Genomic DNA, 85,916 nt, shown 5'->3' with positions numbered 1-85,916 from the left:
CCCGGCGCCGCGCGGCGCCGCCCCCACCCGCGCTCACCCGGGCCGCCCCCACCCGCGCTCACCCGCACCGCCCCGCCCCGCGCTCACCCGCGCCGCCCCGCCCCGCGCCGCCCCACCCCGCGCCTCTGCGGGGAGAACGTGAGTTCGGGGTGAGAACGTGACTTCGAAGTGACGTTCTCACCCCGAACTCACGTTCTCGGCTGGGTCGGAAGGGGAGAGGGGAGCGCGGGGCGGGAGGTTGGTCAGGCCGCCGTGGCGACGGCCTCCGGCTGGACGATCACGAGGACCTGGCCCGGGCCGACCTGGTCGCCGGGGGTCACGACGATGTCGACGACCGTGCCGCCGACCGTCGCCGTGACGGGCGCCTCCATCTTCATGGCCTCCAGGGCGAGGAGCTGCTGGCCGGGTGCGACGAGGTCGCCGGGGCGGACGTCGATGCGGAACACCGTCGCGACGAACGGGGCCTCGACGCCCTCGCAGCCGTCGGGGACGTCGGTGCCCGCGGCCGCCAGGACGGGCTCGGGGTCGCGGCGGTCGAACTCGCCGGCGGCCTCCCACGCGGACCGCTCGGCGCCGAACGCGGCCGACTGGGTCCGCTGGAAGTCGGCGATCGACGACGCGTTCGCGGCGAGGAACCGCTCGTGCTCGGCGAGCGAGAAGGTGCCGTCGTCGATGCGGACGTCGAGCCGGCCGGCGGCCATGTCGGCGCGCATGTCGAGCAGCTCGTCGGCGCCGACGGGGTGCCAGCGGATCACGTCGAAGAACCGCAGCAGCCACGGGGTGCCCGGCTCGAACGGCCGGTGCCGGGCGTGCGTGTCCCACACCTGGATGGTGCGGCCGACGAACTGGTACCCGCCCGGGCCCTCCATGCCGTAGATGCACAGGTACGCGCCGCCGATGCCGACCGCGTTCTGCGGGGTCCACGTGCGGGCCGGGTTGTACTTCGTGGTGACGAGGCGGTGCCGGGGGTCCAGCGGGGTCGCGACGGGGGCGCCCAGGTAGACGTCGCCCAGGCCCATGACCAGGTAGGACGCGTCGAACACCGTCCGGTACACGTCGTCGACGGAGCCCAGGCCGTTGATGCGGCGGATGAACTCGATGTTCCACGGGCACCACGGGGCGTCGTCGCGCACGCCCGCCATGTACCGCTCGATCGCCTCGCGGGTGGCCGGGTCGTCCCAGGACAGCGGCAGGTGGACCGTGCGGGACGGGACGACGAGGTCCGTGGTCGACGGGAGGGTCTGCTCGATCTCCTGGACGAGGTCCAGCGCGCGGCGCAGGGGCAGCGTGTCGGGGTCGGTGTGGAGCTGGAGCGACCGGATGCCGGGCGTGAGGTCGACGACGCCGCGCAGCCCGTCGTGGTCGACGCGCTGCTGCACCGCCTCGGCGAGGGCGTGCACGCGCATCCGGGAGGCCAGGTCGAGGCGCATCTCGCCGTACTCGACGAGCAGGTTGTCGTCGCCGTTGCGGCGGTACGTGACGAGCGTGTCGCTCTCCCGACGGGCGAGGATGCCGCCGTCGTCGTGGGCCTTGCGGCTCGGCACCGGGACGGCCGTGGGGCGTCGGCGCAGCAGGTCCGCCTGCGGCTCGTCGACGGGCACGAAGCGGACCTCGTCGCCCGGGCGGAGCTGGCCGAGCTTCCACAGCTGCCCGAGCGCGACCGTCGCCGGGCAGGTGAAGCCGCCCAGCGACGGGCCGTCGGGGCCCAGCAGGATCGGCAGGTCGCCGGTGTAGTCGACCGCGCCCACCGCGTACGGGGTGTCGTGGATGTTCGACGGGTGCAGACCGGCCTCCCCGCCGTCGGAGCGGGCCCACGTCGGCTTGGGGCCGACGAGCCGGACGCCGGTGCGGGCCGAGTTGAAGTGCACCGACCAGGTGGCGGCGTAGAACTCGGCGACGTCGTCGGGCGTGAAGAACTCGGGCGCCGCGTGCGGGCCCTCGAGGGCGCCGACGGCCCAGGTGCCCGTGATCGTCGGGCGGTCTGCCGCCGGGACCGGGCCGGGGGCGGGCGACGTGCCGCCCGACGCAGTGCCGCCGAGGCCGATCAGGTCGCCCGTGCGCAGCGGCACACCCGTGGCGCCGCCGATCCTCCCGAGGTCGAACGTCGCCGCCGACCCGAGCACGCGCGGCACGTCGAGACCGCCGCGGACCAGCAGGTACGTGCGCATCCCGGCGGTCGGGGTGCCGATCGCGAGCACGCCCCCCGCGGGGACGTCGACGGGCTCCCACTGCGGCACCGGCTCGCCGTCGAGCGTGACGGGGGTCGGCGCACCGGTCACCATGACGGTCGCCCCCGTGACGAACCTGAGCTCCGGCCCGGCCATCGTGCACTCCAGGCCGGGAGCGCCCTCGGGGTTGCCGAGCGCGCGGTTGCCGAGCCGGAACGACAGGTCGTCCATCGGGCCCGACGGCGGGATGCCGACGTGCCACAGACCGGTCCGGCCGGGCCAGTCCTGGACGGCGGTGAGCATCCCGGGCCGGACGACCTCCAGCCGCGGCGACTCGTCGTGCAGGTGCGCGAGGGTGCCCGTGTGGTGCAGCGCCTCGGCGACCTCGGGGGCGTGCACGATCGTGCGGAGCAGGCCGAGGTTCGTGGCGATGCCGTCGACGCGGGTCTGCGCGAGGGCGTCGTCGAGCGCACGCCACGCCTCGTCCCGGTTCGACCCGGCCGTGACCACCTTCGCCAGCAGCGGGTCGTAGTGGGTCGACACCTCGATTCCCGGCGCGATCCACGTGTCGACGCGGGCGGTCGGGGCCGTCTCGAACGCCGTGATCGTGCCCGCCGACGGGAGGTGGTCGCGGTCCGGGTTCTCCGCGTAGACGCGGGCCTCGACGGCGGCGCCGCTCGGGTGCAGCGGCGTGTCGACCACGGCCGTGTCGCCCTGCGCCAGTCGGATCATCCACGCGACGAGGTCCACCCCGAACACGGCCTCCGTGACCGGGTGCTCCACCTGCAGGCGCGTGTTGACCTCGAGGAACGCGGCCTCCCGGCGCTCCGCGTCGTACACGTACTCGACCGTGCCCGCCGACCGGTAGGACACCGACGCGGCCAGGTCCCGGGCCGCGGACGCGATGCGCTCGCGGACCTCGTCGGGCAGCGCCGGTGCCGGGGCCTCCTCGACGACCTTCTGGTGCCGCCGCTGCAACGAGCAGTCCCGGTCGCCGAGCGTGACGACCCGGCCGAGCCCGTCGCCGAACACCTGCACCTCGACGTGCCGTGCCGCCGTGATCAGCCGTTCCAGGTACACGCCGGCGGACCCGAACGCCGCACCCGCCGTGCGCCGGACGGCCTCCCACGCGGCGGCGAGCTCGTCGGGCGAGTGGCACGCGCGCATGCCGATGCCGCCGCCGCCCGCCGTCGCCTTGAGCATCACCGGGAAGCCGATGCGCGCCGCCTCGGCCTGCGCCTCGTCGAGCGTGTCGAGCAGGCCGGTGCCGGTGAGCATCGGCATCCCGACCGCCCGGGCCGCGTCACGCGCGGTGTGCTTGGAGCCGAACAGCTCGAGCTGCTCGGGCGTCGGGCCGACGAACGCGACACCCGCCGCCTCGGCCGCGCGGGCGAACGCCGCGTTCTCCGACAGGAAGCCGTAGCCGGGGTGGACCGCGCCCGCGCCGGTGGCCAGGGCGGCCTCGACGATCGCGTCGTGGCGCAGGTACGACTGGGCGGCCGGGGCCGGGCCGAGGCGGACGGCGGTGTCCGCGAGGTGCACGTGCGGGGCGCCCGCGTCGGCGTCCGAGTACACCGCGACCGTGCGCAGGCCCAGGTCGCGGGCGGTGCGCAGGATCCGGACGGCGATCTCGCCGCGGTTCGCGACGAGCAGGGTGTCGAACGTCATGAGGTCTCTCCCGTGCGCGTGACGACCATGCGGACCGGCGTCGGGTCGAAGCCGTTGCACGGGTTGTTGACCTGCGGGCAGTTCGAGACCACGACGAGCACGTCGCGCTCGGCCCGGAGGCTGACCGACAGGCCGGGGGCGGAGATGCCGTCGACGATGCCCAGCGCGCCGTCCGGGTCCACGGGCACGTTCATGTACCAGTTGATGTTCGACACGAGGTCCCGCTTGCCCAGGCCGTGCCGCCCGCCCTCCGCGAGGAAGTTCTCCGCACAGGCGTGCTGCGCGGCGGTGTGGTGGCCGTAGCGCAGGGTGTTCGACTCCTTCGAGCACGCGCCGCCGAGGGTGTCGTGCCGGCCGCACGTGTCGGCCGTGACCGTCATGAGCGGGCCGTGCTCGCAGTCGCGCAGCACCGAGCCCGTCGTCAGGAAGATCGAGTCCTGCGCCTGGATGGTGTCGGGGGCGCTGTACCGCAGCGAGGTGTCGTGCGCGTCGTAGACGAGGAAGTCGACGGCCTGGTTGCCGCCGAGGTCGACGATCGTCAGGGTGTCCCCGGCGGCGACCACCGCGGACCACGGGGCGCGGGCGGGCACGACGTCGTCGACGAGCACGACGCCCGGCTCGCCGGACGCCCGCTCGGCGGCGGTCAGGTCGGTGGTCATGCGATCCCCCGGGCGGTCAGGTCGGCGACGGTGTTGGCGAAGGCGCGGCGGCCCTCGGGCGTGGCGGTCCACAGCGGGTCGGACTCGTCGGCCGCGCGGCCCTTCCACGCGAGCACCTCCAGCGGGGTGCTCGTGAACTCCGGGCGAGGGTCGAGCGGGTGCGCCGTGTTCGCGACGAGCAGGATGAGCGGGGCCTCGGCGCGGATCGTCAGCTCCCGGCGCGGGCCGGCCGAACCCTCGAAGTGCGGGCGCCCCTCGGCGTCGATCCGGACGCCCTGGAAGAACGAGATGCTCGGCGGCAGGTCCCGGCGGGACAGCCCGTGCTTCGCGGCAGCCAGCGCGAACAGCTCCCGACCCGCGGGCGAGGCGCCCTGCGGCGAACCGTCGCCGTAGCGCTGCTCGTTGCGGGCCCTCGTCGTCGTCCCGTAGAGCGCGTCCTGCCGGCCGGACGTGTCCCCGACGACCGACGCCAGCACCCGCCCTGCGTCCGACAGCAGCAGGTGCCCGGTCGTCAGGTACACCTGCCACTGCACCTTCACGGTGTCCGCGACGTTGAGCCGCTCCCACGGGCGGTCCGCGCGGTAGGCCAGCACGTGCGCGCACGCGTCCCCGGCGACGTCCGTCAGGCGCACGTGCGTGCCGCGGGCGACGACGAGGTGCGTGTACCCGCCGCCCGCGACGACCTCGGCGTGCACGAGGTCCTTCGGCGCGACGCCCTGCGGGGGGTCGAGCCAGGCGCTCGCGGGCACCGTCGGCATCGTGGTGACCCGGCCCCGGTGGGCGGCCTCCTGGGCGCGGGCGTGGGCCTTGGCGCCGGCGGTGGTCGCCGTGCCGGTGCTCGTGCCGGTGCTGCTGCCGGTCGTCGTCGTCATGTCCGCTCCTGGTCTGCGGTGCATTTCTGTCGTCTGACAGAAACAGCGTCCCGACGGGCCGTTCCGGTCCGGTGACCGGTGTGTAAACCTCTCGTTACGGCGCCCTGAGCAGGCGGTGATACGTTCGGCGGGCCATGGCTCGCAGACCCGGTCGACCCCGTGCGAGCGGCGACCCGCACGGTGAGCGCGACACGCGCCAGGACGTGCTCGACGCCGCCGCCGCGCTGTTCTGCACGGTGGGCTTCACGTCCACCAGCACCCGGTCCGTCGCCGAGCGCGCCGGTGTCCGGCAGGCGTCGATCTACCACCACTTCGCCGGCAAGGACGCGATCCTGCTCGAGCTGCTGCTCGGCACCGTCCAGCCGTCCGTCGAGCTCGCCGACGCGCTCGCCGCCGGGTCCGACCCGGCCGAGGCCCGCCTCTGGGCGTTGGCCCACGCCGACGTCCGGCTGCTCACCGACGGCCCGCTCAACCTCGGGGTGTTGTACGTGCTGCCCGAGGTGGCCGGCGACCAGTTCGCCGAGTTCCACGCCCAGCGGGACCGGCTGCGGGCGCGGTACGACGAGCTCGCCGCAGCGGTCGCCCCCGAGGGGACGGAGCGCGGCCCGCTGGTGCTGGGGCTCGTCGAGTCGGTGATCCTGCGGCGTCGGGACACCGCGTCGCTCGACCCCGTCGCGGTCGCGGACGCGGTCGCCGACGGGGTGCTGCGGCTCCTCGGGTGCGACGAGCAGCGGATCGAGGCCGCCCAGAAGGCGGCCGTCGCGCTCGTCTGACGTCGGAAACCGGCCCGCGTGCCCGGCACCGTCCGTAGCCTGGGCGGATGTTCGACGTCGAGGTCCCGCCGTCCTCCTCCGAGCCGCCCCCGTTCGACCGCGGCTCGCCGGTCGTGATCCGGAGCGTCCGTGACCACGGCGACCCGCACGGGGTGGCCGTGGGCTTCGCCGTGGCCGGCACCGTGGTGGTCGACAGCGACGACGTCGTCGTGGTGTGCACCCGGCCCGGCTCGGCCGTGCGGACGAGGCGGGACGGGGCGACGGCCCGAACGGGCGGACCGTCCTGCCCGCGGCGTGGGACGGGTCGCACGACGAGCGTGCCTGGGAGGGCGAGACGGTCGTGCGGGTCCATCGCCGAGGGGACCCGTGGTCGGTGTGGCGGTGGCACGACGGCACGCGCTGGACCGACGTCTGGTACGGCAACCTCGAGTCGCCGTGGCGGCGGTCGCCGATCGGTTTCGACACCCAGGACTGGGCGCTCGACGTCGTCGGCCTCGGCGACCCGCTCGGCGGTCCGTGGCGGGTCGTGCTCAAGGACGAGGACGAGCTCGCCTGGATGGTGGAGCACGGCGCGGTGACCCCCGCCCAGGCGGCTCACGTCCGTGAGGTCGGCGAGACGCTGACGAGCAGGGCGCAGGAGTCCCGGTGGCCCTTCGACGCCGACTGGGACGTCTGGCTGCCCGAGCCGCGGTGGGCAGCCGTCCCGATGCCGGCGCGGTGGAAGGACGTGGATCCGTCGCGGTCGTCGACGGTCGACTGACCACGGGGTGCTGCGTTCCTGCTGCTGGGAGGCAGGAACGCAGCACCGAACGCGCCTGCGCACGCGCGCCCTCGCGTGTGCGGGCGTGTGCGCGGACTCAGCGGGCGGTGATTTAACACAGGCGTTGCACGGGTGCATCGGGCCTGACACAGGTCGGGTGGTCAATGAACCTGTCGGACGACAGAAACTCCGACAGCGCACCCTGACCTGCCGCAGCGGAGCCCCCACCCGCGCGGCCCAGCACCCCGGAGCGACCATGATCATCGCCGGAGTCGGGCTCTCCGTCCTCGCCGTCGTGCTCGTCGGCATCGTCGTCGCGAGGAAGGTCGACGGCGACAGCGCCAACTATCTCGTCGCCGGGCGAAGGCTCGGCGTGCCGCTCGTCGCGGCGTCGCTCATGGCTGCGGCCGTCGACTCCAACGCGACCGTCGGGAACACCGACCTGAGTGCGTCGTTCGGGTTCTGGGCCGGGGCGTCGCTCGCGATCGGGCTGGCGATCTGCCTGCTGCTCACCGGGCTGTTCCTGGCGAAGCCGATGAACCGGATGGGGCTGTTCACGCTCGGCGACTTCTACCGGGTGCGGTACGGGCGGGGCGTGGAGGTCGCGGCGTCGGTGCTGATGATCTTCGCGTTCGCGATCCTCATGGCCGGCAACCTCGTGGCGTGCGGGTTCCTGCTGGAGCGGTTCCTCGGGATCGACTACTGGGTCGGCGTCGTCATCTCGGTCGTGCTCGTGCTGGCGTACACCGTCGGCGGCGGCATGTTCTCCGACGCGTACACGGCCGCCATCCAGATCACCATCACCGGTGTCGCCACCGTCGGGATGCTGTGGTGGGTCGGCACGACCATCGGGTTCCACATCGCGCCCGGCACCGGGCCGTTCGACTTCGAGCAGCTCACGTCGACGAGCGCGGGCGCACCGATCAACTGGGCGACGCTGATCGCGCTCGGCATCGGCGACATCGTCGCGATCGACTTCATGCAGCGGATCTTCGCCGCCCGGAACCCGCAGATCGCCCGCCGGGCGTGCTTCAGCGCGTCGGCCGGCACCGCGTTCGTCGGCGTCGCGTACGCGCTCATCGCCCTCACCGCCGCGACGACGCTCGGCCTCAGCCCGGAGGACGGTCCCGTGCTCTTCACGCTGCTCGACGACTACGCGCCGACCGGTCTGACGATCCTCGTGCTGTCGGGCATCGTCGCGGCGTCCTTCTCGACGGCGTCGGGCGCGATCCTCGCGACGTCGGCCGTCGCGGTCCGCAACATCTTCGGGGTGCGGCGCATCGTCGACGAGCCCGGCGTGAAGGACCCGCTGCTGCGCTGGACCCGGGTCGCGATGCTGCCGATCGTGGCGCTCGGCGTCTTCATCGCGCTCGAGGTCGCCCAGACCGGCATCCTGCTGACCCTCGCGTTCGACCTCATGCTCGCCGGCCTCGTCGTGCCGTTCCTGCTCGGCCTGTTCTGGAAGCGGGGCGGGACGCGGGCGGCCGTCGCGGCCATGGCCGTGGGGCTCACGGTGCGGCTCGGGCTGTTCGTCCTGACGCCGACGATGTACGGCGTCCCGAACGACGTTCTCTACATCGAGAACTCGTGGATCGACGCGACTTTCGACGGCTGGCCGACGATGTACGCGGCGCTCGCGTCGCTGCTCGCGTACCTGCTCGCGGCTCTGGTCTGGCCGCGGACGGTGGCCGAGGAGGCCTGGGCTCTCACCGACGTCGCGCCGGTCGCGGCCACGGTCGGTGGGGGTGACGAGGACGAGACGGTGCCCGTCCCGGCCTGAATGGCTATTACATTGGGCGCATGACCATCCAGGTTCGGCCCGCCGTACCGGCTGACGTCCGGGCGATCCGGGGCCTCGTGCAGCCGTACGCCGACCAGCGCATCCTGCTCGCCAAGGAGTGGGTCGGGTACTACGAGGCCGTGCAGGAGTTCCTCGTCGCGGTCGCGGAGGACGGCACGGTCGTCGGGTGCGGTGCCCTGCACGTCATGTGGGACGACCTCGCGGAGATCCGCACGCTCGCCGTCGACCCCGCGTACCGGGGCCGGCGGGTCGGGCACCTGCTGCTCGCCGCCCTCCTGGAGCGCGGGCGGGAGCTCGGTCTGCGCCGGGTGTTCTGCCTGACGTTCGAGGTCGCGTTCTTCACGTCGCACGGGTTCGAGGTCATCGAGGGGACACCCGTGACGCCGGACGTCTACGCCGAGCTGCTGCGCTCGCACGACGACGGCGTGGCGGAGTTCCTCGACCTCGCCCGCGTCAAGCCGAACACCCTGGGCAACACCCGGATGCTCGTCTCGCTGGCCTAGCCCCGCGCCTCGTCCGGGAGCTCCCGGAAGTGGGTGCTCAGGTCGAGGGCGCCGGACGTCTCGACCACCGCGGCCGTGAGGTCGGTGAGCGCCCAGGTCTGGTGGGTCTCGCCCGGTTCCCAGACGACGAGGGTGCCTGCCTCGACCCGGCGGCGCGGCTCGTCGTCGACCTGCACCTCACCGGTCCCGACGACGACGGCGAACACCTGCCGGCGCACCGCCGGGTGCCGCCCGAGGGTCCCTCCCGCGGCGACGCGCGCGACGTTCACCGACGTGGTCGCGGCGTCGGTCAGGGGTGGGAGGAAGTCCATCACCACACCCGACGAGCCGAAGGCCTCGATCGTGCGGGACGGGACGGTGAACAGGCGCATCCCCGCATCCTGCCCCGGCGGTCAGTGCGGGAGGCGGTACGTCGGCGGGTCGGCGTCGGTGCGGGTAACGAGGCCGTCCGACACGAGGCCGTCGAGACAGCGCTCACGCTGGCGGGTGTCGGGCCAGACGGCGTCGACCGCCTCGGCCGGCACCGGACCGGGTGCCTCGCGCAGCAGGGCCATGATCCGGCCGCGGACCTGCCGGTCGGTGCCGGCCCAGGCCTGGGTGCGGCGGCGGCCGGCGTGCTCGTCGGACGGCTTGCCGAGGGCCCGCCACCGGCACAGCGGGGCGACCGGGCAGGCGTCGCAGCGCGGGGATCGGGCGGTGCAGACGAGGGCCCCGAGCTCCATGGAGGCGGCGGCCCAGCGGGCGGCCGTGGTGTCGTCGTCGGGCACGTAGGCGTCGGCGAGCAGCGTCTCGGCGGCGGTCTGGGACGGTGCAGGCAGGGCTGCGCCGGAGACCGTGCGGGCCAGGACGCGGCGGACGTTGGTGTCGAGCACGACGGACCGGCGGCCGAACGCGAACGCCTGCACGGCGGCCGCGGTGTAGGCGCCGACGCCCGGCAGGGCCAGCAGCTCGGCGGTGGTCTCCGGGACGGCGCCGCCGTGCCGGTCGACGATCGCGCGGGCGCACTCCTGCAGCCGCAGCGCCCGGCGGGGGTAGCCGAGCCGGTCCCATGCGCGCAGCACGTCGGCCGTCGAGGCGGCGGCCAGGTCGGCGGGCGTCGGCCAGGCGCGCATCCACGACCGCCAGGCGGGCTCCACGCGCACGACCGGCGTCTGCTGCAGCATCACCTCGCTCACCAGGACACCCCACGGCGTGCGGTCAGACGCCCGCCACGGGAGGTCGCGGGCGTGCTCGTCGAACCAGGCCAGGACCGGCGCGCGCAACGCCTCGGGGGCGGGGGCCACGGGGGAGGCGGGAGCGGGTGACGGCACCGCAGCATCCTCCCTCAGCCCTCCCAGGGGTTGAGCACTTCCAGGCCGAGCCCCGCGAAGTCCCGGGTGTTGCGGGTGACGACCACCAGGTCGTGGACCAGTGCCGTCGCGGCGAGGTACGCGTCGTTGGCAGGTCGACGGTCGGGCACGTGCAGCTCGGCCGCGGCCAGCGCGACCGAGGTGTCGACCGGCAGGACCCGGTCGGAGAACTGGCGGACCGTCCGCCGGAGCCATGCCCCGAGCCGGGCGGCCTGCGCGGCGTCACGCCGGCCGAGCAGGTGGATGCCGGTCTGGATCTCGCCGACCGTCACCGCCGACAGGTAGAGGTCTGAGAGGTCCGTCGTGCGCGCCCAGGCGTCGACGGCCGGGTCCGGGCGTGACTTGCGCAGCTCGGAGACGACATTCGTGTCGAGCAGGGCCCTCATTCGGCCAGGTCCGGGACGCGCGGGAGAGACGGATCTCTGACGAACTCGACGTCGTCGAGCTCGGGGTCGTCCATCCGGAGTGCGTGGCGCAGGCTCGTGCTGGTCCGGGAGCTGTGCAGCCGGTTCCACTCCTCGTAGGTGACCAGCACGTGGGTCGGGCGGCCGCCGGCCGTGATCAGCACCTCGCCGTCGGCGTCGGCGATGCGGCGGGCCAGCCCCGGCGTGTGGTTGTACTCGGTACCGGTGATCGACCGCATGGCGCCTCCGTTCGTACGTACGTCAGAGACGTACGTTACCCGCTGGCCGGGTTCCGGTGTGGACGCGGTATTGACGGCGTGGGCGATGTCTGTAGGTTAGGCAACGCTAAGTAAGGCTCACCTAATCAGGGGGAACGTCGTCGTGCACGAGCTGCTGTCATCCCGGTCGTCCGAGCACTACGCCGACGTGCTGCACCGCACCGTCGACGTGCTCGCCGCCCGGTTCCGCGACACCGACAGGGTGTTCTCCGGCGCGAGCCGCGAGCAGCTCCAGGCGCTGGTCGACGACGTCGACCTCGACGGCCGCCCCCTTGGCACCGACGACGCGCTGCGCGAGGTCGACGAGCTGTTCGTCGAGCACGCCGTCTGGTTCCACCACCCCGACTACGCCGCGCACCTGAACTGCCCCGTCGCCGTCCCGGCCGTCGCCGCCGAGGCCGTCCTCGCCGCGGTGAACCCGTCGGTCGACACCTACGACCAGTCGACCGTCGGCACGCTCATGGAGCGGGCGCTCGTCGCCTGGACCGCACGACGGATCGGGTTCCCCCACGGCGACGGGATCTTCACGTCGGGCGGCACGCAGTCCAACCTGCAGGCGCTGCTCCTCGCCCGGGAGGCCGCGCTCGCCGGCACCACCGACCGGGACGGCGCGATGCGCCGGCTCGTCGTGCTCACCACCGCGTCCAGCCACTTCTCCGTGCAGAAGTCCGCGCTGCTGCTCGGGCTCGCAGCCGACGCCGTCGTCCCGGTGCCCACCGACGCGCTCGGCCGGATGCGGGCCGACGCGCTCGCCGGGGCGCTCGGTGCCGTCGCGGCCGTCGGCCGGGTGCCAATGGTCGTCGTCGCGACCGCGGGCACCACCGACCGCGGCTGCCTCGACCCGCTCGCCGCGATCGCCGACGCGTGCGACGCCGCCGGCGTCTGGCTGCACGTCGACGCCGCGTACGGCTGCGGGCTCCTCGTCTCGCCCACGCGGCGGCACCTGCTCGACGGCATCGAGCGCGCCCGCTCGGTGACGGTCGACTTCCACAAGAGCTTCTTCCAGCCGGTCTCGTCGAGCGCGCTCGTCGTGCGGGAGCCGCAGGACCTGCAGCCCGTCGCCTGGCACGCCGACTACCTCAACCCCGAGGACAGCGACGAGCCGAACCAGGTCGACAAGTCGCTGCAGACCACCCGCCGGTTCGACGCGCTCAAGCTGTGGACCACGCTGCGGGCGCTCGGAGCCGACCGCGTCGGCGAGCTGTTCGACGACGTCCTCGACCTGGCCGCCCGTGCCGAGGAGCTCGTCCGGGACGACGACGACCTCGTGCTCGTCGGCGGCACCCAGCTCAGCACCGTCCTGTTCCGCTACCAGCCGGTCGGCCTGAGCGACGAGCACGCCGACCGGGTCGTGCCGCTCGTCCGGCGGGTGCTGCTGGAGTCGGGCCGGGCGGTCGTCGCGAAGACGGTGGTCGACGGGCGGCCGTGCCTCAAGCTCACGCTGCTCAACCCCGGGTCGACCGTCGACGACGTGGCGCGGGTGCTCGGGCTCGTCCGTGACGCGGCCGCCGCGCTCGTCGAGGGCGACGACCTCGCGGACCGCGGCGCCGAGGCGGACGAGGTGGCCGCGGTGGCCGCCGTGGCCGGGGCGGTGGCCCGATGACCACGCACGACCTCGTCGGCATCGGGATCGGCCCGTTCAACCTCGGGCTCGCCGCGCTCGCCGACCCGCTCGACCTCGACGCCGTGTTCCTCGACGCGGCCGACGAGTTCCGCTGGCACCCCGGCATGATGATCGAGGGCTCGACGATCCAGGTCCCGTTCCTCGCCGACCTCGTGACGATGGCCGACCCGACTTCGCGGTACTCGTTCCTGGCGTTCCTCAAGGCCACCGGGCGGCTGTACCCGTTCTACATCCGGGAGTCGTTCTACCCGCTGCGGGCCGAGTACGACGCCTACTGCCGGTGGGTCGCCGACCGGCTCGGGTCGCTGCGATGGGGGCGTCGGGTCGTCTCGCTCGACGAGGACGGGGACGACTACGTCGTGACCGCGGTCCGTGCGGGCGGGGAGGTCGAGACGTACCGGGCGCGGCACGTGGTGCTCGGCGTCGGCACCCGGCCGGTGCTGCCGGCCGCGGTGCGGGACGTGCCCGGGGTGGTGCACAGCAGCGAGTACCTGACGCACCGCGACCGGCTGCGGGCGGCCCGGTCCGTGACGGTCGTGGGCAGCGGGCAGTCCGCCGCCGAGATCTACCGGGACCTGCTCGGCGACCTGGGGGACCGGGACCGGCGCCTCGACTGGGTGACCCGCTCGCCGCGGTTCTTCCCGATGGAGTACACGAAGCTCACGCTCGAGATGACGTCCCCGGAGTACACCGACCACTTCCACGGCCTGCCCGCGGCCGTGCGGCAGCGGCTCGCTCGCGAGCAGCGGTCCCTCTCGAAGGGCATCAGCAGCGCGCTCGTCGACGACATCTTCGACACCCTCTACCGGCTCAGCGTCGACGGCCCGGTCGCCACGACGCTGCTCACCGACACGTCCCTGGTCGCCGCGCGGCCCGACGGCGACGGATTCGAGCTGCGCCTGCGGCACGAGCAGCTCGGCGAGGAGTTCTCCCGCCGGACCGACGCCCTCGTCGTCGCGACCGGGTACGCGGCACAGGTCCCCGACTTCGTGATGGGCGTGCGGCACCGCATCGACTGGGACGACGACGGCCGGTTCGCCGTCGCCCGGGACTACTCGATCGACGGCGGACGGGGGCGGCTGTTCGTGCAGAACGCCGAGGAGCACACGCACGGCGTCACCGCCCCCGACCTGGGGTTCGGTCCGTGGCGCAGCTCGTCGATCCTCGCGTCCGTGACCGGGCGGGAGGTGTACCCGCGGGAGGAGCGCATCGCGTTCCAGGAGTTCGGGGTACCCGCGGCGTCCCGGCTCGTCGGGGTGGGGGAGGCGTGAGCGTGCTGACGCTGCGGCCCGTCGACCCGGCGCGTGACGCCGCGGTGGTGCACGCGTGGTTCCGGCACCCGGCGTCCGCCTTCTGGGCCATGGACGGGCTCGACCTCACGGGCACGCGCGACTACCTGGCCGGGGTCGTCGCCCACCCGCACCAGGACGGCTGGCTCGGACTGGTGGACGGCGGGCCGACGTTCCTCGTCGAGACGTACGACCCCGCGTGCGTGCTGCTCGCGGGCGTGCACGACGCCGCGCCCGGGGACCTCGGCATGCACCTGCTCGTCGCGCCGCCTCTCGGGACGCCCGTGCACGGGCTGACGTCCGCGGTCATGGCCGCGACGATGCGGCACTGCTTCGACACCCTCGGGGCGTCCCGCGTGGTCGTCGAGCCGGACGTGCGCAACACGCGGATCGCCGTGAAGAACGCGCTGGCCGGGTTCCGGGTGCTGCGCGAGGTGGACCTGCCGGGGAAGCGGGCGACGCTCGCGGTGTGCACGCGCGACGACTTCGCCGCGAGCCCGCTGGGCGCCCCCGACGGCGGGTTCGCCGACCTCCAGCCCGGCGGCGCAGCGTCGGCCCGGGCGTCCGACCCCCTGACGACGGCGGTGGCCCGATGACCGAGACGCTGACCCGTCCGACGCTCGCCGGCGCCCCGGCCCGGCCCGTCGACCCCGCCGCGCACCTCACCCCGGCGGCGATGGCCGTCGCGCAGCGGCACCTCGTGACGAAGGCGCTGTCCGAGCTCTCCCACGAGCGGCTGCTCGCACCGGCGCCTGACGACCCCGACGCGGCCGACCACCCCGAGGAGCCGTCGACGTACCGCGTCACGACCGACGACGGGCGCGTCGAGTACCGGTTCCGCGCCCGGCGGCTCGCGCTCGAGCACTGGGCCGTCGAGAAGGCGTCCGTGACCCGCACGGTCGACGGTGAGGACGCGCCGCTCGACGTGCTCGCGCTGGTCCTCGAGCTGCAGCCGCTGCTCCGGATCCCCGACGACCTGCTGCCCGTGTACCTCGAGGAGCTGTCCTCGACGCTCGCGAGCGCCGCGTTCAAGGCCCACCACGGCGGCCCGTCGGCGGCGGAGCTGCTCGACGCGGACCTCGCGACGGTCGAGCGGTCCATGACGGAGGGGCACCCCGGGTTCGTCGCGAACAACGGGCGGATCGGCTTCGGGGTCGGCGAGCACGCCGCGTTCGCGCCCGAGTCCGGGGCACCGGTCCGGCTGCTGTGGCTGGCCGTCCGCCGGGCGTCGAGCCACCTGGCCCTGGGCGACGGGCTCGACGAGGACGGGCTGTACCGGGCCGAGCTCGGGGACCTCCTCGACGACCTCCGCGACCGCGTCCGGGCGCAGGGCCTCGACCCCGACGAGTACCGGTTCCTGCCGGTGCACCCCTGGCAGTGGGAGCACCGGGTCGCCGTCACGTTCGCGCCGGACGTCGCGCGCCGCGACCTCGTCCTGCTCGGCGAGGGGCCCGACGAGTACCGCGCGCAGCAGTCGATCCGGACGCTGCTCAACGTGTCGCGGCCCGACCGCCACTACGTGAAGGTCGCGCTCGCCATCCAGAACATGGGCTTCCTGCGGGGACTGTCACCGGCGTACATGCGGCACACCCCGGCGATCAACGACTGGGTCGCGGACCTCGTCGGGAACGACCCGACGCTCGTCGCGTGCGGGTTCCGGGTGCTGCGGGAACGGGCGTCGATCGGGTACACCGGCGACGCCTACCACCGCACCGACCGGCCGAACGCGCACCGCAAGATGCTCGCCGCGCTGTGGCGTGAGAGCCCGGTGCCGCTCGTCGGGCCCGGTCACGGGCTCGCCACGATGGCGGCCCTGCTGCACCGGGACGCCGCCGGCGTGGCCTACGTGACCGAGGCCGTCCGGGCGTCCGGGCTGGCCCCCGACGAGTGGGTGCGCCGCTACCTGCACGCCTACCTGCGGCCGCTCGTGCACTGCCTGCTGGTGCACGACCTCGCGTTCATGCCGCACGGCGAGAACCTGATCCTCGTGCTGGAGGACCATGTGCCCGTCGGGGTGTTCATGAAGGACATCGGCGAGGAGGTCGCCGTGCTGGCGGAGCGTGACCTGCCCGAGGCCGTGCGGCGCATCGTGCAGCCCGTCGACGACACCGAGAAGGCGCTCGCGATCCAGACCGACGTGCTCGACGGGTTCCTGCGGCACCTCGCCGCGATCCTGCACACCGACGGGGTCCTGCCGCAGGACCGGTTCTGGGCGCTCGTCGCCGCGTGCGTCGACCGGCACGCCGCCGACCACCCGAGCCTGCGCACCGGGGTGGACCTGCGGGGACGCCGGTTCGCGCACTCCTGCCTCAACCGGCTGCAGCTGCGCAACACGCTCCAGATGGTCGACCTCACCGACCAGTCGGGCTCGCTCATCTACGCGGGCACGCTCGCCAACCCGATCGGCCGCCCATGACGGCCGATCTGTTCCGCGACGCCTGGGGCGTCCCGCACGTGCGGGCGGGCGACCACCTGGCGCTCGCCCGCGGCCAGGGTCGGGTCACCGCGCTCGACCGCGGCTGGCAGATCGAGGTCGACCGGTGGCGGGCCGAGGGGCGGCTCGCCGAGCACCTGGGCGCCGCGGGCGTCGAGTGGGACCGGTTCGCCCGCAGGGCGCGGCTCGCCGACACCGCGCAGCGCGCGTTCGACCGTCTCCCCGCCGACGTCCAGGACTGGGTCGCCGCGTACGTCGACGGCGTCCGTGACGGCCTCCTCGCCGGCGGGCGACCGCCCGAGGTCGCCGCGCTCGACGCCCGGTTCGGGGACGTCGTCGAGCCTGAGCCGTGGCCCGTGTGGGCACCGCTCGGCGTGCTGCTCGTCGCGCACGCGCTGTTCTCGACGTTCCCGCGGCTGCTGTGGCACGACCACGTGCTGCGGACGCTCGGGCCCGAGCTCGCGGCGGTCGTCGTGCCCGACGGGACCCCGCCAGGCCGGGACGCGCAGGACGGCACCGCGCACGAGCCCGTCGCGGGCAGCAACGCGTGGGCCCTGCACGGCTCCCGCACGGCGTCCGGCCGCCCGCTCCTCGCGGGCGACCCGCACCGGATCCTCGAGCTGCCCGGCCCGTACCAGCAGGTCAGGCTCGCGTGCCCGGAGTACGACGTCGTCGGGCTCGCGTTCCCCGGCGTGCCGGGCGTCGCCCACTTCGGCCACACCGGGACCGTCGCGTGGGGCATCACGAACGCGATGGCGCACCACGTCGACCTGTTCCGCGAGCGGCTGCACCGCGACGGCGACCGGGTGCGGGCGCTCGGGCCCGACGGGTGGGAGCCGACCACCGTGTCGACCGAGCGGATCGGGGTGCGGGGCGCGGACGACGAGCCGGTCGAGATCCTCGAGACGCGGCGCGGGCCCGTCGTCGTCGACCGGGGCGCCGGCGCCGCCTACAGCGTGCGGATGCCGGCCCGGGTCGACCTCGACCTCGGGGTCGCGTGCCTGCCGGCGCTGCTGCGAGCCCGGACCGCGCACGACGTCGCGGCGGCGTTCGCGGGCTGGGTCGACCCGGTGAACCGCGTGCTCACCGCCGACACCGACGGCACCGTGCTCAGCCTCACCGCCGGGCGCGCACCCGTACGGCCCCCGTCCGACCGCCGGTTCCCGCTCGACGCGTGGTCGCCCGCCGCCCGGCCCGCGCCGTGGCTCGTGCTGCCGGAGCCGGTCGCGGTGACCGGCGTGGCGGTCGACGCCAACGAGCGGCCCGCCGGCCGCGCGCCCGACCTCGGCAGCGGGTACCCGTCGTCGTCGCGCGCGCACCGGATCGCCGACCTGCTGCGGGGGCGTGGCTCGCTCACGGTGGACGACCTGGCGGCCGTCCACGGGGACACGCTCCTGCCCACCGCCGAGCCGCTGCTCGCTCGGGCGGCCACCCTCGACGGGCTCACGCCGGCCGCCGACGCCGCCCGCGCGCGGCTGCTCGCCTGGGACCGCCGGATGGACGCCGCCAGCCCGGACGCGGCCCTGTTCGTGCGGTGGCGGTCGGCCGTGATCGACCGGCTCGTGGCGCACCCCGTCCTCGCGCCGCTGCACGAGCCGCACGGCGACGGGGCCCTGTTCGACCCCTGGTTCGCCGTCGCGGGACGCGTCGCGGACGCGCTGCCGCGGCTGCTCGACGAGCCCGCGCTCGACCCCGCCGCCGTGCTGCGGGACGCGTGGGAGGACGTCGCGACCGTCGAGCCGCAGGCGTGGGGAGACGTGCACCGGGTGCGGCCCGTGCACGTGCTCGACGGGATCCCCGGCGTCGTCGCCCCGACAGTGGCTGCCGTCCCGCTCGCCGGGGACGGCGACTGCGTGCGGTCCACGACCGGCCTGCCCGGGTTCGGAGGCAGCGTCTACCGCGGGTCGGTCGCGCGGTGGGTGTGGGACCTCGACGACCGCCGGAACAGCCGGTGGGGCGTGCCGTTCGGCGCCGCGAGCGACCCGCGGGACCCGCACTTCACCGACCAGCTCGGCGACTGGGCGGCGGCCCGGACGGTGCCGGTCGTGACCGACTGGGAGCTGCTCGACCCCGAGCCGTGGCCGGTCGGGGGCACCTCGTGACCGCAGCGCTGCGGCTCGCCGCCGGGTCCCGCGGCGAGGTCGTGCACGCGCGCGTCGTCGACGGCCTCGGCAACGTGCGGGTCCGCGTGCTCGACCCCGACGCCGACCTCGACACCGTGCACGGCTGGGTCACCGGACCGGGCACCCGGTTCTGGGGGCTCGGCGACCTGCCCCGCGACGAGCTGCGCGACCTGTACGCCTACGTCGACTCGCTCCCGACGCACCACGCGTTCGTCGTGACCTGCGACGACGAGCCGGCCGCGCTGCTGCAGACGTACGAGCCGGCGCACGACCCGGTCGGCGACACGTACGACGTACTGCCGGGCGACGTCGGCGTCCACCTGCTCGTCGGTCGTGCCGGGCGGGCCGGGTTCGCGACCCGGCTCCTCGGCGCGCTCGTCGAGTTCCTGTTCGCGCAGCCGGGGGCCCGGCGGATCGTCGTCGAGCCCGACGTCCGCAACGACCGGGTGCTGGCCCGGATGCGCCGGCTCGGGTTCGTCGTCGGACCCGTCGTCCGCCTGCCGCACAAGGACGCCCAGCTGGCCTTCCTCGACCGACCCACCACCAGCCCGGACACCCAGGAGACCACGTGCCCACCATCACCGTGACCCACGCCCCGACCGGCCTCGTGCACGCGACCGTCGCGCGCACGGAGCAGGTCAGCCCGCACATGGTCCGGGTGACCCTCACGGGCGACGACCTGCGCCGGTTCGAGCACCGCGGGTTCGACCAGTGGTTCCGTCTCGCCGTCCCCGTCGACGACCACGCCCGTTTCGACAACCTGCCGGACCGCTTCGACACCCGCGCCTACCTGCGCTACCTCACGCTGCCGAAGTCGACCCGCCCGGTGATCCGCAGCTACACGGTGCGGGCGTTCCGGCCCGACGTCCCCGAGCTCGACATCGACTTCGTCTGCCACGGGACCACCGGGGTCGCCGGCCCGTGGGCGCAGGCGGTGCAGCCGGGCACGGAGGTGGCGTTCATCGACCAGGGGTGCGGGTGGGCGCCCGTGCCGGCCGACTGGACGCTGCTCGTGGCCGACGAGAGCGGGCTGCCCGCCGTCGCCGGGATCCTGCGGGACCTGCCGCGGGACGCCGTCGGGCACGCGATCGTCGAGCTCCCCGACCTGGCCGACGCGCAGGACGTCGACGCCCCCGCCGGGATGTCCGTGCACTGGCTGCCGCGCGGCGCGGCGGACCGGGTCGGCGACCGGGCCCTCGCCCACCTGCGCGAGCTGCCCTGGCCCGACGGCGTCCCGTACGCGTTCGCCGTCGGCGAGTCGCGGCTCGCGACGGGCGCCCGCCGGCTGCTCGTCGGCGAGCGCGGCGTCCCGAAGTCCCACGTGACGTTCTGCGGCTACTGGAAGCAGGCCACCGCCCGCTGACCCACTGGGCCCGGCCGAGCCCGGCTCGGCCAGCGAGACCGGCGTCCTCCGGCGACGGGTGGCGGCGGCCTGGGTCGGCGTGGCGTGCGTGGCGTCGTGGACGGGTGTCAGGCGAGCCAGACGCCGTCGCGCATGAGCCAGCGGCCGGCGAGCTCGTCCTCCTCGCGCCACGCCTGCACCGTCACCGGGCGCACCCGGTAGTAGGCGTACGCGGACCGGATCGTGCGGGGGTCGAAGCCCGTCTTCACGGCGAAGGCGTCGCCCTCCTGGGCGGAGAGCGTGTCGCGGTCGACCACCTCGACGGTGCCGCCGACGAGGACGACGTCCCGGGTCCGGCCGATGCCGACCTGGACGGTGGCGTTCGTCGCGAGGTTCCGGCCCGCGGGGCTCGCCGACGCCGTGGACAGGAGCAGCGTCGAGCCGTCCCACAGGAACGACAGGACCGTGAGGCGGGGTGTCGCGGCGTCGTCGACGGTCGCGACCCACGCGTCGACGTCGTGGGTCAGCCGGTGCTCGGTGTCGGCGCGGCGCTGCGCGGCGGTGCGGGGTCCGGCGGCGGCCCGGCCTGGGTCGGTCGGGTCAGGGGCGGTCGGGTGCGAGTCGGTCGGGGTGCGGTCGGCCGCGTCGGGCGTGGCGGTCATGCGTCGTCCCCTGTCCTGGTGGCGCGGACGCGGTCGAGCAGGAGCGTGGCGATGTCGGCGACCTCGGGGACGCCGACGGCCGCACGGGCGGCAGGGCCGGTCGCGGGGCCGGTGGGGGAGCCGGCGGAGGGACCCGTCGACGGACCGGCCGAGCCCGACGCGGCCGCGGCGACGCCGTCGGACAGCATCACCGAGCAGAACGGGCAGGCCGTCGCGACGACGTCCGCGCCGGTGCCGATCGCCTCCTCGGCCCGCGCGGTGCTGATGCGGGTGCCGATCGACTCCTCCATCCACATCCGTGCGCCGCCCGCGCCGCAGCAGAACGACTGCTCCCGGTTGCGGGGCATCTCGGCGAGCTGCACGCCCGGCAGGGCGCCGAGCAGCTCGCGGGGCGGCGAGTAGACCTGGTTGTGCCGGCCCAGGTAGCAGGGGTCGTGGTACGTGACGCTGCGGGTGTCGTCGGCCGGCAGCGGGACGAGCCGCCCGTCGGCGACCAGGGTGTTGAGCAGCTCCGTGTGGTGCACGACGTCGAACCGGCCGCCGAGCTGCGGGTACTCCCGCGAGATCGTGTTGAAGCAGTGCGCGCACGTGACGACGATCCGCTGCGCGCCGACCTCGGTCAGGACCTCGACGTTCGCGGACGCGAGCATCTGGTAGAGCAGCTCGTTGCCGGCCCGCCGGGCGGGGTCGCCGGTGCACGACTCCCCGTCGCCGAGCACGGCGAACGTGACGCCCGCGGTGTGCAGCAGCTCCGCGACGGCCCGGGTGGTCTTCTTCGCGCGGTCCTCGTAGGCCCCCGCGCAGCCGACCCAGAACAGGTAGTCGACGTCGGCGGCGGACTCGACGTCGGCGCCGACCACGGGGACGTCGAACGGGAGCCCCTTGGCCCAGTCGAGCCGGGCGCGGGCGGGCAGGCCCCACGGGTTGCCCTGCCGCTCGAGCTTGGTGAACGTGCCGCCGAGCTCCTTGGGGAACGCCGACTCCATGAGCACCTGGTAGCGCCGCATGTCGACGATGGTGTCGACGTGCTCGATGTCCACCGGGCACTGCTGCACGCACGCGCCGCACGTGGTGCAGGCCCACAGGACGTCGGGGTCGATGAGTCCCGACGCGACGAGGTCGATCCCGGCGTGCGACTCCTCGACCGTCGCTCCGCGGCCGGAGCGCGGGGAGGACGATGCCTCCGTCTCCCCGGTCGAACCCGACCCCGCGCGGAGGTACGGCGCCGTCGCCGCCGCGTGGTCCCGCAGCGCGAGCGTGACCAGCTTCGGCGACAGCGGCTTGCCCGTGGCCCACGCCGGGCACTGGTCCTGGCAGCGGCCGCACTCGGTGCAGGTCGCGGTGTCGAGGAGCTGCTTCCAGGACAGGTCCTCGATCGCGCCGGCGCCGAGGCGGGCGTCGTCGGGGAGGTCCTCCAGCGCGGCGAGGTCGATCGGCGCGCCGCTGCGGTCGGTGAGGGGCGCCAGGGGGCCGAGCGCCGGACCGCCCGCGGCCTCGCGGCGGGCGTACACGTTGACGATCGCGACGAACCGGTGCCACGCGACGCCCATCGTGGGCTGCAGCCCGACGACGACGAACCACGACATCGACACGAGGATCTTCACGGTCGCGATGACGACGACGGCGGTGGCGAGGGTGTCGTGCGCGACCGGCACCCACGACGCCCCGAACCAGGCGGTGAGCGGGAAGTGCCACGCGTTCGCGATCCCTGCGGTCGCCGGGTCCTGGGAGGCCAGCGCGTACTCCAGCCCGCGCAGCAGGATCACCGCGAGCACGACGGCGAACACCGTGAACTCGACGAAGAACGCCTGTCCCTGGTTCGACCCGAAGAACCGCGACGCGCGCCGCGTCGACCCGAGCCGCAGCCGCAGCACGAACAGCGCGACGATCCCGACGAGGGCGAGCCACGCGAACAGCTCGATCGCCCACTCGAGCGGCGGGAGGTGGCCGATGACCGGCAGGGACCACTCCGGGTCCACCACCTGCCCGTACCCGGTGACGAGCGTGACGAACAGCAGCGGGAACGACACCATGACGACCCAGTGCGCCGCCCGGACGACGGGCCGGTGCTGGAACCGGGTGTGCCCGAGGACCTCCCGCGCGAGCGTGCCGAGCCGGGTCCCGACGGGCCCGAGCCGCCCGGGCGCGGGCTTCCCGATCGCCGCGGTGCGGCCGATCGACACGGCCCCGCGCGCGAACAGACCGACACCGACGACGGTCGCCACGACGACCAGCCCGAGACACACCCACTGCAGCGGATCCACGGCGCCACGGTAGTGGCCCGCGCCGACCCCGCCGGGAGCCGTCCCGCCGAGTCCGGGGCGTGCAGGCGTTCTGCATGCAGCGACGCTAGAATCGCGGCATGAGCGTCACCATCACCGTCCGGGACGTCCCCGACGACGTGCGCGACGAGCTGGCCGCCCGGGCTGCGCGCTCGGGCCGGTCGCTGCAGGAGTACCTGCGCGCTCAGCTCATCGACCTCAGCGCCTACCCGACGGCGGCGGACGCCGTGGCGGCGATCCGCTCCCGGGCGCGCGCCTACCCGCCGTTCGACCTGTCCCGCGTGCTCGACGACCTCGACGCCGATCGCAGGTGAGCCACCTCGTCGTCGACGCCTCGGCGATCCTCACCCTCCTGCTCGATCCCGACGGCGACGGCGAGGCTGTCGCGCGGCACGTCGGGGCCGCCCGCCTGGCGGCGCCGGACCTGCTGCCGCACGAGGTGACGAACGTGCTGCGTCGGCACCGGGCAGCGCGGGCGTTGTCGGGCACCGAGGCGACGCTCGCCTTCGACGCCTTCGCCACGCTCCCCGTCGACCTGTGGCCGTTCGCCGCGGTCCGGGGCGACGTCTGGCGGCTGACGGGTGCGCTGAGCGGGTACGACGCCGCCTACGTGGCGGTCGCGGAGCGGCTCGGCTGCCCGCTGCTGACCCGGGACCGGCGACTGGCGCGAGCCCCCGGCGTGCAGTGCGATGTGGTCGTGGTGTGAGCAGTCGGTGCGGGAGCACTTGATAGTGTCTTGACCAAATCCTTTCGACCGACCGACCGACCACCCGCCCTCGACCGGACGGAGCCGGACGCGTGCTGTTGCTGCTGCTCGTGCACTTCGCAGCCGCCGTCGTCGCGCCCGCCCTGTTCTCCTGGTTCGGTCGCCGCGCGTTCTGGCTGCTGGCCCTCGCGCCGGCGAGCGCGTTCGTGTGGGCGCTGTCGTGGACGTCGGCGGTGGCGGACGGCCGGGGGCCCGTCGAGCAGGTCGAGTGGATCCCCGCGCTGGGTCTGGAGCTGAGCTTCCGGCTCGACACGCTGGCGTGGCTGATGACGATCGTCGTCGGGGGCGTCGGCGCCCTGGTGCTCGTGTACTGCGCCGGGTACTTCTCCGCGGCGGCCCACGGGCTCGGCCGGTTCGGCGGGGTGTTCGTCGCGTTCGCGGGGGCGATGCTCGGCCTGGTCACGGCCGACGACATGCTGCTGCTGTTCGTCTTCTGGGAGCTCACGACGGTCACGTCGTACCTGCTCATCGGCCACTACGCGGACCGCAAGGCGAGCCGCCGGGCGGCCATGCAGGCCATCGTCATCACGACCGCGGGCGGCCTCGCCATGCTCGTCGGCGTCGTGCTGCTCGGGCAGGCGGCGCGCACGTACCGGCTGTCGGCGGTGATCGCGGACCCGCCGGGCGGCACGGTCGCCACGGTCGCGGTCGTCTGCCTGCTCATCGGCGTGATCACCAAGTCGGCGCTCATCCCGTTCCACTTCTGGCTGCCCGCCGCGATGGCCGCGCCGACGCCCGTGAGCGCCTACCTGCACGCCGCGGCGATGGTGAAGGCCGGTGTCTACCTCGTCGCGCGGTTCGCGCCGGCCTACTCGACGAACGAGGCGTGGCACGGGATCGTCCTGACGCTCGGCTGCGGCACGCTCCTGCTCGGCGGCTACCGGGCGCTGCGGCAGCACGACCTCAAGCTCGTGCTCGCGTTCGGCACGGTCAGCCAGCTCGGGCTGATCGTGCTGCTCGTCGGGCTCGGGACGAAGGCGGCGGCGCTCGCGGGGCTGGCGATGCTCGGCGCGCACGCGATGTTCAAGGCGTCGCTGTTCCTGGTGGTCGGCGGGATCGACGCCGCGACCGGCACCCGTGACCTGCGGCGGCTGTCCGGGGTGGGCCGGCGGCTGCCGCTCACGGCGACCGCCGGGGCTCTCGCGACGGCGTCGATGATCGGCCTGCCGCCGTTCGCCGGGTACGTCGCGAAGGAGGCCGGGCTCGAGTCGCTGCACGACCTGCCGTGGGTGCTCGGCGCCGTCGCCGTCGGCTCCGTGCTGACCGTCGCGTACGGGTGCCGGCTGTGGTGGGGGGCCTTCTCGACGAAGCCCGCCGTGGTGCCCGCCGCCGTGACGGAGTCCGACGAGGGCCACGGCCTGAGCATCGCCGACGCGGGCACGTCGACCGCGGCGCCCGCGAAGATCACCACGCCGTCGCTGCTGCTCGTGTGGCCGGCGCTGATCCTCGCGGTGCTCGGGCTGGCCGTCGCGCTGCTGCCGCAGCTCGGCGAGCACCTGCTCGACCCGTACGCGGACACCTACCCGGAAGGTGCGCCGGGGCACCTCACGCTGTGGGCCGGGTTCACGCCGACCTTCGTCCTCACGCTCGGCATCCTCGCCGCCGGTGCGCTGCTGTTCGCGGTCCGCGACCGGGTCGAGCGGTGGCAGGCCGGGGTGTACCGCGGGCCCGAGGCGGACCGCGTGTACCGGCGGTTCATGCGCCGCCTCGACGACGTCGCCGCCGACGTCACCGCCGTCACCCAGCGCGGTTCGCTGCCCCTGTACCTCGGCATCATCCTGCTGGTGTTCGTCGTCGGCGTGGGCGGCACGACCCTCGTGTCGACGACGCTCCCGGGCGACGTCACGGCGTGGGACCAGCCCGCCCAGGTCGTGTTCGGCGGCATGACGGTCGTGTCCGCGATCCTCGTGGCCCGAGCCCGCCGGCGGCTCAAAGCCGTGATCCTGCTCGGCATCGGCGGGTACGCCGTCGCGGGCCTGTACCTCCTGCACGGCGCCCCCGACCTGGCCCTCACGCAGGTGCTCGTCGAGACGGTCACGCTCGTCGTGTTCGTGCTGGTGCTGCGGCGGCTGCCCCCGTACTTCTCCGACCGGCCGCTCGCCGGGAGTCGGTGGGTGCGGCTCGGCATCGGGCTCGCGGTCGGCCTGACGGTCGCCGGGATCGCCCTCGTCGCGCCGGGCGCCCGCCTGCACGCGCCCGTCTCCGAGCACTTCGCCGACGAGGCCGTGACGTTCGGGGGCGGCAAGAACATCGTCAACGTGACCCTCGTGGACATCCGGGCGTGGGACACGATGGGCGAGATCTCCGTGCTCCTGGTGGCCGCCACCGGCGTCGCGTCGCTCGTGTTCCTCTCCCGCCGTGCCGGGGCGATCTTCCGCGAGCGCGACGCGCCCGCCGACCGTGCCGTGTGGGGCGAGGTCCCCGACACGATGGCGCAGCTGCGCCGCCCTGACGGGCCCCGCAGCGGCGCCGACGAGTCCCGCGGCCAGGGCCCGACGAGCGAGGTGGCCCCCCGGTCCGCCGCGCGGGCCCGGGAGTGGCTGCGCGCGGGCCGCACCCTGGCCCCGCAGCGGCGGTCCGTGATCTTCGAGGTCGTGGTCCGGCTGCTGTTCCACACGATGATCGTCTACTCGGTGTACCTGCTGTTCAGCGGGCACAGCGCCCCCGGCGGCGGCTTCGCCGCGGGTCTCGTGACGGGCATCGCGCTGATCGTCCGGTACCTCGCGGGCGGCCGGTACGAGCTCGGCGAGGCGGCGCCCGTGCAGCCCGGTCTGCTGCTCGGCGGCGGGCTGTTCCTCTCGGCCGGCGTCGGGCTCGTCGCCCAGCTCGTGGGCGGGTCGGTGCTCCAGTCGTGGCAGCTCGACCTGCACGTACCGGTGATCGGGGACGTCCACCTGGTCACCAGCCTGTTCTTCGACATCGGCGTCTACCTGGTCGTCGTCGGGCTGGTGCTCGACGTGCTGCGCAGCCTCGGCGCGGAGATCGACCGGCGGGCGGAGACGGGTGAGGACGCCGAGGTCGGCGAAGCGGTCGGCGGCGACGCCGAGCCCGCGGACGCACCGGGGGTGCGGCCGTGATCGACATGAGCCCCAACCTCGTCCTCGTCGTGACGATCGCCGTGCTCTTCACGGTCGGCGTCTATCTGCTCCTCGAGCGCTCCCTGTCGCGCGTCCTCATCGGCGTGATCCTCATCGGCAACGGCGCGAACCTGCTGTTCCTCGTCGCGGGTGGCGCCGCGGGCGGACCGCCGATCGTCGGGGTCACGCCCGACGGCGAGATGAGCGACCCGCTGCCGCAGGCGATGGTCCTCACCGCGATCGTCATCACGCTCGGCATGACCGCGTTCCTGCTGGCCATGGCCTACCGGTCGTGGCAGCTGCACCGGCACGACGAGGTGCAGGACGACGTCGAGGACCGCCGCATCGCCCGCCTCGCCGCGATCGACGAGCTCGCCGTGCGGGACAGCGACGAGGAGGGCCCGGTGCCGACGCTCGACGAGGAGGCCGCCGAGGCGCACGACGAGACGGACGAGGGCCACCCGGTCGAGGAGGTGGCCCGATGAGCGACCTCTCCTGGGTCGTCCCGATGCCCGTCGTCGTCCCGCTGTTCGCGGCCGGGCTCGCGCTCGCGCTCTACCGGCGGCCCAACCTGCAGCGCATCGTGTCGGTCGGCGCGCTGACCATCGTGCTGGTCGCGTCGGTGGCCCTGCTCGTGGTCGTGGACGACGGCCCGCTCGTGGTCGACGTCGGCGGCTGGGCCGCACCCGTCGGCATCGACCTCGTCGCCGACCGCCTGTCGGCCCTCATGCTCACCATCTCGTCGGCCGTGACTCTCTGCGTCCTGCTCTACTCGCTGGCCCAGGGCAACGAGGACGACGAGGAGTCCGCGCCGATCTCGATCTTCCACCCGACGTACCTGGTGCTGACCGCCGGGGTCGCCGACGCGTTCCTGTCCGGCGACCTGTTCAACATCTACGTCGGGTTCGAGATCCTGCTCGCCGCGTCGTTCGTGCTGCTGACCCTCGGGGGCACCGGCGAGCGGATCCGCGCGGGGACGATCTACGTGGTCGTGGCCCTGCTCTCGTCGGTGCTGTTCCTGGTCGCCCTCGCGATGATCTACGCCGCGTGCGGCACGGTGAACCTCGCGCAGCTCGCCCTGCGGCTGCCTGAGATCGACCCCGGCGTGCGGCTCGTGCTGCAGGTGCTGCTGATCCTCGCGTTCGCCATCAAGGCGGCCGTGTTCCCGCTGTCCGCGTGGCTCCCGGACTCCTACCCGACGGCCCCCGCACCCGTCACCGCGGTGTTCGCCGGCCTGCTCACCAAGGTCGGCGTCTACGCGATCATCCGCACCCAGACCCTGCTGTTCCCCGACGGCCGGCTCGACGACGTGCTGCTGTGGCTCGCGCTCGCGACGATGGTCGTCGGCATCCTCGGCGCGGTCGCGCAGGACGACATCAAACGGCTCCTGTCGTTCACGCTGGTCAGCCACATCGGGTACATGGTGTTCGGCATCGCCCTGTCCACCGACGAGGGCTGGACGGCCGCGATCTACTACGTCGCGCACCACATCACCGTGCAGACGGCCCTGTTCCTCGTCGTCGGGCTCGTGGAGCGTGCGGGCGGGTCGACGTCCCTGACGAAGCTCGGCGGCCTGGCCAAGCTCACGCCCGTGCTGGCGATCCTGTTCTTCGTGCCCGCGATGAACCTCGCCGGCATCCCGCCGCTGTCCGGGTTCCTCGGCAAGGTCGGGCTGCTGCAGGCCGGCGTCGCGGTCGGCACCCCGCTCGCGTACGTGCTCGTCGTCGGGTCCGTCGTCACGTCGCTGCTCACCCTGTACGCGCTGGTCAAGGCGTGGAACAAGGCGTTCTGGCAGACCCCGCCCGTCGAGCGCCCGCCCGTGCGGCTGCCGTTCGGGATGGTCGGCCCTGCCGCCGCGCTCGTCGCCGTCGGCCTCACCCTGACGCTCGCCGCCGGACCGCTGTACGCCTACACGGGACGGGCCGCCGTCGCCCTCACCGAGCGGACGCCGTACATCGACGCCGTGCTGCCCGACGGCGAGCGGGGCACGGGCGAGTCCGCGAAGCTGACGGACGTCGCCTCCGACGGGTCTCACGAGACGGGGAGCGACGGATGAGCCTGCACCCGCGCCGCGCCCGGTGGCGCACCCAGTGGGCCACGGTCGTGTGGCTGACCGTCGTGTGGGTGTTCCTCTGGGGCGACCTGTCCGTCGGCAACGTGCTCGCGGGGCTCGTGATCGGGTTCGTCGTGACGACCGGTCTGCGGATGGCGCCCATCTGGTTCCACGGGCACCTGCGGTTCTGGCCGCTCCTGCACCTGGTCGGCCGGTTCGCCGTCGACCTCGTGCGGGCGTCGTTCGAGGTCAGCCTCATCGCGCTGCGCCCCCGGTACACGCCGCGCGGCGCCGTGATCGGCGTCCAGCTGCGCAGCCACTCCGACCTGTACCTCACGCTCACCGCCGAGCTGTGCTCGCTCGTGCCGGGCTCCCTGGTCGTCGAGGCGCACCGGCTCACCGGGATGCTCTACCTGCACGTGCTCGACGTCCGGCAGTCCGGCGGCATCGAGGCGGCCCGGCAGGTCGTGCTCGACCAGGAGGCACGCGTGCTGCGGGCGTTCGCGTCCGACGAGGAGCTCGCGGCCGCTCATCTCGTGGCGGTGGGACCGTGAGCGTCGTCGTGCTGGTGTGCTCCGCCCTCCTCGTCGCCGGGGCGGCGCTCGCGGTGGTCCGGGCCGAGAAGGGTCCCTCGATGCTGGACCGGACCGTCGCCCTCGACATCGTCGTCACCACGATGCTCGCCGGCATCGCGCTGTACGCCGCGGTGTACCGCCGGGCCGACGTGGTGCCGATCCTCGTGGTGCTGTCGCTCGTCGGGTTCGTGGGGTCGGTGACGATCGCGCGGTTCGCGTCCGTGGAGCCCGAGGGCGAGGGGCGGGTGCGCACCCGCGAGGAGATCGCCGCCGAGGAGGCCGCCCGACGGGCCGCCGAGGACGCGGACGTCGCCGCCGCCGAGCAGGCGGTGAGCGGCGATCACCACGAGCACCCGCCCGTCGACACCGACGAGCACCACGGCGGCGGAGCAGCGGGGGAGGTCCGATGACGCACGGAGCCTGGGACACGGTCGCGGACGTCGTGTCGATGGTCTGCCTGCTCGGTGGCGCGTTCCTCGCCTTCGCCGCCGGTGTCGGCGTGCTGCGCTTCCCCGACCTGCTCTCGCGCATGCACGCCGGCACGAAGCCGCAGGTCCTGGGCCTGGTCCTGATGCTCGTCGGGCTCGCGCTGCGCCTGCGGTCCGGTGGGGCGGTGTGGGCGCTCGTGCTGGTCGTCGTGTTCCAGATGCTCACCGCACCCGTGGCCGCCCACATGGTCGGCCGGGCCGGGTTCCGGACGGGGAAGGTGCGCTCCGACCTGCTCGTGGTCGACGAGCTGACCCGGGACCTCGGGGACGCGAACGGCGCCGGGCCCGGCGCGCCACCCGACGGCCGCGCCGGCCGCTAGCGCGTCACCCGAGCCGGTCGAGGAACGCGAGCACCCGCTCGGTGACCAGCGCCGCCGCGGCCGGGTCGGACGACGCGAGGCTCCCGTCGGTGAACAGGTGCCGGTCGACGGGGTAGACGAACAGCTCGCCGTCCTCCACCGACGCGACCAGGGCGCGGGCCGCGTCGATGTCCCCCTCGCCCGCGAAGAACGGGTCGGCGTCCCCGCCGTGCACCTGCACCGGCACACCCGCGGGCCAGCCGTCGCCGAACTCGGTCGGGGGCACGCAGGACTCGAGCAGCACCGCGCCGCGCGCGCCGGGCCGGGTCTGGGCGAGGAGCTGGGCGGACATGACCCCGAGCGAGATGCCGGCGTAGACGAGGCCGTCGGGCAGCCCGTCCGCGGCGGCCCGGCCGCGCTCCATGACGGTGCCGAACCCGACCTCGCCCGCGTACGCGATCCCGTCGTCGAGGGTCGCGAACGTGTGCCCGTCGTACAGGTCGGGCGTGTGCACGGTGTGACCGGCGCCGCGCAGGGCGTTCGCGAGGGCGAGGACGCCGGGCGTCAGCCCCTGGGCGTGGTGGAACAGCAGGATCTCGGCCATCTCGACCTCCGGTGACGGTGGGGCAGGCCCGGTCGCGGTCCTGCGGGGACGATCGTGCCGCGAACCTCCCACATCCGACCACCGGCCGGGACTCACCCCGACGCGGCGAGCGTCGCCAGCACAGTCACCAGGGCGGGCGTGTCGACGGCCGCGAAGAACTCGGCGTCCGCCGCCTCGACCTCCTCGATCGCCCGCCGGGCGAGCGCGGCGCCCTCGTCCGTGACGGTGACGACCTTCGCGCGGGCGTCGGTCGGGTGCGCGGCCCGCCGGACGAGTCCCTTGCCCTCCAGCCGCGCGACGACGTCGGAGGTCATCTTCACGTCGGTGCCCGCCTGGGCCGCGAGCCGCACCTGGGTCGGTGGCTCGTCGGTCGACGCCAGCCACCATGCGCAGGCCAGCAGGACGAACTGCACGTGCGTGAGGCCGAGCGGGGCGAGCGTGGCCGTCATGGTGCGCTGCCACGACATCGTCGCGTGCCACATGAGGAAGCCGGGGCTCTGCGACGGGCCGCCCGCGAAGCGGGTCATGCGTGCTGCCCGGCCGCGGAGAGCAGCGCCGCCATCGACTCGGGGAAGTCGCCGCTGATCTGCGGGCCGAGCTCGGGCCCGGTCGTGTCGGCGCCGTGGCCGGTGATCTCGAGGCGGTGGGTGACCCGCGTGCCGCCGTCGTCGAGCGGGGCGAGCGTGTGCCGGAACAGGAGGGTGACGTCGCCGAAGGTGGTCTCGTCGGCGTAGGTGCGCTCCTCGACGACGTCGACGATGGTCGACTCGAACGTGCCGGGTCCGCCGTCGGGCGTGACCGACAGCGTGGTGCCGACGGCGAACGGCCCGTGCAGCTCGAAGACGTCGGCCCCGGGGTAGGTGAGCGTGCCCCGGTGCAGGTCGACGAGGGCGGCCCAGACGGTCGCCGGGGTCAGGGCGGTCTCGGTGGTGTGCTCGGTGGTCCACACGGTGTCTCTCCTCGCCTGGTGATTTAGTCCGTGCACCGACTATAGGCGCACGGACTAAATCACCACAAGAGGTGTGCCCGCTGACGCCCGCCCGGGGTGGTGCTTGAATCGCACGAGGAGGCACGCACATGACCGGGGACGTCGTGGTCGTCGGCTCGGGGCCCAACGGGCTCGCGGCCGCCGTCACCCTCGCCCGCGTCGGGCTGCGCGTCACCGTCCTGGAGGCCCAGCCCACCGTCGGCGGCGGCGCCCGGACGCTCGACCTCGGCCTGGCCGACGGGATCGTGCACGACGTCTGCTCCGCCGTGCACCCGATGGCGTGGGCGTCGCCGTTCTTCGGCGAGTTCGACCTCGCGGCCCGGGGCGTCGAGCTCCTGACCCCCGAGGTGTCGTTCGCGCAGCCGCTCGCGGACGGCCGCGCCGGCCTCGCCTGGCGGGACCTCGACCGGACCGTCGAGGGGCTCGGGGTCGACGGCCCCGCCTGGCGCGACGTCCTCGGCCCCCTCGTCGCCGACCACGAGCGCACCGTGCAGGTCGCGCTCAGCGACAAGCGCAGCATCCCCGTCGGGCTGCTGCCCCACGGCACGAAGGCCGCGCTGCACTTCGGGCTCGAGGTCGTCGAGCACGGCACGCGCGCGTGGGACCGCCGGTTCTCCGACGACGTCGCCCCCGCGCTGCTCACCGGCGTCGCGTCGCACGCCATCACGCCCGTGCCGTCCCTGGCCGCCGCGGGCACGGCCCTGCTGCTCGCGACCCTCGCGCACGCCGGCGCGGGCTGGCCCATCCCGCGCGGCGGCTCCGGCGCGATCGTCGCGGCGCTCGTCGCCGACCTGGTCGCGCACGGCGGCCAGGTCGTCACCGACCACTCCGTGCGGACCCACGCCGACCTGCCGCCCGCGCACTGCTACCTGTTCGACACCACGCCGCGCGCCGTCGTCGAGATCCTCGGCGACCGGCTCCCGGCCCGCACCCGCCGCGCGTTCACGTCGTTCCGGCACGGCAACGCCGCCGCCAAGGTCGACTTCGTGCTGTCCGGACCGGTGCCGTGGACCGTGCCCGACGTCGGCCTCGCGGGGACCGTGCACGTCGGCGGGACGCGCGCCGAGATGGCGGCGGCCGAGGCCGACGTCGAGGCCGGACGCCACGCCGCCCGCCCGACGACCCTGGTCAGCGACCCGACCGTCGTCGACCCCGGCCGCGCCACCGGTGGCCTGCGACCCCTGTGGACGTACGCGCACGTGCCGGCGTACTCCGACGTCGACGTCACCGAGGCGGTCACCGCCCACATCGAGCGGTACGCCCCCGGGTTCCGGGACGTCGTCGTCGCGTCCCGGTGCGTCCCGGCGAACCGGATGAGCGAGCACGACGCGAACTACGTCGGCGGCGACATCGCCGGAGGCGCCGCGACGCTCGGCCAGATGCTCGCGCGGCCGACCGCGCGCCTCAACCCCTACGCCACCGGACGCGACGGGGTGTACCTGTGCTCGGCGTCGACGCCGCCCGGACCCGGGGTGCACGGGCTGTCCGGGTGGTACGCCGCCCGGCGGGTGCTCCGCGAGGTGTTCTGCGAGCCGGCCGTCCCGGACCTGTCGCCGCTGCCGCGCCTCACGGTCGACGACCCGTCCATCTGACGGGGCGCCTTCCGGGCGTCAGAGCGGGTCGGTCCTGCGCTTGCGCTCGATCTTCGCCACGTACCGCGTGGTGCCGCGGGTCGCGAGGACGCGGGAGACCCCGACGACGGCCCCCATCGCGGCTGCGGCGGCGACGAGCTCGCCGAGCGACGAGTCGTCGTCCGCGTTGTCGGGCTGGGGGGCGGGGCGCCCGGCGAACGCCTTCCACGCCTGGTTGACGACCTGCCGCGCGACCATCGCCGCGAGGATCGTGACGGCGGCGCCGGCGATCTTCGCGACCATCGAGTGCGAGGACTGCTCCTCCATGACGAACCTCCAGGTGACGGGCCTGCGAACGGGCCTGCCGCCCACCGTAACTGGCGACCGGGAGAGTCGCCGCCGCACGGGTCTGGACGCCCGTCCGGGCGCCGTCCGGCGCGGGCGTAGGATCGCGGACGAACGACAGGGGAGCGTCAGGCGGACCGGCACGCAGCCGGCCCACCGGGACGCTGAGAGTGCGGACCACCGCAGACCCTCGAACCTGATCCGGTTGGTACCGGCGTAGGGAGTCGGGCTTCTCAGTCTCCGTGGTCGTCGCCGACGTCCCCGCGGGGACACCGGACGACGGGCGCGGCGACCCCCTCCTTCATGACCAAGGAGGAGCACCACACATGGCGAGCACGTCCTCGCACCCGGGCCGCAGCCCCCGCAGCGCCCGCACCCGCAGCGCCCGCACCCGCATGACCGCCGCCGCCGCGGCGGCCCTCGGACTGGCCCTCGCGGGCTGCTCGGCGATCGGCACGTCGTCGGCCTCGGACGGCGACGCGACGTCGACGTCGTCGGGCACCGTCACGCTCGTCGCGCACGACTCGTTCGGGCTGTCGGACGGCATCCTCGACGACTTCACGAAGGAGACGGGCCTGAAGGTCGAGGTCGTCCAGCCGGGCGACGCGGGCACGCTCGTCAACCAGCTCGTCCTCACCAAGGACGCCCCGCTCGGCGACCTCGCGTACGGCATCGACAACTCGTTCGCGTCCCGCGCGATCGACGAGGGCGTCGTCGTGCCGTACACGTCGAGCGCGCCCGCCGCGAAGGACGCCGCGCAGTACGCGGTCGGTGGCAGCGACGCGCTCACCGCCGTCGACCTGGGCGACGTGTGCATCAACACGGACCACACGTGGTTCACGGAGCACGGCCTGGCCGAGCCCAGCACGCTCGACGACCTGACGAAGCCCGAGTACAAGGACCTGCTCGTCGTCCCGAACGCCGTGACGTCGTCGCCGGGCCTGGCGTTCCTGCTCGCGACCGTCGGCGCGTTCGGCGAGGACGGCTGGCAGGACTACTGGACGAAGCTCAAGGCCAACGGCCTGAAGGTCGCGGACGGCTGGACCGAGGCGTACGACACGGACTTCAGCGGCGGCGGCGGCAACGGTCCGCGCCCGATCGTCCTGTCGTATGCGTCGTCGCCGCCGTTCACCGTGCCTGAGGGTGGCACCGAGCCGACCACGGGCGCGCTGCTCGACACGTGCTTCCGCCAGGTCGAGTACGCGGGAGTCCTCGCGGGGGCGAAGAACCCGGAGGGTGCGCAGAAGCTGCTCGACTTCCTGCTGTCCGACGAGGTGCAGGACGACATCCCCGGGACGATGTACATGTACCCGGTGAGCAGCACCGCGACGCTGCCCGACGACTGGGCGACGTGGGCCCCGCTCGCCACGAAGCCGTTCTCGGTCGCCCCCGACGAGATCACCACGAACCGTGAGGCGTGGCTCGCCGACTGGTCGGAGATCGTGATCGGCTGATGAGCACGGCGACCGCGACCCGACCCGACCTGCCGGTGACCGGTGGGCCGGGTCGGGTCGCGCGCCCGTCGCGCCCCTCCGCGGGGCAGGTGCTGTTCTGGTCGGCCGCCGTCGCCGTGCCACTGCTGTTCCTCGGGGTGTTCTTCGCGTGGCCGGTCGTCGTGATGGTCGGCCGGGGGTTCGTCACCGACGGGCACCTCGACCTGTCCGCGTTCGCCGAGGTGTTCTCGCGGCCGCGCACGTGGCGGATCGTCGGGCTGACGCTCGCACAGGCGTCGATCGCGACGGCCCTGTCCGTGCTGCTCGGGCTGCCCGGCGCGTACGTCCTGCACCGGCGGCGGTTCCGCGGCCGGTCCGTGGTGCGGGCGCTGGTCACCGTGCCGTTCGTGCTGCCCACCGTCGTGGTCGGCGTCGCGTTCCGGTCGCTGCTCGTCGACGGCGGCCCGCTGGGGTTCCTGCACCTCGACGGCACGTTCGCCGCGATCGTGTCGGCCCTCGTGTTCTTCAACTACGCGGTCGTCGTGCGGGCCGTCGGGGGGCTGTGGGAGCGGCTCGACCCGCGCGCCGCCCAGGCCGCCCGGGCGCTCGGCGCGTCGCCGTGGCGGGCGTTCCGCACGGTCACGCTGCCCGCCCTGACCCCGGCGATCGCGTCCGCCGCGTCGCTCACGTTCCTGTTCTGCGCGACCGCGTTCGGCACGGTGCTCGTGCTCGGCGGGCTGCAGTTCGGCACGATCGAGACGGAGATCTGGATCCAGACGACGCAGTTCCTCGACCTGCGCGCGGCCGCCGTGCTGTCGGTCGTGCAGCTCGTCGTCGTCGCCGGGGTCCTCGTCGTCGCGGGCCGGGCCCGGTCCCGCCAGGAGCGGGCGCTCGCGCTGGGCGCCCCGTCCCAGACCGTCCGGGCGCTCACGCTGCGCCGGCCCGCCGGGAGGCCACGGGGCGACGGGCACGCACCCGCGCTCGCCGCCGCGGCCGTCACGGCCGTCGTCGTCGCGCTCCTCGCGCTGCCCCTCGTGAACCTCGTCGTCCGGTCGCTGCGGGTCGGCGACCGCTGGGGGCTGGACCACTACACGGCCCTCGGCACGACCGGTGGCGCGCTCACCGTGACCGTCTGGCAGGCCACCCTCAACTCGTTGCGCGTGGCCGTCGACGCGACCGTGCTCGCGCTCGTCGTCGGGGGCCTCGTCGCGCTCGTCGTGTCGCGGCGCCCCCGACGGACCGCCGGCCGGCGTGCCGTCGCCGGGCTCGACGCGCTGTTCATGCTGCCGCTCGGGGTGTCGGCCGTGACCGTCGGCTTCGGGTTCCTGCTGTCGATGCACCACCCGTTCGGGCTCGACGTCGACCTGCGGACGTCGCCGGTGCTCGTGCCGATCGCGCAGGCCGTCGTCGCCGTGCCGCTCGTCGTCCGGACCGTCCTGCCCGTGCTGCGCGCGATCGACCCGCGCCTGCGGGAGGCCGCCGCGACGCTCGGCGCGGGACCGGGCCGCGTGCTGCGGACCGTCGACCTCACGATCGCCGCCCGGTCCGTCGGCCTCGCCGTCGGGTTCGCGTTCGCGGCGTCCCTCGGGGAGTTCGGCGCGACGTCGTTCCTCGCCCGCCCCGACCGGCCCACGCTGCCGGTCGTGATCTTCCGGCTCATCGGGCGACCCGGGGCCGACACCTACGGGATGGCGCTCGCCGCGTCCGTGGTGCTCGCGGTGCTCACCGCCGGCATCGTCGCGGCGTGCGAGCGGCTGCGCGCCGCAGGAGCGGGAGGCGAGTGGTGAGCAGGGGTCTGGACGTTCGCAGGGCCGTGGTGCGCTACGGGCCGACCACGGCCGTCGACGGGGTGACGCTGCACGTCGCACCCGGCGAGGTCGTCGCGCTGCTCGGGCCGTCCGGGTGCGGCAAGTCGTCGCTGCTGCGGGCCGTCGCGGGGCTCGAGCCGCTCGCCGGCGGGTCGGTCGCGTTCGACGGGGTGGGGGTCGACCGGATCCCCGTGCACCGCCGCGGGTTCGGGCTGATGTTCCAGGACGGGCAGCTGTTCGCGCACCGGGACGTCGCCGGGAACGTCGCCTACGGCCTGCCGGCGACGGGCGTGCGCCGCTCGTCGTCGCGGCGCGCGGATATCGCCCGGGTCGACGAGCTGCTCGACCTCGTCGGCCTCGCCGGCTACGGACCCCGGCCCGTCGCCACCCTGTCCGGCGGCGAGCGCCAACGGGTCGCGCTCGCCCGCGCGCTCGCACCCACCCCGCGGCTCCTCCTGCTCGACGAGCCGTTGTCCGCCCTCGACCGCGCCCTGCGGGAACGGCTCGCCGTCGACCTGCGCGCCGTGCTCGTCGCGACCGGCACCACCGCGGTCCTCGTCACCCACGACCAGGACGAGGCCTTCGCCGTGGCCGACCGGGTCGCCGTGATGCGCGCCGGGCGGCTCCTGCAGGTCGACGCCCCCGCCGACCTGTGGCGCCGCCCCCGGTCCCGCGAGGTCGCCGAGTTCCTCGGCTACGAGGCCTTCGTCGCCGCGTCCTCCCGCGCCGCGGACCCGCTGACCGCGGCGCTCGCGCGGGACCTGCGGGACGACGACGTCGTGGCCCTCGCCGAGGGGGCGTTCGTCGTGCGCACGGGCGGCGGGGACCCCGACGCCGTCAAGGGGGAGGTGCGGGGCGTGACGTCCCGCCGCGGCCGGTCCGAGGTGCGCGTCGACGTCGACGGGATCGGCACTGTCACCGCCCTCGCACCCGTCGGGGCCCGGTTCGACGCCGGGACCGTCCTGCCGCTCGTCGTCGACCCGGACGCGCTCGCGGTCCTGCCCGGGAGCGACGTCCACGACTGACCCGTCCGCCGGTCACGGGCGACGTCGGTGGGCAACCGCGCGCCGCCCGCACTACCGTCGGAACCGTCCGGGCAGCACGGACCGGGCACCCGCCGACGAGGGGTGAGAGCGATGACGTCAGACCGCCGCGAGATCGTGTCGATCGACATCCCGGTCCCGATGGCGACCGTCTGGGAGCACCTGCGCGACCCGCAGCTGATCCACCGCTGGTACGGCTGGGACGACCCGGGCCTCGACGACGAGATCCACCGCGTGTTCCTCGACCGGTCCATCGAGGAGCACGTGTTCGAGGGCGACAAGGTCGTCCAGGAACGTCCCGTCGAGGGCCGTCGCATCGAGGGCGACACCACGACCCGGCTGCTGTCCTGGCCGAACCGCAAGGGCGACGTCGTCGCCGTGCGGTCCACCGTGCACGAGCCGGGGCACACCCACTTCATCGTCACCCGCCCGAGCCACGACGGCCGCTCCACGTACGACGGTGTGCGCGACGAGATCGACGAGCACTGGATCGCGTCCGCGCAGCAGCTGAAGTTCGCGCTGACCGTGCAGCCCGGGCAGGAGCGGCGCACCCTCAGCGTGTTCGGGCTCGACGCCGGCGACCGGCACGACCGGCTCCTCGACCGTGCCGGGCTGCGCGGCATCCACGGCGTCCCCCTCGGCGGCCACGTGCAGGCCCGCCGGCCCGACGGGACGCTCCTCGGCGGCACGCTCGTCTACAAGGAGGACCAGCAGTTCGGGCTCGCGCTGCACGGCATCACCGAGTCGTTCCTCGTGATCTTCGAGACGCCCGTCGCCAGCCGGCCGCCGCACGGCACCGTCGGCGCCGTGCTCAGCGTGTACGGGCTCGACGACGGGACGTTCGAGCAGGTCCGCGAGCGGTGGTCCGGGTGGTGGCGGGGGTCGCTGCCGAGCGGGCAGGCGGCCGTCGGGATGTGACTCGGCCGGCGGCCGGCCGGCTCAGGTGAGCCGGAGCTGCCACTCGCCGGAGCCGCCCGCCGGACGGAACCCGAGCGCGATGTTGATGTCGAGCATGAACGAGTTCTCCTCGGCGTTCCACGTGCCGACCCGACGGACGGTGGGGCGCTCGCGGGCCAGCAGCTCGAGGTTCGCCGCCTTGACGAGCATGCCGAGCCGTCGACCGCGGTGCTCCCGGATCACGAGCGTGTCCTCCTGCGCCACGTACCTGTCGGTGTGCGGGAACACGAGCAGCACGGTGTACGCGGCGAGCGTGCGGGTCGGCACGTGCTCGGCGGCCGTGACGACGAGCTCCCAGCCGCGCTCCGCGAACTGCGCCTCGGTGGTGCGGATGCGGGCGGGGTCCCAGACGTCCTCCTTGAAGTCGAGGTCGCCCAGCGGGACGTCGGTGCTCATCCGCGTGTTGAGCTTCGCGTACTCGTCGAGCCACTCGTCCGGGCAGTGCGTCCCCCAGGAGACCATCCGGTAGTCGTCGCCGGCACGCTCCTGCGCGGCGGCCCGGTGCGCCGCGAGCACCGCGGGGTCGATCGGGACGTCGAGCACGGAGTACCGCTCCACCTGGGCGAGCTCCCAGCCACGCTTCAGCGCGAACCGCACCCCCCGGTCCTCGGTGTCGACCCGGCCGGAGCCCGTCGACGGGCTGAGCGTGGTCGGCCCCTCGGGCGGTTCGACCTGCTGGTCCGACGACGCGATCACCGTCGTCCGGCCGGCCTCGCGCGCGACCTGCAGCGCCCGGTCGTGCAGCGCCGAGCCGACGCCCTGACCCTGGTGCGCGCGCAGCACGCCCATGTCGAACGTCGCCTGGTGCGTGTTGTCCTGCAGGGGGAGGTTCATCGCGAGGTACCCCCACGGGTCGCCGCCCTCCGGCCCGACCATGAAGCGCAGCTTGCGCACGTACGTCTGGTCGTGCAGCCCGCCGAGCTCGTCGGGAAGGCTCCGGTGGAAGTCGTCGACCCCCCACGACTCCTCGATGACCGCGTTGCGCACGTCGAGGTACGCGCGCAGCACCTCCGCCCCGGGATCGTCCAGGGTGGCGGGTACCGGGATCTCGGTGATCGACCACGATGTCATGACGTCCACGATCCGCCTGTGCCGGGCGTCGGTCGAGGCGATTTACTTCGAGCATGCTCGAACTCATCGGTTGGGCCGGGTCGCTGCTCGTCATCGTGTCGCTGATGCAGGCGCGGGTGCTGCGGTTCCGGGTGCTGAACCTCGTCGGCGCGTTCCTCGCGACCGTCTACAACACGGCGATCGGCGTCTGGCCGTTCGCCGCGATGAACGCCGTGATCTCCGTCATCGACATCTACTGGCTGTGGCGGCTGACCCGGGAACGGCACGACGACCAGGTGTACGCCGTCGTCGAGGTGGCGCCCGACGACGCGTACCTCCAGCACATCCTGAAGGTGCACCGCGACGACATCGCGCAGTTCCAGCCGGGGTTCGCGCTCGACGCGCCGGCGGCCGAGCCGTCGGCACCGGAGGTCGCCGGGTCGGCCGACGGGCGGGCGTCGTTCCTCGTCGTGCGCGGGGACGAGACCGTCGGCGTGGTCGTCGTCCGCGGGGTCGGGGACGGCGTCGGGCGCGTGGAGCTCGACTGGGTGAGCCCGCGGTTCCGGGACTTCACGCCGGGGGAGTTCGTGTACCGGCGCAGCGGGGTGTTCGCGGCGCACGGGTTCCGGTCGCTCGTCGTCGAACCGGCCCCGAAGAGCACCGAGTACCTGCAGAAGGTCGGCTTCCGGCCTCGCGACGGGGTGTGGGAGCGGCAGGTGGAGGACGTCGCCGCCTGACCGCGGCGCGGGACGACGGGCGGCAGCGGGCCGCTCGGGCGCGCGCCGGTGCATGGATGTGGGTGACCACGAGTAGAGTTTCGGGTAACCGAACTTGCTGGAGGTCCCGTGGACGCCGACGTCCCGCGCAGCGTCGCCGACGAGCCGGTCGCCGACGTGCTCGACGGTGGGACCCCACCCGCGGTCGGCCGCCCCGGCACCGCCGTCCTCGACCGGCCCGCCCCGCGCCGCGGCCGCACGCCCCTCCTGCTCGGGCCCGCGTTCGTCGCGGCCATCGCGTACGTCGACCCGGGGAACGTCGCCGCGAACCTCACCGCGGGCGCCCGCTACGGGTACCTGCTGCTGTGGGTGCTCGTCGTCGCGAACGGCATGGCCGTGCTCGTGCAGTACCAGTCCGCGAAGCTCGGCCTCGTCACCGGCGACTCGCTGCCCGGCGTGCTCGGCGGCCGGCTGCGGCGGGGCCCGCGGCTCGCCTACTGGGTGCAGGCCGAGGTCGTCGCGGCGGCCACCGACATCGCGGAGGTCGTCGGCGGGGCCATCGCGCTGCAGCTCCTGTTCGGCGTGCCGTTGCCGCTGGGCGGGGTGATCGTCGGGGTCGTCTCGATGGGGCTGCTCCTCACGCAGAACCGGTACGGCCAGCGGCGGTTCGAGTCGGTCGTCGTCGCCCTGCTCGCCGTCATCACCATCGGGTTCCTGTGCGGTCTCGTGGTCAGCCCGCCCGACGCCCGCGGCGTGCTGTCCGGCCTGGTCCCGCGGTTCGACGGGCCCGACTCGGTGCTGCTCGCCGCGAGCATGCTCGGCGCGACCGTCATGCCGCACGCCATCTACGTGCACTCCGCGCTCGTCCGCGACCGGCACGGGAAGGCGTCGGGGTCCGCCCGTGTGCGGCTGCTGCGCGCCACCCGCTGGGACGTCGGCACGGCCCTCGTCATCGCCGGGCTCGTCAACATCGGGCTGCTGCTGCTCGCCGCGTCCGGTCTGCGCGGGGCCGCCGGCACCGACTCGATCGAGGGGGCGCACGCGGCGATCGTCGTCGCGCTCGGGCCGGCGGTCGGCATCGCGTTCGCCGTCGGGCTGCTCGCCTCCGGCCTCGCGTCCACCTCCGTCGGCGCGTACGCGGGCGCCACGATCATGGAGGGCCTCCTGCACCGCCGGGTCCCGCTGCTGGTCCGGCGCGTCGTCACCCTCATCCCCGCCGTGGTGCTGCTCGCCGCGGGCGCCGACCCGACGTGGACCCTCGTGCTCAGCCAGGTGGTGCTGAGCTTCGGCATCCCGTTCGCCGTCATCCCGCTGGTCCGCCTCACCCGGGACCGCGCCCTGATGGGCACCGCCCGCAACGGCCCGTGGCTGCACGCCGTGCTGATCACGGTCGTCGTGATGGTCGTCGCCCTGAACCTGACCCTGCTGTACCTGCTCGTGGCGACCTGACCCGACCGGTGTCGCCCGTCGCCGTCTCCCGGATGCGCGGGGGCGTCAGGCCTCCTGCAGGGCGGCCAGGCGGGTCTCGAGATGGTGGCGCTCCGCCGGGTTCGACACCAGGGTGAGGGCCTGGCGGTACGCCGCCGCGGCCGCCGCCGGGTGCCCGGCGCGGGTGAGCAGCTCGGCGCGGACCGCGGGGACGCGGTGGTGCCGGGGGAGGGCGTCCTCGAGGCCGTCGAGCAGCTGCAGGCCGGCCTCCGGGCCGGACGCCTCGGCGACGGCGACCGCCCGGGCCAGCCGGACCACCGGCGACTCCGTGAGTGCCTCGAGGTCGGCGTAGAGGGCGGCGATGACGTCCCACCGGGTGTCGGCGGCGGCGGGGGCGGTCGCGTGCTCCGCGGCGATGAGGGCCTGCAGCCGGTACTCCTGGGCGAGCGCGCTGGTGCGGCGGGCGGACCGGTCGACCTCGTCGTCGGGGGAGGCCGGCGCTTCGGGCCCGACCGCCGGCGACGTGGCCGGCGCGCGGGACGCCAGGAGGGCGACCGCCTCGGCGATCTCGTCGCGGTGCCACCGGCTGCGGTCCTGGTCGGGCAGCAGCACGAGCCGGCCCTCGGCGTCGAGGCGGGTGTCCCGGCGGGAGTGCTGCAGGAGCAGCAGGGCGAGCAGGGCCCGCACGACGTCGCGCCCGGGGAGGAGGTCGTCGAGCACGCGCAGCAGCCGGATCGCCTCGTCGCCGAGGTCCACGCGCAGCGGCACGTCGCCGACGCCCGGGTGGTAGCCGGACGTGAAGGCGAGGTAGACGACGGTCGCGACCACGTCGAGCCGCTCGTCGAGCCTTGCGGCGGGCGGGGTCGCGAACGGGATGCCGGACGACGCGAGCCGCTTCTTCGCCCGGGTCAGGCGCGCGGCCATCGCGGTCTCCTGGACGAGCAGCAGCCGGGCGATCTCGGCGGTCGACAGGCCGACGACGAAACGGAGCGTCAGGGCGACGCGGTCGTCGGGCGCGAGCGCCGGGTGGCAGCAGGTGAAGACGAGCCGGAGCTGCTCGTCGGCGACGTGCGCACCGGGGTCGACGGCGGCGGCCGCGAGGGCGCGCATCTCGTCGTCGACGACCATGAGGGGTTCCTTCCGGCGCAGCACGGACTCGCTGCGGAGCCTGTCGAGGACCCGGCGGCGGGCCGCCGTGAGCAGCCACGCGCCGGGGTTGGTCGGGATGCCGTCCACCGGCCAGTGCTTCGCGGCGGACTCGAACGCGTCGGACACGGCGTCCTCGGCGAGGTCGGGCCGCGCGAACTGGCCGATGAGCAGGCCGATGAGACGGGACCAGTGGGCGTGCCAGGCCTCGGCGACCGCGGCTGCGGCTACCGCTGCGGCCGACGTGGTCGGTGCGGGTGCGTCGGTCATCCGGCCACCGGTCGTACCTCGAAGGCGCCGGTCGCGGTGTCGGGCAGCACGTCGAGCACCGCGTCGAGGTCGGGCGCGTCGAGCAGCAGGACCCCGGCGAGCGGCCCGTCTCCCTCGTCGGACGGCCGGTCGAGGGCGAGCCGCCGCAGCACCGTCGTGGCGGTCTCGGAGGGCCGGACGACCTCCCGGGCCAGCACGGTGACGCCGCACCGCGCGGCCCGGGAGGCGAGGCCGCCGTCGTCGACCGACGCCCCTCGCTCGAGCACGACGAACCTCACGAGGCGTGCCCCACGAGCGAGGGGTCCTCGGGCACGGGCCGGCCGTCGACGTACGTGACGGTCGGGCGGATCTCGACGGTGCCGCCGTTGACGAGCATCGGGCCGACGGCGTCGGTCAGCGCGTCGAGGTCGTCGGTCGTCACGAGGTAGAACCCGCCGAGCTGCTCCGCCGTCTCCGCGTAGGGCCCGTCGGTGACGGTGAACCCGTCGCCGGAGGGCCGGACCGACCGCGACCGTCGCGAGGGCCGCAGCGCCGCCTGGCTCCGGACCGACCAGCCCTGCGCGTCGCAGTACGCGCGGAACGCGAGGTGCGCCTCCCACGACCGGGCGAGGGCCTCGGGCGGCAGGGCCTCCTCGTGCTCGTCGACGCGGTGCAGCATCACCATGTACTCGGTCATCGGGGGTCCTCCCGGTCCGACGGGCGCCGGTGCGTCCGTTCGTCCAGATGACGTGCGGACCGCCCGCCGATCGACAACGGCGTCACAGCTGCATGATCTCGCGCACCTCGAGGGTGTAGTGCGCGGGGAGCAGGTGGGCGTGCTTGAGGACGGTGTCGGCGTCGGGCGCCTCGAGCAGGTAGAACCCGCCGAGCTGCTCGGCGGTCTCCGCGAACGGGCCCTCGGTGACCTGGGTGGTGCCGTCGGGCCGGCGCAGCGTGAGGGCCGTCGCGACCCGTTGCAGGGCCTCGCTCGCGACGATCGTGATCCCGTGCTCGGCGGCGCGCGCGGAGTACTCGCGGTGCTGCCGGAAGTACTCGGCCTGCGCCGCCTCGTCGGCGGCCGCCCAGACCTCTTCGTCCTCGTAGATCAGCACGACGAACGTGGACATCGCTCACACCTCCGAGTGGTCGACGACGGGTCGGATCTCGGCGGTCTCCGACTCGCGCTGGAGCGCGCCGACGAGCTGGACGAGGTCGTCGAGGTCGTCGGTCTCGACGAGGTAGAGCCCGCCGAGCTGCTCGGCGGTCTCGGCGAACGGCCCCTCGGTCACCTGGATCGGCCCGTCGGCCGGCCGTCGCACGAGGATCGAGGTCGACGAGTGCTGGAGCTCCTCGCCGCCGACGATCTTGTGCCCGTTCTCGGCGCAGCGGGCGCCGAAGATCCGGTGGTCCTCGTCGGTCCGCTCCCGCAGGCGCTCGTCGCGGGCGGCCCACACGTGCTCGTCCCCGTGCAGGAGGACGAGGTAGCGCGCCGTGGTCATGGTCGGTCCTTTCGTCGTCGCGAGCACCCTCACTGTGCCCGTCGGGGGGATGACGCGCGAGGGTCCCGGAAATCGACAGGCGGCGTCGGGGCCGGCTGCACAGACTGGACGGACGTGCCGGGACCGGCCCGGCGACCGGGAGGGGACGACGTGCGACGAGCTGTGGTGACGGGTGGCGGGACGGGCATCGGGCTCGCGGTGACGCGGCGGCTGGTGGCCGACGGTGCGGACGTGGTGGTCGTCGGGCGGCGACGGGACGTGCTGGAGCGGGCGGCCGCGGAGGTCGACGCGGCGGCGGGCCGGTCGGCCGTGACGGTCGAGACGGCGGACCTGCGCGAGCCCGACGAGGTGGCGGCGCTCGCGGGACGGGTGGTCGAGGGCGGGCCGGTGGACGCGCTGGTGCTGAACGCCGGCGGGATGCTCGAGCGGGAGGGCGACGGCCTGGCGGAGACGGCGCGGCTGTGGACGGACGAGTTCCGGCTGAACGTCCTCACGACCGTGCTGCTCGGCGAGGCGCTGCTGCCGCACCTGACGCGGCCGGGCGGGAGGGTCGTGGCGATGAGCTCGGTGGCGGCGCTGCGCGGCGCGGGGTCGTACGGGGCGGCGAAGGCGGCGATCAACTCGTGGGTCACGGGGCTGGCGGGGTCGGTGGCCCGGGACGGCATCACGGTGAACGCGGTCGCTCCGGGTTTCGTCCCGGACACGGAGTTCTGGGACGGACGGCTGGACGACGAGCAGCGACGGGCGCGGGTGGCGCGGATCCCTGCGGGCCGGCCGGGGACGGTCGAGGAGGTGGCGGCGGCGGTCGCGTACCTGACGGGTCCGGACGCGGGGTGGACGACGGGCCAGGTGCTCGCGGTCCACGGCGGCGCGGTGCTCGCCCGGCTCTGAGCGGACTGTATCGATAGGGTTGCCAACGATAGGTCAGCGATATATCGTTACGGCATCCGGTCGAGGACACGCGTCCTCCCGGAGGCCGCCCGGCCGCGACATGCACGGCATGCCCGGCCCCGCGGCACGGCCCCCGCCGACCGGCCCGGGCCTCCCGCGAACCCAGGAGCACCCCATGAACCCCCACGACCGACACCCCCGACGCGGCCCCCGGCCGCCCTACGACCCCACCTCGCCCGACGTCGACGCCACCCGCGGGTGGCGCCCCCGCCGTCGCCGCGACGACTTCCCCGGCTCCCCGTCCGACGACACCGGTCTCGACCCGCGCAGCGGCGACCCGCGCCGCTCGGGCGGTCCGCGCGGCGGACACCCCGGACCCGACCAGGGCCACGGGTACGAGCACGAGCACGGGCACGACCACGAGCACGGGCACGGCTACGGCCGCGGCCCCGAGCGTGGTCGCGGGTTCGGCCCCGGCTTCGGCCCGGGCTTCGGACCCGGCGGCCCCCGCTTCGAGGGCCGCCGCGGCGGACCCGGCGGCCGCCGTGCAGGCCGCGGCGACATCCGCGCCGCGATCCTCCTGCTGCTCGCCGAGCAGCCCATGCACGGCTACCAGCTCATCCAGGAGATCCTCGACCGGTCGGGCGGCCAGTGGCGGCCCAGCCCCGGTGCGATCTACCCGGCGCTCAACCTCCTCGAGGACGAGGGCCTCGTGGCCCTCACTGCCGAGTCGGGCCGCAAGATGGCCAGCCTGACGACCGAGGGAGTCGCGTACGTCGAGGCGAACGCCACCTCGCTCGGCACGCCCTGGCAGGACGCCGCCGGGCGCCCCGCCCACCCGGGCCGCGCCCTGCGCGCCGCCCTCGACGCCCTCGGCGGAGCCGCCGTCCAGGTCGCCCGCACGGGCTCGGAGGACCAGGTCGCCCAGGCGCTCACGGTCCTCGACGCCGCGCGACGGGACCTCTACCTGATCCTCGCGGGCGCCACGCCCGGCGGGCCGGCGGACGCCGACGCTGCGGCATCCGACGCTCCGGCGTCCGACGCCTGACGCTCTTCCCCGGCCGCGCGTCGCCCCGGCCCACCCGCCCCCGCCCCCGGCTCCCGCCGAGCCGGGGGCGGTCGAGACCACCATGAGTGCTCCTCCGCACCCCCGGAGCGGCGCTCATGGTGGTCTCGGCGGCCGGCGACATCGTTACCCATCGGCCTGAAACGGTTCACAGGGCCGCGGGTGGCCCACCTCGCGGCCTACGGTCGGGCCCGGCGCCGGGAAGCGCCATCCGGACACCGTCGAGGGAGATGCCATGTCCAGAGGACGAGGGCTGGTCGCCACCGTGCTGGCCGCCGGGCTGGGGGTCACGGGCGCCGGGCTGGTCGGCGCGGCCACCGCCTCGGCGGCCGTCGCGTGCCGCGTGACGTACACGGTGACCAACCAGTGGAGCACCGGGTTCGGCGCCGACGTGAAGATCGAGAACGTCGGCGACGCGGTCTCGGGCTGGCGCCTGACGTGGTCGTTCGGCGCGGGCCAGACGATCACGCAGGCGTGGAACGGCACCGCGACGCAGTCCGGGTCGAACGTCACGGTCACCGACGCCGGGTACAACGGCGCGATCCCGTCGGGCGGCTCGGCCGGCTTCGGTTTCAACGGGACCTGGAACGGCAGCAGCAACCCGGTGCCGACCAGCTTCGCGCTCAACGGCACGACGTGCACCGGCACGGTCCCGACGACGAACCCGACGACCACCCCCACGACCACCCCGACCGTCGAGCCGACCCCCACCGCCTCCCCGACGACCCCGCCGCCCCCGTCGGGCACCGCCTGGCAGGCCGAGAACCTCGACCGCGGCCTCATCAGCGTCCGCTCGGGCAGCGGCAACCTGGTCCAGTGGCGGCTGCTCGGCACCGAGCCGGCGAGCACGGGCTTCAACGTGTACCGCAGCGGCACGAAGCTCAACTCCAGCCCGATCACCTCGTCGACGAACTACCTCGACAGCGGCGCCGCAGCGGACGCGAGCTACACGGTCCGCGCGGTCGTCAACGGCACGGAGCAGGCCGCCTCGGCCGCGGCCCTGAAGTTCTCGAACGGCTACCTCGACGTGCCCATCCAGAAGCCGGGCAGTGCCTACGAGGCGAACGACGCGAGCGTGGGCGACCTCGACGGCGACGGCGACCTCGACATCGTCCTGAAGTGGAACCCGACGAACGCGAAGGACAACTCGCAGTCGGGTGTCACCGACAACGTCTTCGTCGACGGCTACCGGCTCGACGGCACCCGGCTGTGGCGGATCGACCTGGGCCGCAACATCCGCGCCGGGGCGCACTACACGCAGTTCCAGGTGTACGACTACGACGGCGACGGCACCGCCGAGGTCGCGATGAAGACGGCCGACGGCACCACGTCGGGCACGGGCCAGGTGATCGGCAGCGCGAGCGCCGACTACCGGAACTCGTCCGGCTACGTCCTGTCCGGCCCGGAGTACTTCACGGTCTTCAACGGCCGGACCGGCGCGATCCTCGCGACGACCGACTTCGTCCCGCCGCGCGGCACGGTGTCGAGCTGGGGCGACTCCTACGGCAACCGGGTCGACCGGTTCCTCGCCGGCACGGCGTACCTGGACGGCCAGCGACCGTCGATCATCGAGGCCCGCGGCTACTACACGCGCACGGTGATCACGGCGTGGGACTGGCGCGACGGGAAGCTGACGCGGCGGTGGACGTTCGACTCGAACGACTCGGGCAACAGCACGTACGCCGGCCAGGGCAACCACGCGCTCATCACGGCCGACGTCGACGGTGACGGCCGTCAGGAGATCGTGTACGGGGCCATGGCGATCGACGACAACGGCAAGCCGCTGTGGAACACCCGGACCGGCCACGGCGACGCGGCCCACCTCGGCGACCTGATCCCCGGCCGTCCCGGTCTGGAGTACTTCAAGGTCACCGAGGACGCCAGCCAGCCGGACTCCTGGATGGCCGACGCGCGCACGGGCCAGATCCTGTGGAAGACGTCCGCGACGACGGACAACGGCCGCGGCGTCTCGGGCGACATCTGGTCGGGCAGCGCGGGCGCCGAGTCGTGGTCGTCGTCGGACTCGTCGCTGCGGGACACCACGGGCGCGGCGATCGGCCGCAAGCCCGGGTCGACGAACTTCCTGGCCTGGTGGGACGCCGACACCACCCGTGAGCTGCTCGACGGCACGCACGTCGACAAGTACGGGACGAGCGGCGACACCCGCCTCCTGACGGCGTCAGGCGTGCACTCGAACAACGGCACCAAGTCGACGCCGTCCCTGTCCGGCGACCTGCTCGGCGACTGGCGCGAGGAGGTGGTCTGGCCGACGTCCGACGACTCCGCCCTGCGGATCTACGCGACGCCGACCGTCACCACCACCCGTCTGTGGACCCTGCTGCACGACCAGCAGTACCGCACCGCGATCGCGTGGCAGAACACGGCGTACAACCAGCCGCCGCACCCGGGGTTCTTCCTGGGGACGCCGTTCACGATGCCCGCCCAGCCGAACGTCTACACCCGCTGAGGACCGGCGGCTGAGCGGTCACCTCCCGCCGCTCAGCCGTCGACGGGGCAGCCGGGTCCGTGGCTCCGACCGGAAGCCGCGGACCCGGCTGCGTCCGGTCGACGGGGTCAGCCGTCAGGGCGTCCAGCGGGGGTCGCGGCCCAGGTAGCGGAGCAGCTCGGCCGACGGGCCGTCGCCCGGCGCCGGGTCGAGAGCGGCGGCGTACGCGCCGTACTGCCGCAGCGGCTCGACGATCGCGCGGGCGACGGGGAGCAGGTCGGCGGCGAGCGCGTCGTCGAGCGGCGAGGGCCGGCCCGTGGCGACGGCGACGTCCCAGGCGTGCACGGCGGCGTCGAGGGCCGCGGCCCCGGCGGCGACGGGTGCGGGCAGCGCGCCGTGCGGCAGCGGGGTCGGGGTGGGCGCGTCGGCCGCGACGGTCGCGAACGCGTCGGCCGACGCGACGAGCGCGGGCTCGACGAGCGCCGTGGGCGTGCCGTCGAGCGTGCCGGACGGGTCGAACGGGTTCTCCGTCGGGCCGCCGTGACCGGTGATGGCGGCGGCGTACGCGCGCTGGTCTCCCGCGGCGTGCTGCAGCACCTGCGTCACGGTCCACTCGGTGCACGGCGTCGGGCGGGCGAGGTCGGCGGGGGTGAGGTCCGCGAGGACGCTGCGCAGGGCCGTGTGCGCGTGGTCGAGGACGGGCCAGAGGGTGGTGGCGGTCATCGGTCTCTCCTCGGTCGAAGTCCGGAACGGAACGAATCGTTCCGCCTGTTGAAGCGTAGCGGAATGATCCGTTCCGTTCAAGACCTCCCGACGGCGCCCGGTCGCCGACGCGGACGGCCGCCTCGCACGCCGACATGCTGAAGGGTTCGTCGCGCCTGACGCGACGAACCCTTCAGCGAGACCCGGACGCCGAGACCCGGACGCCGAGACCCGGACGCCGAGACCCGGACGGCTCAGGCGAGCGCCTTCGCCTTGAGCTGGGCGAACTCGGCCTGGTCGATGACCCCGGCGTCGAGCAGGTTCTTCGCCTCGGTGATCGCCGCCGCCGGTGACGCGTTCGCCGTCTGCCGGATGTAGGCGTCGGTCGCCGCCTTCGACTCGACGATCTGCGCGGTCTGCCGCTCGGCCATCCCCTTGCCCCTGGCGATGATGTAGATCAGCGCGATCAGGAACGGGAAGACGATCAGCCCGATCACCCAGAACGCCTTCGCCCACCCGCTGGTCGCCTTGTCGCGGAAGAGGTCGGCGCAGATCTGGAACAGCAGGATCAGATACATGAAGAACACGAACCACCACACCATGAGCCAGAACCAGTCCCAGAAGCTGTTCACGAGCGGCCTCCTCAAGCCCGCGCCGGGTAGGGCTCCGGCGTCTGCCACCACCGTGGCCCGCGACGGCCGAGCGATCCTCACCCGTGGCGGGTAGTCGTGCCCCGACGCCCCCGCAGGTCAGAGGCGCCCAGGCGGCCGCGCGGGCGGGACGGCGGCTCGAGTTGGTCAGGAGCGGGGGACCTGCAGGACACGGGAGATCCCCGGCTCGTCGGGGTTGTCCACGATCTCCCGGCCGTCCAGCCACGACCCGATGACGTGCGCGAGCTCGCCGGGGTGGCTGAAGTTCATCGCGTGCGCGGCGCCCTGGATGACGGCGAGCGTGACGTGCTCGGGGGCGAGCCGGGCGACCTCCATGACCCGCCACGGCGGCGGCATGAGCGGGTCGCGGCTCCCGACGACGGCGAGCGTGGGCACGGGGGTCCGCAGGATGCGTTCCTGCGACGGGAAGCGCGTGAGCTCGCTGAACAGGTGGAACGCGTTGAGCGGCCCGAACCTGAAGTAGTCGGGCACCGCCAGTCGCGCCATCCGGGGGCTCTCCCGCACGGCGTCGCGCGCGAGCTGCATGAGCCCCCGGCCCAGCGGCTGGTTCCAGACGCCGCCGGCGGGAGAGGCGAGGACCACGGCCTGCACGCGGTCGGGGGCGATGTGCGCGACGTCGAGGATCACCGGGCAGCCCATGGAGTTGCCGACGAGCACGACCTTGTCGAGCGACGACGCGTCGAGGAACTCCAGCAGGGTCTCGGCGAGCGCCGAGATGCCGAGCGTCGCCTCCGGGCGCTCGCTGCGGCCGTAGCCCGGCAGGTCGGGGACGATGTTGGTCGCCCGGCCGGTGAGCCGCTCCGCGGTGGGCAGCAGGGACGTCCCGGAGATCGCGAACCCGTGCACGTGCACGATCGGTGTCGCGTCGGGCACGTCGGCGCTGGTGCGCACGAACATCTGACGGCCGCCGACGCGGACCGTCCGCTCCGTCCAACCCGCGGCGAGGGTCCCCACGTCGCGATCCTCGCAGCGCCGCGCCCCGCCAGGACCACCCGGAACGGGTGACGCCCCTCGGGATGCCAGGCGGGACGCTCGGCAGGATCGGACCAGACCCACGGACGGAGCACGACGTGGCCGACGCACCGCATCCCCCGACGGAGGCCCCGCTCGACAAGCGCCTCGCGGTGCTGCTCGCCATGGCGATGTTCGTGCTGGTGGTCGACACGTCGTTCATGAACGTGTCGATCTCGGCGGTGGTGCGGGACCTCGACACGACCGTGAGCGGTGTGCAGTCGGCGATCGCGCTGGAGGCGCTGGTCTCCGCGGCGTTCATCCTCATCGGCAGCAAGATCGGGGACCTCGCGGGCCGCAAGCGCGCGTACGTGCTGGGGCTGCTCGGCTACGCGACGGGTGCCGTCGCGATGACGCTCGCGCAGAGCCTCACGGCGGTGATCATCTTCTGGGCGATCATCGGGGGGCTCGGTGCGTCGCTGCTGCTGCCGTCGATGCAGTCGCTCATCCACGGCAACTTCACCGGCGCGGCCCAGACCCGGGTGTACGCGCTCGTCGGTGCGTCCGCCGCGATCGCCGCGGCCATCGGCCCGCTGCTCGGCGGCGCGATCACGACGTACCTGTCGTGGCGGGTGGCGTTCGGTCTGGAGGCCGCGATCATCGCGGTCGTGCTCATCGGCATCGGGCTCGTGAAGGACGTCCCGTACACCGGTCCCCGGGAGATCGACCTGGTCGGCGCGGCGCTGTCGGCGCTCGGCATGGGCGGTGTCGTGCTCGGGATCCTCGTGTGGCAGGAGGGCGGCGAGGCCGTCGGCGCGCTGATCCTCGTCGGGGCGGTCGCGCTGTTCGGGCTCGCCCGGTGGCTGGTGCGCCGCAAGCGGGCCGGCAAGCCCGCGCTGCTCGACCCGAACCTGTTCCGGCTGCCGCTGTTCCGGATCGGCGTGACCCAGCAGATGTTCCAGCAGATCACCCTCGGCGCGGCGATGATCACGCTGCCGATCTTCCTGCAGATGGTCCTGGAGTACGACGCGATGGAGGCGGGCCTCTCGCTCGCACCGCTCTCGCTCAGCATGTTCGCCCTGGCCATCCTCGCCGGGAAACGCTCGGGCAACCGGCGGCCGGCCGACATCATCCTGACGGGGTTCGTCCTGGTGGTCGTCGGTGTCGTGGGGCTGCTGCTCGTGGTGCCGCGTGCGACGTCCGGCTGGTACCTGGCGATCCCGCTCGTGGTGCTCGGGTCCGGCCTGGGCCTGCTGGTGTCGCAGCTCAACAACTACACGCTGTCGCCCATCGACGAGGAGCACGTGAGCGAGGCCGCGGGCGTGAACTCCGCGGCCGGGTCGTTCGGCCTGTCGTTCGGCCTGGCGTTCGCGGGCGGGCTGCTGCTCGCCGCGCTGTCCCTCGGCTTCACGAACCAGACGAACGCGAGCACGGTGCTCGACGCCGCGCAGAAGGAGCAGGTCGCGACGGTCCTGGAGGACGACGCCCAGCTCATGAGCAACACCCAGCTGAACGAGCTGCTCGCCGACGAGCCGCCGGAGGTCGCCGCGGAGATCGTGCAGATCAACACCGACGTGCGGCCGCGGGCGCTGCAGATCGCGCTGCTCGTGCCGCTGCTGGTCGGCCTCGCCGGGGTCGTCAACGGGTTGCGGATGCGGCGGCTGCCCGACCCGTCGCCGAACAGCGCGATCGAGGGCGCGGCGTTCGGCTGAGCCCACGGTGGAGCCAGCCGGACGGGCCGGACGACGAACCGCGTCAGCCCGCCGCGAGCTCCTCCAGCAGCAGCACCTGCGCGACGGCCATCCGCTCGATCTCGGACGGGTCGACGCTCTCGTCGGACGCGTGGATCCGGGACAGCGCGACGTCCTCGGGCCCCCACAGCACGAACTCGGCCCCGGGCGAGACGGACGCGAGGGTCTGGAGCAGCGGGATGGACCCACCGGACCCGACGTCGCCGGCGTCCGTCCCGTACGCGGCGCGCAGCGCACGCCGGGCGGCGGCGTACCCGGGCCCGTCGGTGGGGACGGTGAAGGGCGGGGCGGCCTTCGTCCGTTCGACGACGACCTGCGCGCCCCACGGCGCGTGCGTCTCGAGGTGCCGGACGAGCGCGTCGAGCTCGGCGGCCGGGTCGGCGCCGGGCGGGACGCGCATCCAGATCTTGGCGCGCGCCGACGGGTGCAGCACGTTCGACGAGCCCTCGATCGAGGTGATGTCGACGCCGATGGCCGACACGGACGGCCGGGACCACAGCCGCGACGAGATCGAGCCGGTGCCGGCGGTCCGCACGCCGGGGAGCAGCCCGGCGCCGGCGCGGAACTCGTCCTCGGACTGCTCGGCCCCGGTCCAGTCGAACCGGGTCACGCCCTCGACAGCGACGTCGCCGGCGTCGTCGAGCAGCGACGAGAGCAGTCGCGCGAGGGCCATCATCGCGTCGGGCGCCGGCCCGCCGAACACGCCCGAGTGCAGCGGGAACGAGAGCGTGGAGACGGTGACGACGCACGCGACGTCGCCGCGCAGCGTCGCGGTCAGCGACGGCTCGCCGACGCGCAGGTTGCCCATGTCGCACACGACGAACAGGTCGCACCGGAACAGCTCGGGGTGCGCCTCGACGAACTCCTCGAGGTTGCTGTTCGTCTCCTCCATGCCCTCGACGACCAGCCTGACCGTGCACGGCGGTGTCCCGTCGAGCGCGCGCAGCGTCGCGAGGTGGATCGCGAGGCCGCCCTTGTCGTCGGCGGCGCCGCGCCCGTAGAGACGGCCGTCGTCGCGGCGGGTCGCGACCCACGGGTCCGTCGTCCAGCCCTGCGTCGGGGGTGCGGGCTGCACGTCGTAGTGGGCGTACAGGGTGACGACGGGGGAGCCGGGCGGGCCGGGGATCTCGCCGACGACCGGCGGGTACCCGTGCGGCACGTCGGCGAGGTACGCGTTCGTGAACCCGGCCTCCTGGAGCAGCTCGAGGGTACGGGCGGCCATCGCGTGCACGGGCTCGGGCGGGTAGCCGGGGAACGCGATCGACGGGATCGCGACGAGCTCCTCGAGGTCCGTGAGGACCCCCGGCAGGACGGCGGCGACGCGGGTGCTGGCCTCGGTGGGATCCACGGCCTACCTCCAGGAAGGGATCAGTACAGGACGACGGCGATGAGCGCGCCGACGCCGATCGACACCGCGCTCATGACGAGCATCGGGACGAAGAACGAGTGGTCGAGCAGCTTGCCGCCGAGCTTCGTCGACCCGGTGAGGTCGAAGTTCGCGGCGGCGATCTGCGTGCCGTTGGCCGGCAGCGTGTAGATGCCGTTGAGCGCACCGGCCCACATGCCGGTGACGAGCGCGGGCGACAGCCCGACGGCCAGGCCGATCGGCACGATCGTGCGGGTGGCGGTCGACTGGCTGGTGGTGAGGGCCGCGACGAGGAACACGGCCACCGCGAAGATGAACCGCCAGTCGGTGACCCAGGCGCCGACGGTCGAGACGATGTACTCCTCGTGGGCCGCGATGAACGTCGCGGTCAGCCACGCGATGCCGAACAGGGCGATCGCGGCGACGAGACCGCTCTTGAACACCGACGTGCTCGGCACCTCGCTGAGCTTCGGCCGGCCGATGAGGATGATCAGCACGCCGACGGTGAACATGACGAGCTCGATGGTCGTCGTCATGTCGATCGGCACCGCCTCGCCGCCCTCCTCGGCGAACGACGGCCGCAGGTCCGGGAACAGCCCGAACGCGACGATCGCGAGGACACCCAGCAGGAACACGATCGCGGAGTTGCGCCCGGCCGTCGTCGAGGTCAGCTCGACGGTCTCACCGGCGGCGTCCGGGTCGGGCAGCGCCCCGGAGCGGATCCGCTCCTGGATCTCCGGGTCGTCGTCGAGGTCCTTGCCCATCCGCCCCACGACGAGCGCGGTCACCACGATGCCCGCGAGCGCCGCGGGGATCGTGATGGACAGGATCTGCGCGAGCCCGAAGTCGTACGGCGCGACGTCGGTCAGCGTGAGCATCGCGGCCATCGCCGCGGACACCGGGGACGCGGCCAGCGCCATCCCGGACTGCACGACGGACACGGTGAGCGGCCGCGACGGCCGGATGTGGTTCCGGTACGACACGTCGTAGATGACGGGCAGCAGCGGGTACAGGATGTTGCCCGTCCCGGACCCGATGGAGAACGCGAACGCCGTCAGCGGTGCCAGGACCGTGATCTGCCGCGGGTGGGCCTGGATGACCCGGGCGGCCACCTGCACCATCCAGTCGATGCCGCCCGCGGCCTGCATGAGCGACGCGGCGGTGACGACCGACAGGATGATGAGCAGCGCGTCGATCGGCGGCTCCCCGGGCCGCTCCCCGAACACGAACACGAGGACGGCGACGCCGAGGCCGCCCCACACACCGACCCCGACGCCGCCGGAGCGCGTCCCCATGACGATCGCCGCGAGGACGACGACCGCTTCGAGCACGAACGAGACGTCCATCGTCACCCTGTCGCTCGCTGGGGCGGACGATGTCGAGGCGGGCCGCCGGCCGCCCGTCCACCGGGAACGGTGGCCGTCAGGGTGGCGCGGTCAGCTCGCGAGGATCTGCGCCTTCTGCGCCTCGAACTCGGCGTGCGTGAGGACCCCCTGGTCGCGGAGCTCGGCGAGCTGCTTGAGGTGCGCGATCTTCGTGTCCATGTCAGGCCCCTCGGGTGCCGGGGCCTCCACGTACACCGGCTGCGCGTACGTGGGCGGCGGGGGCGGCGGCGGGGAGTAGGACGGCTGCGCGTACGACTGCTGCGGCGGCGGGTAGCCGGCCGCGGCGGCGTCCTGCGCGGCCCAGCGTCCCTGCTGGCGGCGCTGCACGCGGCCCGAGACGGCGCTCGCGGTCCCGGCGACGACGGCGGTGCGGGCGACCCCGCGGATGAGACCCGGCATGGTGTCCTCCTCCTGGCAGGTGCGTGCTCGTGACGATGAAGGGTTCAGCTCTCGTCGAGGTCGTCGAGGGCCGCGAGGATCGACTGCACGGGGATCCGGCCGGTCGCGACGAGCTGGCCGCCTCCGCGGCGCAGGGCCGCGGCGAACGGTCCGGCCCACGCGTTCTCGTACACGAGGATCGCGGCGGCGGAGCCGTCCTCGAGCGCGGCGGCGGCCTCCGCGACGTCGTCGTCCCCGAGCAGCCCTGACGCGGCGCCCTCGAAGATCGACAGGTCGGTCTCGCCGCCGCCCTCGGCGGCCTCGTGCATCTGGAGCGCGCGGACGGTGCCGTCCTGCTTCTCGACGAAGACGAGGTCGAGGATGCGGATGATGCCGCGGTCCACGAGGTCGATGAGCAGCGGGAACGCGGTGCCGTCGAGCTTGTTGTGCGGGAACTCGACCACCAGGTAGTCGATGGGTCCGAGGTCTCGCGAGTCGTCCTGGTCGGTCACGTCGTCCTCCTCGTCAGCCGGCACCGCGCTCGTCCGCGCCGTGGCCCGTGCGGCTCGTCCCGTCGCCTCCTCAGCGTCGCCAGCGGCGTCGTCGGAGGCATCACCCGTGACGGGTGGTAGTGGCGCCGCGGTGGTGAGGACCGCGACGGAGTGGGCCCGCAGCCACGCCAGGACCTCGTCGAACGCGTCCTGGCGCACGGTGAGCGCCGTGCAGCGCAGGCGCTGCCGGTCCTGCAGGTGGTCGAGCATCGACAGCAGCACGTCACCGACCCCGCCCGCGACCACGAGCGCCACGCCCATCCCGTCGGTCCGCCGCCCGACCGGCGTGGTGCGCCGGACGCCGACGACGTCGAGCCCGAGCGCGTGCGCCTGCTCGACGAGGCCGAGCAGCGCAGCGGTGTCCCGGACGGTGCCGTGCACGACGGTCTGCCGGTGGGCGTCCCGGACGCCGTGGGCCCGCAGGCGGAGCACCGACCGCGCCGGAAGCGTGCCGAGCACGGTCACCTCGACGGGTTGCGCGGGCATCACACCTCCAGTGCCGGTGCCGAAAGTGTTCACTCACGCGTCGACGGTCCTCATCACCCGAAATGGGTACTGGTGTGGCTAGTCTCCCGATATGGCCACCGTCGGGCCGGCTCCTGGCCGACCGTCCGGCGCCGCTGAGTTCTCCGTCTCCGGCAGGGTGGGATGGGCGAGCGGCGGTGGGGGGCGTGCGCGGACCTCGACGGTCCCCGCGCCCGCGGGGGCGATCACGCGGGCCCGCGTGGAGGCCCGGCTGGACGGGGTCCTCACGCACCGGCTCACGGTCGTGGCGGCGGGCGCGGGCTGGGGGAAGACGACGGCCGTCGCGTCCTGGTGCCGGCACCGTGACGTCCGGACGGCCTGGGTCGTGCTGGAGCCGCGCGACGACACGCCGAGCGCCGTCTGGTTGCGCGTCGTGGAGGCCGTGCGGGCGAGCGGCGCCGTGCCGGCCGAGCACGAGCTGATGCGGCTCCGGGTCCCGCCGACCGTGACCGCGCCGTTCGCGACGCGGCTGCTGCACCTGCTCGAGCAGCTCGCCGAGCAGGTCGTCCTGGTGCTCGACGACTTCCAGGTGGTGCACGACCCGCAGGCGCTCGCGGCCGTCGGCGACCTCGTCCGGTACGCGCTGCCGCTGCACGTCGTCGTCGTCACGCGGGCGGACCCGCCGCTGACGCTGCAACGGATGTCGCTCGACGGGCGCGTCGACCACGTCCGCGCCGAGCACCTGGCCTTCGACGCGCAGGAGGTCCAGGCCCTGGCCGCCGCGGAGCAGGTGCCGCTGTCCGCCGCGGGGAGCCGGGTGCTGCTCGACCGCACGGAGGGCTGGCCGGTGGGTGTGCGGCTCGGGCTGCGGCAGCCCGCGGACCCCCGCACGGGCACGCCGACGGGTCTGCCGGACCCGGACCGGGCGGTCGGCGAGTACCTGCTGGAGGAGGTGCTGGCCGCGCAGAAGCCCGAGGTCCGCGACTTCCTGGTCCGCACGAGCGTCGCGACGACGCTCACGCCGGAGCTGGCCGAGGCGATCGTGCCCGGCGCCCCCGCGCACCGGTACCTGGCGGAGCTCGTCGCGTCGAACGACTTCGTGACCCCGCTGGGCGGGGGCTACAGGTACCACCCGCTGCTGCGGGACATGCTGATGGGGACCTTGCGGTTCGAGGACCCGGCCGGTTTCCGGGACGCGCACGTGCGGGCCGCCCGGTGGCTCGTCGTCCACGGCGACCCGTTGCACGCGCTCGACCACGCCGCCTCGGCCGGGTCGTGGGACCTGTTCGGCGAGATCTTCGTCGAGGCGGGTGCGGCGCTCGTGGCCGGGCCGCAGCGGGAGGCGGTGCTCTCGGCGGCGCGACGGGTGCCGTTCGTGGACGCCCCGCAGTCGGCGCTGCTGGAGCTGTGCGCCGCGACGGACGCGTGCGTGCGGGGACGGATCCCGGCCGGGCACCTGCACGTGCGGCGAGCCCGTGCGCTGCTCGACGAGCTGCCCGTCGAGCACCGTGCCGCCGCGGACGTCCTCGTCGAGATCCTGGCCGCGCACGTCGCGCTCGGTCGTGGCGACCTGCCGGGCACGGTGTCGGCGGCCACGGCGGCCACCCGCGTCCTGGACGGGACGGCGTGGCCGTTCCCCGCGTTCGAGCACTACGGCACGTGGGTGCACGACCTGCGGGCCACCGGCCTGTGCTGGGAGGGCGACGTCGACCTCGCGCGCGCCGAGCTCGACCGGATGCTGCGCGACGTCGACCCGACGGTCGCGAGCCTCACGACGCTCAACGGCCACGCGTACCTCGCGCTGTGCGACGCGATCGACGGCCGGTACGACGACGCCGCGCGCCGCGCCGACGGCACCCTGGTGCTCGCCGAGAACGCCGGGTGGCAGGGCTACGAGCACCTGCGCCCCGCCTACGCGGCGTCCGCGCTGGCCGCGCTCGTGCGGGGTGACTGGCACGGTGCCGACCGCACGCTCGCGTACGGGTTCGCGGCCGACGTCGGCGGCGACGAGCCCGTCCTGCTGGTCGCGCTGCACGCGCTGCAGGTGCGGGTCGCCGTGGCGTCGGGTCGGATCCGGGCCGCGCGGGTGGCGTTCGAGCAGGCGTGCCGGGACGCGACCGACGTCCCGCTGCCGCCGGTCGCGGGCGACCTGCTCGCGCGGGCGGCGACCGACCTGGCGGTGCACGCCCTCACGCACGACCAGCGGCCCGACCTGCTGTCGCCGCCGGCGCGGACCACGCGCGAGGTGCTGCTGGTGTGCCAGGCCAGGACCGCGCTCGCGCGGCACGACGTGACGGCGGCCGTCGCCGCCGCGCGCGAGGTGCTCGCGGCGGGCGTCGACCTGCTGCCGCTGACCCGGGTCGAGGCGCTGCTCGTGCTCGCGGGCACCGCCGAGCTCGTCGGCGACACGGCCGGGGCGGACGCGTGGACGCGGCAGGCGCTCGACGAGGCCGCCGACGCCCGGCTGGTGCAGCCGTTCGTCGTCCGTGGGCCGGCGCCGCTGCGCAGCGCGGTCGACCGTGCCGTCGCGCGCCGGAGCGACGAGCTCGCCGTGGCCATCGGCGGGCACCTCGGCCGCGGGGCGCCGGTCACCGAGCCGACACCGCTGGTCATGGCGCTGACCGACCGGGAGCTGGTGATCCTCACCGCGCTCGCGACGATGCAGAGCAACGCCGAGATCGCCGGCGAGCTGTTCGTGTCGGTGAACACCGTCAAGGCACACCTCAAGTCGGTGTTCCGCAAGCTCGACGTCACGACGCGCCGCGGAGCCGTCCGGCGCGGCCGTGACCTGGGCCTTCTGCCCTGACGGTCCGGCCGGTCGCGGGTCACCCGCCCCGGGTGAGGCGCCCTGGAGGGGCGTTGCTACGGTGACGTGAGGACAAGGCGCCACATCCCGGTCATCCCGGGCCGACGTTCGGGGGTATCCCGTGGCTCAGTCGCCGTCGCAGGTCGTCGCAGCAGCGCCTCCTGGTGCTCCCGGGAACGACACCCGATGGTGGGCGCTGTCCTCCGTCGAGGTCGCCCGCGCGCTCGGCACCAACCCCGAGCAGGGGCTGGACGCCGCGGAGGTGGGCAAGCGGCAGCGGCAGTACGGCGCGAACACCCTCACCGCGCAGGCGCCGCCGTCGGTGTGGGCGGTGCTGCTCACGCAGCTGCGGGACCCGATGAACCTCATGCTCGTCGCCGTCGCGGTGGTGAGCGTCGCGATCGGGCAGGGCTCCACGGCGGCGATCGTCGCGTTCCTCGTGCTCATCAACGTCGTCATCGGCACCCGTCAGGAGCTGCAGGCGCGCAAGAGCGTCGACGCCCTCGCGACCATGCAGGAGCCGACGAGCAAGGTGGTGCGGGACGGCGTCCTCGTGCAGATCCCGGCGAGCCAGCTCGTGCCGGGCGACGTCGTCGAGCTCGAGGCCGGCGACATCGTGCCGGCCGACGGACGGCTCGTGCGGACGGCCACGATGGAGACGCAGGAGGCGGCCCTCACGGGGGAGAGCGCCCCGATCGGCAAGGCCACCGAGCCGCTCGCGGACGAGGACGTGGCGTTGGGCGACCGGGACAACATGGCGTTCCAGAACACCGCGGTGACGCGCGGCACGGGGACGCTGCTGGTCACGTCGACGGGGATGTCGACGCAGATCGGCCACATCGCGACCCTGCTCTCGTCCGTCGAGAAGACGAAGTCGCCGCTGCAGAAGGAGCTCGACTCCCTGACGAAGGTGCTCGGCGCGATCGCCTGGTCGGCGGTCGCCCTCATCGTCGTCATCGGGCTGGTCCGCGGCGACTCGATCGGCGACCTGCTGTTCCTCGCGACGGCCGTCGCGATCTCCGCCATCCCGACGGGCCTGCCGACGTTCGTGCAGGCGATGCTCGCGTACGGCGCGAAGCAGCTCGCCGCCGCGAAGGCGATCGTCGCGAACCTGTCCGACGTCGAGACGCTCGGGGCGACGAGCGCGATCAACTCCGACAAGACCGGGACGCTCACCCTCAACCAGATGACCGTGACCGCCCTGTGGCTGGGCGGCCGGCACTACACGGTCGAGGGCGCCGGGTACGACAAGGTCGGCCGCATCCTCGGGCCGGTCGGTGCCGAGGTGCCGGACCTGACGCCGCTCGCGTACGGGCTGTGCCTCGCGAGCGACGCGACGGTGTCGGACACGGGCGACGTGATCGGCGACCCGACCGAGGCCGCGCTCGTGGTGCTGGCCGCCAAGCTCGGCGTCGACGCCGCCGAGAGCCGGCGCACCTGGCCGCGGGTCGCGGCGGTGCCGTTCGACTCGGCGTACAAGTTCATGGCGACCGCGCACTGGATGCCGTGGCGCGGCGAGCACTCGCTCGTCGAGGTCGTCAAGGGCGGGCCCGACGTGGTGCTCCAGCGGTGCACGCGCGCGCTGGCCGCGCCGGGGCAGTTCGTGGGCATCGAGCAGCTGCGGGCGGACATCGACGCCGAGCAGGAGCGCCTCGCGAAGAGCGGGCTGCGGACGCTCGCGTTCGCCGTGCGGATCCTCACGCCGAAGGACGAGGCGCTGATCGTCGCGGACCCGATGTCGTACGTCGAGGACCTCGTGTTCGTCGGCATGGTCGGCATCGTCGACCCGCTGCGGCCGTCCGCGAAGGTGTCCGTCGAGATCGCGCACAAGGCCGGGATCTCCGTGCGGATGATCACCGGCGACCACGCCGTCACCGCCGGCGCCATCGGTGCGGACCTGGGGCTGCCGGGCGGTGCGATCAGCGGTGCCGAGCTCGCGCGGCTCACCGACGACGAGCTCCTCGCACGGCTGCCGAACCTGCACGTGTTCGGCCGCGTGACGCCCGAGGACAAGCTGCGGATCGTGCAGCTCATGCAGTCGCAGGGCCTCGTCGTCGCGATGACCGGCGACGCCGTCAACGACGCAGCCGCCATCAAGCAGGCCGACATCGGCGTCGCCATGGGCTCGGGCAGCGAGGTGACCAAGCAGGCCGCGCGGCTCGTGCTCACCGACGACAACTTCTCGACGCTCGTGCACGCCGTCGAGCTCGGCCGCAGCATCTACCAGAAGATCACCGCGTACATCCGGTTCCAGATGAGCCAGCTCATCGGCCTCGTCACGCTGTTCCTCGTCGCGAGCATCACCGACCTCAACGGGGGCGTCGCGCTGACGCCGATGATGGTGCTGTTCCTCAACTTCTTCGTCTGCGTCGCGCCCGTCATCGCGATCATGCTCGACCCCGTCGGCCCCGAGATCATGAACCGGCCGCCCCGGGACCCGAAGCAGGGCATCAGCAACCGGCACGCGATCAGCCGCTGGCTCCTGTACGGCCTCGTGCTCATGGTGGTGACGCTCATCCCGCTCGTCGCCGGGCCCGACGAGCCGTCCGCGGACACGCCGTCCGTGTCGATGACCATGGCGTTCGTGGTGATGGGGCTGGGCAGCACGTTCTCCGGCGTGGTGCTGCGGCGCGAGCCCGAGTCCGGCCTGGTGCCGCCGCTGCTCACGGCGGTCAAGGTGCTGTCCATCCCGGCGCTGCTCATGTGGCTCGCGACCGAGCTCGACTTCCTGCAGCAGTGGCTCACGACGCAGGAGCTGAACGGCGGCCAGTGGGCGACCGCCCTCGGCCTGGCGCTCGTCCTGCCGATCGTCGCGGAGGTCGACAAGGTCCTCATGCGGCGCCGTCTCCCGAAGGCGCCCACGCTCACGACGCAGGAGGCCGTGAGCCCCGTGCGGGCCCGCAGCGAGGCGCCCGCCGCGCCGGCCGCGACGGTGGACCCGTCGGAGCCGGCCGCCACGACGGCCCCGACACCCGCCGTCCCGATGCCCTGACCTGCACCGACGTACGCCGACCGGGTGAAGAGCACCGCCCGGCCGTATCAGCCCGGCACCCCCTCGTTCTTGGTCCGTGTTGTCGCCGCGAGAGCGACGCAGAGGAGCAAGACCCAGGGGGAGGTGCACGAAAGATGACGATCGAGATCATGGACGTCGAGGAGATCACCGCTACGCGGATCCACCTCGACCCCGACGCCGGCGGCGCCTGAGCCCGCCCGTGAGCCGGCCCGGTCATGACGACCGGGCCGGCTCCGCTCGTCTCCACCCGTCCACCCCTCCCGAGGACCGAAGATGCTCCCCCGACTCAAGTCGCTCAACTGCCTCGCCGGCGACGGCGAGCTCCTCGTGAGCCTGGACCCGAAGGTCCGCACCCGCATCGCCGACCCCGACGGCCAGGTCCTCGCGCTGCTCACGCTGCTGCGTGACGGGACCCGGGACGTCGCGGCTCTCGGCGCGTCCCTGCGTGAGCGGTGGCCGGACACGGCCGACATGGACGTCGCCGCCGTGATCGCGCAGCTCGACCGCTTCGGCTGGTTGGAGGACGCGTCCGCCCCCGCGGTGTTCGACGCGCACGACCGCGAGCGGTACTTCAGCAACCTCGCGTACTTCGACGCGTTCACGAACCTCTCGACGCCCCGCGAGCTCCCGCAGTCGTTGCTGCGGGGAGCACACGTGCTGGTGCTCGGCGCCGGCGGGCTCGGCTCCGCGGTGCTCATGAACCTCGCGGGGCTCGGCGTCGGCGCGCTCACCGTCGTCGACCAGGACCGCGTCGAGCTGCGCAACTTCGCCCGCCAGTTCACGTACACCGAGGCGGAGGTCGGCCAGCCCAAGGCCGAGCGGGTCGCCGAGTGGCTGCAGGCCTTCGACCCGACGCTGCGCGTCGAGGCGTTCCGGCGTCGCGTCGAGTCGCCCGACGACGTCACCGCGCTGCTGCACGGGTCGGCGCTCACCGCCCGGCCCGACCTCGTGGTGTCCGCGATCGACGAGCCCGACGAGGTGGACCGCTGGGTCAACCAGGCGTGCGTCGCCGCCGGGGTCCCGTTCATCCGCGGCGGCCTCGCCTACACGCAGGGCCTCTACTGGTCGGTCGACCCCGGCCGCAGCGCGTGCCGTGAGTGCCTCGAACGGCACCGCGACCGCCTCGCCGGGGGGATCGACCAGGAGGTCGTCGACCGTCCGCGGGTGCTCGCGCAGGACCGGGTCAACCGGGCCATCGGGCCCGTGACCAGCGTGCTCGGCGGGCTCGTTGCCCTCGAGGCCATGCGGTTCCTCACCGAGCTGTCCGAGCCGGTCGCCCTCGGGCGCTACCAGCTCGTCGACTTCGCGGGCGACGGGCACACCTCGACCGACGCCTGGCCGATCGACCCCGACTGCCCGGTGTGCGCGACCGCGCCCCGTCGGCTCGCGGCGGTCGCGCACGCGGCTGCGTGATGACCGCCGTCGACGCCGACGCACGACGTGCCGCTGTCCCCGACCCGGCCTCCGTCCCGGCGCCCGTCCCGGCGCCCGTCCCGGCGCCCGACCCGCAGGTCGGGCCGGCGTCCGTCCTGCGCCTGCACCCGCTGACCCGCACCCCGCAGGGCGACCGGGTCGTCGTCGGCCGGACCGACACCGGCCGGTTCGTCGCGATCCCCGCGGTCGGGGCGCAGGCGCTGGACCTGCTGGAGGCGGGCCGCACCGTCGAGGAGGTCGAGCGGGCCGTGACACCGGCCGACGCGACCGAGCCCGTCGACGTGCTCGGGTTCGCCCGCAGCCTCGTCCGGCTCGGCTTCGTCGCCGCGGTCGACGACGCCCGGACCGGCGACGCCGCCGCTCCCGCCGCGCGCGGGTTCGTCGTCGCCCCGCGCGCTCGGGCCCGCTGGCTGTTCTCCCGCGCGGGTGCCGCGTTCGCGGGTGCGTGCGCGGTCGCCGTCGTTGTCATGCTCGTCGCGGTCCCGGACGTGCGGCCGCATGCGCTCGACGTGTTCTTCCTGCGCACCCCCGCCGAGAGCCTCGCCGCGCTCACGGTCGTCACGTACGTGCTGGCGGGCGTGCACGAGCTCGCGCACGTCATGGGGGCCGCGGCGCTGGGGGTCCCGGCCCGGCTGCGCATCACCCGCCGGCTGTACTTCCTCACGTTCGAGACCAACCTGACGGGCCTGTGGGCGCTCCCGCCGCGTCGCCGGGTCGGTCCGCTGGTCGCGGGCATGGCGTTCGACGCGATCGTGCTCGCCGTCGTCATGGGGCTGCGGGTCGCCGGGATCGGGCCGGACGCGTTGTGGGCGGCGATCGCGCTCGTCGAGCTGGCCGCGATCGTGTCGCAGTTCTTCGTGTTCCTGCGCAGCGACGTCTACGCCGTGATGACGGCCCTGCTCGGCTGCACGCACCTGCAGCGCACCACGCGGCTGCTGCTGCGGCGCACGTTCTGGCGGCTCACGCCCGACGAGCGGGACACCCTGGCCGCGAGCCCGGCGCGGGACCTCGCGGTGGCCCGCTGGTACCGGTTCGTGCACGTGGGCGGGCTGCTGCTCGCGACGTGGTTCTTCGTCGTGCTGTTCCTGCCGTCCACGTGGCACCTGCTGACGTGGATGCGGGACTCCCTCATGTCGGCCGGACCGACGACGTGGACGTTCTGGGAGGCGCTCGTGCTCGGCGTGCTGCTGCTGTCGCCCCGGCTGCTCACCGCGGTGGTCGCCGCCCGCGACGTCGTCGACCGCCGCCGGACCACCCGGGCCCGCACCCGGTAGGGCAGGATCCTGCGCATGTCTCGCTCCGCGGCCGCCGATCACCGCTCGCGTGCCGCCGCGGACCGCGTCCGCTGGTGGGAACGGCTGCTGCCGGTGCTGCTCCTCGTCGGGGGGACGTTCGGCGTCCTCACCCTGATCGACTGGGACGACGCGCGCACGTTCGACCGCGGCGTGCAGACCGTCACCGGGACGGTCACCGACTGCTGGGGCGGCAAGTGGTCGGGCTGCAGGGTCGAGTTCACGACCGTGGACGGCGCCCACGAGAGCGGCACGGTCGAGGACGACCACGAGGTCGGGGACCCGCTCGAGATCGACTACGCCGTCGTCGAGACGTCGTTGGTCCGGGAGGCCGGGTACAGCACCTGGGACGACGTCAGGGTGGGTGCGCCGCTCACCGCTGCGCTCCTGGTCCCGGCGCTCGTGGCGCTCGCACTCATGCTCCGCCTGAGCCGCTCGTCCGGCAGCTTCTGGCGCCGGTTCGGCAGGGCGTGGAGCAAGCGCTGACGTCCAGGTGGCGCAGGCTGTGGGGAGCCTGAGAGCCCGGGGCGCCGGTCGGCGCACGTGGCTACCGTCGAGGTCACGGACCTGACGACGGGGGCAGTGCCATGCGGCTCGAGGACACCGAGTACACCGGCCGGCCGTGGCGGCTCCACGAGGTCGCGGCGGACTTCGAGGTCGAGGACGTGTGGCAGATGCCGACGCCCGGTGGCCCCGACGACCTCGACCGCCTGGTGCGGTCGTTCGCCCTCGGTGACGGGTCGGTGGTCAGCGGTGGGGTCGTCGGCCTCCTGTTCGCGGCCCGGTGGAGGCTCGGCGCGATCTTCGGGTGGGACGCGCCCGGCACGGGCGTCGGCACCCGGGTGCCGTCGTTGCGTGAGCGGCTGCCCGACGACCTGGCTGCCGGGCCGCGCGGGCCGGACCCGTCGTCGCTGCCGTTCACGTCGGTGTTCCAGACGCACGACGAGTGGGTGGCCGAGCTCGCCAACGGCACCGTGCACGCACTCCTGCACCTCGGGTGGGTGCCCGACGACGCCGGCGTCTACCGGGCGCAGATGACCGCCCTGGTCCGGCCCAACGGGTGGGGTGGCCGCGTGTACATGGCGTTCATCGCCCCGTTCCGACGGCTCGTCGTGTACCCCCGGATGTTCCGGGCGATCGACCGCAGGTGGCAGGCGTCGACCGGGGCCTAGAGACCGGCCGGACCCCGGTCGACGCCGGGGACCCCGGCGCCAGGGAGGCGCCGGGGTCCCGGGGTCGAGCGTCGGGTCAGAGCGGCAGGCCGGCTCGCACGTCGCCGAGCCCGCGGGCGACGAGCAGCCGCCCGCCGTCCGCGATCCGCGACCACTCGCCGGACTCCGTGTCCCATGCGCGCCACAGCCGGGCGTCGGTCTGGACCTGCACGCGGGCGGACCCGCCGGCGGGCACCGAGACGGTGGCCCAGCCGACCAGCCGCACGGGCTCGTCGGACGAGGACGGCTCCAGGTACACCTGCACGACCTCGCGCGAGTCCCGCTCGCCCGTGTTGGCGACCGTCACCGACACCGCGGGTGACGGACCACCGACGGAGACGGACGCGTCGGTGTACTCCCAGGTGGAGTACCCGAGGCCGTGCCCCAGCCAGAACGCGGGCGTCGGGACGGTCCCGGCCCAGTGGCCGCGGTACCCGATGAACGTGCCCTCGGTGTACTCGATGTCGCCGTCGACCGGTGTCACGTTCCACGCGGGGGCGGCGCCGTCGGCCACCGGGAACGTGGTGACCAGGCGACCGGCGGGCTCGATGTCGCCGAGCAGTGCGGCGGCGACGGCGTGGCCGCCCTCCTGGCCGGGCAGCCCGGCCCACAGCACGGCGTCGACCTCGTCGAGCCACGGCATGAGCACCGGCGTCGCGGCGTTCACCACGACGACGGTCCGGCGGGCGGCGGCCGCGACCGCGCTGACCAGCGCGTCCTGCGCGCCGGGGAGGGCGAGCGTCGACTTGTCGACGGACTCGGTCTCCTGCTCCTCGGTGAGCCCGACGACGACCACGGCGACGTCGGCCTGCGCGGCTGCGGCGGCCGCGGCGGCGAGCACCTCGTCGACCGGCTGCGGGGCCGGACGCGCGACGAGCCCGAACAGGCCGACCCCGGCGAGCGGGTTGGCGGTGGCGTCGATCTCCGTGCCGCCCTCGACGACCTCGGTCGAGGCCGGCGGGCGCAGCACGACCTCACCGTCGATGATGTCGTCGCCCGCGACGTCGACCGTGCCGATCTCGACGGGCGGCGCGAGCATCTCCTCGGCGAACCCGCCGGACGAGCGGAGCTCGAACGACCGCGCCGACGAGCCGACCCGCAGGTCCCAGGCGCCGACGCCGATCACGCCGACCTCGACGGGACCCTCGGCGGCGACCCGCGCCCGGAACCGGACGGTGGCGACGGGCTCGGTGAAGTCGTCGTCGAACCCGACCATGGTCGTCGGCGGCGCGTCGTGGCGGTCGTCCAGCACCGTCCCGTCGGCCCCGAGCAGCGTGACGTGCACGCCCGGGTTGCCGGTGGTCGGGTCGAGCACGAAGCCCGGGCGGGCCGCGACGGGCCGGGTGCGGACCTCGACGCCGTCGACGACCTGGACCGCGTCGCCGAGCAGGGCGGTGAGCCCCTCGGCCACGCTGACCTGGTACGGCGGGTTGACCTGCGCCGAGCCGCCGCCCATGTCGATGGTCTCGAGGGCGTGCCGCCCGATGAGCGCGACGGACGTGCCGCGGGTCAGCGGCAGGGCGTCGTCGTTGGTCAGGACCGTCATCCCGGCGGCCGCGAGCCGCGTGAGCTGCTCCTTGCGGACCGGGCTGTCCGGGGCCGGCAGGTCGGCGGGCCACTCGCGCAGCTCGCCCAGCGCCCCGACCCGGTCGGCGAGGACCAGGACACGGCGCAGGTGCTCGTCGACCACGGACTCGTCGAGCTCACCGGCGCGGACGGCGTCCACGAGCGTCTGACCCCACGGCCCGTCCGGCCCGGGCATGACGAGGTCGAGGCCACCGGCGGCGGCGGGGGCGGCGGTCTTCGTCGCGAACCAGTCCGACATGACCAGGCCCGTGTAGCCCCACTCACCCTTGACGACCTCGTTGATGACGTGGTCCTGCTCGGTGGCGGCGACGCCGTTGACGTCGTTGTACGCGGCCATCATCGACCACGGGTCCGACTCGGACGTCGCGATCTCGAACGGCAGCAGGTACAGCTCGCGCAGCGTCTTGGCGTCCACCACCGAGTTCATGGTGTTGCGGGCCGTCTCGGACTCGTTGGCGACGAGGTGCTTGAGGCACGCGCCCACGGCCAGCGACTGCAGGCCCCGGACGTACGAGGCGGCGAGCTTCCCGGTGAGCAGCGGGTCCTCGGAGTACGCCTCGAACAGCCGGCCGCCCAGGGCCGAGCGGTGCAGGTTGATCGTCGGGCCGAGCACGACGTGGATCTCCTGGGCCATCGCCTCCTCGGCGAGCATGCGGCCCACCTCGGCGGTCGTGTCCTCGTCCCAGGCCGACGCGAGCAGCGTGGCGTTCGGGAACAGGGCCACCTGGCGGCCGCCGCTGAACTTCAGGCCGCGGACACCCGTCGGGCCGTCGGACAGGTTGAGCTCGCCCAGGCCGATCGACTCCTCCGGGGCCAGCGAGAACGCGGCTGCACCGGTGAGCAGGCGGACCTTCGTCTCGAGGTCGAGCTTGGAGACGAGGACGGTGGGGTCGACGGGCGACTGGGTCATCACTTCACCTTCTTGACGGGGATGATCGCGAGGGCGCCGACGAGTGTCAGGGCCGCCGCGGAGAGGTACAGGAGGTCGTAGTTCTTCGCGGCGCCACCGATCAGCAGCGCGCCGAGGAACGGGGCGAGCGACTGGGGGGCGGCGTTGGCGATGTTGAAGACGCCCAGGTCCTTCGCGGAGTCGTCCGGGTTGGGCAGGACGCCGATGACGAGCGCCAGGTCGACGCCCATGTAGATGCCGTACGCGGCGCCGAGGATCGCCTCGACCATGTAGAAGCCGCTCACGCCGTGCACCTGGGTCAGCAGGCCGAGACCGACGGCGAACAGGGCGGTCGACGCGAAGACGAACACCTTGCGGCGGGCCAGCTTGTCGGACACGATCCCGGCCAGCTGGCCGACGATCACCAGGACGACCGTGTAGATCAGCACGCCCTTGAAGACGACGCCCGCGGCCTCGGCGTCGGTCAGGCCCAGGTGGTCCTTCATCCAGAAGAACCGGAACGTCGAGAACAGGAAGCTGCCGAGGATGAGCATGAAGCGCGAGACCCAGGCCCAGGCGAAGTCGGGGTAGCGGCGCGGGCTCAGCCAGAACGTGTCGAGCCAGGCGCGCATCGTCATCGACGGCGGGCGCTTCGGGAGCTGCTTGTCGGGGAGCACGAGCGCGTAGACGACCATGCCGACCACGCCGATCGCGGCGGGAACCATGAACAGCGCGATCATCTGCGACGTGAACAGGGTGGCGATCCAGATGGCGGCGAGGACGCCGACGTTCTGCATGACGCCGCCGAGGGCGCTGATCTTGGCCGTCTGGCGCGGCGGCACCTGGTCGGCGATCGTCGCGAGGTAGGCCGCGAAGCACGCGTTGGCGGCGAGCTGCGCGAGGAACCAGCCGATCAGCAGCGTCGGGACGTTGGTGCCGACGGCGATGACGAACAGGAAGGCCGCCAGGCCGAGCGAGCCGCCGACCAGCCAGGGACGACGACGCCCCCAGCGGGACATGGTCCGGTCGGACAGCCGCCCGAAGAACGGGTTGGCGAGGAGGGCTGCGAGGGCGCCGACGCCGAGGATGAGGCCCTGCGCCGTGGTGGCCTGGGCGTCGCCGACCACGGCCGTGACCTTGATGGCCATGCTGATGGTCACGGGGCCGAGGAGCGCGATGAACAGCGCCAGCTGGGCGAAGGCGAACGTCACCACGAACTTCTTGGTGACCGCCTCGGTGGGCGGCTCGATGGCGTAGGGCGGGACCGGGCGCTCGTGGCCCGGGATGCCCGACGTGACGATCGACGCCGGCAGCTCGGTGCTGCTGGGCGTCTCGTCGGTGAGGGGGTTCAGATGGTCGATCGCGTCCGGGCTCATGGTCGTTCTCCGTCGTCTGCGAGGGGAGCAACTGCTGCGGGGCGGAGGGACCGGCTGCTGCAGCCCACTCACTGATGCGCGTCACTGACGCGTTTCACTTGCGCGTGTCAGTAAGGTGGCACACAGTGGGTGAATCGCGCAAGAGGCGCACTTTCGAGGAGGTTCGAGACCGATGACGGCCGAGCAGCGCCCCCGGCGCGTGACCAGCGCAGACGTCGCACGAGAGGCGGGCGTGTCCCGGACCACCGTGAGCTACGTGCTCAACGGGACGCCCCACCAGAAGATCCCGGACGCCACCCGGCAGCGGATCATGCACGCCGTCGAACGGCTCGGCTACGCCCCGTCGGCCACCGCCCGCGCCCTGCAGAGCGGCCGGTCCGACGTCGTCCTGTGCCTCCTGCCCGACTGGCCCATCGGCCCCGCGATGGGCACCCTCCTGGAGACCCTCTCCACGAGCCTCGCCGCCGAGGGCCTCACCCTCTACGCCCACCCCCGGGCCGCCGGCCGGCCCGTCTCCGAGGTGTGGCGCTCGCTCGGGCCCGCCGCCGTCGTGCTGTGGGACGAGCTCGATGACACCGAGGTCGCCGCCATGCGGGCCGCCGGCATCGCCGTCACCGTCGCCCTCCTGAGCCCCACCACCCAGCGGCAGGGCGAGCTGCTCGTCCCGCAGCAGCGCACCGGACGCGTCCAGGCGGAGCACCTCGCCGCCACCGGCCGCCGCCTGATCGGCTACGCCTACCCCGAGGACCCGCGCCTCAAGGGCTTCGCCGAGCCGCGGCTCGAAGGCGTCCGCACCGCGTGCGCCGAGCTGGGCCTCGACGCCCCCGTGGTCCGGACCCTCCCGATGGACGCCGAGGCCGCGGCCGACGCCGTGCGCGCGTGGGTCGCCGAGGGGGTCACCGGGGTGTGCGCGTACAACGACGACGTCGCCCTGGCGGTCCTCGCCGGAACCCGGCTCGCGGGGGTCGCCGTGCCGGGCGACCTCGCCGTCGTCGGCGTCGACGACATCCCGGCCGCTCCGTTCGCGTCACCGCCCCTGACCACCGTGAACGCCGAGCAGGGCGTCATCGCGCAGTACATCGCCGCCCTCGTCATCCGCGGGCTGTCCGGGAAGCCGGCACCACGGCGCCCGGGTTCGGACACCATCCACCTCATCCGCCGCGAGTCGGCGTGACCTTCTCCCCGCTCACGGAGCACCTCGACACCCCGCGGCTCGTCCTCACACCCCAGGTGCCCGACGACGCCCCCTGGCTCGCCGAGCTGTTCACCGCGCGCGGCACGGGGACCGTGACCGTCGAGGCCGCCGTCGAGCGCATCGCGACCATGACCCGGACCCGGCGGGACATGGGCATCGGCGCGCTCGTCCTGCGCGACCGGTCCACCGGCGACGCCCTCGGCTACTGCGCGCTCGTCGTCGGCCGGGCGACCCTCGACGAGCCCGAGCTCGCCTACGAGCTCCTGCCCCACGCGCACGGGCACGGCTACGCGACGGAGGCGGCCGCCGCGCTCGTCGACGCTGCGTTCGCCACCGGCCGCACCCGGCTCTGGTCGACCGTGCGCACCTGGAACCGGCCGTCGCTGCGGGTGCTCGAGAAGCTCGGGTTCCGGCGCGAGCGCGTCACGACGGACGGGGCCGGCGAGATCGTCTGGCACGTCCTGGACGCGCCCTCCTGAGCACCGACGCGAGACCCACGCCCCGTGCTTCCCGACGCCGAGGTCAGCGGTCCAGCAGCCCCCCGCCGACCCACGACCGGATCGCGGCCACGTCACCCGCACTGAGCTCCATCCGTGCCCCCCGGGACAGGCTCACCACGTAGTCGGCCCACGCCGCCGCGAGGTCGGTCGCCGACACCGCCGACGTGAGCTCGAGCCCGCCGTACAGCACGCACGCGATGACGTAGTCGACCGTCGACCGGCCGACGGCCGCGCCCGCCTCCTGGCACGCGTTGCGCACCCGCTTCGACGTGGTGGCCCGCTCGAACGGGTGAGCCTTCAGGTCGGCGGCGAGCGACTCCAGGAGCACCCGGTAGTTGGCCTGGCTCAGCCCCGGGGTGTCGGTGACGTTGACGACCTGCTGCTGCAGCGCCGTCGGGTCGGTGTCCGCGACCGCACCCGGCAGGTCCGCCTCGCCGAACCGGGCCGGGTCCCAGACGAAGCCCGGCGGCCGGGACGACGCACCGACCTCCGGCACGGTCCGGGTCAGCCACGCGAAGAACCCGCCGGGCCCCCACCCGGTCGTCGCCAGGGTCGGGTCCGCCTTCTGGGCGACCTGCGCGACGACGCCCAGGGGGAGCGGCCGGTCGGCCGAGCGGACCCGCTGGAGGATCGCCCGGTGCGCCGGGGTGGTCACGGCGCGCGCAGGTCGCGTGCTCGGCTCGGCGTCGTCGGCCGCGAGGGTCGGCGACGGCACCACGGCGTCCGGTGCCGGGCCGTCCGCCGCGCGCACGTCCACCCCCGCCGGGGCCGGGGTGTCGGTCGGGCTCCCGTCGAGCACCGACGACAGGGCGCCGGCCAGCGCCGACGACGTGACGAGCTCCGCGAGGTCGTCCGCCGTGATGACGGTGTCCGCGACGGCCCGGTACGCGCTCGCGGCCGGACCGGACGTGATGATCGTGACCCGCCGGTCGGCGGCCCGGCAGCGCAGGGCCAGCGGCGTGAAGTCCGCGTCGGCCGACGCGATGACGAACTCCTCGTACCGGGTGTCCGCCGCGAGGGCGTCGACCGCGTCGAGCACGAGGTTGATGTCGGCGCTGCTCTTGCCCTGCTGCGTCAGCGACGGGCAGTCGACCACCTGGAACCCGGCGCGCGTGAAGTTCGGCCGGTACCGCGAGAACACCGACGGGTTCAGGTAGCACGCCCGGATGAGGAACCGGCGGGAGAAGTCGCCGTCCGAGTCGGTGCCCTGCTCCAGCTCGGACAGCCAGTGGCCCGGGTCCGTCGCGAACGCCTCCGCCGCGTCCGGGTCCAGGCGGCGCAGCCCGATGTAGACGTTGTCGAAGTCGACGAACAGGGCGCAGCGGTACCGGCGGTCGGAGCCGGTCGGCGGGGCGTCGGTGGTGGTCACGCCCCCCATCCTGACGGTTCGGCGTGCGAGGCGCGCCGGGCGGACCCGATCAGACCGGTTCGGGGGCGTCCTGGGCGTCGGTGTGCGCGACGTGCCGGAGCTGGTGCCAGATGAGCACGACGAACACCGCCGACCCGACGAACGCGAACCAGAACGGCGCCGTGACGCCCCGGTGCTGGGCGAGCACCCCGCCGATCGCGGACCCGATGACGAGCCCGCCGAACACCCCGACGAGGTTCACCGACCCGACACGCCCCTGCAGCGCGGTCGGCACGGCCCGCTGCCGGACGGTCACCGATGTGGTGCCCCACACGAACGCGTGCATCCCGAACACGAAGAAGATGACGAACGCGACGGCCGGTGTCGTCGTGAGCGCGAGCGCCAGGTGCGTGAGGGTCTCGACGATGAGGCCGATCCGCATGAGGTTCGCGAGGCTGACCCGCTGCGTGATCCACCCGTACGTCAGCGTCCCGAGGAGCCCGCCGAGCGCGCCGACCGTGGTGATGAGCCCGAACCCGACGGCCCCGAGCCCGAGCTGCCGGTGCGCGTACAGGACGAGCACCGACCACGCGGCGCCCCAGGTCACGTTGAAGATGAGGATCGTCAGCACGAGCGTGCGGACGGCCGCGTGGTGCAGGACCCAGCGGACGCCCTCGGCGATGTCGGCGCGGATGTGGCTGCGGTGCGCGGGCTCGACGCGGTGCGGCGGCAGCTCCACACGGGACACGAGGACCGCCCCGGCCACGACGAGCACCGCCTCGGCCGCGAACGGCATGGCCTGCCCGGCGGCGAACAGCACGGCACCGATCGGCGGTCCGACGAGCTGGTTGACCGTGACGAACCCGGCCTGGATGCGGGAGTTCGCGACGGCGAGGTCGTCGCGGTGCACGAGCATCGGCACGAGCGTGCTCGACGCGTTGTCGGCGAACGTCTCGGCGGTGCCGAGCACGAACATCGCGGCGAGCACCAGGACGATCGACGCGATGTCGGTGAGCACCGCGAGCGCCAGCAGCACCAGCACGACGGCCCGCATGAGGTCCACCGTGATGACGAGCCGCCGCCGGTCGAGCCGGTCGGTCAGCGCACCCGCCCACAGGCCGAACAGGAGCGGAGGCAGCCACTGCAGGAGGGCCGCGAGCGCGACGAGGAACGCGTCCTGCGTCCGGGAGGCCACGAGCAGGGGTCCGGCGGCGATGACGATGCCGTCGCCGAGGTTCGTCGTCCACGACGACGCGAGCAGCCACCGGAACCCGCGGCCGAGCCGGGGCGGCACCACGACGTCGACGATCCGGCTCACAAGGCGGAGAGGTTACGCGCCGGTACGGTCGGCGGTCACCTTGGTTCTTCTGCCCGCGCGCGTCACCACGTGGACTCGTCGTACCCGCTCGGCACGGGGCCGTGCCGCCAGACGGGGGAGCCGGGCGGCGCGACGAGGGTCACGGTCCCCGTCGGGGAGTCCAGGTCGACGAGGTAGGGGTCGGCGTCGGGGGCGGGAGCCGTCGGCGGCAGTGTGGAGCGCGGAGCCCCGAGCAGCCAGGTCGCGAGCTGGGCGAGCGACAGGTGCGCGTGCCAGGTGCCACCACCGCCGGTCTGCGTGACGGCGCGCATGACGGCGGCGGCGACGAGGTGCCCGGCGGCGTGGTCGAGCGCCTGCGCGGGGAGCGCCCCGGGCGTGCCGTCGTCCGCGCGCGTGACGTCCGCGATGCCGGTGGCCGCCTGGACGATCGAGTCGAACCCGCGGCGGCCCGCCCACGGCCCGTCCGTGCCCCACGCCGACAGGGTGACCACGACGAGCCCGGGCCGGCGTTCGGCGAGGGCCGCCGACGACAGCCCGAACCGGTCCAGCGCGCCCGGCCGGTACCCCTGCACGAGCACGTCGGCGCCGTCGAGCAGGTCCTCGAACCGTTCCCGGCCGTCGCTCGTCGCGAGGTCCAGCCGGGCGTGCCGCTTGCCGGGGCCGGTGTCGAGCAGCGCCGCGGGGTCCTCCGGCAGGCGCGGGCTGTCGAGGCGCAGCACGTCGGCGCCGTACGAGGCGAGGGTGCGCGTGCCGACAGGCCCGGCGATGACGCGGGTGAGGTCGAGGACGCGGAGCCCGTCCAGCCGGGGCGCGCGGGGCCGGCCGTCGCCCACGCGCGCCAGCCGCAGCACCGGCAGCGCCCGCACGGCCGCACCCGGGTCCGACGCCGCCCACTCCTGCTCGGTGCGGACGGCCGCCGCCACGCCCCCGGCCGCGACGACGGCGTCCTCGACGTCCGTCGCGGACATCGTCCCGATCACGGCGAGCGGGTCGGCGCCGAGGGCGTCGTGCAGCGCCCGCAGGTGGTGCGGGTAGTTGGCGTGCAGCCGGACCCAGCCGTCGGCGGCCGGCGTGAACCGGGACAGCGGCGCGAACCCCGCCCCGGCCGGGTGGCCGTCGACCCGCAGGAACCGTTCGCTGCGGAACGCGATGCCGACGTGCCGGGCGTCGAGGACCACCGGCCCGTCGGGCGCCGACCCGGTGCGCAGCTCCTCGGCGGCGAGCCGCTGCGCGCCGACCGCCCCGAGGGCGAGCGCGCCGACCGCCAGCACCGAGCCGAGCCCGGTGTCCCCGGTGGACCGGACGAGGGACGGCAGGGCGGGGTCGCCACCCAGCGCCGCCCACGCAGGGACGAGGACCACGGCGACCTCCCGTTCCGGCCGCGCGACGTCGCACGGTCCGTCCAGCCTGGCACGACGCGGTGCCTCGACGCGCGGTCCGATGCTTCGGCACGATGCCTCCCATGGCGGAGGAACGGCACGCGTCCTGGCTCGAGCTGTTCTTCGACCTCGTCGTCGTCGCGGGCATCGGGATGCTCGCGCACCTGCTCGAGGAGGACGAGTCCGGCGGCGGCCTCGCGGTCTACGTCGTCGCGTTCACCGCGTTCTGGATCGTGTGGGCGTGCTTCACGACCTACAGCAACATCGCCGGGGACGAGACGCACACGCTCCCGATGCTCGCCGGGATGGCCGTGCTGGGCGTGATGACGGCCGCCGTCCCCGAGATCCGCGACGAGCACGCGCGGGCGTTCGCGATCGCGTACGTGGTGGGCCGGGTCCTCGCCGCGCGCCCGTGGCGGCAGGCGACGGTCGTGGTCGACCTGCCACTCGTGCAGGCGGCCTTCGGGGTGGTGCCGTGGATCGTGTCGTGGTGGGTCGACAGCCCCGCCCGGTACGTCCTGTGGGCCGTCGGCCTCGCGATGGACCTGCTGCTCCTGCTCTCGACGACCCGCGAGAAGCTGCTCGCCGACAGCCAGTCGCGGCTCGACCGGATGCTGCAGAAGGTGTCCCGGAGCGGCCGGCAGCGGCGCGACGACCGGCAGGCCCGGGAGCTCCCGACGACCGTCGTCGCGATGGACGCCGACCCCGCCCACCTCGGCGAACGGCTCGGGCTGTTCGTGCTCATCGTGCTCGGCGAGGGTCTGGTGCAGGTCGTCGACGGCGCCAGCGAGGCGACCTGGGACCGGGAGCTCGCGGTCACCGGCGCCGGCGCGTTCACGCTGGTGTTCGCCCTGTGGGGCGTCGCCGTGCACCACGGGTACGCCGGGGTCGCGATGCTCCCGCAGGGCGGCATCACCCCGCGCCTCGCGTGGGCCGCCCACCTGTGCGCGACCCTCGCGCTCGCGACCGTCGCGGCGGTCCTCGGCGGCCTCGTCGCCGACCCGACCGCGTCCGTGAGCGACCACGACCGGCTGCTCGTCGTCGCCGCGTACGCGCTGTACGGGCTGCTCTCGGCCGGCGTCCACCTCGCCGTCGCCTGGCGCGCGGACGGCGCCGCTCGGCGTGCCTCGTCCCGGACGGCCGTCCGCATCGGGGTGCCCGTCGTCGTCGCGTCCGGCCTGGTGCTGCTCCTGCAGGACGCCGCCGCCGAGGGCGTCGTGTGGCTGCTGGCCGGGGGCATCGTCGCGGTCGTCGTCCTGACCGCCCCGCGCCCCTCCGGCCGCCCGTCCCGCCGCCGCACGGGCGCACCAGCCCCTGACCCCGCGTGACGGCCGCGCCCGGGCGTGCCCCCGGGGGGTGCCGGCTGACGCCTCCGGGCGGCGTGGTGGTCAGGCCGTGGGGTCCAGGAGGGCGTCGAACGGGGCCGTCCGGACCTCCGGGGCGACCGCCCGGGCGAGGTCGGCGTCGAGCGTCACGAGCGCGTCGGCCTGGAGCAGGGTGAGGGCCACGTACTCGGCGGCGTAGGTGGACTCCCACCCGAGACGGTCGGCGACCTGCCAGGCGGTGCCGCGCAGCACGGCGTCGCCGAGCAGCCGGATCCTCAGCTTCCCCACGGCCGCGACCCGTCGGCGCGCCTCCGCGGCGGGCACCTCGCCCCGGTGCACCGCCTCGTGCATGGTGGAGAGCACCTGGGAGCGCAGCAGGGTCGGGGCGAGGAGCACGTGCACGTCCGGGACCTGCGCCCCGGTCTCGGCGAGCCGGAGCGCGGCACCGCCGTCGACGACGAACCTGGTCATGCGGCATCTCCGTCCGGTAGGCAGACCTGGGACATGCTCGCACCAGGGTCGGGCACGAGGAGGCGACGATGGACACGCGCACGCTGGGCGGGGGACTGGAGGTCTCGGCGATCGGCCTGGGCTGCATGGGCATGAGCGAGGCGTACGGCCCCAACCCGGGCGACCGGGCGGAGATGATCGGCGTGCTGCGCGGAGCCGTCGAGCGCGGGGTCACGCTCTTCGACACCGCGGAGGTGTACGGCCCGTACGTCAACGAGGAGCTCGTCGGGGAGGCGTTGGAGCCGGTCCGGGACCAGGTGGTCCTCGCGACGAAGTTCGGCTGGGACATCCGTGACGGCCGGTCGGTCGGGCTGGACAGCCGCCCCGAACAGGTGCGGCGCGTGGCCGACGCGTCGCTGCGCCGCCTGCGGACCGACCGGATCGACCTGTTCTACCAGCACCGCGTCGACCCCCGGGTGCCGATCGAGGACGTCGCCGGCACCGTCGCCGAGCTGGTCGCGGAGGGGAAGGTCGCACACCTCGGCCTGTCGGAGGCCGGCGCCGCAACGATCCGTCGCGCGCACGCCGTGCACCCGGTGACGGCGCTGCAGAGCGAGTACTCGCTGTGGACGCGCGACGTGGAGGCGGAGGTCCTGCCCACGCTCGACGAGCTCGGCATCGGTCTCGTGCCGTTCAGCCCGCTCGGTCGCGGCTACCTCACGGGGACCGTGGACCCGGCCACCCGGTTCGCGGCCGACGACATCCGCGCCACCATCCCCCGCTTCACCGAGGAGAACCGCGCCGCGAACAGGGAACTCCTGGACCTCGTCGGCGAGGTCGCCGCCCGGCACGACGCGACGCCCGCGCAGGTCGCCCTCGCGTGGCTGCTCGCGCAGCGGCCGTCGGTCGTGCCGATCCCCGGGACGCGCCGCCTGGCCCGTCTGGAGGAGAACCTCGGTGCGACCGCGCTCGACCTGGGGCCCGCGGACCGGACCGCGCTCGACCAGGCGGCCGCCCGGGTCGGCGTCGCGGGCGCGAGGTACGACGAGGCGATGCAGGCGATGACGGGCCGCTGACGCGGGGCGCCTCAGCCGACGAGGTCGGTCACTGGCCGGTCACGGGCGGGCCACCGCACCGCCGAACGAGCGCACCAGCGCCTCGGCGACGGCACGCGCGTCGGCGTCACGCTCGTCGAGCGGCACCGGCGGCAGCACGTCGTCCCAGAGGGGCATGAGGGTCCCGAGCATCTGCCGCTGGCCCTCGGGCCGGGCGTACGCGAACACGTGCAGGTGCTCACCGCCGTCGCCCCACTTGCTGAGGTGCGCGCGGGCGACGTGCGGGAGCGACTCGATCGCGCGCGCCCGGTGCACCAGCAGCACGCCGACCTCGGCGGCACGCTCGTCGGGCAGGTCGGGGAAGTCGACGTGCGCCTGCGAGACGAGCATCAGCCGCAGCGGGACGCCGCTCGTCGTCGCCGAGACGCGCGGGCGCCAGTGGGCGTGGCGCCAGACCGTGCCGTCCTCGCTCGCGCACGCGCCGCAGTCCACCCCGCCGGCGCCGTGCCGCGCGGGCTCGGGGAGCACGGGCGCGACGACGGGGACCACGGTGAGGTCGTCGGTCTCGAACGGGAAGATCTCCCAGTACGCCATTGACGGGCTCGGCAGACGGCCGGTGCGCTCGTCGACGGCGGCGAGCACGCGCGCGTGGAAGACGTCGGGGGAGGCAGCCACACCGCGACGGTAGCGGGGTCAGCCCATCGCCGACGTGCCGTCCGAGAGGGTCGGCGAGATGAGCCCGAACACGTTCCCGTCGGGGTCGGCGAGGTAGCCGAGCCGGCCGACCCGTTCCATGTCCATGAGGGGCACGGCCACGGTCGCGCCGAGCGCCAGGCCCTTCGCGAACACCTCGTCGACGACGCCGTCGACGCCGATCACGACGTCGGCGCCGTTGATGGGCGCGCCCGTCTCGGGCCGGGGGCCGCGCCGCTGGACGAGCCCGCCGTTGATCCCGTGCCCGGGCTCCGCCTGCGCGTTGATCGCGCCGTCGCCGGTGTCGATCGCCCAGTACTCCACGGACCCGAACTGCATGAACGTCCACCCGAACAGCGCGGAGTAGAAGTCGATGAGCCGTTGCGGCTCGGACGCGTGGATCTCGAAGTGCACGACCAGGTTGCTCATGAGGCCTCCTTGGTGTCGCCGCCGTCGGCGGGGCCGCGAGGTCCAGAATGCCCCTGTGCTGCGACTGACGCTCTCCGTCCCGCGTGACCTGAGCGAGCGGGTCGTCGGCACCCTCTCCGACGACCCGGCGGTGAGCAGCCTGGCGGTCCTGCGCGACGCGTCGGTGCGGCCGCAGGGTGACGTGGTGATCGCGGACGTCGCCCGGGAGGCGACCGACGGCGTCGTCGAACGCCTGGTGGGCCTGGGGGTGCACCGCGACGGCACGCTGCGGGTCGACGAGGTCGAGACGTGGGTGTCGCAGCGCGGGTTCGACGCCGAGCGGCTGGCCCCGGGCAGCAGCGCCGACGCCGTGGTCTGGGCGGAGGTCACGCAGCAGGCGTACGAGGACTCCGAGCTGAACTGGACGTACGCGAGCTTCATGTGCCTGGCGACGATCATCGCGGCGATCGCGCTGCTGCTCGACTCGCAGGTGCTGGTGATCGGCGCGATGGTGCTCGGCCCGGAGTTCGGTGCGGTGGTCGCGCTCGGGGTCGGGCTCGTGAGGCGGCGGCCGGTGCTGCTCCGCCGGGCGCTCGTGACGCTGTTCGTCGGCTTCGCCCTGGCGATCGTCGTGACGGCCGCGGCGGCGCTGGTCGGGGAGGCGATCGGCTGGGTGACCATCGAGGACTTCACGCGCCCGCGGCCGGACACGTCGTTCGTGTTCTCCCCGGACCGGTGGTCGGTCGTGGTCGCCGTCATCGCGGGGGCGGCGGGTGTGCTGTCGCTGACGTCGGCCCGGCTCGGTGGGCTGTCCGGGGTGTTCATCTCGGTGACGACGGTGCCCGCGGCGGGCAGCCTCGCGCTGAGCCTGACGTTCGGCGCGTGGACCGAGGCGCGCGGCAGCGCGCTCCAGCTCGTCGTGAACATCCTCGGGATGGCGGTCGCCGGGTGGGCGACGCTCCTGGTGCAGCAGGTGGTGTGGCACCGCGTGGCGCGGCGCCTGCGGCTGCGACGGGCGGGGGCGCCGCCGCCCGCGTGACGGGGTCGGCGCAGCTGCGCGAGACCCGCCCGAGCTCCCGACGCGCGATCCGGCGCGCGGATGGCACGGCCAGGGGACGAGCTCACCGAAATTGAGCCCGACATGGTGCGGTATGTGCCGATACGGTGCCCATGCGCCGGAACTGAACACCGTGGTTGCGGCGGCTTGGGACGGCCCGAATGATCCACAGGTGAGAGGTGCTAGAGAGTGTCATTTGAAAGAACTCTGTCACGCCCGAAATGGGCTGCGGCCGCATTCACTGCGGTCGCGTTGTTGTTTATGGGGATCGCGCTCGTGGGCACGTCCACGTCATCTTCCGCCGCGTGGCTCTCAGCCCGAGGCGGTGCGATCAGTCGCTCCGAGGTGATCGCTCGCGCCCAATATTGGGTCGATCATTCGCCCAACTACAACATGGGGGGCGCTGCCAACGGCCCGACCGGCGAGCCCTACCGGACTGACTGCTCAGGCTACGTGTCGATGGCTCTGCACCTCAGCGGCAGTGAGACGAGCAGCTCGCTGCCGGGGGTTGGCTATGAGATTCCTCGAAGCGACCTGAGACCGGGCGACTTCCTGTCGCAGCCTGGTCAGCCCGGTCACGCGATCCTGTTCGACCAGTGGGTCGATGCCGGTCACAGCGCATTTTGGTACTACTCCTTCGGGAGCACCCCGGCAAAGCATGTCCTGACCAGTGCGACCGCGACCAACATCGACTCTCGCTCGAACAGCGCCTACAAGGCGTACCGGTACCGCAACATCGTCGAGGCGGACGGGGGTGCTCCCGTCGTCGTTCCGACTGCGGCGCTCGCCTACAACGCACCTGCGGCGATCATCGACGCCGCGGACCGCATCTCGCTCTACGCGATCCGTTCCGACGGCAACCTCTGGGGTGCGAGCCAGGCCGCCGCGGGCGCCGGCCTCGGCGCCTGGCAGACGCTCGGCGCGGGCGCAGGCACGCTCGTGGGACGTCCCTCCGTCGTGAGGCTGAGCAACGGGATCATCGCCGCCTACGCCCGAACCTCAGGCGGTCTGGTCGTGGGCACGAACCAGACAGCCGTCGGTGGATCGTTCGCTCCGTGGACGACGATCGGTACCGCCGGCGCCGGCGTCACGGGGGATCCCGTCGCTGTTCAGCTGGCGTCCGGCATCATCGCCGTCTACGCGACGACGCAGTCCGGGACGGTCTCCGGCGTCGCGCAGACGGCACCCGGTGGCGCGTTCGGCAGCTGGACGACCATTGGCAGCTCGAGCTTGCGACTGTTCGGCCGTCCAGCCGTCGTGCGCTTCTCCAACGACCGGATCGGACTGTTCGTCGAGGGTGGCGACGGGTACATCTACGGCACCGAGCAGCCGGCCCCCGGCTCGGTGTTCAACGCGTGGAGCCGGCTCGGAGTCGCGGGCGCAGGCGTGACGACCGAGCCGGTCGCCGTCCTCGACCACGACCGGGTGACGGTGTTCGCCGGCGCGGCGTCCACCGCGGTCGCGAGCGTGACCCAATCAGCACCGGGTGTCGCTTTCGGCTCGTGGGTCAACCTCGGGTCGGGTCCGACGCCCGTAGGCATCGCGACCCCTGCCGTCATCCCGTCTCCGAACCTGTACTCGGCCTACGCCCCCGGGACCGACGGGACCGTCTGGGGCACGAGCGTGCCGACGACGCCACGGGCGTCGAGCTGGGCGCAGATCGGAAGCGGAGGTCCGATCGTCACGGCACTCTCGGGGATCCGGACGTCGACAGGCATCAACTGCGTGTACGGCGCCAACAGCGACGGTGTCATCGCAGGAAGCTGCCAGACCTCCCCGGGAGGCCCGTTCAGCACGTGGGCCAGCCTCTAGTGGTCGTCTGAGCTCCCGGGGTGAGGCGGCACGCTGCGGCGGGCCGCCTCACCGCGGGAGCGAGAGCACTTCCGCCGCCCGCGTGACGGTCTACCGAGGTCGTCACGCGGTCGCGGCCGACGGCACCCGGGGCGTCGCGTCGGCTCCCCGGCGCACGCCGCGGACGAGCAGGTAGGTCAGGAGGCTGATCTCCCCGACCGTCGCGACCGCCGCCGTCAGGCCGTCCACCGCGGGGAGGTCCGGGACGACGAGGACGAGCACCGTGTTGAGCAGCCACGCGACCGACCCGGCGGCGACGAGCGGCGCGACGAACCGCGCGAACATCCCCGACCGGGCGACGAGGTACGCGGCGGCGGCCATCCACAGCGCGAAGAACACGCCGGCGAGCGAGTAGGCCGCCGACTGCATGTCGAGCAGCAGCAGCGCGAGCCCGTCGGGGTCGCCCACGGCCGACGAGACGGCGGGGTCGGTGACGACGAGCAGCGCGCCGACGTGGAACGTCAGCATGACCAGCGCCATCGCCGCGCTGAGCCACGTGCCGAGCACCAGCGCGGCGGCCGCGCGGGCGTGCACGTGGTGCAGGAGCTGCTGCATGGCGAGGCCGAACAGGGCGAACGCGGTGGCGTCGACGACGTCGGCACCGACGGCCAGCCGCACCGCCGTGGCGTGGTCGGCGATCGCGGCGGCGGTGGCCGCGGCGTCGTCGGGCACGTGCACCTGGGTGCGGACGAGCTGGGCCCAGCCGCCGAGGAGGGCGACGACCAGGTAGAGCAGGCCCGCGAGGCGGGCGGTGCGGCGGGGTGACATGGCGGGCTCCTTCGACGGCTCGTGCGGGGTGCACGAGGGTGTGCGAGGTGGAGGCCACGTGCCCTGGCGGCACGCGGTCCGGTGAGGAGCGGGGGTCTAGCGGTCCTCGTCGTCGGGGTACTGGAAGACGTCGTCGAGCGGGACCCCGAACACCCGCGCGATCTGGAAGGCCATCTCGAGGGTCGGCGAGTACCGGCCCTGCTCGATGGCGATGACGGTCTGGCGGGTGACGCCGAGCCGGGTCGCGAGCTCGGCCTGCGTCATCTCGCCGTGCGTGAAGCGGTGCAGCCGGACGGTGTTGGTGACCCGCGTCGTCCTACCCAACGAAGGTCCCGCGGTGGGCGCGGATCTGGACGATCGCACCCCAGGTGGAGCCGGTCGCGGCGAGGACGAACAGGGTGCTGCCGATCCAGAACCAGTCGACCTCGAGCATCGACAGGGGCAGCGCGACGATCGCGCCGGCGGTGGTGAACCAGAGCGCGACGCGGTCGCCGTACCGCTCGATCTGGGTGTCGCGGACGTCGAGCCGGCCCTCGTGGTCCCGGACGACGATCGCGAAGACGATCGCGCCGACGATGCTCGCGACGATCGACAGGCCCATCGCCCAGAGCATGGGCCCGGCCCACGCGACCTGGTCGATCGGCTGGGTGAGCGCGCGGGGGACGACGACCGCGAGGTAGCCGAGGGTGCCGACGGGGATGACGACCGCGTACGTCCAGGCGGTGCGCTCACCGTAGGAGGGTGGGACGTGCTCGTCGTCGGCGGTCATGGCGCTCCGATCGTGGTCTGCTGACCCGACGAATGTATGGCAGACCGGACACGATGTCTAGAATTTTTGACATCGCTGGTTCCGGGCATGACGACGCCGGGCCCGAGCGGAGTGCTCGGACCCGGCGTCGGTTCCCCGGGGGCGGGCGGCGCCCCCGGGGCGGTCACCCGGTCATGTCCGTCAGCCGGCCGCGCAGGTGGCGGTCGGTGTCGTGCTGTTCCCGTTCTTGTAGATCGTGGTGCCGAAGTTGTTCCCGTTGCCGTTCGGCTTCGCGGTGCGGGTGGTGCCGCTGCCGCTGATCGACGCGTTCCAGCTGCTCTGGATGCTCTGGCTGCCGTTGAGCTTGATCGTGACGGTCCAGTTGTTGGTGCCGCTCACCGAGTAGGTCACGTTGAAGCGGTCGGTCCAGTCCTGGCCCTTGGTGACCGTCACGGTGCAGCCGCCGCCGTTGCTGGGAGGAGGCGTCGTGGTGCCGCCACCCCC

The 85,916-nt window shown here is 74.0% G+C and carries 79 protein-coding genes, 1 pseudogene and 1 riboswitch; of the genes and pseudogenes, 42 read left to right on the top strand and 38 right to left on the bottom strand.

All coding sequences use genetic code 11. From position 1 onward, the window contains the following. Nucleotides 1-242: 242 nt before the first annotated feature. From uca to Cch01nite_RS21085, 3 genes are read right to left on the bottom strand one after another with little or no spacing between them, the layout of a single operon-like run. Nucleotides 243-3,836, bottom strand: coding sequence for an urea carboxylase (uca, locus tag Cch01nite_RS21095; RefSeq protein ID WP_203758476.1), 3,594 nt, complete (start codon nt 3,834-3,836; stop codon nt 243-245). Beyond that, nucleotides 3,833-4,495, bottom strand: a complete 663-nt coding sequence (locus Cch01nite_RS21090; protein WP_203758475.1) for an urea amidolyase associated protein UAAP2 — start codon at nt 4,493-4,495, stop codon at nt 3,833-3,835. The genes uca and Cch01nite_RS21090 overlap by 4 nt, the downstream gene beginning before the upstream one ends. Continuing rightward, the gene (locus Cch01nite_RS21085; protein WP_203758474.1) at nt 4,492-5,367 is read right to left on the bottom strand and encodes an urea amidolyase associated protein UAAP1; all 876 of its coding nucleotides are present in this window, start codon (nt 5,365-5,367) and stop codon (nt 4,492-4,494) included. The genes Cch01nite_RS21090 and Cch01nite_RS21085 overlap by 4 nt, the downstream gene beginning before the upstream one ends. 134 nt (nt 5,368-5,501) lie before the next feature. On the opposite strand from Cch01nite_RS21085, the gene Cch01nite_RS21080 reads away from it, so the two are divergent. The 4 genes from Cch01nite_RS21080 to Cch01nite_RS21065 all read left to right on the top strand — a co-directional run bounded on the left by Cch01nite_RS21080 (nt 5,502) and on the right by Cch01nite_RS21065 (nt 9,204). Then, complete coding sequence (locus Cch01nite_RS21080; RefSeq protein ID WP_203758473.1) at nt 5,502-6,140, top strand: TetR/AcrR family transcriptional regulator; 639 nt, start codon at nt 5,502-5,504, stop codon at nt 6,138-6,140. A gap of 214 nt (nt 6,141-6,354) precedes the next feature. Further along, nucleotides 6,355-6,900: a ribonuclease FAU-1 family protein gene (locus tag Cch01nite_RS21075; protein ID WP_203758472.1), complete on the top strand. Its 546-nt coding sequence runs from the start codon at nt 6,355-6,357 to the stop codon at nt 6,898-6,900. A gap of 256 nt (nt 6,901-7,156) precedes the next feature. Continuing rightward, complete coding sequence (locus tag Cch01nite_RS21070; RefSeq protein ID WP_203758471.1) at nt 7,157-8,680, top strand: high affinity choline transporter 1; 1,524 nt, start codon at nt 7,157-7,159, stop codon at nt 8,678-8,680. 20 nt (nt 8,681-8,700) lie between these two features. Beyond that, complete coding sequence (locus tag Cch01nite_RS21065; RefSeq protein WP_203758470.1) at nt 8,701-9,204, top strand: amino-acid N-acetyltransferase; 504 nt, start codon at nt 8,701-8,703, stop codon at nt 9,202-9,204. On the opposite strand, the gene Cch01nite_RS21060 is transcribed toward Cch01nite_RS21065, so the two are convergent. The 4 genes from Cch01nite_RS21060 to Cch01nite_RS21045 are packed head-to-tail and all read right to left on the bottom strand — an operon-like array spanning nt 9,201 to nt 11,196. Continuing rightward, a complete protein-coding gene (locus Cch01nite_RS21060; protein ID WP_203758469.1) occupies nt 9,201-9,575 on the bottom strand; it encodes a cupin domain-containing protein in 375 nt (124 codons plus the stop codon). The genes Cch01nite_RS21065 and Cch01nite_RS21060 overlap by 4 nt on opposite strands. Nucleotides 9,576-9,596: 21 nt before the next feature. Further along, nucleotides 9,597-10,514, bottom strand: a complete 918-nt coding sequence (locus Cch01nite_RS21055) for an iron-sulfur binding domain-containing protein (RefSeq protein WP_203758468.1) — start codon at nt 10,512-10,514, stop codon at nt 9,597-9,599. Between the two features lie 14 nt (nt 10,515-10,528). Then, complete coding sequence (locus Cch01nite_RS21050) at nt 10,529-10,939, bottom strand: type II toxin-antitoxin system VapC family toxin (RefSeq protein WP_203758467.1); 411 nt, start codon at nt 10,937-10,939, stop codon at nt 10,529-10,531. After that, nucleotides 10,936-11,196, bottom strand: a complete 261-nt coding sequence (locus Cch01nite_RS21045) for a type II toxin-antitoxin system Phd/YefM family antitoxin (RefSeq protein WP_203758466.1) — start codon at nt 11,194-11,196, stop codon at nt 10,936-10,938. The genes Cch01nite_RS21050 and Cch01nite_RS21045 overlap by 4 nt, the downstream gene beginning before the upstream one ends. 142 nt (nt 11,197-11,338) lie before the next feature. Here Cch01nite_RS21045 and Cch01nite_RS21040 point away from each other — a divergent pair, with 142 nt between their 5' ends. From Cch01nite_RS21040 to Cch01nite_RS21010, 7 genes are read left to right on the top strand one after another with little or no spacing between them, the layout of a single operon-like run. Further along, entirely contained in the window at nt 11,339-12,838 is a 1,500-nt protein-coding gene (locus Cch01nite_RS21040; protein WP_203758465.1) for a pyridoxal phosphate-dependent decarboxylase family protein, read from the top strand. After that, nucleotides 12,835-14,130, top strand: coding sequence for a lysine N(6)-hydroxylase/L-ornithine N(5)-oxygenase family protein (locus Cch01nite_RS21035; protein WP_203758464.1), 1,296 nt, complete (start codon nt 12,835-12,837; stop codon nt 14,128-14,130). Before Cch01nite_RS21040 ends, Cch01nite_RS21035 begins: the two co-directional genes overlap by 4 nt. Beyond that, a complete protein-coding gene (locus Cch01nite_RS21030; protein WP_203758463.1) occupies nt 14,127-14,744 on the top strand; it encodes a GNAT family N-acetyltransferase in 618 nt (205 codons plus the stop codon). The genes Cch01nite_RS21035 and Cch01nite_RS21030 overlap by 4 nt, the downstream gene beginning before the upstream one ends. Continuing rightward, nucleotides 14,741-16,564 (top strand): IucA/IucC family protein, encoded by a 1,824-nt coding sequence (locus Cch01nite_RS21025; RefSeq protein WP_203758462.1) that lies wholly within the window; start codon nt 14,741-14,743, stop codon nt 16,562-16,564. The genes Cch01nite_RS21030 and Cch01nite_RS21025 overlap by 4 nt, the downstream gene beginning before the upstream one ends. Next, the gene (locus tag Cch01nite_RS21020; protein ID WP_203758461.1) at nt 16,561-18,684 is read left to right on the top strand and encodes a penicillin acylase family protein; all 2,124 of its coding nucleotides are present in this window, start codon (nt 16,561-16,563) and stop codon (nt 18,682-18,684) included. The genes Cch01nite_RS21025 and Cch01nite_RS21020 overlap by 4 nt, the downstream gene beginning before the upstream one ends. Beyond that, complete coding sequence (locus Cch01nite_RS21015) at nt 18,681-19,292, top strand: GNAT family N-acetyltransferase (RefSeq protein ID WP_239071172.1); 612 nt, start codon at nt 18,681-18,683, stop codon at nt 19,290-19,292. The genes Cch01nite_RS21020 and Cch01nite_RS21015 overlap by 4 nt, the downstream gene beginning before the upstream one ends. Beyond that, nucleotides 19,274-20,068 carry a siderophore-interacting protein gene (locus Cch01nite_RS21010; RefSeq protein ID WP_203758460.1) on the top strand — a complete coding sequence of 265 codons (795 nt, stop codon included), beginning with the start codon at nt 19,274-19,276 and terminating at the stop codon, nt 20,066-20,068. The genes Cch01nite_RS21015 and Cch01nite_RS21010 overlap by 19 nt, the downstream gene beginning before the upstream one ends. Before the next feature lie 107 nt (nt 20,069-20,175). Here the strand turns inward: Cch01nite_RS21010 and Cch01nite_RS21005 are convergent, their stop codons facing one another. Together Cch01nite_RS21005 and Cch01nite_RS21000 are read right to left on the bottom strand one after the other, a co-directional pair. Further along, nucleotides 20,176-20,709, bottom strand: a complete 534-nt coding sequence (locus tag Cch01nite_RS21005; RefSeq protein ID WP_239071169.1) for a pyridoxamine 5'-phosphate oxidase family protein — start codon at nt 20,707-20,709, stop codon at nt 20,176-20,178. Next, entirely contained in the window at nt 20,706-22,973 is a 2,268-nt protein-coding gene (locus Cch01nite_RS21000) for a heterodisulfide reductase-related iron-sulfur binding cluster (protein ID WP_203758459.1), read from the bottom strand. The genes Cch01nite_RS21005 and Cch01nite_RS21000 overlap by 4 nt, the downstream gene beginning before the upstream one ends. 98 nt (nt 22,974-23,071) lie before the next feature. Between Cch01nite_RS21000 and Cch01nite_RS20995 the strand changes: the two genes are divergently transcribed. From Cch01nite_RS20995 to mnhG, 8 genes are all read left to right on the top strand, one after another. Beyond that, entirely contained in the window at nt 23,072-23,305 is a 234-nt protein-coding gene (locus Cch01nite_RS20995; protein ID WP_203758458.1) for a FitA-like ribbon-helix-helix domain-containing protein, read from the top strand. Continuing rightward, the gene (locus Cch01nite_RS20990) at nt 23,302-23,697 is read left to right on the top strand and encodes a type II toxin-antitoxin system VapC family toxin (protein ID WP_203758457.1); all 396 of its coding nucleotides are present in this window, start codon (nt 23,302-23,304) and stop codon (nt 23,695-23,697) included. Before Cch01nite_RS20995 ends, Cch01nite_RS20990 begins: the two co-directional genes overlap by 4 nt. A gap of 92 nt (nt 23,698-23,789) precedes the next feature. Then, the gene (locus Cch01nite_RS20985) at nt 23,790-26,834 is read left to right on the top strand and encodes a Na+/H+ antiporter subunit A (protein WP_203758456.1); all 3,045 of its coding nucleotides are present in this window, start codon (nt 23,790-23,792) and stop codon (nt 26,832-26,834) included. A 5-nt stretch (nt 26,835-26,839) separates the two neighbouring features. Beyond that, a complete protein-coding gene (locus tag Cch01nite_RS20980; protein WP_203758481.1) occupies nt 26,840-27,319 on the top strand; it encodes a Na(+)/H(+) antiporter subunit C in 480 nt (159 codons plus the stop codon). After that, nucleotides 27,316-28,890: a Na+/H+ antiporter subunit D gene (locus Cch01nite_RS20975; RefSeq protein ID WP_203758455.1), complete on the top strand. Its 1,575-nt coding sequence runs from the start codon at nt 27,316-27,318 to the stop codon at nt 28,888-28,890. Before Cch01nite_RS20980 ends, Cch01nite_RS20975 begins: the two co-directional genes overlap by 4 nt. Continuing rightward, complete coding sequence (locus Cch01nite_RS20970) at nt 28,887-29,441, top strand: Na+/H+ antiporter subunit E (RefSeq protein ID WP_203758454.1); 555 nt, start codon at nt 28,887-28,889, stop codon at nt 29,439-29,441. The genes Cch01nite_RS20975 and Cch01nite_RS20970 overlap by 4 nt, the downstream gene beginning before the upstream one ends. Further along, nucleotides 29,438-29,872, top strand: coding sequence for an MrpF/PhaF family protein (locus tag Cch01nite_RS20965; protein ID WP_203758453.1), 435 nt, complete (start codon nt 29,438-29,440; stop codon nt 29,870-29,872). The genes Cch01nite_RS20970 and Cch01nite_RS20965 overlap by 4 nt, the downstream gene beginning before the upstream one ends. Beyond that, nucleotides 29,869-30,270, top strand: coding sequence for a monovalent cation/H(+) antiporter subunit G (mnhG, locus tag Cch01nite_RS20960; protein ID WP_203758452.1), 402 nt, complete (start codon nt 29,869-29,871; stop codon nt 30,268-30,270). Before Cch01nite_RS20965 ends, mnhG begins: the two co-directional genes overlap by 4 nt. 4 nt (nt 30,271-30,274) lie before the next feature. On the opposite strand, the gene Cch01nite_RS20955 is transcribed toward mnhG, so the two are convergent. The 3 genes from Cch01nite_RS20955 to Cch01nite_RS20945 all read right to left on the bottom strand — a co-directional run bounded on the left by Cch01nite_RS20955 (nt 30,275) and on the right by Cch01nite_RS20945 (nt 31,802). Continuing rightward, nucleotides 30,275-30,853, bottom strand: a complete 579-nt coding sequence (locus Cch01nite_RS20955) for a dienelactone hydrolase family protein (RefSeq protein ID WP_203758451.1) — start codon at nt 30,851-30,853, stop codon at nt 30,275-30,277. Between the two features lie 92 nt (nt 30,854-30,945). Continuing rightward, nucleotides 30,946-31,380 (bottom strand): MarR family winged helix-turn-helix transcriptional regulator, encoded by a 435-nt coding sequence (locus tag Cch01nite_RS20950; RefSeq protein ID WP_203758450.1) that lies wholly within the window; start codon nt 31,378-31,380, stop codon nt 30,946-30,948. After that, nucleotides 31,377-31,802, bottom strand: coding sequence for an SRPBCC family protein (locus Cch01nite_RS20945; protein ID WP_203758449.1), 426 nt, complete (start codon nt 31,800-31,802; stop codon nt 31,377-31,379). The genes Cch01nite_RS20950 and Cch01nite_RS20945 overlap by 4 nt, the downstream gene beginning before the upstream one ends. A gap of 128 nt (nt 31,803-31,930) precedes the next feature. Between Cch01nite_RS20945 and Cch01nite_RS20940 the strand changes: the two genes are divergently transcribed. Then, complete coding sequence (locus Cch01nite_RS20940) at nt 31,931-33,433, top strand: phytoene desaturase family protein (RefSeq protein WP_203758448.1); 1,503 nt, start codon at nt 31,931-31,933, stop codon at nt 33,431-33,433. A gap of 18 nt (nt 33,434-33,451) precedes the next feature. Here Cch01nite_RS20940 and Cch01nite_RS20935 read toward each other — a convergent pair whose 3' ends face one another. Beyond that, nucleotides 33,452-33,739, bottom strand: a complete 288-nt coding sequence (locus tag Cch01nite_RS20935; protein ID WP_203758447.1) for a DUF4235 domain-containing protein — start codon at nt 33,737-33,739, stop codon at nt 33,452-33,454. Nucleotides 33,740-33,866: 127 nt separating this feature from the next. Further along, nucleotides 33,867-33,997, top strand: a riboswitch (TPP riboswitch). An 86-nt stretch (nt 33,998-34,083) separates the two neighbouring features. Here Cch01nite_RS20935 and Cch01nite_RS20930 point away from each other — a divergent pair. The 4 genes from Cch01nite_RS20930 to Cch01nite_RS20915 all read left to right on the top strand — a co-directional run bounded on the left by Cch01nite_RS20930 (nt 34,084) and on the right by Cch01nite_RS20915 (nt 38,959). Continuing rightward, entirely contained in the window at nt 34,084-35,211 is a 1,128-nt protein-coding gene (locus Cch01nite_RS20930) for a thiamine ABC transporter substrate-binding protein (protein ID WP_308439318.1), read from the top strand. Then, on the top strand, nt 35,211-36,977 hold the full coding sequence (locus Cch01nite_RS20925; RefSeq protein ID WP_203758446.1) for an ABC transporter permease: 1,767 nt from the start codon (nt 35,211-35,213) through the stop codon (nt 36,975-36,977). Before Cch01nite_RS20930 ends, Cch01nite_RS20925 begins: the two co-directional genes overlap by 1 nt. Continuing rightward, nucleotides 36,974-38,023 carry an ABC transporter ATP-binding protein gene (locus tag Cch01nite_RS20920; protein ID WP_203758445.1) on the top strand — a complete coding sequence of 350 codons (1,050 nt, stop codon included), beginning with the start codon at nt 36,974-36,976 and terminating at the stop codon, nt 38,021-38,023. The genes Cch01nite_RS20925 and Cch01nite_RS20920 overlap by 4 nt, the downstream gene beginning before the upstream one ends. Before the next feature lie 111 nt (nt 38,024-38,134). Next, nucleotides 38,135-38,959 (top strand): hypothetical protein, encoded by an 825-nt coding sequence (locus Cch01nite_RS20915; protein WP_203758444.1) that lies wholly within the window; start codon nt 38,135-38,137, stop codon nt 38,957-38,959. Nucleotides 38,960-38,980: 21 nt separating this feature from the next. Here Cch01nite_RS20915 and Cch01nite_RS20910 read toward each other — a convergent pair whose 3' ends face one another. After that, nucleotides 38,981-40,069 (bottom strand): GNAT family N-acetyltransferase, encoded by a 1,089-nt coding sequence (locus Cch01nite_RS20910; protein ID WP_203758443.1) that lies wholly within the window; start codon nt 40,067-40,069, stop codon nt 38,981-38,983. A 53-nt stretch (nt 40,070-40,122) separates the two neighbouring features. Between Cch01nite_RS20910 and Cch01nite_RS20905 the strand changes: the two genes are divergently transcribed. Both Cch01nite_RS20905 and Cch01nite_RS20900 read left to right on the top strand, forming a co-directional pair. Continuing rightward, on the top strand, nt 40,123-40,785 hold the full coding sequence (locus tag Cch01nite_RS20905; RefSeq protein WP_203758442.1) for a hypothetical protein: 663 nt from the start codon (nt 40,123-40,125) through the stop codon (nt 40,783-40,785). A 246-nt stretch (nt 40,786-41,031) separates the two neighbouring features. Beyond that, on the top strand, nt 41,032-42,213 hold the full coding sequence (locus Cch01nite_RS20900; RefSeq protein ID WP_239071177.1) for an Nramp family divalent metal transporter: 1,182 nt from the start codon (nt 41,032-41,034) through the stop codon (nt 42,211-42,213). Nucleotides 42,214-42,258: 45 nt separating this feature from the next. On the opposite strand, the gene Cch01nite_RS20895 is transcribed toward Cch01nite_RS20900, so the two are convergent. The 5 genes from Cch01nite_RS20895 to Cch01nite_RS20875 all read right to left on the bottom strand — a co-directional run bounded on the left by Cch01nite_RS20895 (nt 42,259) and on the right by Cch01nite_RS20875 (nt 45,086). Then, nucleotides 42,259-43,608 (bottom strand): RNA polymerase sigma factor, encoded by a 1,350-nt coding sequence (locus tag Cch01nite_RS20895; protein ID WP_203758441.1) that lies wholly within the window; start codon nt 43,606-43,608, stop codon nt 42,259-42,261. Beyond that, nucleotides 43,605-43,886 carry a YciI family protein gene (locus Cch01nite_RS20890; RefSeq protein WP_203758440.1) on the bottom strand — a complete coding sequence of 94 codons (282 nt, stop codon included), beginning with the start codon at nt 43,884-43,886 and terminating at the stop codon, nt 43,605-43,607. The genes Cch01nite_RS20895 and Cch01nite_RS20890 overlap by 4 nt, the downstream gene beginning before the upstream one ends. Beyond that, nucleotides 43,883-44,284 (bottom strand): YciI family protein, encoded by a 402-nt coding sequence (locus Cch01nite_RS20885; RefSeq protein ID WP_203758439.1) that lies wholly within the window; start codon nt 44,282-44,284, stop codon nt 43,883-43,885. The genes Cch01nite_RS20890 and Cch01nite_RS20885 overlap by 4 nt, the downstream gene beginning before the upstream one ends. An 82-nt stretch (nt 44,285-44,366) precedes the next feature. Then, nucleotides 44,367-44,714, bottom strand: a complete 348-nt coding sequence (locus tag Cch01nite_RS20880; protein WP_203758438.1) for a YciI family protein — start codon at nt 44,712-44,714, stop codon at nt 44,367-44,369. A gap of 3 nt (nt 44,715-44,717) precedes the next feature. Further along, the gene (locus Cch01nite_RS20875) at nt 44,718-45,086 is read right to left on the bottom strand and encodes a YciI family protein (protein ID WP_203758437.1); all 369 of its coding nucleotides are present in this window, start codon (nt 45,084-45,086) and stop codon (nt 44,718-44,720) included. A 150-nt stretch (nt 45,087-45,236) separates the two neighbouring features. Here Cch01nite_RS20875 and Cch01nite_RS20870 point away from each other — a divergent pair, with 150 nt between their 5' ends. The 3 genes from Cch01nite_RS20870 (at nt 45,237) to Cch01nite_RS20860 (ending at nt 49,510) form a co-directional block, all read left to right on the top strand. Then, nucleotides 45,237-45,977: an SDR family NAD(P)-dependent oxidoreductase gene (locus Cch01nite_RS20870; RefSeq protein WP_203758436.1), complete on the top strand. Its 741-nt coding sequence runs from the start codon at nt 45,237-45,239 to the stop codon at nt 45,975-45,977. Nucleotides 45,978-46,152: 175 nt separating this feature from the next. Continuing rightward, nucleotides 46,153-47,025: a PadR family transcriptional regulator gene (locus Cch01nite_RS20865; RefSeq protein WP_203758435.1), complete on the top strand. Its 873-nt coding sequence runs from the start codon at nt 46,153-46,155 to the stop codon at nt 47,023-47,025. A 253-nt stretch (nt 47,026-47,278) separates the two neighbouring features. Next, nucleotides 47,279-49,510 (top strand): rhamnogalacturonan lyase family protein, encoded by a 2,232-nt coding sequence (locus Cch01nite_RS20860; RefSeq protein ID WP_203758434.1) that lies wholly within the window; start codon nt 47,279-47,281, stop codon nt 49,508-49,510. Between the two features lie 114 nt (nt 49,511-49,624). On the opposite strand, the gene Cch01nite_RS20855 is transcribed toward Cch01nite_RS20860, so the two are convergent. The 3 genes from Cch01nite_RS20855 to Cch01nite_RS20845 form a co-directional block, all read right to left on the bottom strand. After that, nucleotides 49,625-50,212, bottom strand: a complete 588-nt coding sequence (locus Cch01nite_RS20855) for a TIGR03086 family metal-binding protein (protein WP_203758433.1) — start codon at nt 50,210-50,212, stop codon at nt 49,625-49,627. A gap of 233 nt (nt 50,213-50,445) precedes the next feature. After that, nucleotides 50,446-50,823: an SHOCT domain-containing protein gene (locus Cch01nite_RS20850; RefSeq protein ID WP_239071168.1), complete on the bottom strand. Its 378-nt coding sequence runs from the start codon at nt 50,821-50,823 to the stop codon at nt 50,446-50,448. A gap of 165 nt (nt 50,824-50,988) precedes the next feature. Next, nucleotides 50,989-51,816, bottom strand: a complete 828-nt coding sequence (locus Cch01nite_RS20845) for an alpha/beta fold hydrolase (RefSeq protein ID WP_203758432.1) — start codon at nt 51,814-51,816, stop codon at nt 50,989-50,991. Nucleotides 51,817-51,998: 182 nt separating this feature from the next. Between Cch01nite_RS20845 and Cch01nite_RS20840 the strand changes: the two genes are divergently transcribed. After that, entirely contained in the window at nt 51,999-53,525 is a 1,527-nt protein-coding gene (locus tag Cch01nite_RS20840; RefSeq protein ID WP_239071174.1) for an MFS transporter, read from the top strand. 43 nt (nt 53,526-53,568) lie between these two features. Here Cch01nite_RS20840 and Cch01nite_RS20835 read toward each other — a convergent pair whose 3' ends face one another. The 4 genes from Cch01nite_RS20835 to Cch01nite_RS22830 all read right to left on the bottom strand — a co-directional run bounded on the left by Cch01nite_RS20835 (nt 53,569) and on the right by Cch01nite_RS22830 (nt 57,730). Further along, entirely contained in the window at nt 53,569-54,912 is a 1,344-nt protein-coding gene (locus Cch01nite_RS20835; protein ID WP_203758430.1) for a M20/M25/M40 family metallo-hydrolase, read from the bottom strand. A gap of 20 nt (nt 54,913-54,932) precedes the next feature. Then, complete coding sequence (locus Cch01nite_RS20830) at nt 54,933-56,276, bottom strand: anaerobic C4-dicarboxylate transporter family protein (RefSeq protein WP_203758429.1); 1,344 nt, start codon at nt 56,274-56,276, stop codon at nt 54,933-54,935. 90 nt (nt 56,277-56,366) lie between these two features. After that, nucleotides 56,367-56,714 (bottom strand): SHOCT domain-containing protein, encoded by a 348-nt coding sequence (locus tag Cch01nite_RS20825; protein WP_203758428.1) that lies wholly within the window; start codon nt 56,712-56,714, stop codon nt 56,367-56,369. 44 nt (nt 56,715-56,758) lie between these two features. Continuing rightward, on the bottom strand, nt 56,759-57,730 hold the full coding sequence (locus tag Cch01nite_RS22830) for a DUF6325 family protein (protein ID WP_239071167.1): 972 nt from the start codon (nt 57,728-57,730) through the stop codon (nt 56,759-56,761). A 91-nt stretch (nt 57,731-57,821) separates the two neighbouring features. Here Cch01nite_RS22830 and Cch01nite_RS20815 point away from each other — a divergent pair, with 91 nt between their 5' ends. From Cch01nite_RS20815 to Cch01nite_RS20790, 6 genes are all read left to right on the top strand, one after another. Further along, on the top strand, nt 57,822-60,515 hold the full coding sequence (locus tag Cch01nite_RS20815; protein WP_203758427.1) for a winged helix-turn-helix domain-containing protein: 2,694 nt from the start codon (nt 57,822-57,824) through the stop codon (nt 60,513-60,515). Between the two features lie 121 nt (nt 60,516-60,636). Continuing rightward, a complete protein-coding gene (locus Cch01nite_RS20810; RefSeq protein WP_203758426.1) occupies nt 60,637-63,507 on the top strand; it encodes a cation-translocating P-type ATPase in 2,871 nt (956 codons plus the stop codon). 294 nt (nt 63,508-63,801) lie between these two features. Continuing rightward, the gene (locus tag Cch01nite_RS20805; RefSeq protein WP_203758425.1) at nt 63,802-64,941 is read left to right on the top strand and encodes a HesA/MoeB/ThiF family protein; all 1,140 of its coding nucleotides are present in this window, start codon (nt 63,802-63,804) and stop codon (nt 64,939-64,941) included. Beyond that, nucleotides 64,941-66,236, top strand: coding sequence for a hypothetical protein (locus Cch01nite_RS20800; protein WP_203758424.1), 1,296 nt, complete (start codon nt 64,941-64,943; stop codon nt 66,234-66,236). The genes Cch01nite_RS20805 and Cch01nite_RS20800 overlap by 1 nt, the downstream gene beginning before the upstream one ends. Before the next feature lie 15 nt (nt 66,237-66,251). Beyond that, nucleotides 66,252-66,740: a hypothetical protein gene (locus Cch01nite_RS20795; RefSeq protein WP_203758423.1), complete on the top strand. Its 489-nt coding sequence runs from the start codon at nt 66,252-66,254 to the stop codon at nt 66,738-66,740. A gap of 101 nt (nt 66,741-66,841) precedes the next feature. After that, complete coding sequence (locus Cch01nite_RS20790) at nt 66,842-67,426, top strand: DUF2867 domain-containing protein (RefSeq protein ID WP_203758422.1); 585 nt, start codon at nt 66,842-66,844, stop codon at nt 67,424-67,426. 76 nt (nt 67,427-67,502) lie between these two features. Here the strand turns inward: Cch01nite_RS20790 and Cch01nite_RS20785 are convergent, their stop codons facing one another. Then, the gene (locus Cch01nite_RS20785; RefSeq protein ID WP_203758421.1) at nt 67,503-69,962 is read right to left on the bottom strand and encodes a beta-glucosidase family protein; all 2,460 of its coding nucleotides are present in this window, start codon (nt 69,960-69,962) and stop codon (nt 67,503-67,505) included. After that, nucleotides 69,962-71,317, bottom strand: coding sequence for an MFS transporter (locus Cch01nite_RS20780; RefSeq protein ID WP_203758420.1), 1,356 nt, complete (start codon nt 71,315-71,317; stop codon nt 69,962-69,964). Before Cch01nite_RS20780 ends, Cch01nite_RS20785 begins: the two co-directional genes overlap by 1 nt. Nucleotides 71,318-71,489: 172 nt before the next feature. Here Cch01nite_RS20780 and Cch01nite_RS20775 point away from each other — a divergent pair, with 172 nt between their 5' ends. Next, nucleotides 71,490-72,491 carry a LacI family DNA-binding transcriptional regulator gene (locus tag Cch01nite_RS20775; RefSeq protein WP_203758419.1) on the top strand — a complete coding sequence of 334 codons (1,002 nt, stop codon included), beginning with the start codon at nt 71,490-71,492 and terminating at the stop codon, nt 72,489-72,491. Continuing rightward, the gene (locus tag Cch01nite_RS20770; protein ID WP_203758418.1) at nt 72,488-72,991 is read left to right on the top strand and encodes a GNAT family N-acetyltransferase; all 504 of its coding nucleotides are present in this window, start codon (nt 72,488-72,490) and stop codon (nt 72,989-72,991) included. Before Cch01nite_RS20775 ends, Cch01nite_RS20770 begins: the two co-directional genes overlap by 4 nt. A 43-nt stretch (nt 72,992-73,034) precedes the next feature. Here the strand turns inward: Cch01nite_RS20770 and Cch01nite_RS22970 are convergent, their stop codons facing one another. From Cch01nite_RS22970 to Cch01nite_RS20755, 3 genes are all read right to left on the bottom strand, one after another. Next, the gene (locus Cch01nite_RS22970; protein WP_203758417.1) at nt 73,035-74,381 is read right to left on the bottom strand and encodes an NYN domain-containing protein; all 1,347 of its coding nucleotides are present in this window, start codon (nt 74,379-74,381) and stop codon (nt 73,035-73,037) included. 49 nt (nt 74,382-74,430) lie between these two features. Then, on the bottom strand, nt 74,431-75,678 hold the full coding sequence (locus tag Cch01nite_RS20760) for an MFS transporter (RefSeq protein ID WP_203758416.1): 1,248 nt from the start codon (nt 75,676-75,678) through the stop codon (nt 74,431-74,433). A gap of 62 nt (nt 75,679-75,740) precedes the next feature. Continuing rightward, complete coding sequence (locus Cch01nite_RS20755; RefSeq protein ID WP_203758415.1) at nt 75,741-77,039, bottom strand: CoA transferase; 1,299 nt, start codon at nt 77,037-77,039, stop codon at nt 75,741-75,743. Nucleotides 77,040-77,140: 101 nt separating this feature from the next. On the opposite strand from Cch01nite_RS20755, the gene Cch01nite_RS20750 reads away from it, so the two are divergent. Then, on the top strand, nt 77,141-78,385 hold the full coding sequence (locus Cch01nite_RS20750) for a low temperature requirement protein A (protein ID WP_203758414.1): 1,245 nt from the start codon (nt 77,141-77,143) through the stop codon (nt 78,383-78,385). A 60-nt stretch (nt 78,386-78,445) separates the two neighbouring features. Here the strand turns inward: Cch01nite_RS20750 and Cch01nite_RS20745 are convergent, their stop codons facing one another. Then, nucleotides 78,446-78,853 (bottom strand): PIN domain-containing protein, encoded by a 408-nt coding sequence (locus Cch01nite_RS20745; RefSeq protein ID WP_203758413.1) that lies wholly within the window; start codon nt 78,851-78,853, stop codon nt 78,446-78,448. A 68-nt stretch (nt 78,854-78,921) separates the two neighbouring features. Between Cch01nite_RS20745 and Cch01nite_RS20740 the strand changes: the two genes are divergently transcribed. Then, a complete protein-coding gene (locus tag Cch01nite_RS20740; protein WP_203758412.1) occupies nt 78,922-79,908 on the top strand; it encodes an aldo/keto reductase in 987 nt (328 codons plus the stop codon). A 39-nt stretch (nt 79,909-79,947) separates the two neighbouring features. On the opposite strand, the gene Cch01nite_RS20735 is transcribed toward Cch01nite_RS20740, so the two are convergent. Together Cch01nite_RS20735 and Cch01nite_RS20730 are read right to left on the bottom strand one after the other, a co-directional pair. Continuing rightward, nucleotides 79,948-80,562 (bottom strand): hypothetical protein, encoded by a 615-nt coding sequence (locus Cch01nite_RS20735; protein WP_203758411.1) that lies wholly within the window; start codon nt 80,560-80,562, stop codon nt 79,948-79,950. Nucleotides 80,563-80,580: 18 nt separating this feature from the next. Continuing rightward, entirely contained in the window at nt 80,581-81,009 is a 429-nt protein-coding gene (locus Cch01nite_RS20730) for a VOC family protein (protein WP_203758410.1), read from the bottom strand. Nucleotides 81,010-81,064: 55 nt separating this feature from the next. Between Cch01nite_RS20730 and Cch01nite_RS20725 the strand changes: the two genes are divergently transcribed. Together Cch01nite_RS20725 and Cch01nite_RS20720 are read left to right on the top strand one after the other, a co-directional pair. Beyond that, nucleotides 81,065-82,027 (top strand): DUF389 domain-containing protein, encoded by a 963-nt coding sequence (locus Cch01nite_RS20725; protein WP_203758409.1) that lies wholly within the window; start codon nt 81,065-81,067, stop codon nt 82,025-82,027. Nucleotides 82,028-82,234: 207 nt separating this feature from the next. Further along, a complete protein-coding gene (locus Cch01nite_RS20720; RefSeq protein ID WP_203758408.1) occupies nt 82,235-83,857 on the top strand; it encodes a DUF8189 domain-containing protein in 1,623 nt (540 codons plus the stop codon). Nucleotides 83,858-83,959: 102 nt separating this feature from the next. Here the strand turns inward: Cch01nite_RS20720 and Cch01nite_RS20715 are convergent, their stop codons facing one another. The 4 genes and pseudogenes from Cch01nite_RS20715 to Cch01nite_RS20700 form a co-directional block, all read right to left on the bottom strand. Beyond that, on the bottom strand, nt 83,960-84,664 hold the full coding sequence (locus tag Cch01nite_RS20715) for a DUF4386 domain-containing protein (RefSeq protein ID WP_203758407.1): 705 nt from the start codon (nt 84,662-84,664) through the stop codon (nt 83,960-83,962). Between the two features lie 96 nt (nt 84,665-84,760). Further along, nucleotides 84,761-84,988, bottom strand: a complete 228-nt coding sequence (locus tag Cch01nite_RS20710) for a helix-turn-helix transcriptional regulator (RefSeq protein ID WP_203758406.1) — start codon at nt 84,986-84,988, stop codon at nt 84,761-84,763. After that, the gene (locus Cch01nite_RS20705) at nt 84,981-85,433 is read right to left on the bottom strand and encodes a hypothetical protein (RefSeq protein ID WP_203758405.1); all 453 of its coding nucleotides are present in this window, start codon (nt 85,431-85,433) and stop codon (nt 84,981-84,983) included. The genes Cch01nite_RS20710 and Cch01nite_RS20705 overlap by 8 nt, the downstream gene beginning before the upstream one ends. A 180-nt stretch (nt 85,434-85,613) precedes the next feature. Next, nucleotides 85,614-85,916, bottom strand: a pseudogene (locus tag Cch01nite_RS20700) (glycoside hydrolase family 11 protein); the annotation flags it as partial.

The organism is Cellulomonas chitinilytica, assembly GCF_016862675.1.
Lineage (GTDB): Bacteria > Actinomycetota > Actinomycetes > Actinomycetales > Cellulomonadaceae > Cellulomonas > Cellulomonas chitinilytica.
Note: the sequence above shows the minus strand (reverse complement) of the source record. Positions and strands in the feature narration are given on the sequence as shown.

Coding starts and splice junctions, on each gene's coding strand:
- Cch01nite_RS21070 (WP_203758471.1), top strand. CDS start 7,157: ATGATCATCGCCGGAGTCGGGCTCTCCGTCCTCGCCGTCGTGCTCGTC.
- Cch01nite_RS20880 (WP_203758438.1), bottom strand. CDS start 44,714: ATGTCCACGTTCGTCGTGCTGATCTACGAGGACGAAGAGGTCTGGGCG.
- Cch01nite_RS20715 (WP_203758407.1), bottom strand. CDS start 84,664: ATGTCACCCCGCCGCACCGCCCGCCTCGCGGGCCTGCTCTACCTGGTC.
- Cch01nite_RS20860 (WP_203758434.1), top strand. CDS start 47,279: ATGTCCAGAGGACGAGGGCTGGTCGCCACCGTGCTGGCCGCCGGGCTG.
- Cch01nite_RS20780 (WP_203758420.1), bottom strand. CDS start 71,317: ATGAGCCCGGACGCGATCGACCATCTGAACCCCCTCACCGACGAGACG.
- Cch01nite_RS21085 (WP_203758474.1), bottom strand. CDS start 5,367: ATGACGACGACGACCGGCAGCAGCACCGGCACGAGCACCGGCACGGCG.
- Cch01nite_RS20805 (WP_203758425.1), top strand. CDS start 63,802: ATGCTCCCCCGACTCAAGTCGCTCAACTGCCTCGCCGGCGACGGCGAG.
- Cch01nite_RS20775 (WP_203758419.1), top strand. CDS start 71,490: ATGACGGCCGAGCAGCGCCCCCGGCGCGTGACCAGCGCAGACGTCGCA.
- Cch01nite_RS20745 (WP_203758413.1), bottom strand. CDS start 78,853: ATGACCAGGTTCGTCGTCGACGGCGGTGCCGCGCTCCGGCTCGCCGAG.
- Cch01nite_RS20975 (WP_203758455.1), top strand. CDS start 27,316: ATGAGCGACCTCTCCTGGGTCGTCCCGATGCCCGTCGTCGTCCCGCTG.
- Cch01nite_RS21090 (WP_203758475.1), bottom strand. CDS start 4,495: ATGACCACCGACCTGACCGCCGCCGAGCGGGCGTCCGGCGAGCCGGGC.
- Cch01nite_RS20885 (WP_203758439.1), bottom strand. CDS start 44,284: ATGACCGAGTACATGGTGATGCTGCACCGCGTCGACGAGCACGAGGAG.
- Cch01nite_RS20905 (WP_203758442.1), top strand. CDS start 40,123: ATGCTCGAACTCATCGGTTGGGCCGGGTCGCTGCTCGTCATCGTGTCG.
- Cch01nite_RS21005 (WP_239071169.1), bottom strand. CDS start 20,709: ATGACCGCCACGCCCGACGCGGCCGACCGCACCCCGACCGACTCGCAC.
- Cch01nite_RS21060 (WP_203758469.1), bottom strand. CDS start 9,575: ATGCGCCTGTTCACCGTCCCGTCCCGCACGATCGAGGCCTTCGGCTCG.
- Cch01nite_RS20800 (WP_203758424.1), top strand. CDS start 64,941: ATGACCGCCGTCGACGCCGACGCACGACGTGCCGCTGTCCCCGACCCG.
- Cch01nite_RS20795 (WP_203758423.1), top strand. CDS start 66,252: ATGTCTCGCTCCGCGGCCGCCGATCACCGCTCGCGTGCCGCCGCGGAC.
- Cch01nite_RS20895 (WP_203758441.1), bottom strand. CDS start 43,608: ATGACCGACGCACCCGCACCGACCACGTCGGCCGCAGCGGTAGCCGCA.
- Cch01nite_RS21045 (WP_203758466.1), bottom strand. CDS start 11,196: ATGCGGTCGATCACCGGTACCGAGTACAACCACACGCCGGGGCTGGCC.
- Cch01nite_RS20915 (WP_203758444.1), top strand. CDS start 38,135: ATGACGTCAGACCGCCGCGAGATCGTGTCGATCGACATCCCGGTCCCG.
- Cch01nite_RS20830 (WP_203758429.1), bottom strand. CDS start 56,276: ATGGACGTCTCGTTCGTGCTCGAAGCGGTCGTCGTCCTCGCGGCGATC.
- Cch01nite_RS20855 (WP_203758433.1), bottom strand. CDS start 50,212: ATGACCGCCACCACCCTCTGGCCCGTCCTCGACCACGCGCACACGGCC.
- mnhG (WP_203758452.1), top strand. CDS start 29,869: ATGACGCACGGAGCCTGGGACACGGTCGCGGACGTCGTGTCGATGGTC.
- Cch01nite_RS20940 (WP_203758448.1), top strand. CDS start 31,931: ATGACCGGGGACGTCGTGGTCGTCGGCTCGGGGCCCAACGGGCTCGCG.
- Cch01nite_RS22830 (WP_239071167.1), bottom strand. CDS start 57,730: ATGCCCGCGCAACCCGTCGAGGTGACCGTGCTCGGCACGCTTCCGGCG.
- Cch01nite_RS21050 (WP_203758467.1), bottom strand. CDS start 10,939: ATGAGGGCCCTGCTCGACACGAATGTCGTCTCCGAGCTGCGCAAGTCA.
- Cch01nite_RS20925 (WP_203758446.1), top strand. CDS start 35,211: ATGAGCACGGCGACCGCGACCCGACCCGACCTGCCGGTGACCGGTGGG.
- Cch01nite_RS20740 (WP_203758412.1), top strand. CDS start 78,922: ATGGACACGCGCACGCTGGGCGGGGGACTGGAGGTCTCGGCGATCGGC.
- Cch01nite_RS20995 (WP_203758458.1), top strand. CDS start 23,072: ATGAGCGTCACCATCACCGTCCGGGACGTCCCCGACGACGTGCGCGAC.
- Cch01nite_RS20955 (WP_203758451.1), bottom strand. CDS start 30,853: ATGGCCGAGATCCTGCTGTTCCACCACGCCCAGGGGCTGACGCCCGGC.
- Cch01nite_RS20970 (WP_203758454.1), top strand. CDS start 28,887: ATGAGCCTGCACCCGCGCCGCGCCCGGTGGCGCACCCAGTGGGCCACG.
- Cch01nite_RS21065 (WP_203758470.1), top strand. CDS start 8,701: ATGACCATCCAGGTTCGGCCCGCCGTACCGGCTGACGTCCGGGCGATC.
- Cch01nite_RS20785 (WP_203758421.1), bottom strand. CDS start 69,962: ATGACCCAGTCGCCCGTCGACCCCACCGTCCTCGTCTCCAAGCTCGAC.
- Cch01nite_RS21025 (WP_203758462.1), top strand. CDS start 14,741: ATGACCGAGACGCTGACCCGTCCGACGCTCGCCGGCGCCCCGGCCCGG.
- Cch01nite_RS20730 (WP_203758410.1), bottom strand. CDS start 81,009: ATGAGCAACCTGGTCGTGCACTTCGAGATCCACGCGTCCGAGCCGCAA.
- Cch01nite_RS20750 (WP_203758414.1), top strand. CDS start 77,141: ATGGCGGAGGAACGGCACGCGTCCTGGCTCGAGCTGTTCTTCGACCTC.
- Cch01nite_RS20910 (WP_203758443.1), bottom strand. CDS start 40,069: ATGACATCGTGGTCGATCACCGAGATCCCGGTACCCGCCACCCTGGAC.
- Cch01nite_RS21020 (WP_203758461.1), top strand. CDS start 16,561: ATGACGGCCGATCTGTTCCGCGACGCCTGGGGCGTCCCGCACGTGCGG.
- Cch01nite_RS20950 (WP_203758450.1), bottom strand. CDS start 31,380: ATGACCCGCTTCGCGGGCGGCCCGTCGCAGAGCCCCGGCTTCCTCATG.
- Cch01nite_RS20790 (WP_203758422.1), top strand. CDS start 66,842: ATGCGGCTCGAGGACACCGAGTACACCGGCCGGCCGTGGCGGCTCCAC.
- Cch01nite_RS20980 (WP_203758481.1), top strand. CDS start 26,840: ATGAGCCCCAACCTCGTCCTCGTCGTGACGATCGCCGTGCTCTTCACG.
- Cch01nite_RS20865 (WP_203758435.1), top strand. CDS start 46,153: ATGAACCCCCACGACCGACACCCCCGACGCGGCCCCCGGCCGCCCTAC.
- Cch01nite_RS21035 (WP_203758464.1), top strand. CDS start 12,835: ATGACCACGCACGACCTCGTCGGCATCGGGATCGGCCCGTTCAACCTC.
- Cch01nite_RS20825 (WP_203758428.1), bottom strand. CDS start 56,714: ATGCCGGGTCTCATCCGCGGGGTCGCCCGCACCGCCGTCGTCGCCGGG.
- Cch01nite_RS20930 (WP_308439318.1), top strand. CDS start 34,084: ATGGCGAGCACGTCCTCGCACCCGGGCCGCAGCCCCCGCAGCGCCCGC.
- Cch01nite_RS21080 (WP_203758473.1), top strand. CDS start 5,502: ATGGCTCGCAGACCCGGTCGACCCCGTGCGAGCGGCGACCCGCACGGT.
- Cch01nite_RS20705 (WP_203758405.1), bottom strand. CDS start 85,433: ATGACCGCCGACGACGAGCACGTCCCACCCTCCTACGGTGAGCGCACC.
- Cch01nite_RS20875 (WP_203758437.1), bottom strand. CDS start 45,086: ATGACCACGGCGCGCTACCTCGTCCTCCTGCACGGGGACGAGCACGTG.
- Cch01nite_RS20935 (WP_203758447.1), bottom strand. CDS start 33,739: ATGGAGGAGCAGTCCTCGCACTCGATGGTCGCGAAGATCGCCGGCGCC.
- uca (WP_203758476.1), bottom strand. CDS start 3,836: ATGACGTTCGACACCCTGCTCGTCGCGAACCGCGGCGAGATCGCCGTC.
- Cch01nite_RS20815 (WP_203758427.1), top strand. CDS start 57,822: ATGGCCACCGTCGGGCCGGCTCCTGGCCGACCGTCCGGCGCCGCTGAG.
- Cch01nite_RS20840 (WP_239071174.1), top strand. CDS start 51,999: ATGGCGATGTTCGTGCTGGTGGTCGACACGTCGTTCATGAACGTGTCG.